98 protein-coding genes, 1 pseudogene and 1 riboswitch (1 of these 100 cut by a window edge) are annotated in these 115,343 nt (G+C 58.3%); of the genes and pseudogenes, 61 read left to right on the forward strand and 38 right to left on the reverse strand.

Annotated elements, in window-relative coordinates; all coding sequences use genetic code 11:
• Positions 1-42: 42 nt before the first annotated feature.
• The 6 genes from Q1A20_RS09930 to Q1A20_RS09955 all read left to right on the forward strand — a co-directional run bounded on the left by Q1A20_RS09930 (position 43) and on the right by Q1A20_RS09955 (position 4,949).
• On the forward strand, positions 43-963 hold the full coding sequence (locus tag Q1A20_RS09930; RefSeq protein ID WP_299407069.1) for an ABC transporter permease: 921 nt from the start codon (positions 43-45) through the stop codon (positions 961-963).
• Positions 964-976: 13 nt separating this feature from the next.
• Positions 977-1,822: an ABC transporter permease gene (locus tag Q1A20_RS09935; RefSeq protein WP_299407072.1), complete on the forward strand. Its 846-nt coding sequence runs from the start codon at positions 977-979 to the stop codon at positions 1,820-1,822.
• 3 nt (positions 1,823-1,825) lie between these two features.
• Positions 1,826-2,815 carry an ABC transporter ATP-binding protein gene (locus Q1A20_RS09940; RefSeq protein ID WP_299916854.1) on the forward strand — a complete coding sequence of 330 codons (990 nt, stop codon included), beginning with the start codon at positions 1,826-1,828 and terminating at the stop codon, positions 2,813-2,815.
• Positions 2,812-3,789 (forward strand): ABC transporter ATP-binding protein, encoded by a 978-nt coding sequence (locus Q1A20_RS09945; protein ID WP_299916855.1) that lies wholly within the window; start codon positions 2,812-2,814, stop codon positions 3,787-3,789. The genes Q1A20_RS09940 and Q1A20_RS09945 overlap by 4 nt, the downstream gene beginning before the upstream one ends.
• A gap of 265 nt (positions 3,790-4,054) precedes the next feature.
• Positions 4,055-4,474, forward strand: coding sequence for a DMT family transporter (locus Q1A20_RS09950; RefSeq protein WP_299916856.1), 420 nt, complete (start codon positions 4,055-4,057; stop codon positions 4,472-4,474).
• 13 nt (positions 4,475-4,487) lie between these two features.
• Entirely contained in the window at positions 4,488-4,949 is a 462-nt protein-coding gene (locus tag Q1A20_RS09955) for a DMT family transporter (protein WP_299916857.1), read from the forward strand.
• Between the two features lie 482 nt (positions 4,950-5,431).
• Here the strand turns inward: Q1A20_RS09955 and Q1A20_RS09960 are convergent, their stop codons facing one another.
• Positions 5,432-5,845, reverse strand: a complete 414-nt coding sequence (locus Q1A20_RS09960; protein ID WP_299916858.1) for a helix-turn-helix domain-containing protein — start codon at positions 5,843-5,845, stop codon at positions 5,432-5,434.
• 139 nt (positions 5,846-5,984) lie between these two features.
• Here Q1A20_RS09960 and Q1A20_RS09965 point away from each other — a divergent pair, with 139 nt between their 5' ends.
• From Q1A20_RS09965 to Q1A20_RS09975, 3 genes are all read left to right on the forward strand, one after another.
• Positions 5,985-7,217: an FAD-dependent oxidoreductase gene (locus Q1A20_RS09965; protein ID WP_299916859.1), complete on the forward strand. Its 1,233-nt coding sequence runs from the start codon at positions 5,985-5,987 to the stop codon at positions 7,215-7,217.
• A gap of 7 nt (positions 7,218-7,224) precedes the next feature.
• Positions 7,225-8,364 carry an FAD-dependent monooxygenase gene (locus Q1A20_RS09970; protein ID WP_299916860.1) on the forward strand — a complete coding sequence of 380 codons (1,140 nt, stop codon included), beginning with the start codon at positions 7,225-7,227 and terminating at the stop codon, positions 8,362-8,364.
• A gap of 353 nt (positions 8,365-8,717) precedes the next feature.
• Positions 8,718-10,475, forward strand: coding sequence for an ABC transporter ATP-binding protein (locus tag Q1A20_RS09975; RefSeq protein WP_299916861.1), 1,758 nt, complete (start codon positions 8,718-8,720; stop codon positions 10,473-10,475).
• 224 nt (positions 10,476-10,699) lie between these two features.
• Here Q1A20_RS09975 and Q1A20_RS09980 read toward each other — a convergent pair.
• Both Q1A20_RS09980 and Q1A20_RS09985 read right to left on the reverse strand, forming a co-directional pair.
• A pseudogene (locus tag Q1A20_RS09980) lies at positions 10,700-10,862 on the reverse strand (integrase); the annotation flags it as partial.
• Between the two features lie 100 nt (positions 10,863-10,962).
• Positions 10,963-11,532 (reverse strand): MFS transporter, encoded by a 570-nt coding sequence (locus Q1A20_RS09985; RefSeq protein WP_367180889.1) that lies wholly within the window; start codon positions 11,530-11,532, stop codon positions 10,963-10,965.
• A 416-nt stretch (positions 11,533-11,948) separates the two neighbouring features.
• Here Q1A20_RS09985 and Q1A20_RS09990 point away from each other — a divergent pair, with 416 nt between their 5' ends.
• From Q1A20_RS09990 to Q1A20_RS10015, 6 genes are all read left to right on the forward strand, one after another.
• Positions 11,949-12,644: a hypothetical protein gene (locus Q1A20_RS09990; protein WP_298972957.1), complete on the forward strand. Its 696-nt coding sequence runs from the start codon at positions 11,949-11,951 to the stop codon at positions 12,642-12,644.
• On the forward strand, positions 12,637-13,683 hold the full coding sequence (locus tag Q1A20_RS09995) for a hypothetical protein (protein ID WP_299407096.1): 1,047 nt from the start codon (positions 12,637-12,639) through the stop codon (positions 13,681-13,683). The genes Q1A20_RS09990 and Q1A20_RS09995 overlap by 8 nt, the downstream gene beginning before the upstream one ends.
• Positions 13,680-15,362: a peroxidase gene (locus tag Q1A20_RS10000; protein ID WP_299916863.1), complete on the forward strand. Its 1,683-nt coding sequence runs from the start codon at positions 13,680-13,682 to the stop codon at positions 15,360-15,362. The genes Q1A20_RS09995 and Q1A20_RS10000 overlap by 4 nt, the downstream gene beginning before the upstream one ends.
• Positions 15,363-15,392: 30 nt before the next feature.
• Entirely contained in the window at positions 15,393-16,736 is a 1,344-nt protein-coding gene (locus Q1A20_RS10005; protein ID WP_299407101.1) for a cytochrome P450, read from the forward strand.
• Positions 16,737-16,747: 11 nt separating this feature from the next.
• Complete coding sequence (locus tag Q1A20_RS10010) at positions 16,748-17,539, forward strand: glutathione S-transferase C-terminal domain-containing protein (protein ID WP_299407103.1); 792 nt, start codon at positions 16,748-16,750, stop codon at positions 17,537-17,539.
• Positions 17,540-18,493: 954 nt separating this feature from the next.
• A complete protein-coding gene (locus Q1A20_RS10015) occupies positions 18,494-19,546 on the forward strand; it encodes a hypothetical protein (protein ID WP_299407106.1) in 1,053 nt (350 codons plus the stop codon).
• 802 nt (positions 19,547-20,348) lie between these two features.
• On the opposite strand, the gene Q1A20_RS10020 is transcribed toward Q1A20_RS10015, so the two are convergent.
• The gene (locus Q1A20_RS10020) at positions 20,349-20,627 is read right to left on the reverse strand and encodes an acyl-CoA dehydrogenase family protein (protein WP_299407108.1); all 279 of its coding nucleotides are present in this window, start codon (positions 20,625-20,627) and stop codon (positions 20,349-20,351) included.
• Positions 20,627-21,061, reverse strand: coding sequence for a hypothetical protein (locus tag Q1A20_RS10025; protein ID WP_299407111.1), 435 nt, complete (start codon positions 21,059-21,061; stop codon positions 20,627-20,629). Before Q1A20_RS10025 ends, Q1A20_RS10020 begins: the two co-directional genes overlap by 1 nt.
• Here Q1A20_RS10025 and Q1A20_RS10030 point away from each other — a divergent pair, their 5' ends adjacent.
• The 3 genes from Q1A20_RS10030 (at position 21,062) to Q1A20_RS10040 (ending at position 24,870) form a co-directional block, all read left to right on the forward strand.
• On the forward strand, positions 21,062-21,430 hold the full coding sequence (locus Q1A20_RS10030) for a hypothetical protein (RefSeq protein WP_299916864.1): 369 nt from the start codon (positions 21,062-21,064) through the stop codon (positions 21,428-21,430).
• 445 nt (positions 21,431-21,875) lie between these two features.
• Positions 21,876-23,540, forward strand: coding sequence for a peptidase domain-containing ABC transporter (locus Q1A20_RS10035; protein WP_299916865.1), 1,665 nt, complete (start codon positions 21,876-21,878; stop codon positions 23,538-23,540).
• On the forward strand, positions 23,524-24,870 hold the full coding sequence (locus tag Q1A20_RS10040; protein ID WP_299916866.1) for an HlyD family type I secretion periplasmic adaptor subunit: 1,347 nt from the start codon (positions 23,524-23,526) through the stop codon (positions 24,868-24,870). Before Q1A20_RS10035 ends, Q1A20_RS10040 begins: the two co-directional genes overlap by 17 nt.
• 13 nt (positions 24,871-24,883) lie before the next feature.
• On the opposite strand, the gene Q1A20_RS10045 is transcribed toward Q1A20_RS10040, so the two are convergent.
• The 3 genes from Q1A20_RS10045 to Q1A20_RS10055 are packed head-to-tail and all read right to left on the reverse strand — an operon-like array spanning position 24,884 to position 29,079.
• On the reverse strand, positions 24,884-25,933 hold the full coding sequence (locus Q1A20_RS10045) for a hypothetical protein (protein ID WP_299916867.1): 1,050 nt from the start codon (positions 25,931-25,933) through the stop codon (positions 24,884-24,886).
• 13 nt (positions 25,934-25,946) lie between these two features.
• Positions 25,947-27,272, reverse strand: coding sequence for a toxin-activating lysine-acyltransferase (locus Q1A20_RS10050; protein WP_299916868.1), 1,326 nt, complete (start codon positions 27,270-27,272; stop codon positions 25,947-25,949).
• Complete coding sequence (locus tag Q1A20_RS10055; RefSeq protein WP_299916869.1) at positions 27,265-29,079, reverse strand: hypothetical protein; 1,815 nt, start codon at positions 29,077-29,079, stop codon at positions 27,265-27,267. Before Q1A20_RS10055 ends, Q1A20_RS10050 begins: the two co-directional genes overlap by 8 nt.
• A 183-nt stretch (positions 29,080-29,262) precedes the next feature.
• Here Q1A20_RS10055 and argS point away from each other — a divergent pair, with 183 nt between their 5' ends.
• The 9 genes from argS (at position 29,263) to Q1A20_RS10100 (ending at position 40,456) form a co-directional block, all read left to right on the forward strand.
• Positions 29,263-30,996, forward strand: a complete 1,734-nt coding sequence (gene argS / locus Q1A20_RS10060) for an arginine--tRNA ligase (protein ID WP_299407126.1) — start codon at positions 29,263-29,265, stop codon at positions 30,994-30,996.
• Positions 30,997-31,157: 161 nt separating this feature from the next.
• A complete protein-coding gene (locus Q1A20_RS10065) occupies positions 31,158-31,310 on the forward strand; it encodes a hypothetical protein (RefSeq protein WP_298972986.1) in 153 nt (50 codons plus the stop codon).
• 121 nt (positions 31,311-31,431) lie between these two features.
• Complete coding sequence (locus tag Q1A20_RS10070; protein WP_299407129.1) at positions 31,432-32,700, forward strand: hypothetical protein; 1,269 nt, start codon at positions 31,432-31,434, stop codon at positions 32,698-32,700.
• An 84-nt stretch (positions 32,701-32,784) separates the two neighbouring features.
• Positions 32,785-34,770, forward strand: a complete 1,986-nt coding sequence (locus Q1A20_RS10075; RefSeq protein WP_299916870.1) for an SPASM domain-containing protein — start codon at positions 32,785-32,787, stop codon at positions 34,768-34,770.
• Positions 34,771-34,778: 8 nt separating this feature from the next.
• The gene (locus tag Q1A20_RS10080; protein ID WP_299916871.1) at positions 34,779-35,993 is read left to right on the forward strand and encodes a glycosyltransferase; all 1,215 of its coding nucleotides are present in this window, start codon (positions 34,779-34,781) and stop codon (positions 35,991-35,993) included.
• Positions 35,990-37,024: a radical SAM protein gene (locus Q1A20_RS10085; protein ID WP_299916872.1), complete on the forward strand. Its 1,035-nt coding sequence runs from the start codon at positions 35,990-35,992 to the stop codon at positions 37,022-37,024. The genes Q1A20_RS10080 and Q1A20_RS10085 overlap by 4 nt, the downstream gene beginning before the upstream one ends.
• Positions 37,017-38,663, forward strand: coding sequence for a pyridoxal-dependent decarboxylase (locus Q1A20_RS10090; protein WP_299407139.1), 1,647 nt, complete (start codon positions 37,017-37,019; stop codon positions 38,661-38,663). Before Q1A20_RS10085 ends, Q1A20_RS10090 begins: the two co-directional genes overlap by 8 nt.
• Positions 38,657-39,460 (forward strand): hypothetical protein, encoded by an 804-nt coding sequence (locus Q1A20_RS10095; protein WP_299407141.1) that lies wholly within the window; start codon positions 38,657-38,659, stop codon positions 39,458-39,460. Before Q1A20_RS10090 ends, Q1A20_RS10095 begins: the two co-directional genes overlap by 7 nt.
• A gap of 66 nt (positions 39,461-39,526) precedes the next feature.
• Entirely contained in the window at positions 39,527-40,456 is a 930-nt protein-coding gene (locus Q1A20_RS10100) for an NAD-dependent epimerase/dehydratase family protein (protein WP_299916873.1), read from the forward strand.
• Between the two features lie 87 nt (positions 40,457-40,543).
• Here Q1A20_RS10100 and Q1A20_RS10105 read toward each other — a convergent pair whose 3' ends face one another.
• Positions 40,544-41,815: a hypothetical protein gene (locus Q1A20_RS10105; RefSeq protein ID WP_299916874.1), complete on the reverse strand. Its 1,272-nt coding sequence runs from the start codon at positions 41,813-41,815 to the stop codon at positions 40,544-40,546.
• A 470-nt stretch (positions 41,816-42,285) separates the two neighbouring features.
• Between Q1A20_RS10105 and Q1A20_RS10110 the strand changes: the two genes are divergently transcribed.
• On the forward strand, positions 42,286-43,491 hold the full coding sequence (locus Q1A20_RS10110) for an MFS transporter (RefSeq protein WP_299916875.1): 1,206 nt from the start codon (positions 42,286-42,288) through the stop codon (positions 43,489-43,491).
• Between the two features lie 314 nt (positions 43,492-43,805).
• Here the strand turns inward: Q1A20_RS10110 and Q1A20_RS10115 are convergent, their stop codons facing one another.
• Complete coding sequence (locus Q1A20_RS10115) at positions 43,806-44,546, reverse strand: bifunctional 2-polyprenyl-6-hydroxyphenol methylase/3-demethylubiquinol 3-O-methyltransferase UbiG (RefSeq protein WP_299916876.1); 741 nt, start codon at positions 44,544-44,546, stop codon at positions 43,806-43,808.
• Between the two features lie 225 nt (positions 44,547-44,771).
• Positions 44,772-45,272, reverse strand: coding sequence for a MarR family transcriptional regulator (locus tag Q1A20_RS10120; RefSeq protein ID WP_299916877.1), 501 nt, complete (start codon positions 45,270-45,272; stop codon positions 44,772-44,774).
• A gap of 51 nt (positions 45,273-45,323) precedes the next feature.
• Between Q1A20_RS10120 and Q1A20_RS10125 the strand changes: the two genes are divergently transcribed.
• From Q1A20_RS10125 to Q1A20_RS10150, 6 genes are all read left to right on the forward strand, one after another.
• On the forward strand, positions 45,324-46,346 hold the full coding sequence (locus tag Q1A20_RS10125; RefSeq protein WP_299916878.1) for a YHYH protein: 1,023 nt from the start codon (positions 45,324-45,326) through the stop codon (positions 46,344-46,346).
• 18 nt (positions 46,347-46,364) lie between these two features.
• On the forward strand, positions 46,365-46,580 hold the full coding sequence (locus Q1A20_RS10130; RefSeq protein WP_299916879.1) for a cytochrome b/b6 domain-containing protein: 216 nt from the start codon (positions 46,365-46,367) through the stop codon (positions 46,578-46,580).
• A 163-nt stretch (positions 46,581-46,743) separates the two neighbouring features.
• On the forward strand, positions 46,744-47,631 hold the full coding sequence (gene yghX / locus Q1A20_RS10135) for a YghX family hydrolase (RefSeq protein ID WP_299739995.1): 888 nt from the start codon (positions 46,744-46,746) through the stop codon (positions 47,629-47,631).
• A 123-nt stretch (positions 47,632-47,754) separates the two neighbouring features.
• On the forward strand, positions 47,755-48,216 hold the full coding sequence (locus Q1A20_RS10140) for a hypothetical protein (RefSeq protein WP_299916880.1): 462 nt from the start codon (positions 47,755-47,757) through the stop codon (positions 48,214-48,216).
• A 1-nt stretch (position 48,217) separates the two neighbouring features.
• Entirely contained in the window at positions 48,218-48,877 is a 660-nt protein-coding gene (locus Q1A20_RS10145; protein WP_299407165.1) for a response regulator transcription factor, read from the forward strand.
• Positions 48,874-50,229 (forward strand): HAMP domain-containing sensor histidine kinase, encoded by a 1,356-nt coding sequence (locus Q1A20_RS10150; protein ID WP_299916881.1) that lies wholly within the window; start codon positions 48,874-48,876, stop codon positions 50,227-50,229. Before Q1A20_RS10145 ends, Q1A20_RS10150 begins: the two co-directional genes overlap by 4 nt.
• 4 nt (positions 50,230-50,233) lie before the next feature.
• On the opposite strand, the gene Q1A20_RS10155 is transcribed toward Q1A20_RS10150, so the two are convergent.
• From Q1A20_RS10155 to Q1A20_RS10190, 8 genes are all read right to left on the reverse strand, one after another.
• Positions 50,234-51,238, reverse strand: a complete 1,005-nt coding sequence (locus Q1A20_RS10155) for a hypothetical protein (protein WP_299407171.1) — start codon at positions 51,236-51,238, stop codon at positions 50,234-50,236.
• 440 nt (positions 51,239-51,678) lie between these two features.
• Positions 51,679-52,641: a YHYH protein gene (locus Q1A20_RS10160; RefSeq protein ID WP_299407174.1), complete on the reverse strand. Its 963-nt coding sequence runs from the start codon at positions 52,639-52,641 to the stop codon at positions 51,679-51,681.
• A gap of 23 nt (positions 52,642-52,664) precedes the next feature.
• On the reverse strand, positions 52,665-53,306 hold the full coding sequence (locus Q1A20_RS10165; protein ID WP_299407177.1) for a PEBP family protein: 642 nt from the start codon (positions 53,304-53,306) through the stop codon (positions 52,665-52,667).
• Between the two features lie 649 nt (positions 53,307-53,955).
• Entirely contained in the window at positions 53,956-55,239 is a 1,284-nt protein-coding gene (locus Q1A20_RS10170) for a TRAP transporter large permease (RefSeq protein WP_298973026.1), read from the reverse strand.
• A 9-nt stretch (positions 55,240-55,248) separates the two neighbouring features.
• Positions 55,249-55,776 carry a TRAP transporter small permease gene (locus Q1A20_RS10175; protein ID WP_299916882.1) on the reverse strand — a complete coding sequence of 176 codons (528 nt, stop codon included), beginning with the start codon at positions 55,774-55,776 and terminating at the stop codon, positions 55,249-55,251.
• A gap of 75 nt (positions 55,777-55,851) precedes the next feature.
• Positions 55,852-56,832, reverse strand: coding sequence for a TRAP transporter substrate-binding protein (locus tag Q1A20_RS10180; RefSeq protein ID WP_299407183.1), 981 nt, complete (start codon positions 56,830-56,832; stop codon positions 55,852-55,854).
• A gap of 348 nt (positions 56,833-57,180) precedes the next feature.
• Positions 57,181-57,696 carry a peroxiredoxin gene (locus tag Q1A20_RS10185; protein WP_299916883.1) on the reverse strand — a complete coding sequence of 172 codons (516 nt, stop codon included), beginning with the start codon at positions 57,694-57,696 and terminating at the stop codon, positions 57,181-57,183.
• Positions 57,697-57,824: 128 nt separating this feature from the next.
• A complete protein-coding gene (locus Q1A20_RS10190; protein ID WP_299916884.1) occupies positions 57,825-58,526 on the reverse strand; it encodes a GntR family transcriptional regulator in 702 nt (233 codons plus the stop codon).
• Between the two features lie 193 nt (positions 58,527-58,719).
• Here Q1A20_RS10190 and Q1A20_RS10195 point away from each other — a divergent pair, with 193 nt between their 5' ends.
• Positions 58,720-59,463: an SDR family oxidoreductase gene (locus Q1A20_RS10195; protein WP_299916885.1), complete on the forward strand. Its 744-nt coding sequence runs from the start codon at positions 58,720-58,722 to the stop codon at positions 59,461-59,463.
• A gap of 21 nt (positions 59,464-59,484) precedes the next feature.
• Complete coding sequence (locus tag Q1A20_RS10200; RefSeq protein WP_299407194.1) at positions 59,485-59,796, forward strand: cupin domain-containing protein; 312 nt, start codon at positions 59,485-59,487, stop codon at positions 59,794-59,796.
• Positions 59,797-60,013: 217 nt separating this feature from the next.
• On the opposite strand, the gene bluB is transcribed toward Q1A20_RS10200, so the two are convergent.
• Together bluB and Q1A20_RS10210 are read right to left on the reverse strand one after the other, a co-directional pair.
• Positions 60,014-60,721: a 5,6-dimethylbenzimidazole synthase gene (bluB, locus tag Q1A20_RS10205; protein ID WP_299407196.1), complete on the reverse strand. Its 708-nt coding sequence runs from the start codon at positions 60,719-60,721 to the stop codon at positions 60,014-60,016.
• A 43-nt stretch (positions 60,722-60,764) separates the two neighbouring features.
• Positions 60,765-60,959: riboswitch (cobalamin riboswitch) on the reverse strand.
• A 414-nt stretch (positions 60,960-61,373) separates the two neighbouring features.
• Positions 61,374-62,345 carry a VPLPA-CTERM sorting domain-containing protein gene (locus Q1A20_RS10210; protein WP_299407199.1) on the reverse strand — a complete coding sequence of 324 codons (972 nt, stop codon included), beginning with the start codon at positions 62,343-62,345 and terminating at the stop codon, positions 61,374-61,376.
• Positions 62,346-62,563: 218 nt separating this feature from the next.
• On the opposite strand from Q1A20_RS10210, the gene Q1A20_RS10215 reads away from it, so the two are divergent.
• The 6 genes from Q1A20_RS10215 to Q1A20_RS10240 are packed head-to-tail and all read left to right on the forward strand — an operon-like array spanning position 62,564 to position 66,608.
• Entirely contained in the window at positions 62,564-62,953 is a 390-nt protein-coding gene (locus Q1A20_RS10215; protein WP_298973044.1) for a Fur family transcriptional regulator, read from the forward strand.
• Between the two features lie 29 nt (positions 62,954-62,982).
• A complete protein-coding gene (locus Q1A20_RS10220) occupies positions 62,983-63,624 on the forward strand; it encodes a DUF2796 domain-containing protein (RefSeq protein ID WP_299407202.1) in 642 nt (213 codons plus the stop codon).
• Between the two features lie 14 nt (positions 63,625-63,638).
• Positions 63,639-64,340: an ABC transporter ATP-binding protein gene (locus Q1A20_RS10225; RefSeq protein ID WP_299407204.1), complete on the forward strand. Its 702-nt coding sequence runs from the start codon at positions 63,639-63,641 to the stop codon at positions 64,338-64,340.
• Positions 64,337-65,587, forward strand: a complete 1,251-nt coding sequence (locus Q1A20_RS10230) for an ABC transporter permease (RefSeq protein WP_299916886.1) — start codon at positions 64,337-64,339, stop codon at positions 65,585-65,587. The genes Q1A20_RS10225 and Q1A20_RS10230 overlap by 4 nt, the downstream gene beginning before the upstream one ends.
• 17 nt (positions 65,588-65,604) lie before the next feature.
• Complete coding sequence (locus Q1A20_RS10235) at positions 65,605-66,108, forward strand: DUF3299 domain-containing protein (RefSeq protein WP_299407209.1); 504 nt, start codon at positions 65,605-65,607, stop codon at positions 66,106-66,108.
• 29 nt (positions 66,109-66,137) lie between these two features.
• Positions 66,138-66,608, forward strand: a complete 471-nt coding sequence (locus Q1A20_RS10240; RefSeq protein WP_299407210.1) for a DUF3299 domain-containing protein — start codon at positions 66,138-66,140, stop codon at positions 66,606-66,608.
• A gap of 36 nt (positions 66,609-66,644) precedes the next feature.
• Here Q1A20_RS10240 and Q1A20_RS10245 read toward each other — a convergent pair whose 3' ends face one another.
• The gene (locus Q1A20_RS10245; protein WP_299916887.1) at positions 66,645-66,821 is read right to left on the reverse strand and encodes a hypothetical protein; all 177 of its coding nucleotides are present in this window, start codon (positions 66,819-66,821) and stop codon (positions 66,645-66,647) included.
• A gap of 76 nt (positions 66,822-66,897) precedes the next feature.
• Between Q1A20_RS10245 and Q1A20_RS10250 the strand changes: the two genes are divergently transcribed.
• Positions 66,898-67,803: a LysR substrate-binding domain-containing protein gene (locus Q1A20_RS10250; protein WP_299407215.1), complete on the forward strand. Its 906-nt coding sequence runs from the start codon at positions 66,898-66,900 to the stop codon at positions 67,801-67,803.
• Positions 67,804-68,195: 392 nt separating this feature from the next.
• Here Q1A20_RS10250 and Q1A20_RS10255 read toward each other — a convergent pair whose 3' ends face one another.
• The gene (locus Q1A20_RS10255) at positions 68,196-68,933 is read right to left on the reverse strand and encodes an NAD(P)H-dependent oxidoreductase (protein ID WP_299407218.1); all 738 of its coding nucleotides are present in this window, start codon (positions 68,931-68,933) and stop codon (positions 68,196-68,198) included.
• A 104-nt stretch (positions 68,934-69,037) separates the two neighbouring features.
• On the opposite strand from Q1A20_RS10255, the gene Q1A20_RS10260 reads away from it, so the two are divergent.
• Positions 69,038-69,913, forward strand: coding sequence for a LysR family transcriptional regulator (locus tag Q1A20_RS10260; protein WP_299407221.1), 876 nt, complete (start codon positions 69,038-69,040; stop codon positions 69,911-69,913).
• A gap of 90 nt (positions 69,914-70,003) precedes the next feature.
• On the opposite strand, the gene Q1A20_RS10265 is transcribed toward Q1A20_RS10260, so the two are convergent.
• Both Q1A20_RS10265 and Q1A20_RS10270 read right to left on the reverse strand, forming a co-directional pair.
• Positions 70,004-71,389, reverse strand: coding sequence for a DUF3179 domain-containing (seleno)protein (locus Q1A20_RS10265; protein ID WP_299407223.1), 1,386 nt, complete (start codon positions 71,387-71,389; stop codon positions 70,004-70,006).
• Between the two features lie 248 nt (positions 71,390-71,637).
• Positions 71,638-72,192, reverse strand: coding sequence for a hypothetical protein (locus Q1A20_RS10270; RefSeq protein WP_299407226.1), 555 nt, complete (start codon positions 72,190-72,192; stop codon positions 71,638-71,640).
• Between the two features lie 673 nt (positions 72,193-72,865).
• Between Q1A20_RS10270 and Q1A20_RS10275 the strand changes: the two genes are divergently transcribed.
• The 3 genes from Q1A20_RS10275 (at position 72,866) to Q1A20_RS10285 (ending at position 80,010) form a co-directional block, all read left to right on the forward strand.
• The gene (locus Q1A20_RS10275; protein ID WP_299916888.1) at positions 72,866-75,325 is read left to right on the forward strand and encodes a M10 family metallopeptidase C-terminal domain-containing protein; all 2,460 of its coding nucleotides are present in this window, start codon (positions 72,866-72,868) and stop codon (positions 75,323-75,325) included.
• Positions 75,326-75,751: 426 nt separating this feature from the next.
• A complete protein-coding gene (locus Q1A20_RS10280) occupies positions 75,752-76,915 on the forward strand; it encodes an efflux RND transporter periplasmic adaptor subunit (protein WP_299407232.1) in 1,164 nt (387 codons plus the stop codon).
• On the forward strand, positions 76,912-80,010 hold the full coding sequence (locus tag Q1A20_RS10285; protein ID WP_299407234.1) for an efflux RND transporter permease subunit: 3,099 nt from the start codon (positions 76,912-76,914) through the stop codon (positions 80,008-80,010). Before Q1A20_RS10280 ends, Q1A20_RS10285 begins: the two co-directional genes overlap by 4 nt.
• 108 nt (positions 80,011-80,118) lie before the next feature.
• Here the strand turns inward: Q1A20_RS10285 and Q1A20_RS10290 are convergent, their stop codons facing one another.
• Positions 80,119-81,000, reverse strand: coding sequence for a LysR family transcriptional regulator (locus Q1A20_RS10290; RefSeq protein ID WP_299916889.1), 882 nt, complete (start codon positions 80,998-81,000; stop codon positions 80,119-80,121).
• Between the two features lie 132 nt (positions 81,001-81,132).
• Here Q1A20_RS10290 and Q1A20_RS10295 point away from each other — a divergent pair, with 132 nt between their 5' ends.
• From Q1A20_RS10295 to Q1A20_RS10305, 3 genes are all read left to right on the forward strand, one after another.
• The gene (locus tag Q1A20_RS10295; RefSeq protein ID WP_299407240.1) at positions 81,133-81,612 is read left to right on the forward strand and encodes an ester cyclase; all 480 of its coding nucleotides are present in this window, start codon (positions 81,133-81,135) and stop codon (positions 81,610-81,612) included.
• A gap of 655 nt (positions 81,613-82,267) precedes the next feature.
• The gene (locus Q1A20_RS10300; protein WP_299916890.1) at positions 82,268-84,244 is read left to right on the forward strand and encodes a tetratricopeptide repeat protein; all 1,977 of its coding nucleotides are present in this window, start codon (positions 82,268-82,270) and stop codon (positions 84,242-84,244) included.
• A gap of 89 nt (positions 84,245-84,333) precedes the next feature.
• Entirely contained in the window at positions 84,334-85,842 is a 1,509-nt protein-coding gene (locus Q1A20_RS10305) for an IgGFc-binding protein (protein WP_299916891.1), read from the forward strand.
• A gap of 133 nt (positions 85,843-85,975) precedes the next feature.
• Here the strand turns inward: Q1A20_RS10305 and Q1A20_RS10310 are convergent, their stop codons facing one another.
• Positions 85,976-87,256, reverse strand: a complete 1,281-nt coding sequence (locus Q1A20_RS10310) for a CAP domain-containing protein (protein ID WP_299916892.1) — start codon at positions 87,254-87,256, stop codon at positions 85,976-85,978.
• Between the two features lie 340 nt (positions 87,257-87,596).
• Here Q1A20_RS10310 and Q1A20_RS10315 point away from each other — a divergent pair, with 340 nt between their 5' ends.
• Positions 87,597-88,475 carry a 1-acyl-sn-glycerol-3-phosphate acyltransferase gene (locus Q1A20_RS10315; protein WP_299407250.1) on the forward strand — a complete coding sequence of 293 codons (879 nt, stop codon included), beginning with the start codon at positions 87,597-87,599 and terminating at the stop codon, positions 88,473-88,475.
• A gap of 106 nt (positions 88,476-88,581) precedes the next feature.
• Here Q1A20_RS10315 and Q1A20_RS10320 read toward each other — a convergent pair whose 3' ends face one another.
• Entirely contained in the window at positions 88,582-89,556 is a 975-nt protein-coding gene (locus Q1A20_RS10320) for an endonuclease/exonuclease/phosphatase family protein (protein WP_299407252.1), read from the reverse strand.
• 485 nt (positions 89,557-90,041) lie between these two features.
• Here Q1A20_RS10320 and Q1A20_RS10325 point away from each other — a divergent pair, with 485 nt between their 5' ends.
• The 3 genes from Q1A20_RS10325 (at position 90,042) to Q1A20_RS10335 (ending at position 94,718) form a co-directional block, all read left to right on the forward strand.
• Positions 90,042-91,682: a di-heme-cytochrome C peroxidase gene (locus Q1A20_RS10325; protein WP_299407255.1), complete on the forward strand. Its 1,641-nt coding sequence runs from the start codon at positions 90,042-90,044 to the stop codon at positions 91,680-91,682.
• A 383-nt stretch (positions 91,683-92,065) separates the two neighbouring features.
• On the forward strand, positions 92,066-93,754 hold the full coding sequence (locus Q1A20_RS10330; RefSeq protein ID WP_299407258.1) for a calcium-binding protein: 1,689 nt from the start codon (positions 92,066-92,068) through the stop codon (positions 93,752-93,754).
• 82 nt (positions 93,755-93,836) lie between these two features.
• Positions 93,837-94,718, forward strand: coding sequence for an oxygenase MpaB family protein (locus Q1A20_RS10335; protein WP_299407260.1), 882 nt, complete (start codon positions 93,837-93,839; stop codon positions 94,716-94,718).
• 120 nt (positions 94,719-94,838) lie between these two features.
• Here the strand turns inward: Q1A20_RS10335 and Q1A20_RS10340 are convergent, their stop codons facing one another.
• Both Q1A20_RS10340 and Q1A20_RS10345 read right to left on the reverse strand, forming a co-directional pair.
• Positions 94,839-95,831: an MBL fold metallo-hydrolase gene (locus tag Q1A20_RS10340; protein ID WP_298973097.1), complete on the reverse strand. Its 993-nt coding sequence runs from the start codon at positions 95,829-95,831 to the stop codon at positions 94,839-94,841.
• A gap of 120 nt (positions 95,832-95,951) precedes the next feature.
• On the reverse strand, positions 95,952-96,911 hold the full coding sequence (locus Q1A20_RS10345; RefSeq protein WP_299407263.1) for a LuxR C-terminal-related transcriptional regulator: 960 nt from the start codon (positions 96,909-96,911) through the stop codon (positions 95,952-95,954).
• Between the two features lie 160 nt (positions 96,912-97,071).
• Between Q1A20_RS10345 and Q1A20_RS10350 the strand changes: the two genes are divergently transcribed.
• Positions 97,072-98,142, forward strand: coding sequence for a glycerophosphodiester phosphodiesterase family protein (locus Q1A20_RS10350; RefSeq protein WP_299916893.1), 1,071 nt, complete (start codon positions 97,072-97,074; stop codon positions 98,140-98,142).
• Positions 98,143-98,362: 220 nt separating this feature from the next.
• Here Q1A20_RS10350 and Q1A20_RS10355 read toward each other — a convergent pair whose 3' ends face one another.
• From Q1A20_RS10355 to Q1A20_RS10375, 5 genes are all read right to left on the reverse strand, one after another.
• Entirely contained in the window at positions 98,363-99,445 is a 1,083-nt protein-coding gene (locus Q1A20_RS10355; RefSeq protein ID WP_299407269.1) for a PLP-dependent cysteine synthase family protein, read from the reverse strand.
• Between the two features lie 204 nt (positions 99,446-99,649).
• Positions 99,650-100,882 carry an AraC family transcriptional regulator gene (locus Q1A20_RS10360; protein ID WP_299916894.1) on the reverse strand — a complete coding sequence of 411 codons (1,233 nt, stop codon included), beginning with the start codon at positions 100,880-100,882 and terminating at the stop codon, positions 99,650-99,652.
• An 84-nt stretch (positions 100,883-100,966) separates the two neighbouring features.
• The gene (locus Q1A20_RS10365; protein ID WP_299916895.1) at positions 100,967-102,841 is read right to left on the reverse strand and encodes a serine hydrolase; all 1,875 of its coding nucleotides are present in this window, start codon (positions 102,839-102,841) and stop codon (positions 100,967-100,969) included.
• Between the two features lie 296 nt (positions 102,842-103,137).
• A complete protein-coding gene (locus tag Q1A20_RS10370) occupies positions 103,138-104,082 on the reverse strand; it encodes a pyridoxamine 5'-phosphate oxidase family protein (RefSeq protein WP_299916896.1) in 945 nt (314 codons plus the stop codon).
• Between the two features lie 73 nt (positions 104,083-104,155).
• Positions 104,156-104,776, reverse strand: a complete 621-nt coding sequence (locus Q1A20_RS10375; protein ID WP_299407279.1) for a glutathione S-transferase family protein — start codon at positions 104,774-104,776, stop codon at positions 104,156-104,158.
• 128 nt (positions 104,777-104,904) lie between these two features.
• On the opposite strand from Q1A20_RS10375, the gene Q1A20_RS10380 reads away from it, so the two are divergent.
• A complete protein-coding gene (locus Q1A20_RS10380; RefSeq protein WP_299916897.1) occupies positions 104,905-105,858 on the forward strand; it encodes a LysR family transcriptional regulator in 954 nt (317 codons plus the stop codon).
• Positions 105,859-105,880: 22 nt separating this feature from the next.
• Here the strand turns inward: Q1A20_RS10380 and Q1A20_RS10385 are convergent, their stop codons facing one another.
• Positions 105,881-106,966, reverse strand: a complete 1,086-nt coding sequence (locus tag Q1A20_RS10385) for a glycosyltransferase family 61 protein (protein ID WP_299916898.1) — start codon at positions 106,964-106,966, stop codon at positions 105,881-105,883.
• 155 nt (positions 106,967-107,121) lie between these two features.
• Here Q1A20_RS10385 and Q1A20_RS10390 point away from each other — a divergent pair, with 155 nt between their 5' ends.
• A complete protein-coding gene (locus tag Q1A20_RS10390; protein ID WP_299916899.1) occupies positions 107,122-108,843 on the forward strand; it encodes a hypothetical protein in 1,722 nt (573 codons plus the stop codon).
• A 29-nt stretch (positions 108,844-108,872) separates the two neighbouring features.
• Entirely contained in the window at positions 108,873-109,667 is a 795-nt protein-coding gene (locus tag Q1A20_RS10395; protein ID WP_299916900.1) for an FkbM family methyltransferase, read from the forward strand.
• 259 nt (positions 109,668-109,926) lie between these two features.
• On the opposite strand, the gene Q1A20_RS10400 is transcribed toward Q1A20_RS10395, so the two are convergent.
• On the reverse strand, positions 109,927-111,819 hold the full coding sequence (locus Q1A20_RS10400) for a glycosyltransferase family 2 protein (RefSeq protein ID WP_299916901.1): 1,893 nt from the start codon (positions 111,817-111,819) through the stop codon (positions 109,927-109,929).
• Positions 111,820-112,055: 236 nt separating this feature from the next.
• Here Q1A20_RS10400 and Q1A20_RS10405 point away from each other — a divergent pair, with 236 nt between their 5' ends.
• Both Q1A20_RS10405 and Q1A20_RS10410 read left to right on the forward strand, forming a co-directional pair.
• Positions 112,056-112,865 carry a hypothetical protein gene (locus Q1A20_RS10405; RefSeq protein WP_299407297.1) on the forward strand — a complete coding sequence of 270 codons (810 nt, stop codon included), beginning with the start codon at positions 112,056-112,058 and terminating at the stop codon, positions 112,863-112,865.
• A 2-nt stretch (positions 112,866-112,867) separates the two neighbouring features.
• Positions 112,868-113,758, forward strand: a complete 891-nt coding sequence (locus Q1A20_RS10410) for a hypothetical protein (protein WP_299407299.1) — start codon at positions 112,868-112,870, stop codon at positions 113,756-113,758.
• Between the two features lie 49 nt (positions 113,759-113,807).
• Here Q1A20_RS10410 and Q1A20_RS10415 read toward each other — a convergent pair whose 3' ends face one another.
• Positions 113,808-114,896: a hypothetical protein gene (locus Q1A20_RS10415; protein ID WP_299407302.1), complete on the reverse strand. Its 1,089-nt coding sequence runs from the start codon at positions 114,894-114,896 to the stop codon at positions 113,808-113,810.
• 159 nt (positions 114,897-115,055) lie between these two features.
• On the opposite strand from Q1A20_RS10415, the gene Q1A20_RS10420 reads away from it, so the two are divergent.
• Positions 115,056-115,343, forward strand: partial view of a class I SAM-dependent methyltransferase gene (locus Q1A20_RS10420; protein ID WP_299407304.1) — the start only. 420 nt of this gene lie beyond the right edge of the window; only the first 288 of its 708 coding nucleotides appear in the window; its start codon is at positions 115,056-115,058; its stop codon lies beyond the right edge, outside the window.

Raw genomic sequence — 115,343 nt, forward strand, 5'->3', positions numbered from 1 at the left:
GGCCCGGACGTTCAACACCGCACCACTGCTGGGACCACATGAATGCTTCGTTTCATTTTCACACGGCTGACGCATATGCTGATCGCCCTCTTTGTGATCACCGTTATTGTTTTCAGCCTCAGCCATCTGACAGGCAGCCCGATCGACGCGCTGTTGCCCGATGACGCGACGCAGCAGCAGATCGATTCCCTGACCGAACATCTGGGGCTGGATCGGCCCTATTACGTGCAATACCTCACCTTTCTGCAAAACGCGGCCGTGGGGGATTTTGGCGACTCGACCAAGTGGAAAGGCAATACCGCCGCCGCGGTTGTGCTGGAACGTCTGCCCGCGACGCTTAAACTGGGGGGGCTTGCTGTTCTGATCAGCGTGGCTGTGGCCATTCCGCTGGGTGTGCTCAGTGCGATCTGGCGTGGTTCGATTTTTGATCGCATGGCAGGGATCATTGCGCTGTTGGGGCAGTCGTTCCCGGCGTTCTGGCTGGGCATCATCCTGATGTGGATTTTCGCTGTGACCCTGGGCTGGTTTCCCACCTCGGGCTACGGGGGGCTGTCTTACATGATCCTGCCCGCCATCGCGATGGCCTGGTTCCAGATCGCGGCCCTGACGCGGCTGACCCGTTCCGCCATGCTGGAAGTGCTCGATACCGAATACGTCAAATTGGCGCGGGTCAAAGGCGTGAACGAGCGCGCGGTGATCTGGAAGCACGCCTTTCGCAATGCGGCCATTGTGCCCGTGACCTATTTCGGCGTGCTGGCCGGGTCCTTGCTCACCGGCTCGGTGGTTGTGGAAACGGTCTTTGCCTGGCCGGGGACCGGTCTGCTGGCCATTGATGCGATCCGCGGGCGGGACTTCCCGGTCGTGCAGTCCGTCGTCATGTTCTTTGCGGTCTTCTACCTGCTGGCGAACTTCCTTGTCGATGTCCTTTATGCGGTGGTCGATCCCCGCATCCGCTTTAGTTGACGGGGGCTGCAAAATGACAAAAACACCTAAATTCCTGGGCCGACTGCCCATCTTGCCCATCGCGGTTTTGATGATCGTGCTCGTCATACCAGCGCTCTTTGCGGATTTCATCGCGCCGCATGACCCGTTTAAGGCCTATCTGCGCAACCGTTTGCAGCCGCCGCTGTTTTTCGGCGGCACGACCGAGTTCATCCTCGGTACCGACCGGCTGGGCCGGGACATCCTCAGCCGGATCATGCATGGCGCGCGCTATGCGCTGGTGATCTCGCTGGTCGGGATCATTTTGGGGGCCATCGTCGGTACCGTGCTCGGCCTGATCGCCGGGTACATGCGGGGTGTGGTCGATGCGCTGATCATGCGCGTGGTCGATATTACATTTGCGCTGCCGAGCATCCTGCTGGCGCTGGCGCTGGCGGCCGTGTCCGGCCCAAGTTTCCAACTGGTCATTCTGGTGGTCATCTTCGTGATCTGGGGGTTTTTCGCGCGGCAGGTGCGGGCCGAAACGCTGATCTTGCGCGAACGTGATTTCGTGGCGCGGGCGCGCGTGGCCGGGGCCTCTGACATTCGCATTCTGCGCAAATACATTTTGCCCAACATCATCAATACCATTGTTGTTCTGGCGACGTTGCAGATTGGCGTTGTGATCGTTCTTGAGGCGACGCTGAGCTTTCTGGGCATCGGCATTCCGCGCCCGATCCCGGCCTGGGGGCTGCTGGTCGCGGATGGTCGTCAGCTGATTGTCTCCAGCTGGTGGATTTCGTTTTTCCCGGGCATGGCCATTTTGCTTACCGTCCTGTCCGTCAACATGCTGGGCGACAGCCTGCGTGACTGGCTCGACCCCAAACTACGGCAGGTGTGATCCATGAGTGCTTCAGTTCTTCAGGTGAAAAATCTGCGCACAGTTCTGGACTTGTCCAGTGGCTCCGTGCCCGTCGTCGATGATGTGAGCTTTGATGTCGGCGCGGGCGAAACGCTGGGTATCGTCGGGGAGTCGGGCAGTGGTAAATCAATGACGGCGCTATCGATTATGCAGGTTCTGCCGCAACCGATCGGACGCATTGAGAGTGGCGAGATTCTGCTGGAGCAGACCGACCTTGTGGGCCTGTCCGATGAGGAGATCGCCAAAGTGCGCGGGCGTGAGATCGGCATGATCCTGCAAGACCCGCACACCTCGCTCAATCCGGTGTTCACGGTTGGCAATCAGGTGATCGAAGCGCTCCAGATCAACAATCCCGGCACACCACGCAAATCGCTGTTCGGTCGGGTCGTTGATCTGCTCAAAAAGGTAAACGTTGCCGATGCGGAACGCCGCGTCCATGCCTATCCGCATCAGATGAGCGGGGGCATGAAACAGCGCGTGGTGGGGGCCATCGCCATAGCTGGGGCGCCCAAGGTCATCATCGCGGATGAGCCGACAACGGCGCTGGATGTCACGATCCAGTTGCAATATCTGGAACTGCTGCGCGACATTCAGGAAGAAACAGGCACCGCCATCATCTTTATCACGCATGATCTCGGGATTGTTGCCAACCTTTGTCACAAGCTGGTGGTGATGTACGGCGGCAAAATCGTCGAATCCGGCACGGTCGCAGAGGTATTCGGCGCACCCTCGCACCCTTACACCGAGGCCTTGTTGAAATCGGTCCCCAGTGTCGATCAAAAGGTGGATCGGCTTTACGCCATCGAGGGCCAGCCCCCCGCGCTCTCCGCGGACCGCAAGGGCTGCAGCTTTGCACCGCGCTGCCCCTACGTGCAGGACATCTGCAAACGCGAGGTTCCGCATCAACAACCCGGGCTGAGCGGGGGAGACACGCATAGGGCCAACTGCTGGAATATGGGAAGAAACACGTGAGCCATCCGCCGATTTTGAACGTCTCCGGGCTGACCAAGCATTTTCTTATCCCGCACGGGCTGCTCGGTCGGCAGGAGCACATTGTGCGCGCCGTCGATGACGTGAGCTTCAGCCTGGAGCACGGGCAGACCCTGGCCCTTGTGGGCGAATCCGGCTGTGGTAAGACCACATTGGTACGGATGCTGCTGCGCCTGCTGGAGCCGACATCCGGCACCGTTGAAGTTGAAGGTAAAGACATCAACACGATGTCCAAAGCCGAGCTGCGGAGGTTTCGGACCAATGTTCAGGCCGTCTTTCAGGACCCCTGGGCGTCCTTGAGCCCGCGCATGCGTGTCTTCGATATCGTGGCCGAAACACTGGTCGTGAACGACAACCTGACCAAAGGGGAACTGACGCGCCGCGTGGATGAGGCCCTGATTGCAGTGGGCCTGCGGCCGGAGCAGGCGAAATACTATCCGCATGAGTTTTCGGGCGGGCAACGCCAACGGATTGCCATTGCCAGCGCCATCATCGCCAAACCCAAGCTGATCATTTTGGATGAGCCGGTTTCGGCCCTTGATGTCTCGATCCGGTCCCAGATCATGAACCTTTTCAAGGATTTGCAGCAAGACGTGGGCTGCAGCTATGTCGTGGTCGCGCATGATCTGGGGACAACACGTTTCATGGCGGACCGGATCGCGGTGATGTATCTGGGCAAACTGGTGGAGATTGGCCCGACTGACCAGATGTTCGACACGCCTCAGCACCCCTATACCAAGGCGCTTTTATCCGCAGCTTTGCCATTGAGGCTCGATACCCCGCATGAGGCAATTGTCCTGCGCGGCGACGTGCCGTCCCCTGTTAATCCACCAGCGGGCTGCCCGTTTCACCCCAGATGCCAGAGTGTTATAGGCGACATCTGCAAAACCAAGCTACCCCGTCTGAAAGACCTTGGATCGCCCGACCACGTAATGAGCTGTCACCTAGATCCCTGACTGTTGAAGCATGCGCTCACCTATAACCAAACGACTAAAAGGGACACGCGAAAATTTCTCCGGAAGCTGACATTTCCTAGTCATTTGGCAAGGCCGGCTACAGGTCTGCTTGCTGTCTTCGAAAGAATTGCGCCGCCGACGTCCGGAAGGAGCCCAAAACATCCTGGTGTGGAGCAGAATGTCCGAGAATAAAAAAACGGCCTTGACCTCAAGTTAAGTTGAGATTCTAGGCTTGTCTTGAACTCATAATCTTGGACTCAAGTTTTTGACATCATTCTGGATATTTGCAGCTATCGGAACGGCAACCTGTTTTGCAATTTCGAGCCTTCTTGCCTACGATGCAGCTAGGTCTCTAGGCGCTATAGTTTTCAGTTTCGTACGAATGTCGATTGTCGCAGTCGGCTTCGCCTTACTGGTTCTTATCTCGGATTTCGATCCGTCGCTCGACTTTTTGGATGTCTCGTTACTTGTTGTATCAGGTATTGTGGGGGTCCTCCTTTCGGACACGCTGCGCTACTCGTCGTTGGCGCGTGTTGGACCTTCGCTTCAATCACTACTGAACACGACCACTGCACCTTTCGCATTGGCGCTTGGCTTTCTGGTTTTAGGACAGGTCGTGAGCGGGCTCTCTCTAATCGGCGTTGGCATAGTATTCGGCGGCCTCGTTTTGGTTTTTTTCGCGTAACTCCGATGCTTTGGTGCGTTTCTCGGGGGAAAGCGGCAATGTCACTAGCGGAATCCCATTTGGCTTGGCATCTGCGCTTTCGCAGGCAGGAAGCGTCCTCGTCGCAGCACCTGTCATGCTTGACGGCGCTGATCTGATTTCGGCAACATTCGTTCGGTCTTTAGCCGGATCGCTCAGTTTGTTGCTTACTGTGGTCCTTTCCACGGAAAGAAAAGCGCAGATCAGGTCGATGCCGATGCCAATCGCACGTCAGGTGTTCTCGAGCGCAGTGATTGGTACCGGTCTCGGAATGACTTTGCAGCTATACGCACCCAGCGGCGGCCCAGTTGGTGTCGTCTCTGCGCTTACGGCAACAACTCCGTTAGTCATTCTGCCTCTGATTTGGTTCTTTGGCAAAGCACATCCGCCAGGGTTGGCCTGGGTCGGCGCGATCTGCGCGGTTGCCGGGGTGGCGCTGATCGTCAATGCAGGGTGATTTTGCTCGGCAGCGCGGAACATGAACGGCAGCTAAGCCCCGCGATGCGGTCATGGGCTCATGTCGCGGCGAAGGTTTCGAAAGAGCCCATTTTGATCAATGATGCCAGATCAACCGACGGGGGACTTCATTTCACACTTTGATCCGGGACGAAGCGATTGGAGGACGCCCCATGATATCCAAGGCAAATTCCGATGCTCCACATCGCTGGTCTGCGGGCTAGACGCTCGCATCAAAGAACGATCGTTTCCGGGGGGCAAAGGACAGCAAAGTCTTGCGATCTGTGAGTTGGTCATGCCTTGGGCTTCGCGCTTGCGGCAAATGTCTCCCCTGAAGGGCGCACCACAGCAGCATCTTGCACTGCCGGAAGGCCGCTGCAAGCAAACGAAGCTGAATTCAAACCAAGCAAGGGCCTTTGGCGCCAAAAGTAACCTTCATCTGACTATTTCTACCTGCGACAGTCGTCGTTCCAAAGGCACAGGTCATTTCCAGTCCGCCTTTTGCACAAACTGTGATCGGTAGCTATCGATCTGATCCAGCGTCGTTTCATTTTTAAGGGCCCAGTCGCAGAGCATGGCCACGGGGACATACAACTGTCGTCCGAGAGGTGTAAGCTCGTAATCCGTTTTTGGCGGCACTGCCCTCAAGACCCGTCTGGTCACCAATCCGTTGGCTTCCAGCCGCCGAAGGACTTGGGTGAGCATTTTTCGGGATAGCCCGGGAATTCGCTTTTCCATCTGTCCGAAATGCCGCGTGCCGGATGCAAGGCAGTAAAGCACGATCGGGGTCCATTTATCCGCGATGATGCCGATAATCCGGCGCGCTGGGTACCTTTCGTCAAGTATATCGGATCTGGGATCATTGCCTGGGTTGGACTGTTTGGAGTCATCGGACATTTATCTTGCCTTCCAGATTTATGGGTCAGAGCGGGCTGCTTTTCACGTTACCAAAAGGTGCCTACTCGCCCTTTGGTTCCTTAGCTGATATCAGACTCCCAACCCAACTCAAAACGCAGATCGTCCAGGAGCTTCATTGATGACGTCACCAAAGAACGCGTCGGCAGACAATCGGCAAGCCACCATTAAGCTCCGTGGCAGTAAAAGCGATGCGAAGGGCTATGAAATGCGCGATTTCCTGCAACGCTCCGGTATCGGTTTCGAGTGGGAAGAACAGAGTGGGACGCTGACAGTGGAGATTTCCGCCGGGAAGACACTAGATGATCCCAATGTGACGGACTTGGCGAGAGCACTGGGATTGGTGATCGAGCCCAGCTGTGCCGAATATGACGTTTCGATTTATGGCGCTGGTCCTGCAGGTTTATCCGCCGCTGTGTATGCGGCGTCAGAAGGGCTCAGCACCGTTCTGATCGAAAAACACGCTGTCGGCGGTCAGGCTGGTACGACGTCTAACATCGAAAATTATCTGGGCTTTCCTGAAGGGCTGGCAGGTGTAGAACTTGCGTCGCGTGCGCGTAAGCAGGCGCTGAAGTTCGGCGTCGAAATTCTGATGATGCGTGAGGGTGTGAAGGCCGAATTTCAAGACAATCGCATTCACGCCGAACTGGCCAACGGCAAAACAATGGTTGCCCGGTCGAATATCTGCGCAACGGGGGTTGAGTGGCACCGGCTCGGGCTGGAGCGAGAGAAACACTTTCTGGGGTCAGGTCTGTACTACGGAGCCGGAGTAAGTGAAGCGCCACTGTGCAAGGGCGAGCACGTCTACGTCGTAGGCGGCGGCAATTCCGCTGGTCAGGCTGTCATGCATCTCGCCGATCATGCGGATCAGGTCACCATGGTGGTCCGGGGGCCAGGACTGGCCGCCTCAATGTCGCGTTACCTGCAGGAACGGATTGAAAAGACCAGCAATGTATCGGTGATTTACAACGCCGAGATTACGGCGCTCGACGGAGATGACCGCTTGTCCCGGATTGAATTGACGCGTGACGGTGAAAAGACGTCATGGTGGGACACCGGTCGACTTTTTGTCGCCATCGGGGGCGTCCCGCATACGGAGTGGGCTAAAGATACCGATATCATCCGCGACAAGGCGGGGTACATCGTCACGGGACCGGATCTGCTCAAAAATGGAAAGCCACCGGACTGTTGGAAGCTTAACCGCCCGCCACATTTTCTTGAAAGCAGCGTACCCGGCTCCTTTGCTGCGGGTGATGTCCGCCATCGATCAATCAAGCGTGTCGCAACTGCGGTCGGCGAAGGCGCGATGGCGGTGGCCTTCGTGCATCGCTACCTCAGCGAAACGTACGGATAGCAGCACGATGGATGGGCATCCTTTTAAAGCTGCAATCATAGGCGGATCCGTCGGCGGCCTTGCAACGGCGATTGAGCTTTCGGAAAGTCTGGGGGCCGAGGTCCGCGTTTTCGAACGCTCCGCAGGAGAGATGCAAGCGCGCGGGGCTGGTGTTGTCATGCAGCCTGAGGTCGATGATCTTTTGCGACGCATAGACATCGACACCGCGTCTGTCTGTATCGCCTTGAGGGAACGTGTCAGCCTTTTGCAAGACGGTACCGCGCGTGCGCAAGCGGCCCCTCAACTGATGACCGCATGGGACACGCTCTATCGGTCACTGCGCGCACGGCTTGATCCGGCAGCATACACGCAAGAACACGAGCTGACGCATTTGGCCCCGCAAGACGACGGTGTCGTGGCCACCTTCTCAAACGGTGCATCCGCAGACACGGACCTCGTGATTGGTGCCGATGGTGTCAATTCGCAATGCCGGGCCCTTTTGACAGGCGACGGCGCTGCCGCACGCTATTCCGGTTATGTCGCCTGGCGTGGGCTGGAAGACGAAATGGCCTTGCCATCTCATCTGGTTGAGGCGCTGACGGATCGCTTCACATCCTATACAAATCCTGGAATGCAGATGCTGTGCTATCTTGTCCCCGGGGCCGATGGTGCGATCGAGCCGGGCCGTCGCAGGGTCAATTGGGTGTGGTACTTCAACACCCCCGACGACCAATTGACGGAGGTTATGACGGGCGCGTCGGGTAAGAGCTATCGCTCGTTTCTGCCGGCGAGCGATGTCTCGAAAAGCGTCAGGACCGCGGTGCATAACCTTGCCGACAAAACGCTTCCCCCTGTTTTTCAGGACCTGGTCAGCGCTTCGAAAATATTTGCACAACCGGTTCAGGATGTGGCGGCGCAAGACCGCGTTTACAGCCGCGGCCTGCTGGTCGGTGACGCCGCCGGGACCGTAAGACCCCACACGGCGGCCGGAACGTCAAAGGCCTTCGGGGATGCCAGATCCCTCGCGGAAGCATTGCAACACTGGTCGAGACAAAAGCCGTTGCCGACTGACGGGTTGGCCCAATGGGCGCTTTTGAGAAATCGAGAGTTGTCGGCGACAGCTGCTCGCGGCAAACGGCTGGCTGCAAGTTCAGGTTTGGGATTTTAAGCACGGATCGCAAAAACCAGAGGGATGCCGCAATTCGAAGGCTACGGCGCGGCATCAGGTCGGCCCGCCAAGATCCGGCAATGTGCCGAAATACGCAAAGCATGCATGGGAATGATCCGTGGCGCTTGACTTGAGCGTATCGCTGGCCTTAACAACATCCTAGGACATGACATTGCAAGGAGGGCGAACATGATGATGACCACGCGTTTCCTCCCGGGCAACTCCCGTTTCGGAGTTCCCGTATCCTGACGATATTGGGCGATTGTCGCCTCTGACGTCAGCCGCAACGGTCCACTAGCTGGACATTTCTTCATTCAGATTCAGGGCGCGGTGTCCTTGTCCGCGATCATTCCATGTTCCGTCCACCCATCAAAGGCGCCTTTGCGCGCGTTCTCACTTTCGCCACTCGCCTCTGGATGCGAAGGTGCGGGCTTGTTGCCGCGGTGCTGTTGCTCGTGCTCACGTCGACAGCAGCCGACGTCATGATCCCTGTGGTAACGGGCCGCCTTGTTGCGGCCGTCGCAGAGGCGGCCTCGCCCTGGGCTGCGTTCGGGCTTCTTCTTGGTCTTGGTGTCATCTCCATCGTGGCCAAGATCCTGAGCTATTTTGCAATCATCGCCCTGACCGTCCCAACCATGCAGGCGGCTGAGGCCGAAGCATTTGCGCGCGTTCAGCGCCTGCCGGCGGATTGGCACGCCAACGCTTTCGCCGGATCGACCGTGCGGCAGATCACTCGCGGCGCCTGGGCGCTTGATGACATGGCGGACGTGTTGCTGCTGGCGCTCCTGCCATCGACGCTTGTGTTGCTAGGGACCATTGGCACGCTCACCGCCTTCCGATGGGAGGTTGGCCTCGTTGCTGCTTTGGGTGCCATGATGTTTCTTGGACTTTCTCTGACGCTGACGCTTTTCTGGGTGGCCCCCGCCGCGCGGCTGTCGAACGCGCAGGACAGTCGGGTATCCGGTGCGCTCGCCGATGCGATCACGTCGAACGCCGTCGTGCGCGCGCATGCCGGCGAGGCGCGCGAGGATGATCGGCTCGGGCAGGTCTTGTCGAAATGGGCGCATCGGACCCGGAGGACATGGCGGCGCGGCACCTGGTCTGGTCTGGCGCAAGACACGTCGCTCTGGTGTCTGCGGGCCGCGGTGTTGGGCGGCGCGTTGCTGGCATTTGTCCGAGGCCTCGCCGGCCCGGGCGAAATTGCCTATGTCGTCGCCGCACTTGGCGTGCTGGATGGCTATCTGCGGCAGATCGGTCATCACGTACGGATGCTTCAAAAATCCATAAATGACGCGGAGGAACTGGTGGACCTGATGTCTGCGACACCAGAGAGTGAAGTGGTCCGTCTTCCAGCGCGCGCATTGTCCTCGCGTGCAGCTGCCTTGGCCTTCGATCATGTTGATTATGGTTACACAGGCGCGCCTACGCCGCTCTTTGCCGATCTGCATGTCGCGATACCAGCTGGGCAAAAAGTAGGGCTGGTAGGCCGTTCGGGGTCAGGCAAGACGACATTCGTCAAGCTGATCCAGAGGATCCACGAGGTCACGGATGGCGCGATCACGCTGGGCGGCGTTGACATCGCGCAGGTACCGCTATCCGAACTGCGCCAGCACATCGCAATAGTGCCGCAGGAGCCAATTCTGTTTCATCGGTCACTTGCCGAGAATATCGCCTATGCGCGTCCCGGTGCCACCTTGGCGGAAGTGCATGAGGCCGCCGCACGGGCGGGTGCCGCCGAGTTCATCGCGCAATTGCCGAAGGGCTACGGCACCGCGGTTGGCGAACGTGGCGTGAAGCTGTCTGGTGGCGAGCGTCAGCGGGTCGCCATCGCACGTGCATTCCTTTCAGATGCGCCTGTTCTGGTCATGGACGAGGCAACATCTTCGCTCGATTCCGAGGCAGAGGCGCGGGTCGCCGAAGCCGCGGAGCGGTTGATGGAGGGGCGCACGACACTGGTCATCGCACACCGTCTGGCGACCGTCGAAAGGATGGACCGCATCCTGGTCTTTGACCGCGGCAGGATTGTGGAGGATGGTACACCCGCCGATCTGATGGCCCGAAAAAATGGTCTTTATCGTGCGCTGCGTAAACGCCAAACACTGGCAGCCTGAGGTGGCCACAGATTGTGGCGCGCTTAAGTAACCTGGTGCGCCGTTGTGTCAGGCAGCAGGAGCTTTAAGCAGCGACTGCGAGGCCGGTCAGTCCAGCAGCCGGCCCTAGATTGAGCAAAAAGGTAGAAGGTCGGTCGAAGGCCCGCTCTGGCGATGCTGCATCGCGGAATGAGCGGGCTTGGTCAACATCCGCTTTGGGTGGCCTACTAGGACGGCCCATGTCGTTAAATTTCAATCGCTTCGGCGATAGCATGAGCATCCTCAAGTTCGAACGCCAAGATATCGAATGGTGCTGTCCATCTTAGTATGCCCGAGCAGAAGCTGAACGGCGCGCAGGGTGCCGGTCTTTTTGTAGATCTGAGCCACCTTGGTTCGTCGCATTGAATGATTGCCAAGCTCGACGCTTATTGACGATGAGGGGCATGTCTTTGAAACATTGAAACGCGATGCCAAGCGGGACGACCGTAGCGAAGAGGAGTATTGCGGGCTAAATCGGGCCCTGTGCCTTGTTCGTTGCATCGAGGATCGCACCCGCGACCGGCGGCGTGACTAACAAGGTTGCATAGTAAATCGAAAATAATTTGCTCATGCCAAAGGCCCTGACTTGAGGGCGCATTGCCTGACCGGCCATTACCATGATCACACCAGTCGGGGCCATGACGATCAGACCAAAGAGCATGCTTGCGCCAAACCCAGCGCCCGGCAGGCTGAGCAGCAAGAGCGCAGCGATGGCTCCTCCCATGCAGACCGCCAAGACAGTATTCCGCCCACCAAAGCGATCTACGATCTGCCCGCAGGCCGCGCCGGAAAAGATCATAATCCAGCTGCCGATGCTAATGATGCCAGCGGCAGCGATGGCAGATTGGCCGTGGTCCTCAAGAACCTTCGGCCCAAAGGCAAGATAAGTGACATAGGCGGCGTTAAACACACTCCATGCGGCAGCAGCACAGAGGATCCGATGCCATTCTTGGGTGGTCATTCCACCCCGTTTGCCGCCACCCGCGTGCGGCAAATCGTGTGGTGGTCGGTAAAGCAGGTAAACTCTGAGGGCAGCAATCGGGCAATAGACTGAGGCCGCCTAAAACGGGACCTGCCAGCCATATGTATGACCAAGCCAAGCGTGGCCGACTTGGCCCATCGCAATCCCGAAGGACCAATGCGCGCCGTTGTGCAGCTCCTTGCAAGATGATTGATCTGTTTTATCACAGAACTGCAAGGAGGCTGGGCTCTCGCCTTGCCGCTCATGACACGTTCGCAGGTTGCGGATCAGACGGCTTTTACTGGCCGCTCCAGCATGCCCGGCCGCAATCAGGGGATCTGCTCCTGACCACATGAATTCGTCATCCAATCGAGCACTTCGTCACGCCAAGGTTGAATTTTTTTCAACTCTGGGTCACCATCAGCGCATTGATATTTCTGACGACACGGGTGGCTCGACTGGCAGCTGCTCAAATTTGATCAAAGAGGTTTTTTATGTCGAACATTGCAGGCAAGGCATATGCGATGAATGTGGTGACGCCAAGTAATCCGAAGGTTACCTGGATCAATCGCTTGCTTTTCATGGCCTCGCGCGGCCTTCCAAGTAACCTGCTGGGACTGTTGGGTCTGTCGTTGATCCACTTTGCCCGCTGGGTGATCATAAAACCTGGTGATTGGCCCAATCTTGGCCAGGGCCAAGAGCGGTTGAAGAACGACTATGTGCTCTTTTGCTCGAATTTCAACGGCACCTGGGATCAGTACATCGACGCCTTCTCGGACGGGATTCCCAGCGGTCTGGACCTCTTCTGGTACTCATCGATCAAATACCCCAAATCGATCCCGATCACGCCGTTCAAGGACTACATCACCTTCAATCAGGTCAACACGGACTATTACTACAACGCCACGCCCGGCTCGGCTCAGCGAGACGTCAAGACCAGTCTCTTGGTCTATGATCAGGTGCTGAAGCTTGCCGAAATGCACGGGTCCGCCACGCCCGAGGCCTTTGCCGCCGCTTACGAAAAAGCCGCGCTGAAGATGCAGGCCGGGCTTGGAGACCCGGGGTTCGGCCCGGTTGCGAGCCTCGACACGGAGCGGGCAGAGGTGAACCGTCGGGACTACATCGAGGCCGCGCAAATGGCCTATGCCAGCCGCCGCGCCACCGCCGGAAAGGAGCAGCCCGATGCCTGATCTTGATTCCGGACATATCTTCCTGACCACGATGGCGCCGATCAAACCCGGAGCGCCAAAGGACAATCCGCAAACCTCCTATGAGCAGCGCGTGCGCATCGCACTGGCCAAGTTCCCAACCGCCAACCAATCGCCCGCAACGGTGGAGGACCGCTACAACAGCCCCTTTGCGCGCAATCTGCGCAACCATCTGGCGCGGATGTTTGTGCTGAATGACACCATCTACAACGGGCGTATCACGCAGAACCCCTTGCTCGCCCAGCTGACAGGAAACAAGCAGAGCGTGCCGCAACCGGTGGACCGGCTGAACGCGCCCTATCTCATTTTCTGCGCCGACGTGGACGCGGTGACCGAGGTCGGTGACCCGTTGCCCACCGAACTCAGCCCGCCTCAGGCGCGCGCGGTGCGCGATGCCTATGCCCGCACGCTGTGGGAAACGATGGAGGAGGAGCTGAGGGACGTCTACTCCAACTGCTACGGTTTCGACGATGTCAATTCTGCGGAGGATTTTGCCAGCTACCTCAATCGCTGCCATGTCGAAACGACCATGCCGTTTCACGACTATTATCTGGAACTGGAGACGGCGAAATTCCACAATCTGCCACTGACACCGCTGCTCGTCGGGGTGCTGGCGCCCTTGGCGTTTGGTCTACTGGCGCTGGTGATGTGGCTGTTCGGTGTTGGCACCGTTCCGATGCTGGGGTGGCCAACATTGCCCACCTGGATCCTGTCCATCGGGCTGGGGATCGTGCTGGCTGTGCTAGCGATTAAATTCGCCATCTCGAACGGTGAAAAACCCCTTGCCCCGGCCAAATACGACGATCTGCCATCGGTGCTGAAGGGGCTCTATATCCAGCAGAAGTTCTCGCAGTTCTTCATCGAAAACCAGGGACTCCCGCCCGATCAACTGCATGCAGCATTCGGCAGTTTTGTCGCGGAGCATGAGCCCGGCAACCTGAACGCCATGACCCAGAAGCCGGGAGTGATTTCCTCTGCTGATCCCACGAACGTCACATTGAAAGACGCGAGCCCGACATGACACGTAAATTGAACCTCAACGACATTCAGGGCAATGTCACCCGCGCCTATGGCCGCTATTCATTTCCCTTTGCCCGATACATTTTTTTCCATTTCCCTGATCGCAAGGCGGGTCGCGGCTTTATTGAGAAAATCCGCCAAAAGGTAACCACCGCCGCGCGCTGGCCCGATCAGGAATCGCGCCCGAAGTGCACCACAAATATTGCCCTGACGTTCCCGGGCCTTTTGGCGCTGCAGCTGCCGGTGCGCACGCTTCAGGCGATGCCTGACGAATTTATCGAAGGCATGAAACAGCGGGCCTTTATCCTCGGCGATCGGGATCAGACGAAGACCGAACAGGAGGTCCAGCAGGAGAACTGGGACGCCCATTGGGATCCGATCTGGCAGAAAAGCCGTCAGCCGGGCACGCTGGGTTTCGGTAAAGACGACGTGCATGTGATGGTGACGCTGAACGCTCAGTGCGAAAGCCAGGATGTTTTGGACAAGCCACATGCCGAGCTCGAGGCCCGGACCAAATGGGTTCTGGCGACCGCGAAGGACTGTGGCGTCACGCACATCAAAGGTGTCGGTAAAGATGGGGATCAACCCTATCAGGAGGCCAGCGCCGTCTTCGAGGATGTGGGTGGGACCATGCGGCCCACTCCAAAGGAGCACTTCGGTTTCACGGACGGCATCGGGAACCCGGTCTTCGAGGGGCAATTGCCGCTGGAGATCGAGGCCGAGGCGGTCATCGGTCGCGGCAAGCTGATGGGTGATGGCTGGGAACCTCTGGCGACGGGGGAATTCATCCTTGGTCACCCGGATGAGAGCCAGGAGCTGCCCCCCACAGCACGCCCGCCGGAGTTCATGCACAACGGCACTTTTTTTGCCTTCCGCAAGCTGCACGAGAACGTCGGCAGCTTTGACACGGTGGTGAAGGAAGAGGCTGAGCGCTACGCCGCCGTCATGGAAATCCCCGTCGAGGAGGCTATCGAGACGATCCGCGCCAAGATGTGCGGGCGCTGGTCTGACGGTGTGCCCCTGTCGAAGGTTCCGACCTATCAGGAATGGATCGCCTTTGGCACGAGCAAGGGGTGGCGCGGTGAAAGCGTGGACCCCAAGACAGGGTATCTGAAAAACCTTGCCTATGTCGCGTCACCAGAGGCGCGCGACTTCCGCTACGCCGACGATATGGCGGGCCTGAAATGCCCGGGCGGCGCCCATATGCGGCGGATGAACACCCGCGACTACCTCGACCCCTTGAACGAGACCGGGGTGTCGGACAGTGGCGCGCAGCCGGAGAATGCCAAGGCCACCAGCGCCCTGAACAAGCGCCGGCGCATTCTGCGCCGCGGGTTGCCCTATGGACCATCGGATAACAGCAAAAAGACGGACAGCACCGAGCAGGGCGTGATCATGATCATCATGGGTGCCAGCCTCTTCCGCCAGTTCGAGTTCGTGCAGCAGCAATGGATCCAATACGGGCTGGATTTCCACCAGGGCAACAACACTTGCCCCTTGCTTGGCAATCACGAGGAGCACAAGCGGTTCACGATCCCGTCGGACCCGAAGTCAGGCAAACCGCCCTATGTCATGAGCAAGCTCAAGACCTTTGTGGAATGTCGCGGCGGGGATTACTTCTTTGCCCCTTCGATGACCGCGTTGCGGATGATGGCGATGGGCATCGTCGATCCGACCTGACCCCAACTCAAGACAAGTCGAGGTGTCGCCATGATTACCGCCGTCCTCAATATCTTCGTCTCGATCTACCAGCGCCTCGCGGTCTGGGGCGAGGCGCTCTTTGCGCTGGTCAGTCTCCTGATTGGCGGCATCCGTGCGCTGTTCGCCGGAGGGGTGGGGAGTTTCTTTCTCAAACCCGCCACACAGCGCCACGTGTTTGCGCTGCTCAGAGGGGTTTGGCCAAACATCTCGCTCAGCCGGGTTGTCATGAAATGCTATGGCAACACCGGCACCGCGCTCGTCACCCGGCGCGCCGATGTGGTGGATGTGCTGAACAGAAATGCCGATTTCGAGGTGGTCTACGGCCCCCGTATGCGGGAGCTGACCGAGGGGGACAATTTCTTTCTCGGGATGCAGCCCGGTTGGGACTACACGCGGGATACCTCCGCGATGCGCCTTGCCGCGCGGATGACCGATGTCGCCGAGATCGTCCAACCGCGCGCGTCGGAGCTTGCCACCAAGATCGTCGACCAGAGCGGCGGCAAGATCGACATTGTCCCGGCGCTCACCCTCGAGGTGCCCTGGGACATGACCGACACCTATTTTGGCTGCGGTGGCGCGCGCGCGACCATGCAAGACTGGACGACGACGCTGTTCTGGTACCTGTTCCAAGATCTCGGCGCCGATGCCGAGAAAGGGGCCGTTGCGTTGCAGCAGGCGGGGGAACTCCGCAGCTACCTTGATGCCCATATCGCAGACCGCAAAGCCAACCCGACGGCAGCGCCCGATATCCTGAACCGGTGTCTGGCGCTGCAAGCATCGGACACGCCGGGCATGAGCGATCTGGGCATCCGCAACAATCTCCTGGGCTTGCTGATCGGGGCGATCCCGACGATCTCCAAGGCGAGCTGCCTCGTGCTGGATGAACTGCTCAACCGCCCCGAGGCGCTGGCCTCTGCGCACCGCGCAGCCCTGAACGACGACGATGCCCTGCTGGCACAGCATTGCTGGGAGGCGCTGCGCTTCAACCCGTTCAACCCCGTGATTTACCGCAGGGCAACGCATGAGACAGAGGTGGCGAACTCGACGCTGCGCCGCGTTAAAATCCGCAAGGGCCAGATCGTCTTTGCCGCCAACTTCTCAGCCTGTTTTGACCGCTTCGAGATCCCTGATCCCACCAGCTTCCGCACCGACCGACCATGGGAAACCTACATGATCTGGGGGTATGGCATGCACAACTGTTTTGGCGATCAGATCAATCAGGCGGTGATCCCTGCGATCCTCAAACCGTTGCTGAAACAAAAAAACCTGCGACGGGCGCGCGGTGAGGCTGGCCAGATCAGCACCGGAGACCTCGGGTTCCCGGCGCATTTTCACCTCGAATTCGATACGTGAAAGGCGGCGGCATGGCAGGCAAACCTCTCCTCGTAACGCTTCTGCCATCGTCCGGGGTGGATCTTGGCCGCTGGCTCCTGGCCCATTACGGTGTCGACTACACCGAGCGGCCGCATGCGCCGATTTTTCATGTGCTGGCGCTGAAATCCTGGGGGCAGGGCAAGGATGACTATCCGCTCTTCGTGCATGCGGACGGCAAAACCAAGACCGCCGGTTGCCTGAAGATTGCCGAGCTCTTTGATCCGGATGCTCCGGCGGAACACCGGCTTTTGCCCGATGCCAAGGCCGAGCCGGACCACGCGCAGCAGGTCGATGATATTGTCAAATATGCCTACTGGACGCTGGGTGACGATGTGGTGAATTGGTCGTATTGGAACTTCCTCAAGCACAAATCGGTTGTCTGGCCCTCGCTCACGACAAGTGTGCCCTGGTATGAAAAGCTCACCTGCGCTTTGGCCTTCGGCACCATTCGCACGTTGATGTACAAGGGGCTCAAGCTGAACCAAGGCGTGGCGGATACGTCTTTGCAGAGCATCTATGACGGCTGGGACAAATTCGATGCCATGCTGGCCGACGGGCGCCGTTATCTGGTGGGGGACCGGTTGTCTTATGCAGATCTGGCGACGGCGGCGGCTTTGGGCCCGATGATCCTGGCGCAGGGATATCATGGGATGCTGCCCAACGAGGCCAAGTGCCCCGTTTTCATGCAGAAGGTCTATAAGGAGCTGCGCCAGCGTCCGACCGGCCTTTTTATCCAGCGCATTTACGACACCCACCGTCCCGCGCAACTGCTCTGCGTTTAGGGCTGCGATTACAACCGATGGCGTTGCCGGGCCGTATTGCCCGTGCAAAGGACGCAGTGGTCTCGGAGAGCTGGACAGTCGGTCAAGCCTTGTCCCAAAACCGCCAGTGACTTGTCCCTATATTCCGTTCTTGGGACTGGTGATTTGGGGCAGATCACTGGCCTCAGGGAAGAAGACGGCTGTACACCGCTCCAACGGCTCGGGAACATGATGTTCCGAAGCTCCCGGCCTTCACCCAACCGGCTGAAGGAGATCATGGAGAAGGGCACCCGCTAGTCCGTCGCTCCGAAGGAGCGAGCTTATTTCGAGTATGAATGACGGTTTGACGGAGCTCTTCTGCGGTCTGCCTCTCATGACATTGCTATTGCGATACCCTGCCTGCCAACGGGACCCTGCGCTTTGGGAATGTCAGGCTTTCCTTCTTAGCGAATACACGCATTCGCCTGCCGGGATCGTTTGAAAATGAGCTTGTCCGTTTCTAGCTCCGCGACGATCCTCTTCAGTCGAGCATTCTCGTTCTCCAGGCTCTTCATCTTCGACAACTGCGCACATCGCATCCCGCAAAAACGCTTGCGCCAGCTATAGCAGGTCACATCGCTGATCCTGACACTGCTGCACGCTGATGGTACCGCCGGAATTGGGGGCCATAGCGATGACTGCTGAGGCCCGTGCGTGCGGCGCGGAGCTGTCCCGATTGGGCTAGCGATGTCGGGACAGTTATAGGGTCTTTTTGGTCCTGCTTTGTAGTAGGATCGTTCATAGAGACGCAAATTTCCGCCACTTTTTATTACGCATTGACACAATAATTATGCTATAAATATCGGTATTTTGTGAGTTTTAGGATGACTGATCAATTTTAACGTGTATAGATAAGCGGAAATTTGCCGCCTGAATAATTCGTCCTAGCGGGGCGCCGCCTTCCTCTCTGATCCAGCTATCCCAAGTGCCCATGCCATGAAAAAGACCCATGTCCATAGCGGTATGTACGCGGCAGTCTTATCACAGGCGGTGGGGCGAGCTGTGTTGCTGTGGTGTGTGATCATCCTGGCCCTGGTCGTTTGGCTGTTTGGCATCGCTGACATCAGCGCGCGGGCCGATACGGTTGAGACCCAGAAGCTGATGTTTCAGTTTCAAAATACCCGTACGAAAAAGCTGGTTCTGCATCAGCCGGATCTGGTGGCCTTTCTGTCAGGGGCAGGATCCGGCGCGTTGAACGCCGATATTACCGACCATCGCGGTACCTTGACCTTTTCCAGCAGCGTTGATCGGCGTTTGTGGGCGCGGGTGAACGGGCGGTGGGGCGAGGACGGCCAACGCAAGGATAAATACGGCTTTGGCGCGATGGGTCTGCATGCCTATGTTAGGCCCAGCCTGATTGTCGGCGGTATGATAGAGGCGGACTATCTATCCCAAGCGGGCACCGTGTCCGACAAAGAGGGCCTGGGCGCGATGGCCGGACCCTATTTTCTGGCCCGGAATGCCAATCACCCCCTGTTTTTCGAGGGGCGTTTTTTGTACGGGCGGGCGTCCAACGGCGTACGGCTTTTAGGTGACAGCAAGGAGCGGCCGGACACCCGCCGTACTCTGGCGCAACTGAAGATGTCAGGCCAGCTTCGCTATGGCATCACGACTCTGATCCCGAGCATTCTGGCGTCATACGCGACGGACGATGTGTCACCGCGCGGAGGCGGATCGCTTCCGGAGCAGGGCATTCGGCTGCGCCAGATCAAGATGAGGTTGGGCTTTCGACACACGCTGCGTCAGATGAACGGAGCCCCTTTCACTCTGAATGGTGGCGGCGCGCTTTCGAGCACATCGACCCGCCGCTATGGCAGCGACGCTTTGGCGACGGTGAACCAACGCGATGGTCACGGTCGGGTGAATCTGGGCGTCAGCTATTTCACGCAGGCGGGTGGCGCGATTGTGATTGACAGCTTTGTGGATGGCCTGGGTGCATCTACCTCCCAGAATTATGGCCTGAAGGCTGCGTTCAATATCCGGTTTTGACCGGCCTGCTGCAGTGCTCGATGTTCGGGCAGGATTTGATTTTGAACGCCTCAATTGCGTCAAACCTCATGGGCGGAATAGGGCTCAGCCATCCTTTTCTGAGGTAGCAGCACCAAACAGACCCGCGAAGAACTGACCTCGTAGAGAGCCCCCTTAGTTGTTTGCACAGCAACCCTTCACTCGGCGATGGTTGCTGTCGGCCAACAGATACGCAAATCTCTTTCTACGAGTGGCGGATGGAAGGCGGACTGGTACTGACGATGTTCAAGGCGCTCCTGACTTCGTCCAAAGCCGATAACCTTGTTTTGAACGCCCAATTAGACCCAGAGGGCTTTAGGCTCTGGCCCGCCAAGGATCGATCAACAACGCATATTTAGGTCGTAACATGGACACGCAGGCGCGATTGCCAATCCACCAATCAGCACCCCAAAAGACCAAATGCGCTTGATCTTCTCCGCCTGAAAAGGTGGCTCATTCACTGTCGTAGAAACTAAAAAAAAAACCCCAAAGAATTGGGCGAAACCGCGCTTCGCGCAAAAGAATTCAGGCTTCCACAACTTGTCCACTCGCCGACCTCGGATGCGCCGCCGCATCTTCACCCATGGGGGTGACCGGCGTGCAACGGCCCAAACCAGATACTGATTGTGCCCGTTAGCGCCGCAATGCAGCTTAAACAAAGCGGATTTTGGCGCCTAGATTTCGCTATCTAATTCTCCTCGCCGCCAACCTCGCATCTTTGAGCTCAAAGAGCTCGCATCAATACAATTCAGCCACTTCTTGTGGCTAAATAGCATGCCTAGGCTCATTCAGCTGCAATGGGACCGGTATCCTCGTCGGCCTCACCAGACCCCTTTAACACCGGCAAGTCAGGTAAACTTGCCGCAAGTATCTGTAAAGCGCGGCCGATCACAACTCGGCCGATTTCCGTGGTTCCGTCCACGATTCGAAGCATCTGCGCCAGGCGGGACAGACGGTCCAGACCGTAGGGTTGCAACAGCCCCATGCCACCCAGAGCCTGCGCACAGGTGTTGGCCGCCTTCACTGCGGCGTCGGGCACAAACCGTTTGGCGTGTGCGGCCATCAGCGGCCCCTCCGGCGTGCCAAGCGCCTCGGCGGCTTACAATAGAGCAACCGGGAGACCTCGAGATCGGTCGCAACCTCGCCCAGAATCCACCGGGCGCCGTCCAGATAGATCAAGGTTGCGACCACCAAACATCTTGCAGTTCTTGGAACAGAACAGCACGCTATCCAGCGCGGCTCGCAACAGTCCGACGCAATCGAGACACGCGCGATGTCGATCGCCATGAGCGCGCCCTGAAAGCCCTGACCGATGGGCAGAAAGTTGTAAGACGGCGTGTCATACATCAGACCGAAGCTGATCCCCGGCGCATCAGCCGGAATGGCGCTCATGACCATGTCCTTGTGGCCGGGGGCGTCGCTGGTCTTCACGACGGTGAGATAGATGTCGGCCTCCCCGCAAGTCTGACCCAGGCTTTCGCACCCCTGATGGTCCATGTGCCATCGCCGTTGTTCGTGGCGCGGGTGTGCATCTACAATGGGCAGCTCAACCAGCGGCAGCGCGATGCAACCATGGTAGAGATCGCCGCCGGTATCGTTGCCGAAGAGCCGTCAGAAGATCAGCCGATGAATGAGCTTCGGGATTGGGCCATCGAGCGGCTCGTGATTCATGGTGGCCTAGGTGAGCAATCAGCGGCCGAATTGAGGGAAACCGCGCTTACGCGGTCACAGGTCGCCTTCGAGGTCGATCACCCCTTGCTGAAGCTTGTTCTCATGGATGTGCGCTGTCGACAGGCGCTGCAAGCAGTGGATTTCCGTCGTGAGAGCACAGGACTGAAGCCGGAACACAGACGTCGTAGCATCTGATACGTCTCAAAGATCGAAATGCGGGACTAAATGTGACTATAGAACAAGCCCGCTACGTCCGTTCTTAGCGAAGGACATTCACTCAGGCGCATGGATAAAGGGAGCTGCCCGCCGGGTCTGCACCATTGGTTTCTACCAGCTCCGATGGTCCTTGCCTTCGTTTCTTGATGACTACACTAGCCTGTTCCGGCGCATGGGTTAGCTTCGCTTCGGCCATAAAGTGATTCCACCCCGAGGGGTGTCAGGAATCCGGCCATTTCGCCTTGATGACTCATTGCCAATCGGCGCCCGTCCAGAAGACCTTGGCAGTTTCTGAGGGATCGGCGGGGAGCGGGACGTAAACACCCGTCGGGTGGCACAAATCCGCACAGAGCATCCAGCCCGCTATCTCTCTAAACTATCTATGGTAGCATCGGGAAGTTCTACATTGTCTAAGAGGGCGACCTTGGCGCAACCCGTGCAAGAAGTTTCATTGGCGTGGTTTACGCCAACCCTCCGGCGGTACCTCTTCTTCTTCATCGAACTCTTGCTGCTGGCGGCCTTCGTGCGCCTGCTTCGGCTGGTTGAACCCTTTATCTTTCAGGTGGTTATCGACCGTATTCTGCCGTTTCAGCGCGAAGCATCCCTCATTGTCATCGTCGTTATTTTCCTTGCGGTCACCGCCTTTCAGGTCGCATTTTCCCTGTTGTCGAATTTGGTGGGGCTGCGCTCTGCCAATCGCGTTACCTATGATCTGGGGCGCAAGATCATTCGCAGCCTGCTCACCCGGCCCTATGCGCATTTTCGTCAATGGGACGTGGGCGAGAATATTGCGCGGATCAATGAAACCGACACCATCCGGCATTTCCTTGTCGGCGCCAGCATTTCCGGCCTGCTCGATGTCAGCTTTGCGTTTCTCTATATCGCGGTGCTCTACACGCTGTCGCCGACGCTGACCGCCATCATCCTGATTTCCATGCCGGTTCAGGTGCTTGTCTATTTTTCCTTCGGCCCGATCCTGCGGCACGCGCTGCAGAACCGGTTCGATTCCGGTGCGCGGCATCAGTCAAATCTGGTGGAACGGATTTCGGGGATTTCCGTCCTCAAAGCCGTGGGCGCGGAAGAGGAAAGCTACCGACTGCTCAGTGGATCGTTGCGCCGGCGTCTGGTGGCCGATTATCGTGTCGGATATCTGCAGGCGGTCAACCTCAACATCGTGTTCGCCGTCAATCAGACGATCACCATTGCGATCATCTATGTGGGTGCCAATCTGGTCTTTGCGCAGGAACTGACGCTCGGCCAATTGATCGCCTTTCACCTGATCGCGTCGCGCGTGTCCGAACCGATCATCAATTTCTCGGCGATCTGGGAGGACTGGCAGAAGATCCGCATATCGCGGCGGCGTCTGGCTGACATCGTTCTGACCAAACCAGAACCGTTTGGGGAGCTGCCCCGTCTGCCGGATGTGGTCGAGCCGAGGCTTGACCTGGTTGATGTGACCTTTGGCTACGACCCGGCCAAGCCGGTGATCAAGAATTTCTCACTGCAGGTCGCGCCCTACAGCATGGCGTTGATCGTGGGGCCGTCGGGTGTTGGCAAATCGACCTTTGGCCGCTTGGCATCCGGCTTGGAGGTCCCAGACGACGGCAAAGTGGTTCTTGGCGGTCATGACATCGCGAAGTTCGATCCGCAAAGCGTGCGTGAAAACCTCGTCTACGTGCCGCAAACGACCTATCTCTTCAACGGCTCCATCCGTGACAATCTGCTGTTGGGACGCGACGATATCGACGAGGCGGAGATGTGGGCGGCCCTTGATGCTGCCAGCGCCGGTGATTTCATCCGTCAGATGGCGGGCGGGCTCGATGCCTCGGTGGGAGAGCGTGGCAGTGGTCTGTCCGGTGGTCAGAGCCAACGGGTTGCCATCGCCCGTGCCTTTCTGCGCGCGCCAAGGGTAATGATTCTGGATGAACCCACCAGCGCGCTCGATGGCGCCACCGAAGCCCATATCGCCGATACCCTTGATGCGTTGCGCGCGCGGATGTCGCTGATCGTTATCACGCATCGCCCCGAGATTTTCAGACAGCCCGACAAGGTGATCGACTTTGGAGGCGTCGATGAAAAGCTGGATTGAGCCTGAAACCGAAGGCGACAATCGCATTGCATCGGGGCTGGTGCATGTGACGATCTGGACATTGCTGCTTGCGCTTCTTGCGGCTTTTGCGCTGTCCTATTTCCTACGGGTAGAGATTGTCGCGCAGGGCGAAGGGCGGGTTGTGCCCGCCGGGCGCGTGCAGATCATACAGCCGGAATTCGACGGCAGCGTTGCGGCGATCCCCGTCAGCAACGGGCAGATCGTCCGGCGGGGGGATGTGCTGATTGCCCTCGACGATACCGCGATCAAGGCACAGCTGGGGATCCTGACACAGCAACGCCGCCGCCTGCTTGTCGAAACGGCGCGCATTGACACCGCACTGCTGATTCTGGCCGATCTGGTGCCTGCCGAACGGGATGCCGAAGTCGCGCGCGCCGCGATGCTTTATGAGGAAAAGATTACTGGTGAAAGCTCCGCATTCGCCCGCGAGCAAGCGGCATTGCTGGAGATCGAAATTCGACGTCTCGCCAATGAACTGGCGCGCATAGAGGCGGAGCTGGATGTCGCGACCCTGTCGCAGAGAGTAACAGAGACGCGGATCGAGAAGATTGACGGCGCCATCAGGATACAGGCCGACCGACTTGGCATGCAGCAAAGCCTGAATGATCGCGGGGTCGGCAGCAGGACCCGCTATCTGGATGAGCTGGACGAGTTGCGGCAGCTGGAGAAGGAGCGCGAGGTCCAAAGCAACCTGTTGGCGGTGGACGCGCGCAAACTGGCGCTGCTGCAGAGCGAGGAAGCTGTCGTAAGGGCCGATACCCATAATATTCTGCTGGCACGCCGCGCTGAAATCATCGCGCTGCTGGAAGAGTTGGGACAACGGGTCCTGGTTGAGCAACGCGCGCTTCAGGGCACGGAGGTACGCGCGCCGGTGGACGGGGTGGTCGATCAGCTGGGCATCTATACCATCGGCGGTGTGGTTGCGCCGGGACAGGAGCTGATGCGCATTGTGCCTGAAGACCAGCCCGTGGAAATCGAGGCCCGCTTTCAGAACTCCGACATCGGTCGACTGGTGCCGGATCTGGCGGCGAATATCAAACTGGCGGCCTATCCCTCCGAGCGATACGGCTATCTCTCGGGCACGGTGGCCAGCGTGTCCGCGGATGCGGTGGAATTCACACCGGGCGAGCTGGCCTTTACCGCCAAGATTGTCCCCGGCGCGCGGTATCTGGAGCAAAACGGGCAACGTCACCCCATCAAACCCGGCATGACCGCGCAGGTGGATGTGATCACTGGCGAGCGGCGATTGATCAGCTACTTCTTCGAACCTGTCTTACGCGTGTTTCAGAACAGTCTTCGCGAGCAGTAATGTGGCTCCGTCTTCACGCACAGGGTCGCAGGTCGCGCATGGCGCGCGCGAACCCGCCCGCGTCCTGTTCGATCTGCCGAAAGCAGAGCTCCGCAAAAATATCCAGACACCGAATTTCATCAGCGCTCAAATGATGTTCGACCTCAATCGACTGGGCAACCGGAAGGGCGGTTTTCTGCATCTGTTCAAAGGCGCTGACCATCGGGGCGCCTTTGAAAAAGGCTTCGTCCGTGCGTGCCGCGTCGTCCGAAAACGTCGTCGCGATGCGTTCCGCAAGCTTGACATCAAGCGCCAACGCGGTCCGATGTTGACGCGGGCGGGCCGCCAGCAGGGATGGGATGTTCCAGCCGAAGGCATCCGCGCCTGGGACCTTTTTGTCGCCCGTTCGGGCGCGCCAATTTTTATGAATGTGCCGCAGCATAGCCAGATCTTCCAGACATAACCCCTCATTCTCGCGTTGCGGCATCGCCCGAAGATCGGGCGCGTCGAAGGCCGTCTCAAAAAAGTCCCGCACAACGCAACCCGCTGTCAGATCTGCACTGCTGAAGGGCCGCAGGATGAACCGGTCTCCGAAAACGGCGCGCCATTTGCCAAAGCGCGGCGCGTAGAAAAGATCGCCGCGCCGGGTGAGATGATCAAGAAAGTCGGGCAGGCTGCCGGTGTAATCACCTTTCTTGATGTTCTCGGCGTATCCCGACAACAGCCGTGCGCCATGGGGACGCACGTAGGCGATCACCGTCAGACCCGGCAGCCATTGCGCCAGATACCGCTCCAGATAGCTGGCAAGCACTTCAGGATCGACAAATTCAGCCATCTCCGCAGAGATGACGGCGACCTCGGCTTTGGCGCCAGCCAGCGTCCGCGCGGCGTCGGCAAAGACCTGGTCGGCCGAGCAGGCGTCAATGGGATCCAGCAGCGGGTCGACCAGAAAATTATGGTTCACCCGCGCCCCGTAAAAAAGAGAGGGGGCTGCACTTTCGGCCTCCGCGGCCCGCAGCGCGGCCTGGATTGAGGTGGTGCCGGTTTTGCAATCGCCCACATGCAGGATCAAACGATTTACCATCGGCGGCGGCAACTCATACTCGTGCCAGCGAAATGTTCCGGACCCGTCGGGCCGAACCATCGGCGTTGCGGACAATGGCCAGAATACGGTCTGAGTTTTTGAACAGTGGCATCGTATGCATGTGCCGGAGCAGGGCGCGTGTGTGGTGCTTTTCGCTATAGAAATCGTTGACAAAGAGGCGCGACCCCGCCCGCCATTCATGCAGATCGAGGGCGCGTCCACAGCCCACCACATCATCGGCCACCGGCGTCGACAGAAAAGCCCAGCTGAAGATGGCGGGGACAGCGCGGCCCTGGCCCGGGCTGAGATAACATTGGCGCAGGATCAGCGGTGGCAGTACCTCGCGCCGGAAAAAGGAATGAAATTTGAGGTGACGGTGATAGCTCGACCGGCTGTAGGCTGCGAGGCAATCGGCCAGCTCCACAAAGACCCGGCGCCAGGCAAAAACCTCGCCTGCCGCAATCGGTGCAATACTGGACTGATCGCCAAGTGCGGCGAGATAGCTGGCGTTGTCCTTGCCCAGCAGCTCGGTGGCGGCCTCCGCGACGCTGACGTCCGGCCCCCCGGTACAGAGCCGGTGGAGGATTTCGCGGCCCAGGGTCTGATCCGAGCGTGTGGTGTCAGCGTGGTCGAAAATTCTAGCCATCCATCGATCCAAATACCTCTTTGCATGGTCATGAACCGCCTCAAGCGTCATGGGGTCCTGCTTCAGCAGATCCGGCAGGTCGGCCAGTGTCAGCCCCTGTCGCAGTTCCAGCGCGCAACAGCGCGCGATGGGATAGAGCGCATCGGGGTTCAACTCCGATGCTTGACCGAGCATGAGCTGTAGATCAGTGTTGCGCGGTCCCAGATAGAGGCCGTTGTAATAGGCCGCCTCCAGCCATGTTCTGCCTTCAGCAGATAAGGCGCCCGTCTCGACCAGATGATCGGCAAAAAGCAACTCGCCGACAAAGGCAACGACCTCGCGCCAGAGCGTGGGGGATCTGTCGTAGGCAGGCTGCATCATGTGCAGGCCATGGGTGACCTCGTGAGCGAGCAATATGAGGTGTCGCCATTTCGTCGCTTTGGGTGCACGTATTACGACGTGCCCGTCACGTAGTCGGGTATTTGCCCGATCTAATGCGTCAGGGGTGTGCTGAAATTCGATTACCTTGCCGAGTTGACCTGTACATTCGGCTAATGCGCCGCCTGCCGCAGCGAAATGGGTCAGTAGAAGCGTCCCTGCGTCGCCAAAATCCTGATTCGTATCTTCCCAGGGCGGCGCGTAGGAGATCTCGTAATAGGCGACATCAATTTGCCGGGACAGCTGGTCCAATTGGGTGTGAAACGGCTCAGTCATCCGCATCGATTGCCGGTGGGGGGGCGAAAGGGTCAGGCAGGCTGATTTCATTGCAGAGCTGTGTGATGTCACGGGCCAGATGGTCACCGGAACAGGCCGCATTCTGTCCACCTTCGCGCAAGTAAAGCGCGCGATCCAGCAGGTAACGCAATCGGGAAGCCAAAGGGCCGGGCACCTGCGCAAGCTGTTCCTGCGCCCTTGCGTCTGTCCCGCCGTACCGGGCTGCGGCCCGCGCCAGCGTGGAGCGCGCCGCCTTGAAAAGATAGCTTGCCGTCTGCTTTTCAGCGGGCGGCGCGAGGGCTTCGTAAAGGCTCAGGCCTTCCCACCAGGATGTCGCATCGGGCAGTGCCTTCAAAAGCCAAGACGGTCGTGACCCGCCAGCACCGGGCATGCGCAATTGCGACCATTCATTGGCGTCGCGTGAATGTCCGGTCGGTCCGGTCAGGTCCGGCTCTGTCGGGCGTGCTTGCGATCCCTCAGCGGGCACGTCAAGCAGGTCCAGCATGTCGCATAGCAACGCTTCCCGACCGGGATGACCCTCGGGGCGATCAACGGATGAAAATTCGAAATCCACGTCGCTTTGCCGCGACATCACCGCCTGACCGGCAGAGCCGCGCAAGAGCAGATCGGCCTGCGGCAGAAACGGCAATGCAAAACCAATCGCCGCCGTCAGCTGGATCAGCAGCCGGTCCATAGAGGCCGATCTGTCCACCGCGGCCTGCCAGCCTGTCGCGGCTGAAAGCGCGGCATATTCGGCATGGCATTTGCCGAGTTTTCTGCTGTGATCCCGCGTCAAGCCGTCCAGAATGCACAGCAACAGCGCGCGCTGTTCTGTGCGTCCAAAGCCCTTCCCGAACGATTTGATCCTTGCGGAGAGATCTGCGTTCAAGCGGGCGAAGTCATCTACATTCTCACGACGCAGGCACGCCATCGCAAAGGTCACAAAGACCGAGACGGGCTGCGGCAGATGTTCGTCCAGAAAGTGCCCGACGTCCATCGGGGTCATTTCGCCATCGGGTCGGTTCGCCAGCGGACTTTCCGCCACAATGGTGGCGTCGTCGCTCAACCCCAGCAGCGTGTCCAGATCGCAACAGCCATCCGCCAGCCTTACAAAGCACCTTTCGAAGTCATCGATATCATTGGGCGAGGTGGTCGCAGGGATCGGCGTGGACGCAATGCAGCGGTCAAGCGGACCGTCACTTGGAAAGCGCTGCAGCCAATTCAACCGCCACTTCAGCCGGATGCATCGCCGCACGGTCGCGCAGGGTTCATCGTGGAAAAAAGTATCTTCCAGATCAATGAGATGCAGTTTTTTGCGGGCGCTGTCCAAGATCAGGTTGCGCGGTGCGAACCCCTTCCATTCGACCCCCGTCTTGCGCAATGTTGTGATCATTTCGACCATGAGCTGCGCCAGATCGGGCGTCACCACATCCTTGCCTGCCTGATGCAACGTCGGGCCGAGATCCGGGGCCGTCAGCGCAAGCCGCCCATCCGCAAGCGGCACCACTTCGGGCACGCAAACGCAAAGCTGCCAACCGCCAAGATGCAGACCGTTAAGCCGCGCTGCAGCCTCCCGAGCGTTGTGAAATTCCATCAGCGCTTTGTGAGCGGCACCGGCCTTCGCAACTCGGGTCACACCATCGTATTGGAAGTGTCGAAACCGGTCGTCCGTGCCGAAGACATCCGTGTCCCGCACGCACTGAAAATGCGCGCCCTTTGCCTCGAAGGCGGCGATTACATGATGCGCGAGATGGGAGTTTTGCGCAGCGGAGACTGCATTGGCAAAAATGTAATCCCTATGAAACACGGTGAGACGCTAGCTCCGACAGAATTGACCAGCGGACTATGGCCCGCGCCCCAGAACGGATCAAGCTGACCGATCCGCGTTCAGCGGTCATCCGCTTCCGGGTGGTGATCGCAGCATGCAACCGCTAATTTTGTTAGGCCTTGCGTCTGCAGGACGTTCCTCATAATTGGAGGCGATATCAACATGGACGATGACCTCAGCATGACCTCCCTTCTGCGCCGTATTGATGCAATCTGCCGCGACGCGTTTGGCGCCGCCGGGTATGATCCGGCCTCCGGTGAGGTGCGCCTGTCCGACCGGCCCGACCTTGCCGACTTCCAATGCAGCGGTCTGTTGCGTGTCGCCAAGCAGCACAAACTGAACCCGCAAATCGCGGCGGATGCAGTCATGGGGCATCTGGCGGACAACGACCTTTTTTCGGTCGAATTTGCACGACCGGGGTTTCTGAATTTCACCGTGTCTGATGCATCTCTCATCGCGCAGGTGGCGCGGGCGCTTGACGATCCGGAAGCCTTCTTGCGGCGCAATGACGATCCGCAGCGGTTTTTGCTCGATTATGGCGGGCCAAACCTGGCCAAGGAAATGCACGTGGGGCATCTGCGGTCATGCATTGTGGGGCAAGCACTAAAGACGGTGCTGTCTTTTGCCGGTCACCACACGATCAGCGATGTGCATCTTGGCGATTGGGGCCTGCAGATGGGTCAGTTGATCAGCCAGATTGCCGACGAACGCCCGCAGTTGTTGCAGGGGGAGGGCACCCTCGCCATGGCCGATCTGCAGGAGTGGTATCCGCGCGCCTCCGCCCGTTCGAAAGACGACACGGCCTTTCGTGAGCGTGCCAGATCCGCGACCGCCATGTTGCAGGCGGGCAAACCGGAATACGTCGCCCTGTGGCAGAAGGTTGTTGAGACCAGCAATGCATGCCTGCAGCGCGATTATGGCCGGTTGGGCGTTTCCTTCGACCAGTGGTATGGCGAAAGCCGGTATCAGGCAGCGCTGGACGGGTTGGTGGCGCGGCTGGTCGAAGAGGGCAAGGCCGAGCCGAGCGATGGTGCGATTGTGGTTCACCTGCCGGAGGCAGAGAAGCTGCCGCCGCTCATCCTGCGCAACAGCAACGGTGGATACGGCTACGGCGCGACGGATCTCGCGACCATCGAGGACCGGATCGAACAGGATCACCCGGACATTATCCTCTATGTCGTCGATGCCCGTCAGAAGATGCATTTCCGCCAGGTTTTCGGCGCCGCAGACCAATGCGGTATCCTGGGTGACACACGGGCGGAACACATTCCTTTCGGGACAGTGAACGGCACCGATGGGAAGCCCTTCAAAACCCGCGCCGGCGGTGTCATGCGGCTGCACGATCTGCTGGAAACGATGAACAGGGCCGCGCGAGACCGGTTGGAGGCGGCCGGTTCGGTCCCGACCGAAGATCATGCCGCGGTTGCTGAAGACATCGCCGTGGCTGCCATCAAATTCGGCGAGCTGTCCCATGACCGTGAAAGCAATTACGTCTTCGACATCGACCAGTTCCTGCAATTCGAGGGCAAAACCGGCCCCTACATACAATATTCCTGTGTGCGGGTCAGAACCCTGCTGGAAAACGCGGCCAAGGACGGATTGCAACCCGGCGCGCCAACCACAATGGGCACTGGCGGGCGCGAACTTGTCTTGTGCCTTGATGAATTTGCGGCCCAGCTCAACCGCACGATTGAGGCGCGCAAACCGAGCTTTCTCGCCAATCACGTCTACAAACTGGCCAATCGCACCAACAGCTTTTATCAGGCCAACCGCGTGCTGTCGGAAGGCGTCGCACCCGCTGCGGCGGCCTCGCATCTGGCGCTGTTGCGGGTGGCGATGCAGCAGATCGAACTGTGCCTGCGGCTGCTCGGCATTAATGTGCCGAAAGCGATGTAGCGCTCATGAGATATTCAATCCTGGCGTGAATCTGCTACCGCTTCATAGCGGCGGCGCGTTTCGTTGACAGGTCTCCATTCCGAATGCTCGACTTCACGGGTGCCGCGCTTAATTCTTTGGGCGGCACGCTACACCTGTACCTATCAATATGGAGAGAGTGCATGAAGAAGACTTCAGAACTTAAAACTCTGCTGAAGGAAATGGAGTACCACAAAACCAGTGTCGTCCATGGTGGCGGCGGTGGCGGTGGCGGCGGCGGTGGAGGTGGCGGCTATAGCCCAACCAATCCCGTTGGCGGCGAAGACGTGGCCTGATTTCGATAGGCTGTCGAAAACCTGAAGCACACGCTTTGGGTTTGAAATCAAGAAGGGCCATTCTTCCGTCCTTCTTGGTTTTTAATCAATGAGTTAATTCACCCTCCGAAGGGGTCGATATATGAGTGTCCTGACGCATATTGATGATGCGGCTGCCGCAGATTTGCGGGATGTCGAAACTGATTTCGGGCCGATTCTCAATTTCAGAAACCATGTCTTCGAAGAGGAAATGTCGCTCTTGAAGGGCGCGCGGTTCATCTGGACAGCAGATGATATTTGCCCTGATCAAGTGCCACTCAACCAGCTGGCAGTCATTTCCAAGGGCATGCTGGCGCGCAACACGGTCTGTAAACCAACGGTTTCTCAGGCCAGGCGCCATGTGCTGCGACCGACCGATTACGGGCGCGCGGCGATCGTCAATATCGACTGTGCAAGCCCACCAGAAGCATGGAATTTTCACAACCATAGGGTGATCGACATCAAGGGTGTCGGTGTCCTTCCGGACAGGCGCGCCAGCCGTGCGCGGCATGCTTCCGGGGTGCTGCGCCTGGACGAGGCCGTGTTGGAAGTGCTGGTGTCTGAGTATCTGCACCGGGTCGCGCAGAGGCATGATCTGGGCTTTGCGCCTAATCGGCCTTTGGCGGTTCTGGATGCCGGTTTCAAGACCCGAAGTCTGGCGGAGCTGCGCGGCAAGCCGATGACGACTGCCACGCTGTTGGCGCGCCCTCTGTGCAAACGCCCCAAACAGGATCTGCCCTTCATCGAGGACACCGACCATGTGGCCGAACTTCTGCAGGTCGAGCTGTCATTGATCGGCGTTGGTCTCACGACCATGAGCTATATGTCTTATGCGCTCGAACGCGTTACCCCTGACGCCATCATCACGCGTGTGATGGGCAAACCGCGCCTGCGGCGCCGCGACGAAGTGCCGAACTTCGCCTTTCTTGAAAAGCTGCTGGACGGTCGGAAGAGACGGTTGTTCCGATATCCCAATGTCCAGACCGGACGCGCGCGCGACACTGATGCGGTCATGCTGATAGATCTGGGTGGCATTGATCTGGCGATTGAAGATGACATGCAATGGCTGCTGCGCGCCCATCATTGCGAATTCCAGATTGCCACGCTGAACCAGGACGTTCTGCGCAATGCGCTTGCAGCCAGCGCACCAGCGCGTGCCGCATTGACGGCAGTCACCCGTGAGATGGCGGACCAGCACCGGACAGACCTGCGCCGATTAGGCTGCCGCTTTGCACCAAACTGGGGCGGAGAGCTGGAGTTGATCTCTGCCGGGATCGCTTATCGGTATGACACGACCGGAGGCTCCATCGGGGCCGTGATCGAGACCACCGCGGAACGCATGGCGCAGGCCGTTGGGCCGCATCTTTCTTGAGAAGACAGAAATTCCGACAGAGCGCAGGTCGCCCGGCCCGCCTCTCACAAAAAAGACAACTGACCAGATCTGGGAGAGACATAAGTGAAAGACGCAAATGATATTCCCGTCCTTGGCCATCACCTGCAAAGCGGCCATTGGTTCGACACCCTCAGCGGCACCATCATGCGCGATGCCCTTATCCGGGACGATCTGCCAGACCCACCGGAATCCTTGCCCTATAAGGAGACCTTTCCGCAGTTGCAGCTGTCACTGACCTATGCCTGCAACATGGAGTGCAGCTACTGCTCTTTCAGGGCGCGGATGAATGCCGATGGCCGTCCGCTGAACATGAAGAAAAGCACGGCACTTGATGCTGTCGACTTCTTCGTCGAGGAAATCGCGGGGAAGACCCGACACGCCCGGATCGATTTCGGTCTGACCGGCGAGACTTTTCTGCGTCACAAGATGCACGCGGACCTGAGGGAGAAAATTCGCGCGCGCACCGCGCCTCTGCCCCTGCGGTCGGTCAGCGTGGGTCCCAACACCACCAATGGCACCCTGTCGGATGATATCGGCCTGGAGGCGGCAATGGGCCCGCCGCAGGACATCAGCTGCGATGGTCCGCGTGAGGTACATGACGCGGTACGCCCATATGTGGACGGTCGGGGCACCTATGATGAACTGGTGCCGCTCATCGACAAGGTGCTGGCACGGCATCCCGATATCGGCGCAACGGCGGTGATCACCCACCGCTGTACCGATATCACGCTGGTTTTCCGACACCTCTATGAGGAGCTTGGCTTTCGGTCGATTTACATCAAACCGGTCAATCTGCCGCCTGACGATCCGGACGGGCTAAACCCTGAGACCGTCGATGATTTTTGCCGGGGATACACGGATTTCGTTGACTTTCTGCTGGCCGCTCCGACGGAGGACAGATTGCGCTACCTCGCCGCGCTCAATGGCGAGGACTTCTTCATGCGCTTCTTCCTGCGCGTCGTGAAGCGGACGCGTAACATCTATCGCTGTGGCGCGGGCAAGAGCGGTGCCTATGTCGACACCGACGGCAATCTCTTTCCCTGCGCGCATTTCATCGGAAAGAAAGGCCATGAGATCGGCACCGTCCAAGATGGGTTTGATGAAGAGAAAAGAGATGCCTACCGCGCACTGACGGTCGATTCCCGCGAGCCCTGCCGGTCGTGCTGGGCGAAATATGTCTGCGGCGGCGGATGTTATTATCAGGCCGTTCTGGCCAATGGCGCGATTGACGCCCCCGACGCGGCAAAATGCCAGCTGATCCGCCATCTGGTGAGCGAGGCCCTGCGGCTTTACGAGCATCTGGCCATCAAGGCGCCGGATACGCTGGCGGCGCTGGATATCCCCTTTCACCTGCCGGTCGAACGGCTGTCCGTTTCCGAGCATGATCCCTACCATCCCGCTGCGCGACTGCGTCCCGGTACAGGCGAGACAAACCTGATGACACGCCACCACCTGCGCGGCGCGCTCGCAGGTCAGGATGAAGCGCTGAACCTGCGGTTTGCTCAGAAAGACGGCCGGTTGAACCTGCAATTCGACGCTGCAGGAGCAGGGCAACTGGATCAGATCGAGATTTGGCTGGTCGATCTGACGAATGATCCTGTGCTGATGGCTGATCTGCCCGCTTTCTCCCGCGATGTTTTCGGCCGTAGACTGTTCTGGTCGGGGGGGGATCAGTTTCGGCTGACGATACCGCCAATGGACGGGGCGTTCCGCGCCGTTCCCTATGCTGAACCGACCGAGATACCGGTGGCGGCGGAGAGCGCCAGGCCACTGGGACCTTGGGCGGTATCGCTTGATTTGCCCGCCTTGTTGGATGGGGCAGAGGGTGCGATCGGTCTGAACATGACAGTTCATTTGAAGGATGGCCGCACGGTGGACCTCATTCGTGCAGAACCCTTCGCGGTACTGGACGGGCTGCGGGACGGACCCCTGGCGCTGGAGGCTCCCCTTTGGCGATTGCCGCAGGATCGTGAAACGTTGAATGCCAGCCCCTATGTGGACATGGTTTCGCTCACGGAATGGCGCGGCCTGCAGCAAAACGTTTGTTAGGGCGTGGGATGCGTATCCTGATCGTCTCACATCGATTTCCACGCCATTCCATTGGGGGGACGGAGATACTCGCCAATGACACGGCCTTCGCATTGCAGCATCGGGGGCACCAGGTCGTGTGGCTTGCAGCAGGCCCCGATGCCACCTGCGCCCCGTCGCGGCGCCACCGCCCCGATGGGATCGAGGAATGGGAAATACCGGCTGAAAACACGCCCGGCTACCCCTTGGACTGGCGCCGGATGGAGGCCGTGCAAAAGGACCGTGCCGCGCGTTGTCTGCAACGATTTGGCGACGGTCGCAGCTTTGACGCGGTGCATCTGTTTCACTTCGCGCGGATCGGGCTGCGGTTTCTGGAGCTGGAGGCATTGGCGCAGGTGCCGCTGTTTGTAACGCTGACGGATTACACCGCAGTCTGTCCGGACTATCAGCTGCGCAATCAGGTGACGGGCGAGATCTGCAGCGGCGATGTCGCGCCACAGACCTGCCTCGCCTGCCTCGGGTCCAATGACAAAACCACCGCCGCAGAACGCCAGATTGTCGACTGGCGTCAGCGCAATATCGGGGTCCTGTCAAAGAGACCTGCGGGCATCTACGTGCAGACACCGCATCAAAGGCGGGTTCTGGAGGGGTTTTCCGTTCCGGCCTGCGCATTTCGGCAGGACCGCGCCGCGTATCGTGTCGAACCGGATTGGCATAACGACGGCCCACGCCCGGATGGTAGCTATACCTTTGGCTACATCGGGCGGGCTTCCGAAGAGAAAGGTATTGGCGTTGCGCAGGCCGCATTCCGGGCGCTTTTCGAGACAGATACGAGGTCTCGTTTGCGGCTGATCACAGATCGCGATGCCCCGGACACCGCCGACAAGGAGCGTGCAGGGATCGACTGGCGAGGGCCGGTGCCGCATGACCAGATCGGGCGAGAGTTGCGCGGGATGGATTGCCTGCTGATCCCCAGTCTCTGGCTCGAAAATCACCCCACCATCCTGACCTATGCGTTGGAAGCCGGGCTTCAGGTCATTTGTTCCGAGGTGGCCTCGCTCACGCATCTGCGGGGCCTCGCAAACCTGCATTTTGCGGCACCTGGTGATGTGGCCGCGTGGCGCGATTGCATGACCCGGGTCCGCGATCAGCATCCGCAGCGCCGCGCCACGCCGTCCGGGCTGCCCGCTTTCAAGACCCTCATCACCGACATCGAAACCGCTTACCGGAAGGCATCAATATGAACCAGATCAAGCCAGTCGCTCATCCGCGTGATTTCATCGTCCCCAACGAGCTGGACCGCTATGGCATTACACCGGGTCGGGCGAACGATCTGACGTATCTGCAGGTGGAACTGACCGACAAGTGCAACCTGACCTGCGCCAGTTGCCCCCGGGCCGTTACTCCGTCCAGCCGGGATATTCTGAGCGTGGCCCAGTTTCAGGACATCCTGACCTCCACCCCGAGCATCCGGCAGGTCTCCTTCGTCGGTAGCGGCGAGGCCTTCATGCTGAAAAATTTCGCAGACTATGTCGCAACCTGCACGACACGGGACATTTTTTCGTCAGTCAACACAAATGGCGTGCTAATCCAGCACCGTTTGCGGGAGGCTGTGGACGCGGGTCTGGGCAAGGTGGCGATCAGCGTCGATGCAGCGGACGAGTTGTTGATGCAGATCCGCTCCGGCCTGACGCGGGAAAAGCTGGAGGAGGCGATGCGGCTTGCCGCACAGATCGTCGAAGGCACGCCCACGCGCCTCTCCGCTGCGGTGACCCTGGGCAAGGGCAATCTGCATCAGTTCGCGCAGACCATGCAGTTCATCGCGGAAACCTCGATCAGGGAGGTGACGGTAGAAAGCATGCATCATTGGGCAGATGACAAATCTCTGAACGATCAGTCCCTGTTCCACGGTGATCCTGAAAAGACCATTGCGCTGATCGAGGATGGTCTGACCGTGGCTCAACACCTTGGGCTCGATGTTGAAATCTTCGACTACACCAGAATTGGCGATCCGAAAATGCAGCTGCCCATGCATTGCGCCTGGCCGTGGGATGCGACCTTTGTCACCTGTAAAGGGGAGGTGACCCCCTGTTGCATCAACCTCGAAGCTTCCGACAGCAACCGGCTGGGGCGGTTGTCTGACGCATCTCTGCCTGAAATCTGGCAGGGCGAGACCTATCAGCGGTTCAGGCGGGACAGCTTCGAAGGCCGCGACTGGTCTTTCTGCTCCGACTGCGTTTACCGGATGGAGTTCGGAGTGCCGTTCCATGAATGATCTGGATCAAGCGGTACTCTACGGCACGCCCACCGAGAGCCAGGAGGCGTTTCTGACCCGCGCGCTGGAACTGGGCATGGCCTTCATTGAGGGCAGCGCGCGCGGCGGCAAGGTGCTTGAATATCAGAGCGAAGACGTGATGCGCCAATATCTTGCACAGCCCTTGCCCCGACAGGGGATGTCGCTGGATGGGCTGATGGCAGAACTGGAAACCAACGTGGTGCGGACGTCGGTCGCCCAAAGCGATCTGCGGTATCTGGCCTTTCCCGATACCGGTAATGCGGTTGCAGGCCTTGGCGCCGATATCCTCTGCACTTTCTTGAATCAGAACCTCATCGCCTATGACCGCAGCGCGCCCTCGGGCATGTTCATCGAAATGGAACTGATCCAGTGGCTGCGTGAGCTGGTCGGGTTTTCCCACCTCCCCATCGATACGCCGAACCTGACCCTGGCTGATGTGGGCGGGCTCTGGACCTCTGGTGGCAACATGTCGAACCATGTCGCCGTGCTTGTGGCGCTGCACGCGAAATTTCCGCAGATCAAGCAGCATGGCTTGCGCAGCCTGCGTAAAAAGCCGGTGATCATTCTGGCCAAGGGGATCGAGCATTTCTCGTTTTCCAGTGCGGCCCTGTCTTTGGGGTTGGGACAGGACAGTCTGGTCTGGACGCAAGCCAATAGCGATTACACCACCGACCCCGACGCCCTGCAGCAGACCATTGCCGAGCTTGACGACGACTGCGAACCCTTCATGGTCGTCAGCGTCGCGGGAAACTGCCGGACGACCGGCCTGGACGACATTAGTGCGATGCGGCGGATCTGCGATGACAATGATCTGTGGCTGCATGTGGATGCCTGTCACGGCGGAAATCTGTTGTTTTCTGACAAGATGCGCGCCCGGCTCAGCGGGATCGAGCATGCGCAATCGGTATCGCTCGATCCACACAAGGGGCTGTTTGTCGGATACCCCTGCAGCTATGTCTTGTTCAAGGACCCCGCCGCGCTGGAGTTCATTTGCCGCTATCCGGACAAGTTTCGCGATCCGTCCTGTCTGGATCTGGGACTGATCATGCCCTTCTATGGCTCGCGCGGCTTTCATTCCCTGAAACTCTGGGCGCTGATCAAACATCTGGGAGTAGAGGGTATCGGCGCGCTTGTCGAAAGGCGGCAGGCGCTGAACGACCGGTTGGTGCGGCGCCTTAACAAATGCGGCTGGTTTCAATTGCTCAATGACGGCAGTTTTTACCGGACGGCTTTCGTTTTTTACCCGCAGGATGTGCGGCGGTGCGTGGAAGCGGAGGGCATGCATGTGACCGCCGCCGACCCAATCCGGGCGTTGATCAACAAATACACCCAGATCGTCTCAGACCAGCTTTACCAGAGCGGAGAGGTTGTCTTTGATGCCTTTTCGCTGGGGGATCTGGACAATCGTCTGAACCTGGGCACGGCGGATAAATACGTGGCGATGGCCATGGCGGTTGGTCATCCTTCGATCCCCGTGACCAAGGAGAATGCCATCTTTGACACCATTGACCGGATTGTTGCGCCGGTTGCTCGCGACATGGTGCAGGAGCTTTTCCGGTTGGCACCGCGTGAGGCCTGCAACGCGCCTGTTTCATCGAAAGGACCTGCGGGATGGTAGTGCAAACCTGGCCTGAATTTACGATCAACTTCATCTGTCATGATGAGATCGAGATCCTGTGCAAAACGCTGCCGCACAATCTGGCGCAGCTCTGTGCGGGAACAAAACGCGGTTATGACGTCATCCTGACCGTTGACGGTGTCGAGGCGGCGCCGCGCGACGCGTTCCTGCAGCTGGCAGAGGCGCATGGCGTCGACGAGGTCAGGCTCCGGAAGCGGCAGTCCAATTGCGCTTCAGGCGATGGGGCGAACAACGGTCATCTGCACGCTTTCAGCGACAAAACCCGGTATCTTTTGACCATAGAGGCCGATATCGCCTTTTTCCGAACCGATCCTGATTTCGACCCGCTTGACGCCTTTGTGCAGTTTTTCGAGCGCCACCCCAAGCGCCCGTTGATCCACCAGATGGACGATCATGACTGCTGGGTCTGGAAGCTTGAAAAAGCGGCAAAGGATGTGGAGGCCGGGGTCTGGTCGGTCAACCGGGTCGCGTCGCATTTCCTTGTCTATGACACCCTTGGTGCGCGGCAGGTAAAGGGATTTCCCGATCTTGGTGTCTATCATGATAGCCAGACCGCCTGGTTCAACTTCGAAGACGAGTTGTCACAGCTCTTTGCTGAACCGGCGGGGCCGGGGATTGCCTTCCCGACAGACTGGCCCATGCGGGTCTATCATTGCGACCGAAAGCTGCAGGAAGGCAGCGCACATTACTGCAAATCAGCTGACGTAAAGCTCCAGGTTTTTGAGCAGCGCGTCAAAGAGGTGGCCGCCCTGACCCGGCGACCGGCGGCGGAATGAGCCCCCGGATTCCCCCGACGCTCCGGGGGGGTGAGGGTGTTGCCCGATCCCGGGAGGCACGTTGAGATGCGGGTTCTGCTGATCGGCGGCGCGGGCTTTGTCGGATCCCACGTGACCGACAGGTTCCGTGCGGCGGACCATGATGTCGTTGTTCTGGCGCGGTCTCCAAACCGGTTCAACCCCTCACATGATGATGTGACCTATCACTCCGGGGATATGGCAGATGTCGAGACCTGTGATCAGGCGTTGAGCGGCGTTTCATGTGTGATCCATATGGCCGGTTCGACGGTGCCGGGAACCTCGGATCAGGACCCGGAGGCCGACATTCGGAACAACCTGTTGTCGCTGTTCCCGCTGCTGAAACGGATGAGACATCACCATGTGAGGAAGATGGTATATCTGTCCTCGGGCGGGGCGATCTATCAAGACAAACGCGGTGGGCCGAGCAGCGAGGCGGACCCGCTGGGCCCCCTGACATCCTACGGTGTAGTCAAGCTCGCGGTGGAAAACTATTTGCAGATCGAGGCCCGGCGCCATGGGCTGAATACTGTGATCCTGCGCCCATCTAACCTATATGGGCCGCGTCAGGGGCGGGTGGGCGTGCAAGGCCTTATCGGCACGCTGCTTTGGCGCGTTGCCCATAATCAACCGATCGAAATCTGGGGTGATGGCGAGATCCGCAGAGATTATCTCCATGTGCGCGACATCGCGGAGCTCTGCCTCCGGACTGTGGAGGCACAGGAAACCGGTATCTTCAATGCAGGAAGCGGCCTGTCGCATAGCGTGTCGGACATCATTGCAAAGGTGCGCCGTATTTCCGGGCGGAATTTCGATGTGATCCGCAAGCCCGCGCGCGCGGCGGATATCAAAACCAACGTGCTCTGTTGCGCCGCTGCCCGGGAGGTCTTTCACTGGACACCGGCGATTGACCTGGACGAAGGCATCGCGGACACGTGGAACTGGGTTCTTGGCAACAGCCGCGCAGCGCTGATCTGACACCCTTTGTGCGGGGTGAGGACCATGTTTTGCGACACCGATGCACTTGGCGATGCGGACCGCGCCGACCGTATCCGCGCTGTCGTGCTATGCAATCCCCAGCGCCTGGCTCACTTCCGACAGGATTTTTCGGCCCGCGGCGATCTCCCTGTCACGCGCTTCATCCTGATAAGACCGCAGTTCGTGTAGGCAAAGCGAAAGCGCGCGCAGGTATTCGCATAGCGCATGAAGTTCCATATCTTCCAGACATTGCCTTACGACGCCATCCCATGCAGCCAATAGCGCTGACAGCCTTTCCAGATCTCTACCGTGACCTACCTCAACAGCGTCGGCTATGTCATCAGGCGCTCGGCCGCACAGGTGATCGAGACGGGCCAAAAACGCATCCGCCGCCGCCACGGTCTCGGGCGAGGCGTCAAGGTCGATAGGCTGGCCTGGAGGCCGGGACAGCAGCAGCCATCGCAACTGCCGTGACGTGAAGCGTGACCTTATGCGGTCTGCTTTTTCCGGTGTCAGGTGTTCCGATACCGGATCCATCACATGGATCTTTGCCAGATCAATCTTCTCCTGACCGAATGCCCGGATACAGGCGAGAATGCGGTCGACATATGCAGCGTAGTCCGCCCGGAAAATGGTTACCAGCCCGTTGAAGCCGCGGTCCACTTTGTTCTTATGATAAAGCACGTCGCTCATGAAATACGTCCATGTCCCCATGGCCGTCGTGAGCGGACGGTCCTCCGTGTCGCCAAAACGGCGCGTGGCAAAAAGCGTCCGCGGTGGCTGTGTCGGTTCGGCCCCCGGGGCGTTCTCGACGGTGTAGGCGAGGCCGCGGTCCAGAAGCTGACGCAGCATGTCGGCGGGGCGCGGTGGGACCATCACCTGGCTTTCGTGGGTGAACACGTCGATTGTGATGCCGAAGTCGTGAAATTGTTTGCGGATGCTGGCCAGAGAAAAATCAACGGTGATCGCGCGGAGTTTGGGCAGCCAGACAGCTTCGGGCAGCTGGTCAAAATCTCCGCTGTGCTGGTCCTGAATGTGCCGGATCAATTCGGATGTGAACCTGGAAACCTCGACATGGGAAAGGTCCTCGCCGCCTGCCTTTTGAGCACACAGAAGCGCATAGACAGAACGGGCGAAGGCGTCTGCCTGTAGCCCTGAATCGTTGACGTAGAATTCCCGGGTTACCGACCAGCCGCAGCGCGCAAGAATGTTGGACAGCGCATCACCCGTGATCGCCGCGACGATATCCTGAAAATCCAAATCCCGATTGGGATCGGCTGAAACGAATTCGACATTTGCGAGGGCTTTCCCGGTCGCGACTTGCGGCCAGATCTCTGTGCGTTCGGTCAGGTCGATCATCCGATGGTTTTCGATCGGAGCTTTTGCGGTGATCCTGCGCCGCCGCACCGCACCCTGCGTCGATTGAAATGGATCGGGTTGATCATGAACGCTCCAAAGTCATCCTGTCGCTGGTGTTTTGCCACATCACAGCATTTGCGGAGGGCAATACCAGACCCGAAAACCTCATACAACATAGCGCGGCATGCGCGGCTGAGAACATTTCGTGATGCTTACTCCAAAGAAGACTACGACTGCAAAAAATGCAATCCGAAGGCGATATGATTGGTCTTTCTGGCAAAGAGACAATTCAAAGTGTCGGTACAGACCCAAATTCACCGACTTTTCCGGAAGGATACTGCGGTAAGCCTCTGAGCGCATCTTGGGTTCGGTGAGCGGGCCACACCCCGGTAGTTTGGGTCATTGGCGCCGTGTCCTACACGCCAACTCTTTTGACTTGCTTTGCCTGCGGGCCCGGTCGATAGGGTGATATGTTCAAGAACCGGGCCATTGTTTTCATTCTCATAACGCTGATGATCGATGCCATCGGAATCGGCATCGTGTTCCCCATCATGCCGGATTTGATGGACCGCGTGGGCGCGGGTGACACCGGGCAGGGCGCATTCTGGGGTGGGCTGCTCATGGCAGCCTACGCAGGAGCCCTGTTTTTGTGCGGCCCTATTGTCGGAAGCATTTCGGATGCGGTTGGACGCAGGCCAATACTGATTGCGGCGCTCGTCATGCTGGCATTGGATTATGTGGTCATGGCTTTGGCGGACAGTTTCTGGCTGCTCCTGCTCGGAAGGACACTCGCCGGTCTTGCAGGAGCGACCTACATTACCGCGACGGCCTATATTGCTGACATATCCTCCCCGCAAGAAAAAGCCGCGAATTTTGGTCTCATAGGGGCAGCATTCGGGATTGGCTTTGTCCTGGGCCCCGCCGTGGGCGGCATCGCGGCTGAAATAAGCATTGCGGCGCCCTTCTGGATTGCCGCGATCTTGTCGGCGGGCAACGCTCTGTTTGGATATTTCGTGCTGCCCGAGAGCCTGCCTCCGGACAAACGTCGCCCGTTTGGCAAGCGTGACCTCAACCCGTTCAAATCGATCTTGGATGCTTTCCGATTGCCGGGTCTTGCCGTGCCACTGCTGTGCATTTTCATCTTCGAATTTGCCAATATGGTTTACCCAACGCTCTGGGCTTTCTGGACCCGTGAAGTGTTCGATTGGCCGACCCTTTACATCGGGCTGTCGCTGGCAGCTTACGGTGTGTTGTTGGCATTGGTGCAAGGAGGGCTGATGCCGATCCTTATCACGTGGATCGGAGATTATCGTACGCTCATGCTGGGGATGATATCGGCGCTGATTGGTATGATCGGGTTCGGCTTTACGGGGTCGATTGCGGCTCTGGTTGTCTTCCTGATGCTTGCGGCGCTCTCTGATCTTGTGCCTGCGCTGATTACAGCTATGGCGTCAAACCAGGCGGATGAAGACCGGCAAGGCGTTGTACAGGGCGTCATTGCGTCGCTGTCATCCGTTGCCGCAATCTTGTCGCCTCTGGTAATGACCTGGCTGTTTCAGAAATCCGTCGATGTGGAGGGTATCTATTTACCGGGCGCGCCTTTTCTTTTTGCGGCCTTTCTTGTTTTCGCGATGATCCCTTTGGTGATCCGCCTGCGTGGGCATGCCGCCGTCTAGGATCGATTTGGCGAAACAACCTGTCCACTGGCTGAAGCTTCGGAACTAACGATGCCGGAGCTGCCATCAACATTTGGGTGTAGATTGCGGCTGTGTCGCAACCACTTTTGTGTATCAGGGGGCCGTCAGTATGGTTGTGTGTCCGGCCTGTTTGCGCCGTCGCAAATTGCATCTGGCTTTGATGGACGCCCCAATCAAATCTCAGTCGCCCTGGTGAAATCCTTTGGCAGCATAGAACAGGCTTCATTCAATAGGCCTCGGATCATGTTCGCAATCTGTATGGCCTGCCGAACCCTTAGAACAAACCATGTTAGCTATTCGTCTTTGTCCATTCTAAAGATAATCTCCGGGCTGTTTGCCTGAAAGGCAGCACCCGTCCAGTCTCCGCAAACCGAACCAATGCAAAGTCCGCCTGCGCGTCCGAGGTCTTCAATGCGATCCAGCGTCAGAAAGCGAAGGGTGCTCAACGACGACAGAGGATGATCTTTGTCGCTGAACTCATATGTCTCTTTGAACGAGACGTATTCGCCATCGACGTTCAAGACTTCCTGTACGACCTTTAAAGATCGACCCTCGCCGAGCGCCATCGGAGGTCTTGCTTTCTTAGGTGTCCAGCGGGTCCAGGCCTTGGCGGCGGGATTGCGTGTTTCAAACCAAAACGATGCTCCGGCGTTGATGCGCGCGGCCACCGCCTGGAAGAGCGCAATGATATCATCATCTTCCAAGAGGCATTGAAATGCATGCCCTGTCATGATGCTAACATCGAAGCGCGGTTCGGGCGCTAAATCCGAAACATATCCCGTGACCCATCTCACGTGCTGCGCCGCATCTTTCGCGCGCGCTGCGGCAATCATTTGTGGCGCTGGATCAACGGCCGTCACGGAATACCCACGTTTCGACAGCTCAAGAGCAAATGTTCCAGTGCCACATCCAATGTCGAGAACAGTGCAAGGCTGACTTGGAAATTGGCTGAGATAGAAATCAAAGTCATCGCGTGAAGCATTCAATGCATCGTAGACTTCTACAAGCGCACGATTTTCGTAGAGCTGGTCCATGCGTCCTTATGCAACTGATCTTGAGCAGGGGCAAACAGCGTTTCGGCAGGGTTGCCTGACAAGAAAACACCACGGCTGATATGCGACGCGACGTCCAACCTCTTATCGTGAACCTACCAACTGTGAACTGCGCTGCTATAAACCAAAAAGTCGCGCGCAAGACCTGCGAAATGCCGGAAAGCCAGATTAATTTCTTCTTTCAACATCCGGCACTGAAAGTCCAACTCAGGTTAAAGCATCAGTTCTCTCGGAGCTGACGTCCGCCTTGGGTTTTTCCCGTTTCGCTCGGCGTGCCCGCGGGGTTCGCCCGCCGAGCGCATCACGCAGGTCATGAGCAAGATCGGCAAGCGTTGCGGCTTTCTCGGCCCCAATCGCCTGTTGCACAATACCGTCAACCGCATGCCAGGCTGCGCGCACGTCCTTGAGAAGCCGGATTCCGCTGTCTGACAGTCGCAGGATGTTGCTGCGTCGTTCGTTGGGATCCTGGCGCCGCTCGATGACCCCAGCAGCCAAGAGGCGCATTGTCATCGTGCTCATGCTGGCGGCTGTGATGTTGCACTCTTCCGCCAATTCGACCTGCGACGATGGCCCCATGCGGTCGAGCGCGTCGAGAACGCGGGCCTGGCCGGGGCCGAGACCCAGAGGGCGCAGTTCGCGGCGTACCGTGTCTTCGACCAAAGCGGCGGAATGCAGCAGGAAATGGAGATTGGCTTCTTTGCGGGACATAGAAATATTAGTAAGCTAACTTAGAATCGCAGGCAAGCACAAAGCAGAAACATGATGATATTCGAGGTATTCCCGAGGTTTGGCACACAAAACCTGGCTAAATACGGTCTCTTTCTCGCGTTGGTTTGCCTGTCTTCGACCGCCATTCCGGAAGACAGCGATGCGCGTTTGGAAAAAATTGCGCAGGTCTTTGCCGACGCCACAATCGTATCCGGCCCGACGCGTGTTGAGTGCACGCTAAGTGGTGGGACAGAAACGACCTGTTTCTCCATTACCGTTTCAGATGACCCCAAGACATATACTCCGGGCCCGTGGTGCCCCCGCAGCATAGAGGATGCTGCTGACGCGGGCGGTATCTGGTTGCACGACGGCAAAGTTCACGATGTCGATGGCAGCTTCATCGAAGGCCTGGCCGAATTCTACGGCGATACCAAGTGGCAGCTCTTCGACCCTGAGACGGGGGCGGTCCGTTTCACCGGTACGCTCGCGGCCTGCGAAGCAGCGGCGCGCCCGGATGTCGATCCGGATTATCAGAACCATTGTGTCGAATGCCTGCCGGAATACGTGCCAGATGAGGCCACGACCACCTATGTCATACCGCTTGAGCCCGGGGCACCCGAGGGTGCGTTTCCGACGCGGATGTCTGGATCGGGCGTTGCCTATAACGGCGTGCGCTTGGATGGCCCGGCGCCTTTGGACGCGATCCTAAGTGCCTACACGCTCGCCCCATTCGATGATTGTGGCGGCCACGTGAACCTGCACGTTGGGTATCACTACCACGCCGTCACCGATTGTCTGAACGATGGTCCCGAAGCGAGCCTACCGGCGCATGGCGCCCAGGTCGGGATCGCGATGGATGGCCATCCGATCCTCACGCATCTGATGGCCGATGGGTCGGAGCCAGCTGACTTGGACCGCTGCAATGGTCATGTCGGTGAGGACGGCACTTATCACTACCATGCGGGCGCGGCCGGATCGAATGCCATTCTGGGATGCCTGCGGTCGGAAGCGGGCTGCACTCTGAACGATCCTGATGCCATCTGCGACGCCACCGCGCGCCGCCCGCGTCCCTAGCAGAGGCAACCCGCGCATATGCAATACGATCTCATCTCCCGCCCGAACCACTGGATCATCGCGATCAGCATGATTGGAACGCTGCTCTTTGGTCTCTACCACGCATATGGCGGGCTGAAGCGTGAGGCGTGGGGCCCGCTGATCGGCATCCATCGGTCGGTCGGCATTCTGGTTCTGATCTATGGTGCCTGGCGGGTCGCTTGGCGCATGATTTCGGGGCGATCACCGCCTTGAGACGGGGCACTGCCGAACATCTTGGCGGCGTCGGTCGGACAGTGAATAATCGATCTGGGGCCAGCGTGTATCCTCAAAAACGCTAGTGATCCCGCCACAGCTTAACCAAAACGAGACAAACCATTAATCCAGCAACGACAACCAGATATCAGGGAGAACTGCGATGAACCGCATGACAGCTAAAGATTTCGACCAAGAACTCTTGGATCTTTACGATTTTTACGCCCATGGAAAAATCACCAAGCGCGAGTTTCTGGACCGCGCAGGCAAGTTTGCCGTTGGTGGTGTGACAGCTGCGGCTTTGCTCAATATGCTCAGTCCGAATTATGCGATGGCCGAACAGGTGTCGTTCAACGATCCCGACATTCACGCCGACTACATCATGTATCCGTCGCCCAATGGCACGGGGGATGTCCGTGGCTATCTGGTGCGCCCTGCGGAGGTCGAGGGGCCCCTGCCGGCGGTTCTGGTCATTCACGAAAATCGGGGCCTGAACCCTTACATCGAAGATGTTGCGCGCCGTTTGGCGAAGGCGGGTTTCATGGCGCTGGCCCCGGATGGGCTGACGTCCGTTGGCGGTTATCCAGGCAATGATGCGGACGGTCGCGAGCTGCAGCGGACGGTTGACGGCGTCGCACTGATGAACGACTTCTTCGCGGGGTTCGAACACCTGCTGACGCGCGCGGATAGCACGGGTCGCGTTGGTGCGGTTGGCTTTTGCTATGGCGGCGGCGTGGTCGGCGCCATCGCTGTCGCATACCCGGAACTGGCGGCAGGTGTCCCTTTCTATGGGCGGCAGCCCGCAACAGAAGACGTACCCAAAATCGAGGCCCCGCTGCTGATCCAGATGGGGGAGCTTGATGAGCGCATCAACGCGGGTTGGCCTGATTTTGAGGCAGCGTTGCAAGCGAACGACAAGGTGTATGAGGCCTACATCTATGAGGGCGCAAACCACGGATTCCATAACGACAGCACGCCACGCTACGACGAAGCCAAGGCCGAGCTGGCCTGGGAACGGACGGTCGGCTGGTTCAATACCTATCTGTCCTAGGGTCAGTGCGGCATTTGGGCGGCCGCCATGGCGGACTGCTTCGTCGCATGTGCTGATCCGCCTTGCGGTTGCGGCTGCCCAGATTTGCGCCATCTCGCCCGCGTCGGCACAGGAGGTCACCCGATGCATCGCGCGGCGGTCATCGTTTCCGTGCTCTTGGTGACCGGCACTGTCGTCACTCCACAGGACATCCGTGGCGCTGATGATCTCCCCACCCAAGGGGATTTCGAAGCCGCCCTTGCCGCCGCGAGGAAAGTTGTCCCCGAAAGCTTGATGATTGACGCCCGTCTGATCGAACGTGGCGGCAGCCTCATCTACGAAATTCTGTTCATGGGCGCCGACGGTGATTTGCACACGGTGCAGGTCGATGCGGCGCAGTCGCAAATTGTGAACCACTTCGACTCCGGTGAACCTGGCGCTTTGGAGCGGGACGAGGGTCGGAGAGAGAGACCTGCGTCTGAGGGTAAAAGCCACGACCCGCGCCCCTCACACGGGCCAGGTCCTGACAAAGGGGAGAGGCGCGGCGCTTCCGGGCCGCAGGGCGACGGGGCGCGCGGCGATGGGCCTCCCGGCAAGGGGAACTGACATGCGCCTGCTGCTGATCGAAGATGAGCGCCGCGTCGCGGTTCAGATCGTTGAGGCGCTGGAAGCAGAGCGGTTCACGGTCGATACCGCCAGCGATGGCGAAGACGGGTATCACCTTGGTGCGACCGAGATTTACCGCGCCATCGTGCTTGATCTTTCGCTACCGCGCCTCGATGGCGTGTCAGTGCTGCGCGCCTGGAGAAGAGAGGGACTGGCAACGCCGGTGCTGCTGCTCACCGCACGCAACCGCTGGCAGGATCGTGTCGAGGGGTTGAACTCGGGCGGTGATGACTATCTTGGCAAGCCCTTTCGCATGGAGGAACTGATTGCGCGCATAAACGCTCTGATACGGCGCGCGGGCGGTGCCGCGTCGCCGGTCGCCAGCGTGGGGGCGATCACGCTGGACCCACAAGCACGGCGCGTAACGCGGGACGGGCGCGCCGTCACCCTGACAGCGCATGAATACAAGGTCTTCGCAACACTGATCCAGGCGCCCGACACGGTTCATTCCAAAGCGGATCTGGCCGAAATCGTCTATGGCCTGCATGATGAGCGCGACAGCAACACAATTGAGGTTTTTGTTGCGCGCCTGCGCCGCAAGCTTGGCCCTGCGTCAATAGAGACGGTGCGCGGCCTTGGCTATCGTCTTGGTCCGGCATGAGGCTGCGCTCGTTGCGCCTGCGTGTGTTGATCAGCGCCACGCTTTGGATTGCGCTGTCGCTCGGCATCGGCGGCTACGCGATCCTGACGGTTTTCGAAAAAGCGACGCTGCGCCAATTTGATCAACGGTTGCAGGAAGAACTGGCGGTGCTTCGGGTCGCGGTTGCGACGGAACCACAGGATCCGACCCTTCGTATGACCTCCCCATCGTTTTCGCGTGTCTATTCCGGGCTCTATTTTCAGGCAGAAACAGAAGGGTTTACCGTCGCCTCGCGATCCCTGTGGGACAGGCATCTGCCCCTTGGGGCACCAGGGGCGATACCTGAACAACAGCTGGTCAGCGGCCCCGATGGTCAACAATTGCGGCTTTTGAGCCAAAGCGTGCGCGTGAACGACGGGCCGCGTTGGCGGCTAGGAGTTGCGGCGGACCTCGCCAGCATGGAGACGCTGGTGGCCTCTTTCAGGCGCAGTCTTTCGTTTGGCCTCTGCGCATTTGGTGTCTCGCTGATCGTTGCCGCAGCCTTGATGCTTAACGCTGCCCTTGGTCCGCTCAAGCGACTGCATGAAGCTGTCGTCCGGCTGTCGCACACGGATGCGCGTCCCGCGCCCGATGTATTCCCAATCGAAGTGGCCCCCCTCGTGCGCGACCTCGACCGGCTCATCGAGCGCAACCGCCGCCAGCGTGATCGGGGCCGGTTGCAGGCCGCTGGCCTGGCCCACGCGCTGAAAACGCCCACAACCGTGCTGTCGGGCGAAATCCAACGCGCGGCGCAAGGTCGTCCGCTGGATCTCAATGCGGCCGAAGATGCTCTGGCGCGTCTGAAAGAGGCAACAGCGTTGCATCTTGACCATGCTGCGACGGGTCCCGAGGCGATGCTGCCCGGAGAGCGTGTCGACGTGATGGCAACGCTTGATGATCTGGTTAGGGCGGTCGGGCGGCTTTATCCCCACATCAGATTTGACGTTAAGGGCCCGCACCAGATGGGCCTCGCCGTGACGCTGCCCGATCTTCAGGAGATGCTGGGCAATTTGATCGAAAACGCCGCGTATTGGGCGCAGGGTCACGTGCATGTGACACTCGAAGCCGAGGGGGAGGCTGTGATCCTCATCGTGGAGGATGATGGCCCCGGCGTGCCCTTGCTTGATCGTGCGCGGGTTTTCGACCGCGGGGTGCGGCTCGATCCAGACCGGGGCGGGTCAGGGCTTGGCATGACGATCGCGCGCGATGTGGCAAATCTTTACGGCGGCTCAATCCGGCTCGATACGGCGGGGCTTGGCGGTCTGCGCGTCATCCTACGATTGCCTTTCGACGCCGGAGAGCACGGACCAGCGACCAACTGCGCTGGTCCATGAAGTGTCAAGCGATGAGCAGCAGGGAGGACAGGTCCTCCTCGACGACATCGGCAAGCAGGACCTCGCTATCGCCATAGCTCAGCGTTGTGTCCGTATCGTCGGTCACAACATCAATGTCGCTTGCGTCAATGCCACTGAACGAAAGCGCATCCACACCGACGACGAAATCGGTCACAATGTCGGCGCCGTCCCCTTCCACAAATTCGAAGACATCCGCGCCTCTGCCACCCGCCAGCACATCATCCTCCGTCCCACCGTTGATGGTGTCGTCGCCACCGCCACCGTCAATCGTGTCTGCGCCCGCAGCCCCGGTCAGCAGATTCGCCTGACGGCTGCCCACAATCTGATCGTCATTGTTGCTGCCAAGCACATCCACAAAGTTCTCCAGTGTCAGCGAGAACGAGTCGCCCACCGAAAAGCCGCCTGTCTCCACGACGATGGTTCCGGTATAGGCGCCGGTGGAAAGGTTCACATCCGTGGCGACTGCCCCCTGGACAGATGTGGAATCCACCACATTTCGCTCACCCTTGTCGCCGATCACGGTTTCGACAACTTCGATTGTGCCCGCCGCAACGTCGAAAATACCAACGGAGTCCGTGCCAAGGTCGCCCTTGTCCACCCCGCCCGGTGATCCGATTGAGATGGGCGCATCGAGATCGGAATAGTCTGCGGTATCCAGACCATCGCCGCCCACGAAGGCGTCGTTCCCGGCGGAGCCGATGAAGGTGTCATCGCCCTCGCTGCCAACCAGCGTATTGTCGCCCTCTGTCCCTACGATCTTGATGGTATCATCGTCTGGCACCTCGACCTCGACGGTTTCGTCGGTAGATCCGTCGCCATCCGTGTCGATGTCTGCGGTCACGAGGCCATCGCCATCCGGATCGCTGAGGTCCAGATCGACGTCGCTCGTCCCGGCGAGATCCTCAAGATCAATCGTATCGCTGTTGCGGTTATTGCCCTGCCCCGCGCCGCCATTCCCACCGGAGTTTCCTTGTGTGTTCGCTTGCATTGTCGTCGTCCTTTCCGATTTTTGAAACGATCTGCCTCGGCGCCCCTGATCGCTAAAAGGATCGGGGTCAGTTGGTTGATCGTGCCACGCTGATGCGGGCAAGAGGGCTATGACAGGTCCGACGTGAAGCGGCGCTGAACACCGCATTCATCCGACGTTCAGCTTGGGGATTCTGCGTTGCTGCGGGCGCGTTTTTGCCGATGACACCCGCGGTGCGGTGCCACGTCATGTCATCGCAATCTAATCCAGGGAAGATTGGAGCAAGATCAGGAGCGCCTGCAGGGGCGGCGCAAGCAATCTATGCCTGCACGCGCGATGCTCGTTTGCTATGATCTATATGTTGGACGGGCCAGCGGATAAGGTGTGGCGCGGCGACGGGCAGCTTTGCCAGGCAGAGCGCGGATGGCCGCGAAGCGTTTCTCCCCTAGATAAAAGTCGAGCTATCGGCAGAATTCGCCGCTCATCTCCTCGCCGCCGTTGGTCACGGTCCGCGTCTCGAAATCATAGCACCCGGGTCGGTCCGAGGGCGCATAGCGAATGTAGTAAGCCGCACCCTGATAGCGGTAGTCCATGCTGCGGTTGCCATCTGCGTCTTGCGTGAAGGTGAGATCTTCCACCCCACCCCGCGGCGGTCGTCCGGGTGCCACGCCGCCGCCATCGGTGGCAGAGAGCGGTCGGACGCGGGGCAGATTATCAAAGTGCGGCACAGCGCCCATCAGGCACTGCACGATATAAGGGGCGTCAGCTGAGGTATGATAGCGGTAGCCAAAGAGGGCGTCGGGCTGCCCGTTGCAGACGTCAAGATCGCCCGCCGCAATCTCGGAGCCATCGGGATTGGCGGCGCCATAGATCGGAAAACCGTCGAAGGCCCAGCCGATGATCGCGGCATCGCCCGCATTCTCCATCTGCGCGATCATGCAGGTGGGTGTCGCATGGTAGTGGTAATCATCGCCGCGACCGGCGTGGCCCCCACAGACGTCCAACTGACCGGTCTGAACCGTGTCATGCCGTGCCTGATGGTGCGCAAGATCTGCCGCGCTCATCTCGCCACCCGCCGTATAGTCATAGATCGGGACCCCATTCACGGCGACCCCCAGGGCCGCATCACGGGTCAGCGGGGTGGTCCCGAGGGTCGGTGACAGGATGATCGGCGCGGCGTATTCCGCGGGAACGGGCACCTGTTCGTTCGTGCCTTCAATCCCGGTCATCAAATCATGGTCGGGGTAGGTGTCGGACTGAATGATCGCGTGGGTATCCGTGCAGGTGACAGTGACCTCCGCATCGAAACCCGCCTCGGCAACGGAGGCAGCCACGGCGGCGCAGTGATCTTCGTGACCGAGCGCAAAAGAGGGCAGGGTAATGGCAAGCAGCGAAATGATCGCCAGCACGGCGGAAGAGGTCATGCGAAAAGCTCCCGTTTGCGCTGTCATTCGACCGTCAGCCGGCAAAGGACAGTATTGCTTTGCTCAAGATCGGGCCCCCAGATGAGTTCGGCGTCGTTCACCCATCGAATGCGGTCATAGCCATCCTTCGGATCAACCGCATGTTCGGAATAGGCGCTGGCCTGCGGCCAGTCGGAGGCATCAAACCCAGGCTGATCCCACCCCTCCGGCGCCTCCATCGCTTCGAAAGCGCAGACACCTTGGCCCGCGACAGGGTCCGCCTCGCGCTCGCAGGATTTATCAAGTGGTGCCGTGTGCGTGACCCTGCATTGCCAATCGGTGTTGCTGACGGCGACCGTCTGGCCGGTGGCATCGGTGATTTGGAGAATGACACCGCCGTCCCCCATTTGCTGACGCCGCGAACCGATGTATTCGAGGCCGGTGTCGTTTTCCTTGAAATCTTTCGCAACCAGACCGATCACAAAGGGCCGTTCAGCCTCAAACGTGAAGCTTTCGGCATTGAACGACCGCTCGGTGGTGATGGGCACGCTGTCTTCGGCGACCTGCGCGCCATTGATGCGCATCTCGAACCAGTTATCCGCCCAGACATCAGCCGAAAAGGTCTCGGCAGAGAAGGCGGTGCCGGATACGGTCAGGAGGATGAGTGCGGAGACGACGCTTTTCACTGGGTGACCCTTTCACATGGCTTCAGCTATAGAACGTGCTTGATCCCGGTTTCCGTCGCGAGAAACACATGTTTCTTTGTTTTTCTGATCTGCTTGACCTGTGCGTCGTCGTCTGTGCGATTTGCAGCCAACGAAATCAGCAGATCTGGTGAAATTTCCATATACAGCGGAATAGAACTGATCTCTCTCTCCCTGAGTGGTTCATCTTTGGACGAACAACACGACCTCTCGCCGATTTGAGCGAAAGTCTCTGGCCTGTGGTGACGGACCGGCTGCTTTGTACAGGTGGAGCTTCGGGGGCTGGTTAATACAATTGCGCCACCGCAGGTCTCACAAATGCCGATACTGGAGAAAGACTCTGGAAGGTGCTGAGGTCCTGTTTAGCGGTAGAATATCGCTCTCCATTCTATCGCTTTAGGCGCGTTTTGCGGATTCTAGCAGAGTAAGCGTGAAAATCTTCCAGCCATTTCTGCGCGAGGTGCTTTTACGGCTGTCGATCGGTCTCGCTGATCCACTAATCAATTCCGCTTACGGATAGTCAATCCTTAGACCCAACAGCGCTGTGACGCGAAACCCCGCACCGCATGTTAGGAAATTGCGAGCCGCCTGCACCACTAGGTCCATCGTTGAAAATAGGGCGTCTGAACAATCATCCGCCGATCAGCTGGGGCAATGTGAGCGAAATGGCCGGTACGAAGGTAATCAACATGAGCGCGATAAAGATTGCGATGTAGAACGGCCAGATCGTCCGAACGGCCTTTTCCATCGGTAGTTTCCCGACGGCGCAGCCCACGAACAGGCATGAACCAACCGGCGGGGTGCATAGCCCAAGGCCCAGATTGACCAATAGGATCATTCCGAATTGCAGCGGATCAATGCCAAGACTGTTGGCGACAGGCAGGAAGATCGGCGTGCAGATCAGGATCAGGGCGGCCATATCCATGATCATCCCCAGCACCAGCAGCACGAGGTTGATCATCAGCAGGATCAGAATGGGGTTTTCGGTGAGCCCTGTCAGCAGATCGACCGTTTTGTTAGGGACCCGGTAGAAGGTCAGCATATAGGCAAAGGCCCCCGCACAGGCGATCAGGATCATCACCATTGCCGTTGTCTTCACGGCCTGGGCGACCGCCAGGCGGAATTTGTCCCAAGTGATCGAGCGATAGACCAGAAGGGTAACAACAAAGGCATAGATCGCCCCGAAGGCACCGGATTCAGTGACCGTGAATACACCCGACAGCACGCCGCCCACGATAATAACCGCTGTCAAGAGGCCGGGGATCGCACCAAAAAACGCCAGCGCCAGAGCGGTCCAGCCGGGGAATGGTTCAGCCTGATAGCCACGTTTCACGGCGACGAGATAGGCCGCCAGAGCGAGGCACAGACACATCAGAATGCCCGGGACCACGCCCGCCAGAAACAGCTTGGAGATCGAAATGCCACCGCCCGCGGCGATGGCGAAAATGATCATATTGTGGCTTGGCGGAATGATGATGCCGGCGATGGAGGACGTGACGGTGACGTTAACAGCGTAATCCGCATCATACCCCTTTTCCTTCATCACCGGGACGAGGATCGAGCCGAGTGCTGAAATATCTGCGATTGCCGAGCCAGAGATGCCGCCAAAGAGCATGGACGAGAAGACATTGACGATCCCGAGCCCGCCGCGCACCGCACCGACAGCCGCAGATGCGAACCTGACCAGCCGCATGGCGATGCCACCGTGAAACATCAACTCACCGGCAAAGATGAAGAAGGGGATGGCCATGAGGGCAAAGACGTTGATGCCGCTCACAATCCGCTGAAAACCGATCATCAGCGGCAAGCCTTCGTACCAGAAGGCTGCAATGGCGGAGATGCCAAGGGCGAAAGCAACAGGCGTACCAATCACGACACACAGCGCGAATGCCCCCAGAAGAACCAAAATTCCCACGGTATATCCCTATTCAATACTGTCGCTGCGGTCGTCGACACCCGAAAACAAACGGATGAGGTGACCAATGGAAAAAAGGAGTATTAGCCCACCACCAATCGTCAGGGGCAGCGAACGAAGCCCCTCGGGCAGTTGGATCAGAGGGATCAGGGATCCCCATTTGAAAATCGTAAGCTGCGCGCCATACCACAGCATAAGCCCGCCGAAGACAGCCATTATGACATCGGAAACAACGACAAAGACGGCGCGCACGCGCGGTGCAACGGCACTGCGCAGCACGGACACCGAAAGATGCGTGTTTTCATGCACGCCAACCGCCGCACCGAGAAAGGCGATGAGCATCACAAGGAGCAGGGCAACCTGTTCAACCCACGTCGGCGTTGCGTTCAAGACGTAGCGGCCAAACACCAGCCAGCCGAAAATGACCGTCAGAACAACCAGTGCGATCCCTGTCAGAATGCGGCAAATAAGGGCGAGCATATCGAGGGTTGCCGTCATGCGGCGGATCGTCGGGGGAGTATGGGGCGCATCGCTCATCGGTATTCTCCGGCAAAAAGCGCCCGGCTCCAAGGATCGGGAGCCGGGCGTTCTCAAGTCAATTCAGATCGCACGTCAGTCCGTTGCCTGAATAAGCTCCACAAGTGGGCGCAGGTCCGGGTTCGTGGCGAAATAGGCCTCATAAACCGGGGCCATCGCGGCCTGGAACGGCGCCTTGTCGGAGACTTCATTCACGACCACACCTGCAGCTTCAACGGCCTTGCGGCTTGCCGCTTCGCGTTCTGCCCAAAGATCCCGCTGCATCAGTGCTGACTCTTGTGCAGCCTCTTTGACTGCGGCCTGCATTTCAGCCGAGAGCGCATTGTACGTATCTGTGTTGATGCAGATGCATTCCGGAATGATCAGGTGCTGGGACAGCGAATAGTAGCCTGCAACCTCAAAGTGACCGGTGGATTCGTAGGAGGGCCAGTTGTTCTCTGCGCCATCCACAACGCCCGTTTTCAGCGCCTGATAGACTTCGGCAAATGCCATGGGTGAGGGGTTGCCGCCCAATTCGGCGATCATGCCGGTAAAGAGGTCGTTGTTCATGACGCGAACCTTCATGCCCTCGACATCCGCAGGCGTGTTAATCGCTTTCTCTCCGTTGTAAAACGACCGTGCGCCCGCGTCATACCATGCCAGGGGGAGCAACCCTTTTTCGGCCATGCCCGCTGCAATCGCGGCACCGCCTTCACTGTCGAGCACACGGAACATGTGCGGGACGTCTTTGAAAACAAAGGGTAACGAGACAACATTGGCTGCCGCTGCGATCGGTCCGATCGGACCCAGGTTGAAATTGCCGACCTCAAGGCCGCCCAGGCGCACCTGCTCGACCGCGTCAGGCTGGCTGCCCAATGTGCCGCCGTGGAACATTTGCAGTGTGATCTCGCCACCGGTTTTTTCGGCAACCAATTCGGCGAATTTATCCATGGCCACGGTGTTGGGATACCCGTCCACGTGGATATTCCAGCCCCGCCAGTTCTCGGCGCTGGCGGCGCTTCCCAGTACGGCCAGGGCCAAGGCCCCGATCAGTGATTTGGATAGTGTGTTGAACATGATGTCCTCCCTTTCGTTTTGAACTTTCTTTCACCCACCGACAGGCGCTTTGCGCCAAACAAAGGCGCGCTGTGCACTGCAGCCTCCTTTGGCAGGCTTCGTTTCTTCAACATCAAAGGAAGACTAGTATACCAGAATTGTCAACTGTGAATACCGTGTACCCCGCGCGCGTCAGAGATCGTGCCTGTTTTCGCTGGACAAATTGGGCGAAACTTCACCTTGCGCGAGCGTTCGCCGCGACAGAAACTCATACCGGCTGCGTGCAGGCGCAAAAATAAAACCGCTCAGCGGCCATTCTGCGCCAATGGGCACGACGGGCCCTGTTTTGGTCGCCCGGCGGGCGCGGGGCTAGGCGGTTCCCCGGACGGGCCGATTGTTGTCGATGTTAAAGATCATCCCGTCCAAAAGCTCTTCCAGATCCGGGCGCGCGGCGGGGCCATTGGAAATATCAACCAGCATCAGCGTGCCGTCGGGTGTGAGGCCGAAGGCGCCTGGTTCGGCAAACCTGTCCGATGTCTCCGCTTCGGACAAAGGATCGGATACGTACAGCCCCAGCGACCGCATTTGCGTTTCCGTCAAACCGAAACACAGATCGAAATCCCATCCGAATTCTTCTTTATCCGCAACGGCTTTCTCGGCGGTATCCGCAGAGACCACCACCACGTCCATTTTGGCCGTCCAGGCGGGCAGGGCGTCATTCAGCTTGTTCAGAAACCGCTTGCAGCGCGGGCAGTGCCGACCACGGTAGACAAACAGCATTGTCCAGCGATCCTTGGGCTGCCCGACAGTGATTGTGCCGCCATGGGTCGCGGCAAAGCTGAGTTCACCGACAGGGGCGCCGACGCGGGGTTTGGTATGGGTCATTCGATGTCCTCTGATAGGTTTTGGCCGCATGCATGTGTTTAGGATGGGGTGCGGTATGGTCTCGGCCAAATCACGGGCCGGTCGAAATGGCACACGGTGTCCCGAGTGCGGTGTGCGCGCTTGTCGTGTTAAGTGCCTCGAACCTGTTCGCGTTCGAAGTAGTTCGCATTCGTGACCGAAATCTGCTCGATTGTATCATCAAGGCGAGACAGGTGCCGCATGCCGCTCTCGACAGCGCCTTCGGGTTCATGCGTTTTAACCGCCTCAGCAATATCTCGATGGTCCGCAACGAGCTCTGGCATCCGATCACCTTTTGACAGGCTCAGAATACACAGGCGGTCCACCTTGGACTTTTCGGCCATGATCACGTCGAAGGCAAAATCCGCCTGGGCAATATGGCACAGAACCTTGTGAAACTCGTAATCCAGAGCGCCAAACCTATCGACGTCATTGTCCTCTATTGCCCGATCCTGTGCCGCGAGTGCGGCGTCAAGTTCTGCTGCACCGCTTGCGTCGCAATATTGCGCGGCGCGCCGCAGGACTTCCCGCTCGACTGCGGCGCGCACGAAACGCGATTTGGCGATCTCCCGGGAGGAAAACCTCTTCACTTCGGTGGCGCGTTGCGGGCGGATCAGCAAGAGATCAAGCGTGGCAAGCCGGTTGAACGCGTCCCGCACGGGCTGCCGGGACACGCCGAATTGGGCGGCGATGTCGGCCTCGGAGATTTTATCACCGGGTCTTAGACGGAGCGACAGGATTTCCTGGTGAAGATGGTCAAAGATGTCATCGACACTTGTGCGCCGCTCGCCGAGTTGTGTTGCCTGAGCCATTGCATCATCTCCATGGTCTTTCCGGACTTCAAAAGGTCATATCGAAACACTATCGGGAACAAAACAGAGGCGTTCATGTTGTCGTTCTCTCTTTCCCTCGCGAGCTTGACCAGGTTTCGCGATACATATCACACTGGTATACCAGTTAAATGACTAGTATACCAGTGTGAGTGAAAACGGAAAAGGACAGCGCATGAAACTTGCAGGGCAAACGGCGATCATTACCGGCGGTGGTCGGGACATCGGACAGGCCGCCGCCATTAAACTGGCTGCGGAAGGGGCAAATGTGGCCATCAATTATTATTCCAGCAGTGCCGGAGCGGATGCCGCGGTGGAGCAGATCAAAGCGCAGGGAGGGCAGGCCTTCGCGCTTAAGGGTGATCTGACCAAGGTGGAGGATGTCGACGCGCTTGTTGCCCAGACAGTCGATGAGTTTGGCGGGATCAACGTGCTCGTCAACAATGCCGGAGGCCTGATCGCCCGCAAGACTGTGTCGGAGATGCCGCTCGAACACTGGAACGCAGTGATGGACCTGAACCTGACGAGCACATTCATGATGACGAAGGCGTGCCTTCAGCACATGAATACCGGAACCATCGTAAACCTGGCAAGCCAGGCCGGACGCGATGGCGGTGGGTCCGGTGCGGTGGCTTATGCCACGTCAAAAGGTGCGGTTATGACCATGACCCGCGCGCTGGCCAAGGAGTTGGGGCCGAACATCCGGGTCAACGCCTTGTGTCCTGGCATGATCGACACCGATTTTCATAATGTGCATACGCCCGATGCGGGCCGACGCGGGTATGAAGCAGCCGCACCGGTGAAACGACAGGGCAATACCGATGATACGGCCAACCTGATCTTGTTCCTCGCCTGTGCGGATTCTGCGTTCATCACCGGCACAAACATCGACATCAACGGCGGGATGGTATTCTCCTGACCGCTTCTGAAAGGATCTGACATGTCTGAATTTCCGATTGTTTCGACGGCAGAAAACGTGACCCGGCAGGTCCTTTCGGATCATCCGGAGCTGATGGTGGTGGCTTTCCGTTTCGGCCAAGAAGGCGCCATTGGCGCGCTCCACAATCACCCCCACGTTCAGTCGACCTATGTTGAAAGTGGCCGGTTCCAGTTCACTCTTGGCGATGAAGTACGCGAGGTCGGGCCGGGGGATAGTTTTGTTATTCCGTCCGGGATGAAGCATGGGTGCGTCTGTCTGGAACCCGGCACGCTGGTCGATTGCTTCACACCACGCCGGGAAGATTTTCTCTGAGCTGACACCCGCAGGGCGACCTAAACAGCCTTCTTGATAGGTCCGGTTTGTCCCGAATGCCGACCTTATCCCCTGCGATATTGACCGGTGATCCCCGTGAAAGTGCTTACATGCCCTCTTCGAGCGCAAAACCGGCAAAAGCCCCGTTTGGAGCTGACGGCTGTACCTTAAATCAAGGCGACATTGCTAAGCTAGAGTGGGGTCGGCCCAGCAGCAATCAGCTCGTTGCGCTTTCGGATGTGGCCGGGTCATCCTTGCAGCCCCAGCGGTCCGCAAACACCAGATCCGCCAGCGGTAACCGTTTGCGCCAACCTTTTGCCTCCAGCTCAGGGATTTCATGCAAGGCGTCCACATGGCCCAGACACAGATAGGCCACCGGCACCACGCGATCGGGCAGATCCAGAACGGTGCGGATGTCGTCCTCGCGAAAAATGCTGACCCAGCCAACGCCAATGCCCTCGGCCCGAGCCGCGAGCCAAAGGTTTTGCACCGCGCAGACGGTTGAATAAAGGTCCATCTCCGAATTGTGGGTACGGCCCAGAACGACCGGCCCGGCCCGCTCCCGATCGCAGGTGATGCATAGATTCACCGGCGCTTCGAGGATACCTTCGAGCTTAAGTGCTGAATAAACCGGGCGGCGGTCGGCGGGAAACATGGTCACGGCCTCGGCATTGGCGCGCGCAAAGGCGGTTTGCATCTGCGCCTTCACCTCTGCATCGCGGATCACGATAAAGTTCCATGGCTGCATGAACCCGACCGAAGGCGCGTGATGGGCGGCATCGAGAAGCCGCATCAAAACGGCCTCCTCGATGGGGCGGGGGGTGAATTGACTTCGCACATCGCGACGGGTGTGAATGGCGCGGTAGACAGCGGCCTTTTCTTCAGCAGAAAACGGCCCCGTCGGGGCAGGAACGGGTGGCAACATGACATATCCCCTGTCACAGACACTGGCCGCCCGGTGACCATCGGGAAGCCCTGATATGTCTGGCCGGTCTTCTGACTTGGCATCACCTGGGGCTGCGCCTTCTCGACCGAAGCCAATGGCACGATGCAGCGCCATCCACCTTACAGCGTTGGGCACGTTGCGGAGTTCCACCGCATTCCCGATTCTCTCACCTTACCGTTTGCAAGGCAGGGCAAGCACCAGACTGTTGGAGGCTAGCATTCCGTGAGACGGGTCACAATCAGTGTTCGCTGAAAGTCGCTTTGCCGGGGCGCTTGTAGGTTGAAGCTGATGTTTGAAACTTCCTGGTTGCTGATCTTGATCCGTTGTTCCGAAACCTAGAACAACTGTGAAAATTTGACCCTCCCCAGTATTATAAAAGTTCGAGATCGGGCGGTCCCTAGGGCGCTATCAGGTTCATCTTCTAGGCGTGGCTGCGAAGTCGCGAAAAGATGCGCACCTTCGATGTTAAAACAACGCACCCTGCAGGACATCTTTAAAAATTTTAGCAACATGGCCTGCCGGTACTCACCAGACTGGTAATGCAGAATAAAAGGGGCGCCGAATTCAGGGTTGAGGTGGTCGGATTGAGGCCGCTGATAAGCGGCCCCAAAACAACTCGGCTTACTCTTTATCAGGAGGGTTGGCGTCGTGCCTTTACCACTCCGAACATTCCAAAGCCCGCGAGCAGCAGGAGCGCGCTTGCGGGAAGTGGAACAGGTGCAATTTCAGGGCTGGTATTTGCCACACCGAACTGCGCGCCGGTAAGATCGGGGGCGTTGAAAATGCTGGTCAACGCGCCGGCAAGGGTGCCGGTGATTTCAAGGCCGATCCCCCCTTGTGCCGTACCGAAGGAAAAGAGGTCGAGGCCGGTCGGCCCACCAATCACGTCTCCGAACACGGTTTCCGCCAAGGTGTCGATCACAAAGTTGCCGACAGTGACCTCGACATCATCGGTGGTGTCCAAGGTGAACAACGTGACGCCGCTGCCGTCGTGGAGGATCTCAAGTCCCCCGCCGGCCGTGGAACCACCTGTGATGGGGAAGGTAAAGGTCGCCCCGGTCGCCGTCGCTGTTCCAAACGGTGCACCGCCAAGCCCTAGTGTCGTAAGCGGGGCGGTTACTGTCACGGTTGTCTCACCGCCGTTGATTGTCGCCGCGTTGGCAGCACCGGTTGCTAACGCCAGGCCTAGGCCCAGGGTGAGTAGTAGCTTTCTCATTTCGTTCATCCTCTCCGTTGATATGGTGAAAGTTGTTGGTATTGCCGATCCGAACACGTGCGCCCTGTCGATGACGGTTTTGACGATCATCACGTTTTGTCTGGCCTCCGAAATCTGCGGCCACTGCGGTAGTGAAACTGTCCGTAACCGGTAAAGCTTCGGCCAATACTGGCCGAACATTGCAGCCGCGACAGACAACAGGCCGAGCCCCCGGCAAAGGCAGCTGATTTGACAAGTAATGTGCACTTCATGCGGTTTTCCAAAATCGTGTGCATATTTCACACGAGCAGAAAGGTAGCTGAGCCTTTGCGCTATGCAAGGTTTTCGTGGAATTTTTTCACACATTGTCGGTATTCCGCCTAAAATCAGACCGATCAAGGCAGTCATCGCAGCGATTCCCAGGACCGCTCATTTGGTTCACCGTTGATGAGATCTGAAATCTTTGCCGGTGCTAACGACTATTTTCGCCAGGTGCGCACCATTGCCAGACCACAGCGCAGCCTCGCCTAAGCGGACATTTGTCAAAATACTTATCGAGAGATTTGAGGCATTGAAGATTGTTATTTTATAAAATAACAATTTGCCAAGTCTTCGGAGACCCCCTCATGCGTAAACAGGCAGCGACGCGGCAATCGGACGTTCTGAACGTGCTGCGAACACATGGCAAACCGATGTCGGCCTATGACATTCTGGACAAAATGAAGGTGGCCGAGCCTGAACTGGCGCCGCCTACTGTCTATCGTGCGCTATCTGCGCTGACCGATCAGGGGCGTGCGCACAAGCTGGAATCGATCAAAGCCTTTGTGCCATGCCGCTGTGCGCATGAAGCCTCGGTGCCCGTTCTGGCCATCTGTGATGCCTGCGGTGCCGTTGAAGAACATGATGGCACGCCGCTGTTGTCGCAACTCGATCAAATCTCTACGCAGTCAGCCTTCAACGCGTCCCGCCATATCGTGGAAATTCACGGGCAGTGCCGAGACTGCTCGACGTCATGAATCCCCCCTTGCCCCATTGGAGTACGGCTATGAAAAAGATCACCTACATCGCTGTTGTCGCCATGACCTCATCATCGGTTGCCGCCGAAGAAGCCCGCCAACTTGACGCCCATGAACATGGTGTCGGCCAGCTTGATATCGCTTTTGACGGCGCAAAAATCGCGATGGAATTTCACGCGCCCGGCGCGGATATCGTGGGCTTTGAATATGCCGCTGAAAGCGCCGAGGACCGCGCCAAGGTAGACACCGCCGTCGCAACACTTGCCCGCCCGCTTACCCTTTTTGAGCTCCCGGCGGCGGCGGGCTGCAGCGTAGTGCAGGCCAGCGCCGAGCTGGAAAGTGAAGAGGCACACGAGGACCACGACGAACACGCCCATGACGATCATAAGGAAGAAGCCCACGGCGACGAAGATCATGCGGCGCATGAAGAACACGAGCATGATCACGACGAGCACGCAGAACATGCCCATGAGGCAAGCCATACCGAGTTTCACGCAGAATATCTGCTGAATTGCGCGGATACTTCTGCGGCAGATCTCATCACATTTGCCTATTTCGACAGTTTCCCCAATGCGCTTGAGCTCGAGGTGCAGGTGATCACCGAAAAAGGCGCGACCGCCTTCGAGGTCACGCGTGATGCGCCGACCCTTGATCTGCGCGACATGTTCTGAGGCCATCCGCGTCGGTGCCAGAGCATAGCTCAATTCTCGATCTGAAGGACGTCGGATACCGCTGGCCGGGACGGGCGTCTTTCGGGCTGACCATTCCCCAGTTTACCCTCGCACCTGCCGAGACAGTTTTGCTGCTGGGCGAAAGCGGGTCGGGCAAATCGACACTGCTGTCCCTGATTTGCGGGACGATCATCGCCGACGCGGGGCGCGTGCGCGTGGCGGGTACGGATATCGCTGCCCTGTCGGCGGGCAAGCGGGACAGGTTTCGGGCTGAGCACATCGGCCTCATCTTTCAACAGTTCAATCTGCTCCCCTTCGCGCGTGTCATCGACAACATCCTGTTGCCGCTGCGCTTTGCCCCCCAGCGCCGCGCGCGGGTGCCTGCGCCGCAGGAAGAGGCGCAGAACCTCTGTGCTGATCTGGGTCTGCCGACCGAACTCATCAATGCCAAGGCCGGAACGCTCAGCGTCGGGCAACAGCAACGGGTGGCCGCAGCGCGCGCCCTGATCGGGGCGCCCCCGCTCATCGTGGCGGATGAGCCCACGTCATCGCTTGATGCGGCGACCCAGGCGACGTTTTTGCATCTGCTCTTCACGCAGGCGCGCGCGCATGGCACCACGCTACTGATGGTCAGCCATGACGCGCGGCTTGCCGAACACTTTGACCGCGTGGTGCAGATGTCCGACATCACTCAGCCCCATTTGGCTGCGGCATGATCCTGCGCCTCGCTTTCGGCTCTCTTCTGGCACGTGCGGTGACGGTGGCGATGACCATCCTGGCCATTGCCCTGTCGGTCGCGCTTTTTCTGGGGGTCGAAAAGGTGCGCACAGGAGCCAAGGCCAGCTTTGCCGATACGATCTCCGGCACGGACCTGATTGTGGGGGCACGCTCCGGCTCCGTGCAACTGCTGCTTTATTCGGTGTTCCGCATCGGGAACGCCACCAACAATCTGACGTGGGAGAGCTATCAGGACATCGCGGCACGGCCCGAAGTGGACTGGATCGTGCCGATCTCTCTGGGCGACAGCCACCGGCAATTCCGCGTCATGGGGACAACAACTGCGTTCTTTGAGCGTTACAAGTATCGCGCCGGACAATCCCTTGCCGTTGAACGCGGGATGATCATGGATGACCTCTTTGATGCTGTGATCGGTGCGGACGTGGCGGCGACGCTCGGCTATGATGTGGGCGATCCGATTGTGGTAGCCCATGGGTTGGCGTCTTTCATCGAACATGACGATCAACCGTTTCGCGTCTCCGGCATTTTACAAAAGACCGGCACGCCCGTGGACCGCACCGTGGTTGTCAGCCTGGAGGCGATTGAGGCGATCCACGTCGATTGGCGCAGCGGTGCGCGCATCCCCGGTCAGTCAACGCCCGCTGAGACCATTCGTCAGATGACGCTGGAACCGCAGGCCGTGACCGCCGCCCTTGTCGGCGTCAAAAGCCGGTTGCAGGTCTTCAATCTGCAACGGGCGATCAATGAATACCCCCAGGAGCCACTGCTGGCGATCCTGCCGGGCGTGGCCCTGCAGGAGCTGTGGCAGATCGTGGGGATCGCGGAAACCGCGCTCATCGCGGTCTCCGGCATGGTCGTTGTCACGGCCCTGATCGGCATGATGGCCACGATCTTTTCTAGCCTCAGTGAACGTCGCCGCGAAATGGCGATCTTTCGCGCCATGGGGGCGCGACCGCGCGTCATTCTCAGCCTTCTTGTCCTGGAGGCGGCGATGATGGCGGCAATCGGTGCGCTCATCGGGTTGGCGCTTCTCTACGTCAGCCTGCTCTTCGCACAGCCATTGGTCGACGCCGCGTTCGGCCTCTGGCTGCCGATTGAGGCCCCGACGCTTCGAGAGCTTTGGGTTCTGATCGGCGTGGTTGCCGCTGGCGCAATTGTGAGCCTGGTACCTGCAATCAGAGCCTACCGGATGTCGCTGGCCGATGGTATGATGGTCCGCATCTAAAGCAGAGGTATCAGCTTATGGAACTCTCACGTCGCCACCTTTTGACCACCGCATTGGGATTTGCCACCCTCCCGAATGCCGGGCTTGCCAATACGCCGAAGCTGGTTGGCTGGGACGACCTGATCCCGCCCGGTGTGCCCTATTCCGAGATCATAGGTGAGGGTGAGATTGACATGGTGCGCGACACCTGGCTGCCGGAATTTGACGAGAACGCCACCAAGCTGAACCCAGTTCTGGATGGGGCTTATATCAAGATGCCGGGCTACGTGCTGCCCATCGATATGTCGACCGCGGGTGTGACCAGTTTCATCATGGTGCCCTATGTCGGTGCCTGCGTTCACGTCCCGCCCCCACCGGCCAACCAGCTGGTTTTTGTCGATAGCGAAAAACCCTGGCCAAGTGACCAGCTCTGGGACCCGGTCTGGGTGACCGGCATCATGAAGCATGAACTGCAATCCACCACGCTTGCTCACATAGGTTATGCGATGACAGCGGAAAAGATTGAGGTCTATGAGTGGTGACGCCACATTTGAGCCGACGACGGGCGCTCATGACAGCTTTCGCCGCCTTTGCTCTCAGACCCGGCATGGCCGGCGCCAAGGATTACATAGATCTGGAATGGACGGATCTGGTGCCGGAAGGCCAGGCCGCAATCCCCCCCTTCATTCAGGGCCTGATCCAGCATGACGGGCCCAGCCTGAGCAGTCAGCAGCCGCCCTCGAAAGGGGTACGCACCGAATGGAACGGCGAAATCGTGCGCCTGCCTGGTTTCATCGTGCCAATCGACTATTCCGGCACGGGCGTGACCGCCTTCATCCTTGTCCCATTTGTCGGCGCATGTGTTCACGTGCCGCCCCCGCCGGCCAACCAGTTGGTTTTTGTCACGACAGAAAAACCCTATGAAAGCTCCGGCATGTTTGAACCGGTGAACGTCATTGGCATGTTTGGAACGGCATCCACATCCACGCAGCTTGCAGATATCGCCTATGCCCTGTCAGCGGATCATATTGAGCCGTTCTGAGCGTTAAAAACCGGCGCCTCAAGAAGTATCCTTTAGTTATTCAGCGTCGATGTGTCCGGGATCGAATGGCAGATCCGACAACTCGCGTTTGCTCATCTGGCGCAGGGCGGGATGTGAAAGCGGATCCCGCTTCCATTGCGCTTGAGCCGCTTCGGTTTTAGCGTCCTGGCGCCAAAAGGAGCGCAGGTGAAATGTCCGGATGAGGGCTATCACGTCCATGATCTTAGGATGCCATATCGGGCGCGATGAGGGGATCGACTTTGCAAGGTTCTAGGTTTAGAAAATCTAAATGCATCCGCTCAACAAACTTCCGCTCTCTGCGCTCCGTGCAGTCGAGGCGATAGGTCGGCTCGGCACCCTGGCCGCTGCCGCTGATGAGCTTGGCGTAACATCCGGCGCGCTCAGCCAACGACTTGCGAAGGCCGAGGCTCGTCTTGGGGTGCCCTTGTTCCTGCGTGAGGCACCGGGGCTTCGCGCGACGGAGGCCTGCGAACGCATTCTGCCACGCCTCAGCCTGGGCATGGAGCATCTGGCCTCTGCGCTGGAGCTGCTTGAGGATGACGAGACCACGCTCACGGTCACAGTCGCGCCGATCTTTGCAAGCCGCTGGCTTATCTGGCGCATCCACCGCTTTCATGAGCTTGAACCCACGATCAGCGTGCGTGTTGAACCCCGTGTGGATATGGTCGATTTCCGCAACTCCGAAGTCGATGTGGGGATCCGCGTCGGCACGTCGCCGGGCCGCCATGTAAGCGCATCGAAGCTTTTGGATCAGCGGGTCTTTCCGGTGTGCTCGCCCGAGATCGCGCTCCGGGTACGCAAACCCGAAGACTTGTTGAAGCTTCCGATCATTCGAGAAAACGATGACCTCTTCGGTTGGAAGACCTGGCTTGCGAACACCGGACTGTTCGTTCCGCCCGCCGTACCGGGGCCGACCTACGCAGATGCCTCCCTATGTCTCGACGCGGCGATGACAGGACAGGGTGTGTTCATGGCGTGGGAAACGCTGGCCTCGGATGCCATCAAAGCCGGACAACTTATCGCCCCGGTTCCCGGGCGGTGCGAGACCGGACAAAGCTACTGGTTCGTGGCGCACCCGCGTTCCGCAAAGAAGTCGAAGACGGTGAAATTTCGCCGCTGGCTCGAAGCGGAACTGATGCGCTCCGTGATCGAATGGCGGAGCGGCGGCGATTGACGATGCCCGCCCGTGGAGAGTTCGGGCAATTGTTGCTCTGCTCCATTTAATACGACCTCAAGGCCGCAATATCGGCCCCCAGCGCATCACTGCTGACCGAACGTGGTCAGCAGTGTCTTGATAGTGACTCTCCAAGTTGAACGGAGAGACCAATGAGGCGCATTCTCAGGGCATGCTACGCAGGCCGCACCGCATTCAAAACTAAAGCGCCACCAGAGGATAGGCAGGACGCAACTGCGGTTGCCCATCTGAAGGATCACCTCCGTCGGGATATCGGTATCGACGATGCGCACAGCAGGGTTCGAACCACGTGCTGCGATCCGCTAGAGGTCGAGATCCGCAGGCTGCTTTCGCGTCTCTAAAGAAAGCCACAGATTGCCGCACTTTCCCGACTAACGATCTGGCGCAGCGATAGCGCGGCCATCGTCATCCCAGTCACCCCAGCTTGGAAACGGGATAGGCTCGGCAGCGTCCAGCGCTCCAAGATACGACCGCCAATCGGAGAGGTTTCGTTCAAGCCTTTTATGCAGGCTCGCGTCGTCCTCATACCTGTAGCCATGTCCCTGCACACCGAAGGATATGAAGGGCGGCAAGACCGAGAAACCCATGTAATGTAACGAATATTGGATCGGCCAAAGCATTGTCTGGAAATCACCGCCGCGACTGCCGGGGCCGAATGCCCGTTCCGGCGCACCTGTGGTCACAGAGACGATGACCCGTGTGCCGCGAAAGTGGCCCGTGTCATAGCGCTTCCGGCTGGTGTAGAGGCCGCCGTTGACGAACACGCGGTCCATCCAGCCTTTCAGAATGGCGGGCGGGCCGTGCCACCAGAGGGGAAACTGCAGGATGACCAGATTTGCGCGTTTCAGGTGCTCGATCTCGGCTTTGACCTCGCTTGGCAAGGTACCGTTTTCCCAAGCATGACGCTGCTCTCTCAGCGCTGCGAAAGCCTCCGCGTCGGCGCGGTCGCGGTAGTGTGTCGCGCGCTCGACCGGATCAAAACCTGTGCGATAGAGGTCATTCACGGTTGTGCTGTAGCCGATGTCCAACAGGCTTTGACGCGCTCCTTGCGTCAACGCGCCATTGTACGACGACGGGTCCGGATGGGCGTGAACAATGTGAGCGTGCATTTCGAGCATCTCCAGTGCGGATGGCTATTTGCGCTATTGTTCAACGTTCATTTTCGATAAGAAATTGATCAAATAGGTAATTTGACATTGCAAAAGTGAACAACATGCTTGACTGGAATGACTACAAGGTTGCCCTGCAAATTGCCGAGGCCGGGTCGCTCTCCAAGGCCGCCCAAATGGCCGGGTCAAGCCATCCGACCATGTTTCGTAGGATAAACGCTGTGGAAGCGAAGCTCGGCGTTCGCCTCTTCGACCGGCTCCGAACCGGTTACCGGCCCACGGCGGCTGGTGAAGAGGTTGTGGCCGTCGCACGTCAGATTGCCGAACTCACGACAGAAACGGAGCGCCGCGTTGGCGGGCGTGATCTTCGACCCTCTGGCACCGTGCGGGTCGCGACGACCGATGCGCTTTTGTGTGCTATGCTGACACCGATGATTGCGCAGTTTCGACAAGTCGAACCCGAGATCACGCTTGAGATCGTGGTGTCCAACGAGATCTCCGATCTGTCTCTTCGGGAAGCGGATATCGCCATAAGACCCGCCCGCGCGCCGGAATTGCATCTTGTCGGGCGCAAGCTGGGCGTCATCCGTCAAGCGATCTACGGCAAACAAAGTGATCATCAGAATAACGGAATTCGGAGCGAACTCAGCGAGATGCCCTGGGTCGGCCCAGACCGATCCATGCCCTATCCCGAGCTGCATGCGTGGATGGCGAAGAACGGGTATGATGACAGGTGTGTCTGTCGGATGAATACCCTGCTGGGGATGCATGCCGCGGTCCGTTCAGGCGTCGGCATTGCAGTCCTGCCCACCTACCTTGCTGAGGCCGATCCTGAATTGGTCTCTCTTAGTGGGTCAATGGATGAGCTCTCGGTCGATCTGTGGCTCTTGACACATCCTGACCTGCGCAACACGGCACGTGTGCGCGCTGTACTTGATTATTGCGCCGTTTCTGACGTCATAGCCATGCGCCTGAAGTAAAGGATGCTCAGGCTGTCGGGTCCCGCAAACTGTTCATGTCGAGATCCCGTTGAGATGGCCCGCTTTCGTGGAACCGCGCTGCAAAGCACTCTATTGCATCCACAATTCGGTTTGCGGGTGAAATTGCGACCAGGCAAACCAGAATGCCTGATGGCTTCCCAGATCAGAGCCGTCTGAATCCACCGCTTTTATCCCGCCGGCATCAAGTTCCAGCCGAATGTTTTCAAACGCGATCTCATCGCCACGCGCCAAGGCAACAAGCGCCGTGCTCCTTTGGAAGGCGACCGGCTTGCCCGAGGCCGTGACCGCGCCAATCACGTCTTCATGCACCGGTAGCCGTGGGTCGACATCCCCGACCGGGAAAATCGGGCCATTCGCATCGCGGCCATTCCGAAAATCCGGATCGCGCCCGAGTGCATATCTTTCAAGCAGTACGGTTGTTTCCGGGTGTTCTTTCTTCCAGGTGCCCCAGTCGGTGGTGATGACCGTGGCCTGTTTGAGTTGCAGTTTTTGCGCGGCCAGCGGTCCCGTGACTGCATGACCCAAAAACGTGTCGAACACGGAGAATGTGTTCAAATCGTACATCACCTTGTTGGACCGGCTCAGCAGCCCAGATGTGCGCAGGATCGGTCGTTCAATGCCCTCAGGCAAACCATCCGTGAAATAGGCCTGCGCCGCGCCGCACAAGGTGCAATAGGGAATGCCGAGGTCGCGACCGCCCAATGTGTCGTTCACCATCTCGCGCACCTCCATGATGCGCCGGGGATAGGCACGATATTCACCGTTCACCCCGATGCCAAAGACAATATCATCGTCTTTCAGCCAGGTGGCTTCATCGGCGCTGCTCACATCCGGATTGTCGGCTGCGGGGATGCAGTTGCACAGATCGTCCGTCCTATCAAATGGGCGATCATCGATCAGGACACCGCCCCAGGAAACCAGCCTCCAGTCAATATCGCCTTCCGCAAAAATCCTGTCCCATCCGGGGACAATACCGGTGAAAATGGCGCGCTTTACCGTGAGGTAATCGGGAGGGGCCGGAATGTCCCACGCCATGAGGTGATCGGTGACAACACCCCAATTGTTTCCTGCCGCGAACTCTTTACCCAACAGCTCGGACGCGGCATTGGAAAGGGCGTCATGCAGCTGCCGCGAAGGCACAAAACGCATCATATCGCTGATGATCCAGACCAGCCGAGGGTCCTTGGAACTGGCAATCTCCGCCAGCGCCAGCTCTTGATTTTCATCCCAGGTCGAGAGGGTCACACTGTCGACAAATGCCACGCGCACGGCGAATTGCATCGCGGGGGATAGCGCGCCATCCGGGACAGCGGGCGGGTGGCCAAACTCTTCGATCACATAGTCGGGCAGCGGATCTGTGCTCTGCGCTTGCAACGCGCCAGAACAGGCCAGAGACAGCGCCAACACCGATGCGATGCGTAGAATGCGAGGAAGAATATCACGTGCCGACACCATGAATAGGCCTTTCCAAATCTTACTTTATCCAAAATCGCGCGGCCCAGATGCCCATCGGGAACTAGCGCGCGAGGTCGCATCAAGTGTGCCCTGACTCTGCACAGGCACCCAATCACGTTTGCATCAGGGTTGGTGAGCACGCGGGGAGGCGGTGCCAGACCGAAGGCGAGTTTCCTGCAAAATTGGCCACGCAAATACGCTGACTTTCCGCGCTTCTGTCATGGGATGGATGGCCACGGCCTGAGCCCCTAAACGACAATCTCATCGGCGTGTTTCAGCGAGACCGGCCCGCGGTGCAGAAGGTGGGGAACTCCGACAAAGAGGAGGGGTCGATGGCCCAACGTGTGCATCTCTTGAAAGTATTTCTCGGTCCGGTGATGCAGCGTGTTCAGCCCGGCGACGCAACCAGGTGAATAGGGCATAACATCAGATTTTGGCGCAGCGATGTCGGCGGCCGGACCGGCATCCTCATATCGCCAGATCACCGTGTCACGAGCAGAAAACCCTGCCTTATCAACAGGTACCGCAAAGAAGCGTCGACCGTTGTCGGGCCAGGAGTGCCCCGTCCTCAGCATGGCCTCGCGTATCGCTTCGGGGTGGACCGTCGAGAACTGAACACAATCACACCAACGGCATTCTAACTCCGGCAGCGGTCGTGTCGGAAGGGCTTCGCGTCCGCGATACTTTGCCATCTTGGCAGCATAAAGGTCGGGGTGTTCCTTGCGCAACGCGTCGAGGGGAAGAAGGAGATTACCGCGCAAGTTCGGCGGACACATATGATAGACAACCGGTTTTTCCGTCATATGTACTTGGCTCCTATCCTTCGCATGATGGTATGCGCGCTAATGCTGTCCGTTCGTTAGCAGATGCGAAGCAGCGATGCAGTCGCTTGCCGACATTGGACCTGGATGAGCCATGCCTTGCCGGGTTGCGAAAACGTTGTCCCGCATCCGCAGCACTTTTGCTTTCTTTGTCGATGTTAACCGCGGGTTTCGCTGCCGATCAAAATCTGAATGAAATAAAAGCTCCTGAGGCGGGCGCTTTCGCCTTCAACCTCATCGAAATTGTTCTTCTCTCTGATCAATCTCCTGTGAAATCAGCCGGGCCCGGATGAGCCTCGGAATTTTGAAACGGCTGATTTCACAGCAGCGATCCCAATTGCCACGGGCTGCGCCTTGTCGATTAGCCAGGAAAGCGATTCGAGAAAATGCAGGTTAGGACCTGTATTAAATTTCGGTAAAAGCGGGCGCGTTCTGGTTGAAATATATTCCCGCAATTGGGGAGTTGCAGCGCGATTGAAATCGGCTAACGTGCTTGCGGGCAGTGGAATGAAAAACAGGGATGCCAATGTCTACAAAACCGCCCCTCCAATATGACCACATCAACTTTGGCGAACAATCGATATCTGCTCCAGATGCTATAGCACCAGACGAGACTTTATCCGAACATCTATCGACCTGCGAATGCGCTGCCTGCATGGCGTCTGATCGTTTCAAAGATGATGTCGACAGAGCCCCAAACGTAACCAACAGCACTGCGGCGTCCGCAGCGGCAGCTGCAACACTTCAGGAGATGTCCAACTTCCTGGAGGCCGGGTATTGGAACAGCGCCAACGGTCCGCGTCACAACCTCGGCTCGACCGGGTCCGATCCCAACAATGGCGTTCTGTACTACAACGTAAGCGGCTTTGGCCCTTTGACCTATGGTGGCGGCAGTGACACCAACGGCGTATCCGCGGCACGTGCGGACCTGATCCGGGATGCTTTCGATGTCTATGAAGCGGTCCTCGGGATCGATTTCGTGGAGACGACAAGCACCGATGACAGCGTTGTTGACTTCTTCTTCTCTGACAACTCCAGCGGTGCCTATGCCGGGTCAACGCGCTTCGGCGACGGCACCATCTATTATTCCTACATAAACATCGCGGCGAGCTGGTCAGGCGGGACATCCACCTACGATGACTACACGCTGCAAACCATCTTCCACGAGATCGGCCACGCTCTGGGTCTTGGGCACCAAGGGCCCTATAATGGCAGCGCAAGCTACAGCAACAACGCCATTTTTGAACTCGACAGCTGGCAGGCATCGATGATGTCCTATTTCTCGCAGGGCGAGAATACAGCGATTTCTGCAAGCAACGAATTCTTGCAAACGCCGATGGCGGTGGACTGGTTGGCGCTCGACAGCATCTATGGGCAATTTGGATACGGCGTTTCAAACGCGTTTCTAGGCAATACGACCTATGGGTTCAATACAACGATCTCGGCAAGTGAGAGCCGAATCTGGAATGCTTATTCCGACTATGCCAACCGCACGGCATCCACGATTATCGACGCAGGCGGCATCGATACGCTGGACGTCAGCGGGTACAGCGCGAACCAGAAAATCGACCTGACCGTTCAGTCAGCAACCCAAACATTCCAAAACACCTCTGACATCGGAGGCCGGATCGGAAACCTCACACTTGCGGTCGGGACGGTGATTGAAAATGCGATCGGCGGGTCAGGCAATGACCAGTTCATCGGCAACCAAGCCGACAATGTTTTCGAAGGTCGCGCTGGCAACGACACATTCATTGGTCTGCTCGGCAATGACACCTTCCACGGCGATGCCGGGTTCGACACCGTCATCTACTCCTCTCTCTTTGGCTCCTACTCGTTCTCGCTTCTTCAAAATGCGATCGAGGTAATCGGGGAGGGGATCGACCTTGTCTACGACACAATCGAGAGCCTTCAGTTCTCCGATGTCACCTACAGTTTTTCAGACATCCTGAACCTGTTTGACAACGCAGCGCCAGTGGCAAGAAATGACGCCGCGACGGTGGACGAAGGCGCTACCCTCACGCTGAATGTGCTGGCCAATGACACGGATGCAGACCTGGATCCCCTGACAATCACGGCCGTCGAGGGGCAGGCGATTGCGACGGGCGGATCGGTGGACCTTGCCTCGGGCGCCTCTGTGACGCTGAAGAGCAATGGCACGCTTGAGTATGTGCAAAATGACGTATTCGACGCGCTGATGGACGGCGAAACAGATACCGAAAGCTTCTCCTATACGGTCTCGGATGGGAACGGTGGCACAGACGACGCAACTGTTTCCGTCACGATTGAAGGGGTAGGTAGCGTCGCGGCAACCCCCATCGGTCAAAGTGGCACGGTGACGGTGGTGCAGGACAACTCGGATCAATGGCATACCGTGACCTTCAGCGCAGTCATTGAGAACGCCGTTGTCGTCATGGGGCCCATGACCTTCAATGGCGTTCAACCGGGAACGACGCGCGTGCGCGACGTCACCGACACCGGGTTTCAGTTCCAGATCGACGAATGGAATTATCTGGACGGGGGCCACATCGAAGAAAGCATCGGGTGGCTTGCAGTATCTGAGGGCTCACATACGCTGGCTGGCGGCCAAACCATTGTCGCCGGGACCCAAGACATCGGCACTGACTTCACCGAGATCAGTTTCGGCGAAACACTGGGCGAAGCTGTGGCGCTGGCAGAGGTCACCACTTTCAATGGCTCAGACGCAGTCACCACGCGGATCAAGAACGTGGACGACAGTGGCTTCGAAGTGCAATTGCAGGAAGAAGAAGCAGAAGGCCCCCACGTCATCGAAACCGTCTCATGGATCGCGATCGAAACAGGCACATCTGCCGGTCTCGACGTGTTCCTTACGGACGATCAGGTAAACCAGGACGCGGATAGTTTTGTGTTCAACACAGGCTTCGGCACGGCGCCGGTTCTGCTCGCAGATATGCAAAGCACTGACGGGCCGGATACGGCGACCCTGCGTATGAGCGCGTTGAGTGATACCGGCGTGTCGCTTTTTGTCGAGGAAGAGGCCTCTGATGACAGCGAACTGCGCCACACCAACGAAACGGCAGGCTATGTAGCCTTGGAAGCAGGGCTGATCTACGACGAGTTCGTCTTGGTCTGAGCCGCGCGGGCGTTGTTTTCTGAACGGATGATGGATTTGGAGTGACGCGGTCATACTGCGGACACGTCAAGCCCGCCTTTTGGCGGCCTTTGACTGCAAAGGAACTTCCTTTACGCGAAACGCATCAACACCGTACTCAAAAGTTCTATACCTACTTTGCTGGCATGACACTTACGATCCGCCGGTAAAGACATATACCCGCAGGAGTTGGACATGTTTCTGCGTATTTGCCAGCGTTCAAAACGCGAAACGACCTAACTCAAAAGAAGTCGAACCAGAATTTCGCAAAAATTCACGGTTTTTGCGACGGAGAAACCGTGCGTCTGCGTTTAACAGCCGGGTCACAGATTCTGAAAGTGGTTTCGACGGATGCGCATATATTTGACGGCTATCGCTGCTATTGCGATTCTCTTGGGATCTTATGGCATGACTTTTGGCGTTCCGGCTGGGATCAAAGCGTCACTTGGGATCGACCAGGCGGCTGTCAGTGACGCTAATCGCGGTCCCGCAGGTGCGCCGCCAAACGGCGCACGGGGCGGCGGTCCGCGGGGCGGTAACGCGGCCAGTGTCACTGCGGTGGTCGTGACCCCGCTGGAGATGCAACCCTATGAGGATGTCCTGCGCGCCATTGGCAGCGCCTCGGCCTGGCGCAGCGCTTATGTGGTTTCTGATGTCTCGGGCGAGGTGATTGAGATCAATCTGCCCGCCAATCAGAAGGTCGCTGCGGGCGACGTTCTGGTCCAGTTGGATGCCCGCACCGAAGTGCTGAACCTGGAGATTGCCCAGGCGGAGCTGACGCAAGCCCGTGATACCGTCCAGCGGTACGAACGCCTGCAGTTGAACGGCAATTCGACGATCACGGATGTCACGCTCTCGGATGCCCGGGTGGCGCAACGTCTGGCCGAGGCGGCTGTGGGGCTTGCCGAGGTGGCGTTGGAAGACCGGACACTCCGCGCCCCGATTGCAGGAAAGCTGGGGCTGAGTGAGGTCGAGGTTGGCGACATCCTGTCGGCAGAGACCGTCATCGTCACAATCGACGATTCACAAGCACTGGAGGTCGAGTTCGAACTGCCCGAACGCTCCATCGCCCTGCTTGAGACAGGGCGCACCATTCTGGCGAGCACCCCATCGCTTACGGGTCGGATCTTTGAGGGTGAGATCACGTCTTTTGACAGCCGCATCGACAGTGTGACCCGCAGCGTGACGGTTCAAGCACGGATTGAGAACCCCGATGGCCTGCTGTGGCCGGGTATGACCATGTCTGTGCGCCTGATCCAGCAAAGCGATCCCCTGGCGGTTCTGCCCGCAACGGCAATCACCTGGTCGCGCAATGGATCAAACATCTGGATCGAAAGAGACGGTCACGCCGAGCCGGTCGCGGCGACTATTCTGTTTCGGCGCGGGGATCGGGTGTGGATCGACGCCGACGTTCCGATGGGCACGCGGGTGGTGACGGAAGGAGCCCAGAAATTGCGCGCCGGAACCCGGATCGCGGCAGTGCAGGGACCGCAGGAGGGGGGTCCCCAGCCTGCCTCGGAGATTGGCGAGGCCGAAACCGCGCGGCCTGACCGACCGGGGGCGCCCACATGAACGCGACCTTGCCGCGGCGCGACAAATCAGGGATGGCGGATCTTTTCGTGGCACGCCCGATTTTCGCGGTTGTCATCAATCTGCTCATCCTGATTGCAGGACTTGCAGCGCTGGCATCGGTGGACGTGCGGGAAATGCCCGATGTCGACCGGCCGGTGCTGTCGATCCGCACCGATTACGAAGGCGCAGTGGCCGAAACCGTGGATCAGGAAGTCACCCAGGTGCTCGAAGACGCTCTGAGCGCGTTGGAAGGGCTGTCCTATATGGAAGCAAGCTCCAGTAGCGGCGAAAGCAGCATCACCATTGACCTGTCGGAGGGCACCGATGTGGACGTGGCCGCAAATGAAGCGCGTGAGATCGTCTCCGCCACGCTGCGAGAGCTGCCCGATGACATCGACGATGATCCGACCGTCTCCAAAAACGATCGCAACGCCGACGCGATCATCCGCCTTGCCGTCATGGGGGACGCAGATTTTGATGAATTAACCGCATTGGCCGAAGGGCCGATTTATGACCGGCTGTCCCTCATTGACGGCATCGCAGAGGTGACCATACGTGGTGATCGGGCCGATGAGTTTCGGGTGACGCTGAACATGCCGTCACTGCTCAGCCGCGGGTTGACGGTATTCGACGTATCCGATGCGCTGACCGATCTGCGTGACGATACACCACTTGGATCGCTGGACGCGGCCTCGCAAACCCTGGCGCTGCGGGTTGGCAATGCCACGGTGACGGCAGAGAGCGTTGGCCAGATCCCGATCGATGCGACCACTCGCGTTTCGGATGTGGGATTTGTCCAGGTCACGCCAGAGGACAGTGACGTCTTTGCCCGTGTCAACGGCCAGCCCGCCATTGGGCTCGACATCAGCCGCCAGTCCATTGGCAACACGCTCGACATCTCGAAATCTGTGCGGGAGGCTGTGGAGGAGTTGCGCACGGGGCTGCCGGAGGATGTCGATCTCATCATCACCTCCGACGATGGCGTTTTTATCGAGAGCTCCATCGAAGAGGTGGTGAAATCCATCGGTCTGGCCACCGTGATCGTGATCGCGGTCATCTTTCTCTTCCTGCGCTCGCCGCGCGCGACGGTGATCCCGGCCGTCACGATTCCGGTGGCGCTGGTGGGTACCATCGCCGCAATCTGGCTGACCGGGTTTTCCGTCAACACGATCAGCCTTCTGGCGCTGGTATTGGCGACGGGTATGGTGGTGGATGATGCCATCGTGGTGATCGAGAACATCGTGCGCAAACGCAAGCAGGGCATGGGCGCTTTTGCGGCGGCAGCGGCGGGTACGAACGAGGTGTTCTTTGCGGTCATTTCCACAACCGCGACCCTTGCGGCGGTCTTCATCCCGATTTCCTTCCTGCCCGGACAGGCGGGGGGTGTCTTCAGCGAATTCGGCTTTGTGCTGGCCTTTGCGGTCACCCTGTCCTCGATCACGGCTTTGACGCTGGCCCCGGTGATGGCGGCGCTGCTGGACCCCGGCAAACCCGAAAAGGCTGGCCAACCGGCGCCGCCGGGGGCCGTCGCGCGTGCATTTGATGTGGTGATGGACCGGGCGATCCGCGCGCCGCTGCTTGTGCTGGCCATCGCTGGCAGCTTTGCCATCATCGCAGCGGGAGCGGCGGTCTCTCTCTCTTCCAGCATCACGCCCAGTGAAGACCGCGGGTTTTTCCTGATCCAGGCGCGCGGCGCTGCGGATACGACACCTGAATACCTCGACACGCAGGTCGCGCAGATTGAGGAGATTCTGACCCCCTACCGGGGCAGCGGCGAAATCTCGGCGGTACAAAGCATCATTGGCGTACGCGGTGGGACCAACGCGTTCATTATCGTGCGCCTGCCGGATTGGGCGGAGCGCGCGCGCAGCCAGCAGGAGATCATCACGGAGGTCAGCGGCCAGTTGGCCCAGGTGCCCGGGGTCCAAGTCAGCGCCAGATCCACCAACAGCCTGAACATCCGTGGTGCCGGGCGTGGTCTGCAATTCGCCGTCACCGGCGCGGATATTGCAGCGATGACCGATGCCGCCGACACCCTGATTGGTGCGATGTCCGATGATGAGACCTTCCTCAATCCGCAGCTTTCCAACGACAGCGTGCAGGCGCAGTTCGAAGTGCGGGTCGATGAAGACATGGCCCGCGTGTTCGGCCTGTCCGAGGCTGAAATCACCGCCACGGTGAGTGCTATGGTGCAGGGCAGCGTCGCTGTGAGTGTCTTTGAGGGCGACACGGAAACGGATGTGAATGTGGTGCCGGGCGGTCAGCCCATTGATGATCCTTCAGATCTGGAAGCGATCTACCTGCGCCTGCCTGATGGGGCCTATGTGCCGCTCTCCGCGGCGGCAACGCTTGTCCCCATGGTGAGCCAATCACTGATCGAACGTCAGGGGGGCGCTCTGGCAGTGTCGGTACAGGCCAACCTGAACCGGGGCGTCGATCTGGGTACCGCGATGACACGGCTGAGCGAGATCGCCAGTGAAACACTGCCGACGGGCATGGGCATCATCTTCACCGGGGAGGCGGCCAGCCTGAGCGATAGCCAGGCCGCAATGTATATGGTGTTTGGCATCGCTCTTGTTGTTGTACTCCTGGTGCTGGCGGCGCAATTCGAGAGCTTCGCAAGCGCGGTTGTCATCATGCTGACCGTCCCTTTTGGTCTTGCGGCCGCATTGATGGCGATATCCCTGACCGGCGGGTCACTGAATTACTATAGCCAGATCGGTCTGGTCATGCTGATCGGGGTGATGGCCAAGAATGGCATCTTGATCGTTGAATTCGCCAACCAATTGCGCGAAGCGGGTCAGGACATTGACAGCGCGATCCGTGATGCCTTGCGCCTGCGCATTCGTCCGGTTCTGATGACCATGGTTTCCACTGTTTTCGGTGGCTTACCGCTTGTCCTGACCTCGGGGGCAGGGGCCGAAGCACGTATCGCGGTGGGGTGGGTCATCGTTGGTGGGCTGGGCTTTGCCACAGTCTTTACTCTGTTTCTGACGCCGATCTTTTATCGCTGGATCACCGTTTACGGAGCAGAGCCCGGCAAAACGGCCAGGCAACTGCAGCGCGAGAATGCGCTTGTCGCTGTTACAGAGTAGCAGGCCCAGATGGATGCGATCAGTCAGGCGCTCTTGCGTTTTGATCGTGGAAGACACCGGATCGCTGGGAACCGTGCTTTTTGACGCTTCGCCAGCTGTCTTGTGAACTCAATGGGCGGCTTCGGCGAGGAACTTCACGAACAATGAAGTCAAACCTTCTTTTGGCGCGTTCGGTGGCCAAACCGCGAATACCCCAACAGGGGCCACAGACCAGTCGGGCAATACGTGCCGAACAACCCCTGCAGCGGCGTCTTCCTCCATCAGGAAATCCGGAACGATTGCCAATCCGGCCCCGGAGCGCGCCAGGTGATACAAGGCGTGCGCATCATTCACGCTTAGCCGCGCGGCCGGTTTTAAAAGCTCCGGCTGATGCCCGGCTTTTTGGAATTCGGACATCGGTTTGACCTGGGTCAGTTCCACCCAATCCCAGTGCTCGACATCCTTGGGCGTGTCCGGTGTGGGCCGGGTGCTCAGATACGATGAGGCGGCGACAAGGCACCGATCCACATCATAGAGCTTTCGTGCCTTCAGTGCGCTATCCTCAAGCCACCCCATGCGCAGTGCCACATCAATGCCATCGCCAATCACTTCGCGACGCAGATCGGAAAAGTCGAGGTTTAGACGCACGCCCGGATGGGCAATTGAAAACTCGGCCATCCGCTTAACGATGCTGGATTGCGCCAAAACTGCGGGTGCGGTTACGCGGAGCACGCCGGAAGGCTGCGCTGCCATGTCAGAGATTGCGTTCAGCCCGGCCTCCGCGGCATCAATCATTGCACGCGCAGCACCGATCAGTCGTTCACCATCACGCGTCAGGGAGAGTTTACGCGTCGAGCGATAAAGCAGAGCGACCCCGAGCTGCTCTTCCAGATGCGTGATGTGATGGCTGACAACCGAGGGCGAAAGGCGAAGCGCTTTTGCCGCGGCGCGAAAGGAGCCGTGATCCACTGCTTTCGCGAATATCGCAATTTGTCGTAGTTGATCGATCACTACTTAACTTATCCGAACAGTTAAACTTATTAATTCTATCTTATAGAACTATTTTGCTGGGTCTATGCTCATTCTGCGCGGGCCGGTACTTCGGTCTGCGCGGTGATTTCCCAGCGTGAAGGAGCTAGAAAAATGAAGATAATCAGAGCATTGGCAGTAGGTTTTGCACTACTGATCGTACCCATGGCCGAGAGCGCGCAAGCCAATGAGCAGGCGACGGTTCAGGTGTTTTACGATTTCTTGAGCAACCCGGTATCGGAAGAGAATGCTGCAGCATTCAAAGCCGCAGTTGCGGAGGATTGGGAGAGCATCGGCGACTACTCAGGGGAGACCAAATCCCGTGAAGAACTGATGGGTCAGATGGGGGGCTTTGCGCAGCTCATCCCCGATCTGAACTGGGCGGTTGAGGAAATGATCCAGTCTGGCAACCAGGTGGTGGTCAGAGGCCGCGCAACAGGCACGCCAAATGGCCCCTTGTTTGGGGTTGATGGTAAGGGCAAGAGCTTTGAAATCATGAGCATCGACATCCACACAGTTGAGGGCGGCTCAATTGTCAGAACCTACCATGTGGAAGACTGGTCAGGTGCGTTGCGCCAACTCAGTGCTGACTAAAGTCAATGTGCCAGACGGTTATAAGTATGGCCGTCTGACCACTTTGTCGGAGCAGAGATGACCATGGTAAAGCGCTACACCTTCGTTCCACCCATTGAGGGCAAGAATTACGCCTGGCACCTGTCCTCATGTTTCGCCTGAGGTCCCAAATGTCCCTACCGCGCTGAGGGAACAGAAAACGACATATGCTGACGATCTATCAGCCTCCGGAGTCGATCAGTATCCCGCGGGACTCGGCACGATAACCGACGCGGATGTCAGCGATCAAACCAAGATAGATGCCCTGGATGAGAAATACGCTATCATCAAATTGGGCGGCGTTCCCGACCGCGTCGCAAACCGCTTGCCGATATCGCTGGCAACTACAGTCAGCTTGGCGACATTTTGGTAGTCGGATTGAACGGTTTTGCCGCTATCAAAAGTGTTCAGGATCGCAGAGTGTCGCGTTACGAATTACCCTAAATCGTTAGTCGCCCGTTGACGACCAGCCAAACCTTAGGCTTTCTGTAGCTCGTATTTTATTCTAGTCTGAAACGAGATCGACGCTTCAAATAAAACAGACGTACCCCTTCGCCTGTTGAATTCGGAAACATTTAAAGCCGGATTCGAGAAGGGAGTTTGAATTTTAAAATTGAATTGAAAAGGGTTGCCAATTATGGGCTCTGGTGCTGATTTTCTCATCCTTTCCCGCATCCGTGGAAAACTTACTGGCCTGCTGTTGGCCGCGCTCTTTCTGCCCTCGGCGACGCTGGGCGCAACGCTGGATGACGTCACTGATCCCGAAACGGTGTTTGGGAGTGGCGGTTTTACAGGCGGTGATACGCTTTCCATCGGACCAGGCAAATCTGGTGGGTGGGGTGGTTTGCGCACGCCGCTTGATTTGGAAACGCAACTGCTGCGTCGGATTGAAGCGACACCTTCAGATACCGATTTGCTCAAAAACCTCGCGTTGCTCTACGTTCGCACCGGTCGGTTGGAGGCGGCGCGAACAACGCTCAAGGAAGTGCACGCACTGGAACCCGGTGATACCGCCGTCGCAATCGACATTGCCAGATTGGCGCGTACGACCGACGGTACCGCTGCCGCCCGGGCGGTGCTGGAAGGCTTCAAAAGGGACGCCGATGATAGGTTCCCATACAGGCTTGCGCTCATCCAATTGGACTATGATACAGGAGCGCTGGCCTCGGCTCGGCGCGGGCTTGAAGGGATGCTTGCAGAGGATCTGCCGCAAGCGCGGGCACATAGCCTAAAGTTGCTTTTTGCGCGTTACCTGCTGGCGGAGAATGAAACCGAAGCGGCGCGGGCACAGATCGAAACCGTACTCGAGACCAAACCGCAGGACCCGGATGCGCTGGCCTTTCGTGCATTTTTCAGGCTCAAAAATCTCGATCTCGACGGCGCTCAGTCTGATATCGCAACCGGGCTTGCCACAGAGCCCGCAAATACCTCGCTTCTGCGTCTCGCGGCGCGTGCTGATTGGCGTGCGGGTCAGCACGCACTAGCGGTAGAGCATCTGCTCGCGGCGGTGAGCGCTTCGGACTACCAGACAGATATCGTCCTGGATGCTGTCGATGTGCTGGAGGAAACGGCACAGCGCGAAGAGGCGCTGCGGCAGATCGGGATCGCGATAAAGCGCCATCCGGCGTCGGCGCAACTGGTTGCCCGGCTCGGTACGCTGCGGCTCGCCGCCGAGGACTGGGACGGCGCGGAACGTGCCGCCGCAGCGCTCCGACAATTCGGAACGCCGCAGGCTGTGGGAGATTCCGAAAAGATCCGTCTCGCGGTGCTGCGCGGACGCGGCCAGGCGGAAGCGGCGCAGTCTTTGCTGAGCCAGCTCGCGGCGAGCGGGTCGGATCTCGGAGCGATTGCGGAGGTAGTCAACACACATCTTGCCCAGGATGAGCGCGGGGCAGCAATGGACTACGTCGCTGGTCTCCTGGAAAAGGCTCCTGAAAATCCAGCTCTACTGCTCATGAATGCCTCTCTGAATGAGATGGCCGGGAATACTGGTTTCGCCGAGGCAGGTTATCGCGCGGTGGTCCAAAAGATACCCGCGAGCCCAATCGCACACATCGCCCTTGCCCAGCACCTGATGCGCGAGGGCCGACCAACCGAGGCCGAAGCGGCAATTCGCGCGGGGTTGGCGCAGCGGCCCGAAGACCCATCACTCAAGATGCCACTGGTCGAGATATTGCTGCGGCGTCGAGAGATCGAGCCTGCATTACAGAACATGGAGGAGCTGGTGCGTGCCTATCCTGACAATGCCCTTGTGGCTAACAACTACGTGGCGCTGGTCACCGATTACGCAGTCGAGGATGCCGCGCGGCTGGAGCTAGCGACCTCGGTTGCCGGACAGCTGAAATCGTCGCCGATCCCTCAGCTGCGCGATACCTATGGCTGGCTGTTGCACAAGCGTGGCGACCACCAGGCCGCCAAAGCGGTGTTGACAGCCGTGCTTGAGGAGATCCCTGAAGATGCCTGGGCCAACTATCACCTCGGCATGGTACAGGTCTCTCTGGGCGAAGATGACGATGCGATTGTCCATCTGCGGCGCGCCCTGGCGACGACGGATGCTTCCTTTGATAAGACCGATGTTGTGGTCGCCACACTTGGCTCGCTCGAAGGACAATAGCTGGGCAACGGCGAAATAGTTTCCGGGAATGGTTAATGATTTCTTGACCTGATTTTCTACGGAAGGCATTCTGTTGACGTTGCGGAAGGATGAATTTTAATTCCGGAAGTCGACAAAAGTCATTGAGAGCGATTGGTTTTTCAGAATTTTTTGTGTGGGAGAGAAGTTACTCGCTCTCCATTTTAAAGGATGAATTTATGTCTACACGATCTCGCAGTTTGGCGAGTCTGGCCTGCGCATCTTTAGCACTATTGCTGTCTTCGGCAGCCGCGCATGCTTCATTTATCGCCAACTTTCACCAAAACTTCGACGACACGAACACGAACACGGTTTTCATCTTTGGTGCTCAGGGGACCGAAGGCACGGTTTCCGGCAACGATGGTTTCAACCAGAACTTCACAATCGACAACACGGGCGTGTTTTCTCTGGGACTCGGGACTGCCGGTCGTGCGATGTCGCAGAACGGGGTTGTTAACAACCTGTCTCTGCTGGTAGAATCGGTCGACCCGATCAGTGGCTTGGCGCTTAACCGACGCAATTTCTCTACTGACATGACAACTTTGATCGACATCGCTGGATTGAGTTCGGAGTATCGCGTACTATCGATTGGCGGTGGGGATGACGGCGGTTCGCAGATGTCGGTTACGGCGACTGAAGACAATACTACCGTAACCATCACTGCGCCGGTTGTGATCGACGGAAATGTGGCTGACACGCCCTTTCAAGTCGTCCTGGACAAGGGTGAATCGGTTTTCTACGAAACAGCAGTGGGTGAAGATCTTAGCGGCTCTCTCGTATCTGCGAACAAGGATGTCGCAGTTTTCGCTGGTGCAAAATGTGCTGACGTACCCTCCAATGTCAGTGCGTGCGACCATCTGGTTCAACAGCAATTTGGTACAGAAAACTTCGATACCGAATTTCTACTCGTGGAGACACCCTTTGCAGGGTCAGATCAAGATCTGGTGCGTGTGATCGCCGCCGAAGACAACACCGAAGTATTTGTGGATGGCGTCTCTCAGGGCACGATCGATAGCGGTGAAGTGCTTCAGATCGACAGTGTCGGAAATGCCAAGGTTACCTCCGACAAGCCTGTGAGCGTGGGCCAGTTCATGCGCGGCCAGAGTGGTTCCCGCACAGTTGGCGACCCCGCATTCGCGCTTATTCCAAGTATCGATCAACTCCTAGACACCTACGCATTCACCACGCCAGTGGGTAGCGAATCCTTCTCGCAAAACCAACTCAACATCGCCATTGCTGCTTCGGATGCGGGATCGCTCGAACTGGATGGAGCGCTGGTGGACACGACTGGCTTTACGCTATCGAATGGCATTCTCTACGGCAGCATTGACGTTTCCGTCGGGTCGGGCATCATTTCCGCCGAGAACCCGTTTTTGGCGACGCTGTCCGGCTTTGATAGCTTCGACAGCTACCTGACGCCGATCGCCTCTGCGTTCTCGCCCGGCGTCTCGCCTCCACCGCCACCGCCGCCAAACCCGACAGAAGTCGTGCCGCTGCCGGCATCAGCGCTGTTGCTGCTTGGTGGCTTCGGTGTCATGGGCGCGTTGCGTCGCCGCAAGTCGCACCGCGCCGTCAGCTGATCGGTCGCGCGCTGCATCAAGCCCCCCAGCCGCAGGATTGGCTGGGCGGTGTTTTCATCTCGAGAACAAACCGCGCGATAGAAAAAGGCTCTGAAACTTTGGCCACCCAAGTGCCAAAACCTGTTTTGCTGCCTCAGGCGATCAGGTCGTAGGTGCCCAGATCCGCGGTCAAAACGCCAATCGTCTCCGGGATATGCGTGGTCTCAGCATCGCTGGAGGTCTCCTCGTCTACCCAAATCCGGGAACGGGCACCCATGGCATCGTAGCGTATATTCGCCGCATCACCGCCGTTGCTGGTCTGCATCTGGGCGAACAATGCCTGGTCTGAATCGTGCGTGATGACCTTGGCTTGATCCGTCACCCCATTGACTTTTCGGGACCAGATGTCGCCAGATCTCCCACCTTCGATTGCGATCCAGTCGAATTTTTCGACCACATGCTGACCCTTCGCCTCTTCTTCCTGCACGCGGAATTTGAAGCTGTCCGAATCTACCAGATCGACCCGGCTGGCGACCGTATCGCTGCCGCGATTTGACGTCACCTGTGTGAAAACCAGAGGCTGGCTGTCGAAATCGTCCCCCAGATTGATCTGCTTCTCTTTGTGATCAGCCGAGCCGGACCCGGCAACAATCGTGCGACCACCAGACAGCTGATGTGTGCCTTCGCTGACGGCCATCCAGCTGATCGTTTCGGTGGTGTGACGCCCGTCGAGATATTCCCATTCCTCCATTCGGAACTCAAACCCGGTATCGGTCACCTTCTGGACGCGGATGGTGACGGGATCGCTGCCTTCGCTGCTGACAGGCCCCATAACGACAACGGCGTCTTCGATTTTCTGGTCGAACTTAACCTTGTGCCAGATCTGAGGAGATGACTGCGAGACCGTCTCAGAGCCGATCTCAAGGGTACCGCTGGACGGATTTGGCGGTGTCGGTCCCGGTGGTGTTGATCCGCGGCTGTCGAGCTCCAGCGGGGCGGCGGTGCGGGCAAAATTCTGCGTGACAAAAAGCCCGTCCCACCCCTGATAGTCTCCGCGTTCAATGCCAATGCCGATCACATCCAGGTTCGGGTTCAAAATATTGGCGCGGTGGCCGGGGCTGTTCATCAGGGACTCGTGCAAATTCACCACGTCATCCGACAGCCCCGGTTGTCCGCGCACGCTCTGCCACGCGATGTTCTCTGCTGAGCGCCAACTGCCGGCAAATTCAAAATCCGCATCGCGCATCCGCTCGGTGGGGGACGATCCGCCCGCCCCGGTGTGACTGAAGCGGTCCGTTTCTATCATCCAGTCGCTGTGATCTTCGGCGGCGTCATTGAGACGGAGTTCCAGCCGCAGCAGATCCAGATCAAGTAAACTGCGTTCGGCGTTGATCAGATCCAGCATCTGCCATTCGAGGGGGCTTGCTTTTGACATGGTGTTTCAGACTTTTCTGTTATTTGCGATGAGAGAGGCGACAGCGCCGCGTAGCACGACGGGAATGGTCGCGCATATACAGCGGGCACGGAGGCGCAGAATGTCGCGCAAAGCCGGGGAAAATCGCGCATGGCGGGGAAAGTTGCCGAGAAAACGGCAAACCTCTGCCGAGCGCAAGCGCATTTACATCAGGCCGTCCAACGGAAGTAATCTGATCTGCTGCACCTTCAAAACTTGGCTTTGACGCGCCTGGTGCGTGACGTTTAGCGAAAGCAAACCGGATCAACCGGCCCGGCAAACTGTCATCTCAGTGTCGCGTCCCTGTGCAAACACATCGGGTATGAAAGAGCGTCTCGAGCCGTTGATTGCCGAACGTGCACCGTGGCTGGTGGCACCCAAGCTCCTGCCAAGGTCTGCGCGATATGCGCTCGACAAGATTTTAAGCTATGACGCCGCAGTGTCCCTGGCCGATGATTTGGCTGATGAGGCTGCAGGGGACGTCATGGATATAGTCGCTGCGCGCTTGGCAAAGAACATCCAGATCACAGGGTTGGAACACGTTCCGTCAAAGGGGTCTGCCCTGATCGTCGCCAATCACCCGACCGGCATCGGCGACGGGATCATGCTGTGGCATGTATTGTCGCGCATTCGCTCCGATATATTCTTCTACGCGAACTCCGATATCCTGCGTGTCCTGCCTCAGATGCACGACCTGATCGCGCCAGTGGAATGGCGTCATGACAAGCGGACTCACACGAAAACCCGGGAGACGATGCTGTACACCCGGTCAGCCTTCGATGCGGGCAAGCTGGGTGTCATATTCCCATCAGGTCGGCTTGCTAAGCGTCGCGGGTTGACGCTCCATGAGAGGCCGTGGATGACGTCTGCCGCGACATTGGCCCGGAAATTCGAATTGCCGGTGGTGCCGATCAACATTCAGGCGCGGAACTCCGGTATTTTCTATCTGTTCGACCTGATCCACCCAACGTTACGCGATATCACTCTGTTCCATGAAACGCTCAACAAGGCGCATCAGCCTTTCCGCATCGCCATCGGACGGCCTATTTTTCCTGCGTCCCTGCCTGTGGAGGCGGATAAGGCCACCGAAGCAATCAGGTATGCCACGTTGGATGCAGGAAATCCCCGCGTGACCGGGCGACCCGTTTCAAAAACGGCGAAGCTGCATTGGATCAGAACGCTATCGCAGCGGCTGATTTGAACGTTCATCGTAAGTCGCTCAAAATCGGCCATGAGTGTATTTCGATGACACCGCGTCGCGTCTCGCGAAATGTAAAGCCCAGGGTCGCGGTGCTGAAACCATAGCGCTAATCCTTGGCTGCAGTGACTTGTGCAAAAATGCATTCATGATCCGAAAGGGGACTTTTGTCCGGTGCAAGGGCTGGCAAGATCACCCCAGCCTCGCCATGCATCCCGCGATGGCAAAACCAATCCAGCTTCCTTTCCCGTATCGGGTGGGGTGTGATCCTGCTTGGCCGCGTTGTTGTTCCATCCGGCGTCAGCGACCATCTAAACCCGCGATGGCGCGCGAGGTCGAACAGGGTTTCATCCTGCCAGTTGTAGTCTGGGGGTATGTGATTGCCGGTGTTCAGATCGCCACCAATCAGGATCGGCATGTCGCCGCAAAACGCCTCGAGCTCGGTCAACAGCCGGTCGAATTCAAGGTGACGGTGGGCGGCGTCTGCATTGCTTTCCAGATGCGTGGACACGAAACACATTGGTCCGCCGATGCTGGGAATGATGCCCGCCACGGCGATGCGCCCGCCAATGCGGGGTTGTTTCGGATCAACCGCGCCTGTTTCGGCGAACCAGTGGCCGGTTCGATCCAATCGGATCAGTGCCAAGGCTTCAAATCGCGCGGAAGATAGAATTGCGTTACCATGCCAGCCGTGCGCGTTGAAGTCGTCGCGGCAAAACACGCGTTCCGCGGCACCGCCCAAGTCCATTTCATAAAACTCGACGCCGTATGCATAGTGCATGCCCAAGGCTTCCGCCACGTCGGCGGTGGTGTCGCGCTGGGCGGTACGGGCCATGCCACTGTCCATCTCGCTGAGCAGAACCACATGTGGCCCATGTGGCCGCAGCATTTCGGCGCTTTCTTTGGGGAAGAGGCATCTTTCAACATTCCAGGCGGCCACATTGACTACATGCGGCAACTGCGGCGCGCTGCCGGTGCCCCCTACCTGCAAGGACGTCATCGCCGGGATTTCCCGCAACAACGCAGCATGCGCCTCCGACGTCTTTGGAGCCGTCAGAATCCTGGCCCTTTGAGCGTCAGTCACGTCTGGCAACTTTGCAACCAGGTTTATCACAGCCGTTTCCCTTCGCTTTTTATCAGAGAAATTGACTTCAAGGGCGTCGCCAATGCCTAGCTTGCCTCGACGACCTTGGAAAGCGTCAACACTGTTCTGGTTGCCAACCCGTATGGCCGCAGCGGTGGAGACGATGGCCGGTGTCTCACCTTCATCGTTCGGGCGCGGACACCCTGCGGTTTAAGCCTGGCGCCGGGTCTTGTCGCTTCGGGAAAGGTCTCGGCAGCGCTCATGAGGTCACTTTGTGCACATGTCCCAAGATGTCGAGGGGTCGATCTTCGCGCAACGTGAACAGGATCACTGACCGCAGGGCAAGAACGGTCCAATCATTCGAAGACCCTGCAATACGGCAGAGATCTGTTTTCGACCGGAACACCGCACGCTGGGCCACAACGCGGCGCGCTTTGATCACGCTTTCCACGCCGATTTTTAATGTTTTACACAGAGAGTTTTTAATGCATTTCTTGATATTTGCCACGGCCCTGATCGCCGTTTTGATTGCCGCAGCCTTTGCGAGGTCGCCCGCCGGGCCGATCATCTATCTCGAACAGGGATGGACCAAGACTTTACGCGAGAATTTTTACTTCACGCCGCAGGGCTCTCATATGATGCCCGCGGATTGGTTTGAAGCATTGGAACAGCCCGAAGGTCAGGGGCGGTTTGGCGACCCGGCCTATCTGCAACGCTTTGGGTTTATCGCTCCCGAAACTCCGTTTGGGACCAACAGCAACGGGTACCCAATCGGGTTTGCCGTGGAGGAAGCGACGGGTCAGATTGGGCTAACCTGTGCTGCGTGCCATACTGCCAATGTAGAGGTGGCAGGACAGACGCTCCGTGTGGATGGGGCACCGGCACACCTTGATTTCGACAGTTTTTATCAAGACCTGGCGCGTGCTGTGTCACGGACGCTTCTGGATCCCGAAAAGTTCTCGCGGTTCGTCGCGGCGCTTGGGCTTGCATCTGACGAAGATGTGGCGGCGCTCCGGTCTGAACTGGCCGCGTTTGATCTGAGGCTTACCGGGGATGCCGCGCTACGTCGGCCCGTGCTTGCATCGGGCTTTGGCCGTGTCGACGCGTTAACGCAGATCGTCAATGCGCTGGCTGTGCGGGATCAGGAAAAGCCTGCAAACTTGTTCCCGGTCGCGGCGCCCACCAGCTATCCGGCACTGTGGCTCACGCCTGAGCTGGAATTTGTGCAATGGAATCCAATCGCGGCGAGCCCGATTGCTCGCAACGGTGGTCAGGTTCTGGGCGTCTTCGGGCAGACCAACCTGGCGCATGATGCAGGTGAGGACGCTTTTCGCTCCTCGATGCTGTTGCCGCAGCTCAAGGATCTGGAAAAATGGCTGCAAATGCTGGAACCGCCGCGCTGGGATGAAGCACTTATGGGGGCTATCGATGCGGACCTTGCCGCCGAGGGTGCGGAGCTTTTCCGCGATAACTGCAAGGCCTGTCACAACATGGCGCCTTATGCGCGGACCGATCCCTCTGAAAACCATTTCGGCGAGACGTTCATCAAGATCGGGCGCGTGGATTTCCGCAAGGTTGGCACCGACAGCGCCTATTCGACCAGCCTCTTGACCCGCCGGATTGAAACCAACGAAACAACCGCGCCGCTCTTTGAGGGCGAAGAGATCGTGCCCGCGTTCTCATTCTTCGGCGGTATGGTTGGCGCGGCAGTCAGGCGTGCGATCGAAGACGCGGGCTTTACGCCTAAGGAGAGCGTGGCGCTGAGCGGCTTCAAGTTCAGAACCGGGGACGACGGGCAGCCGGTGCCGTACCAGCCACCAAGCTTCACCGACCTTAAGGCAAGTCCGCTTGCGGGTGTCTGGGCGACAGGCCCCTATCTGCACAATGGATCGGTGCCCACGATCTACGAACTGCTGTCACCTGTAGAGGAGCGTCGCAGGGTCTTCTGGACCGGTGGTCGGGCGCTTGACCTGCGTAATCTCGGGTATGAAAGTGATAAAGCGCCGGGGCGTTTTCGCTTTGACACGAGCCTGCAGGGCAACCGAAATATCGGTCATCTCTATACGCCCGGAGGGTTTACGCCTGCGGAACGCATGGCGGTCATTGAGTATTTGAAAACCCAGTGACCCTGGCCGAGAAATGCAGCGTACATGATAGGTGTTCGGTCTGATGTTTGCCGCGCTTTGTGGCATCGGCCGCGCATCTATCGAGCGGACCAGATTGGGGGCTAACACCCGCTTTTAGTCTCTAGCGATGAACCAGCCGCGCAAAAACAACGGTAGCACGGCGCGATTACAACGCTGCTGACAACGCTCGCTACAACGGTCACCTGCGACACTGTGTGAATGCGCAGCATATCCCTGGCTGTGGCGAGCCTGCTCAATGTCTGCATGACGTCGGGCAGGCTCGTGGCTGCCGGTCTGCGTATTGAGTTTGCCTGTTCCACCGTTTGCCTGATTTGCTCAGGTGAAAGGTGCTATATCGTTAAATATTTCAAAAGGTTAACTAAATGACTTCCACCCCAGAGATCTCGACCGGAGCCTTCGTCAGCAATACCACCAGCGGTGCGACGAACCCCAAAACCGTTACGCTCTCGGACGGCAGGCTGCTCGTCACCTATGCGACATTTGTGGGAGGCGGACCGGGCTTTGACGTCCGTGGTCAACTTTTCACCAAGGACGGCGAAAAGATCGGGGATGAGCTTCTGTTCGGCTTTTCACGGTTCATCGACGAACGGGCATTCGACATTACGGCGATTGAGGGCAACCGGGTCGCAATTATTGTCGAAACCCAAAAAGGCAGCGACGACATCGAGATTGACTCGCGTCTTTTCAGGGTCAACGAAACCAGCGTCACCTTGGTAGATGCGGGAACTGCGAGTTCGGTCCAGGGGATCGCGCGCAATTCGATCTTCAGCCCAACGATCACCGAAGGGATCGGCAATGAGGATGATTACAGAATCTTCTTCGGACAGCAGCGCGCAGGCATCGAATCTATTCAGGTTGGCGGTCTCAAAAACGGCGTGGATACCTCCAACGAACGGCTCACGTTTTTCAAGGGTAACGTCGACGCGGAACTTGTCTCGGCCACTGCGCGGGACGGCAGAACCATCCTCGTCATGGATCGGGATGGCAACGATGGCAGGGACGATGACGGTTTGCTCTTCGTGTCTTTCAACGGCACCCGCGAGAGGAACATTGGCAATAGCGACGCGGTGGTGGTCGACCCGGCGGTCGCATCACTCAAGAGCGGGAGTTTTGTCGTCGCCTGGACCGAACGGGACCGGGGGGCTGATATCAAGTTTCAGATTTTCAGCACCGACGGCAGAATCGCGTCAAACGAATTTACGACCGGGTTGCAGACCAGCGGTGACAACAACAGTGAGCCAGCAATTGCGCCGCTGGAGGATGGTGGCTTCATCATCTTTTACGACAGGATCGGCAGCATCAAGGATCGCGAAAAACCGCAGGTGCGCGGCCAGCGTTTTGACAGCGAAGGCAATGAGGTTGGTGAGGATTTCCTGGTCGCCAGAGACAAGGCGCTCGAGATCGAAGCGACCCTGATCGACGGTGGGCGGGTGGCCGTCGCCTACGACATCGCTGGCGGTACGACAAAGACCGTCATTATTGACAGTCAACCCGAGGTGGATTTTGGCACCATCGGCAACGACGTGATAAACGGCACCAATGCGGCGGATGTGATTTTTGGCCTTCTGGGGGATGATCGGCTTTCAGGCGGGAGCGGCAATGATACCATCTTGGGCGGTCAAGGCGACGACACCCTGTTCGGGCGCAATGGCAAAGACACCCTTAACGGGGGCGACGGTGACGACACCATCTTTGGCAATGCCGGTGACGACATCCTCCGGGGCGACGATGGTGATGATGAAATCTTTGGCGCCGATGGCGATGACATCATCGAAGGTGGATCTGGCAGGGACAAACTCACCGGGGGCGGCGGTGCCGACACGTTTGTCATCAGCAATGACGAGGAGGAGATTGATATTCTTGATTTCAGGTTCAATGACCGGATCCATTTCAGGGATCTGCAACCCGATGTCAGTTTTGCCCAGCTATTGGTAAACAATGTGACGCAGGTGGGCAGGGACGTGGTGATCAATGATGTCGGGGATACGAACGTCATCATCAGGAACGTCGATATCGAAGATCTGAGCGAAGAAGACTTCTTGTTTGGGTGATCCATGCCGACACCTGAGCAGCAACGCAGAGTTGCGCGCAGAAGTTTTTTCACTGCACTGTATTCGTTGAGGCCATTTGAAAATGATGAAACACACCAACGAAAAACCGACGCCGGTTTGGCGCCTGCGTCCGCCTGTGAACGACCGTATTGCAGCGCTCGATCCCGAGGCGAATTACGAGGAAATCGCGCGTCTGCTTTATGCCTATGAGTTTTCCTGGGACATCGAGCGCGCGCTCGAATTTGCCCTGTTCCGGACCTATGCGGTGCCGTCCATCTCGGGGCTCCTGGCGAAGACCCGCGAATTCGAATTGCGCACCCGCAAGCGGTACGACGATACCGAACTCATCCTCGCAGAGACCATCGAGCATGGGCAGGACAGCCGACGCGGGACGCGGGCAATCGCCCGGATGAACGCCATGCACGGGCGTTTCAAGATCGACAACGCAGACATGCTTTATGTCCTGTCGACCTTTATCTGCGAGCCGATCCGCTGGCTTGACCGTTTTGGCAGCCGTTGCATGACCGCAAAAGAAAAACGCGCCTGGTTTCTGTACTATCGCGCGTTGGGCGCGCGCATGGGGATCAAGGATGTGCCCGAAAACCTGGATGAAATCATGGGGTTCAACGAAACCTATGAGGCCGCGCATTTCCGCTTTGCGGACACGAACCGGCGGATCGCAGAGAAGACGCGCGACCTGCTGCTTGGCTTCTACCTGCCGCGCTGGTTGATCTGGGCCGGTCGGCCCGCGGTCTATGCATTTCTTGATCATCCCTTGCGCGAGAGTATGGGTTTTCCGGCAGCCCCCGGCTGGCTCCGACGCCTGCTGATGGCGGTGCTTTCGCTGCGTGCCCGCGTGTTGCGGCTGCTCCCGGCACGCCGCAAACCGCGCCGGTTGACGCGGGTGCCGCGCCCCACCTATCCGGATGGCTACCGGATTGAGGAGCTCGGCACCTTTCGCTAGGGAAAGCCGGAAGCGCAGGCGCTTTTCGTAAGGCCGGAAGCGGGGCTTCAGCGCCGTTGTGCAACATGCGCACCGATGTGCAACCTGGCTTTTCTCGGTCTTTGACGGCCGTGTCGGAGGCTATGCCGTCATGGCGTTATGGCCAAAATACATGAACTCACCCGCCATCTCCGTGACATCGCCCGCATTCAAAGACAGGCTGGCACTGTCCAGCATCTTGTAGCTCTTCTGCGCTTTCACCCATTCCTCCGCGTCCTGAAGCGTGGTCAGCGTGTAGCTGGTCGTCTCATTCAGGTAGTGGGTCGGAATGATCACTTTCGGTTTGAGACGGGACACGATGTCGTCGCCTTGTCCATAGCTGAGAATATGCTGCGAGCCGTCCACCGGCAGGGTGAGAACGTCGATCTCGCCGATGGCATCCCAAAACTCTTGCGGCGGATTGTGGCGATTGTCGCCCCATATCAGGGTACGAATGCCACCGGTCTCGATCACATAAACGACCATGTCCATATGGCTGACATTGTTGGGCGGGCAGGCCTCCACACCGAATTCGGCCAAGGCATTTGTCCAGTCATACCACCCCGGTGCGACACAGGCGTGTTTGTCCGCAAAACCGGTGATCTTGATGTCGGCGAATTCAAAATTGCCCACCATCCGGTCGAGCACCATCGTGGAAACCGGGCGATGTATTGCGTCGTGGTCGAAATGCGTATGCGTGGACATGCAAATGTCGACCGGCGTTTCGGGGAATTCGTTTTTGAACCACAACCCCCAGGCGCCGGACGGATCGTCACGCCATGGGTCAAACAGAACCGTTGCGCCAGAGGGTGAGGTGAACTTGAGCGCGCAGTGACCGTAAAAATCGATCCCCATGTCGCCCTCAACGGCGTTTCCGGTGGTCTTTTGCAGTTCGATCACACCGTTGTTGTTGCCCGGCTGCGTCCAATCGGTCGATTGTGCCCGCGCGGAGGTGCTGCTGAGCATGGCGGCGGCGCTGCTCACACCTGTGGCACCGGCCGCCATGAAAAAGGATCTGCGCGAAAGCCCGGGCGCCAGATCGTCTTTTTCGCCGTTTTTGAAGGTGGGTGTTAAGTTGAGATCTTCTTTGTCCATGATGTTTTTCCCTGTCCTGTTATCGTTCCGAGCGTCGCCCGGTGCCAGAACGCTACCAATCTGGTGTCGTGCATCAGCTATTGAAAAAACATGGGGAAACTATGGGGATGACCCCCATGGTTATTGAATGGACCGCAAGGCGCTGCGTAGGTTTCGACCGCTTTTGCGCAGGCCAAGCTTTTTGCGGATGTTGTTGCGGTGGTACTCGATCGTGCTTGGTTCGCGGGACAGGGTGCGGGCGATATCTTTGGTGGTCTGTCCTCGGATGATCATCTGGGCGATGTCTTGTTCCGAGGGCGTCAGACCTTCGAGCACGGAGGTCAACTGGCCAGACATGGAGGAGGTGATCGACTTCAGATTATCCTCGATCATTTCGAGATACGCGCGCGCGGCCGCATCCGCTTCCACCCGGCCACGCAGCTTCGCCACATTCGGAATGACCAGACCTTTGATCTGGCGTAAAATCTGCGCGCCATAGTCTTCTCGGGACTGCTCGATATTCGACAGCAGAACGCGCAGGGCGGTATTGGCCTCCTCCAGCTCGGAGGTGCGCGCGCTCACACGGGCTTCGAGCTGATCCAACGTTGCTTGCAACTCGGCTTCCAATTGGGTGCGCTGTTCGATTTCGGTCAGTAGTTTCAGGTCCGCCTCTATGACGCGGGAAAATTCCCGGAGCCCTTCATAAAACTGCAGCGCAGCGGTATTTCGGCGCGTGTCCAGCACGCAGATTGTCCCAAAAACGGCACCGTCTGGCCAATGCAGCGGAAAGCCTGCGTAAAAGCGCATCCCGTGTTCTAGATCGTCATTGTCCGACCAGTCGGGATCACAGGTCGCATCCTCGACCAGCAACTCGCCCTCCTTCAGCACGCCGTAGCAGTAAAGCTTTTCGTTCAGCGTAAAGCGCAGGCCGACCTGATAGGGGTGGTCCTGACCGTGATTGCTGACAAATACGGAATGATGCGGCGCATCCGTGCGCATCACGAGGCTGGCCGGTACGTCGGCCAGCTTGGCGATGAGGTTAACGATCCTCTGCCAGTTCGCGATGGTCTGGTCCGGAATGACGGGCTTTTGATGTGTCATCTTGCGACAAGCATAGGTGCCCAACTGGCCGAAAGATAGCGGGGCGATGACCACGGCCAAAAGGCTTCATGAAGACGTCATCTTATTGCGACCGGACCGACATCTACCCTGTCTACGGTCGGGCGGAATTGACCACTGTTTCCGATGGAGTGAGGACACTATGACAAGACCCAACTACCTATCCGCCACCGTTTTGTGCATTGCCAGCCTGATGGCGATACCGGCCCAGGCCGCGACGCTCAGCTCGCCCTATAACACGCTGAAGGGTGACGCACCGCTGGTGATCGGCCATCGTGGCGCACCGGCTTACCTGCCGGAAAACAGCATTGGCGGCAATGAGCTTGCGGCGGAAATGGGCTCCGATTTCATCGAGACCGATGTGATGATGACCAAAGACAACCTGCTCATCGCCATGCACGACACCACGCTGGAGCGGACGACCGATGTGGCGGCGTTTTATGCACCGCGCAACGGGGGGTATGCCGTGAGCGACTTCACCTATGACGAGTTGAAGGTGCTGACCGTCAAACCAACCGGGACGGGGGACGAAACCTATCCTGGATTTACCCCATCCGGCGATGATCCCTACCGGATACCGACATTTGCCGACATGCTGGATGCGCTCACCGCCTATAACGACGCGAATGGCACAAGTGTTGGCATGCTGACCGAAGGCAAATACAGCGACAATATCGAGACCAGCCGCGCGGTGATCCAGACGCTGATCGAAAAGGGATACGACACCCCGGGAAAATCCGTTGTTCAATCGTTCGATTTTGACAATGTCGGCGACTATGCGGACCTGCTTGAGGCGGCGGGTGTCGAGATGGGGGTGGCACAGCTTGGCATTGGCTGGCCGCTGGATGATGGCACCCTGGGCGTTTTGAGCTTCGGTGGTGCTTTTGGCACCTTGTCAGAGCTTTCGTCCTATACGGATACTGTTGCACTTGGGTTTGGTACCATCACGGAAGAGCTGATCGCGGCGGCCCATGGCGAAGGGCTCAGCGTCTACGGTTGGACCTTCCGGCCCGAAGATCTGGAGGATGCGTTCGATCTTGCCAAGCCGTTTCTGGATTGGGGGCTGGATGGTTTCATCACTGACAATCCCGATTATCTGCGTCTTGCGATTGATGGCTACGGAAGTGAGTTGGCATCGGTTCCCCTGCCGGCAGGGCTGCCGCTTTTGCTTGTGGGATTGTTTGGATTGGCGGGTTTGAAACGTCGAACCTGACTTGTCGCGACAAGATCCGAAAGGAGACGCATAAGGGTTTCATGCGATGCAGCGGCGCCCTTGTAGGTTATGCGCTCAACGGGCGTGGAAATTGCACGCCCGTTGAGGTCAAATCCAGACCATTGTCACTTGGTGATGACAACCTTCGCATAGTCACCACGATCTCTTGAGCCGCCCTGTCACCCCGCAGCGCCTCAGGCTCAGCTGCCGTGCATTTGCCTTAGCCCATCTGATAGCCGGGCGTTGACTTGGATATCGCCGTTTCGTCGTCGTCCATGTCTTCCGCAATGCCTTCAAACATCGGCGTCGACAGATAGCGTTCGCCAGTGTCGGGCAGCATACATAAGATCACTGCACCCTCCGGCGCGGTTTTTGCGATTTCCTGCGAGACCGCAAAGGTTGACCCGCCGGAGATGCCGGTCAGAATACCTTCCTGACTGGCCAGTTTCTGCGCCCATGCAATGCCGTCGGGACCGGCAACCGGCAGCAGCTGATCATAGCAGTCTTTGTCCAGCCCTTCCTGCAACACCGCCGGAATGAAATCCGGCGTCCAGCCTTGTATCGGATGAGGCTCAAACGCCGAGTGGCTGACCGCAGGCGCACCATTCTCGCCCCGCTCTTGCACAATGCCGCTGCCGACAAGCTGCGCATTGGCCGGTTCGGTCAGGATGATCTTGGTCTCGGGACGCTCCTTGCGCAGCACCCGCGCCAGCCCGGTGACCGTGCCGCCGGTGCCATAACCGGTCACGATGTAGTCGAGCCGTTTTCCCTCGAAATCGCCGAGGATTTCCTGGGCGGTGGTCGCCTCATGCATGTCCGCATTCGCCGATGTTTCAAACTGGCAGGCCAGAAACCAACCATTGGCCTCGGCCAGTTCGACGGCCTTGCGGTACATGCCAAACCCCTTTTCCGCGCGTGGTGTCAGCACCACCTTTGCGCCCAGCATCCGCATCAGCTTGCGCCGCTCAACCGAAAAGCTGTCGGCCATTGTCACAACCAAAGGGTAGCCTTTCTGGGCGCAGACCATTGCGAGACCGATGCCGGTGTTGCCGGAGGTCGCCTCAACCACGGTCTGTCCAGGCTTGAGGGTGCCGGCCCGCTCGGCCGCTTCGATGATGTTCAGCGCCAGCCGATCCTTGACAGAGGCCGCAGGGTTGAAAAACTCTGCCTTGACATAGAGCTCAACGCCCGCTGGGGCGAGGTTGTTGATCCGGATCGTGGGCGTGTTGCCGACGGTATCGAGCACCGAAGAGTATAACTTGCCCTGACCTGTTGTACGGCGGATGGAGGAAGGGGTTGTCATAGATCTTTCCTTTCAAGTTTTGTGCGGTGCGTCCGGCGCAAGCGCCATATGTCGGTCCGGTTCACGTATCTTTTCAGCCGCCCATGCGACCCATCTGAGGGGGGCAGTAAGAATAGATTTTTCCGACAAAGCAACGCAATTGTCCCCCAACGGTCAATAAATACGCCCTTGAATCGCTGAAAACTGCCACCGAGGCGGTGCCGCTTAGGTGTTGCAGATCGGTTTGGCCGTGTTTTCAACTGACGCGCCCTGCCGGAATTGCGAAGGTGTCATGCCAACCTCTTGTTTGAAAGCACGATAGAAAACCGACCGGGAGTTGAAGCCGACATCATAGGTGATCGCGAGTATGGAACTTTCGGTCGAAAGGAGCTGTCTTTTGGCGTCGTCAATCCGGAGCGCATTCACATAGTCGAAAAAGCTATGGCCAATCTTGTCGTTCAAAGCCTGAGAAACGTAATGTCGCTTTGCCCCGATTTTTTCGGACAGATCCCATAACGAAAGATCGGGGTTTTGGTAGAGCTTGTCCCTTACCATGGTCTGTTCGATCTTGGCCGCGATCCGCGCAAGCCGCGCGTGATCCAGTCCGGAACGGTCGTATTTTTTGAAGTCCTGAACGGGTTCGGTGTCTTCGGTAACTGGTCCGCGTGGCGGCGACATGCCCGGTTTTTGACGTATGCCCCAGACCGCGATGATCCACAAAAGCGCAATCTGGGCGAAAGCGCCGATATAAAACGAGCCCGCCGCCGTGGTGGTCCAGTCAAATTCACCGGAGGCTTCGGCCAGAATGCTGGCAAGGTTGAAGGCCCAGAAAAATGCAACCGCCGCGGTCAGACACCAGATCCACCGCAATTCCCGACCCTCAGTGCTGGCGTAGAGGTCTTTCAATCGGGTTTTGTAGGATAGCAGAAGCCGGACCGTCAGCACCGCGTAAATTGGAACAAGCGCGTAGAAAACCAGTGTCACGCACCAGAGGAGTGCAACAGTTGTTCCCTGCAATGCGAGCGCGTAGGCGTCGAGAGATGGTGCGCCAAGGGCGGCCTGTTGTGTCAGCACGAAGAGGTAAACGAAAACTGCAAAGATGATCGGGGGCAGGTGCCAACCGCGTTTGACCGGATCATGGGGCCTTGTGGGGTCTTCGGTAAGGCGCCGCACGTAGAGCCAGAGCAGGAAGGGTTGAACGGTGCTCAGCGGAACTTCAGCCAGATCGAAAGTAATGTGCAGCAAAGACGCGGGGTTGCTGAGCGTGAGGTGCTCCACCGGCAGCGCGAGTAGACGCAAGGCATTGGACAGAAAGAACAACCCAAGCGGTAACCGGGCGCGCCGGTGGGGGCCCGGCAACAGCAGCAGATGCGCACAAAAGGCCGACATCATCAGCAACCCGACCGCCAGCGCCAGGCGCCAGTGTTCGATATCGGATGTGCCAGACGTATAATCCATGTCAAACCCTTTGCGATCAAACCCTGAGTTTTGGAGGTTCAAAACCCCCAAAACCCCATTGTCACCGGCGCCTCAAGGCCTCCATCAAAAGATGAAGGCGTCTTCTATTAGCTCAATCTGCGACACACCGAACAGATCAATTTCATTCTCGCCATATGAGATCTGGACATGCCCGTGCGAGCGGCTTTCGATCTGGAGATCCTCAAAGCTGAGACCTGTTGCCGAAAAATCCAGAAGGTCCTGAGTTGCATTGAAACGATAGATCCGGTCTTGCCCGGAGTCGTTCTGGAATACAAAAACATCCGCGCCCTGACCACCCCACATGCGGTCGTTTCCACGCCCACCATCCAGCGTGTCATCGCCGCGTCCTCCGTGCAGAAGGTCCTGATCGGCACCGCCGGTCAAAACATCATCACCATCTCCACCGGAAAGATAATCGCGCCCCGCGCCGCCGTGCAGGGTGTCCTCCCCATATCCGCCGCGCAGCACATCATTGTCCGCGCCGCCGTTCAGCATGTCATCGCCCGATCTGCCAAAGAGGTGATCGCGGCCAGCCCCGCCATCGATCTTGTCGTCACCGAAGCCACCGCGCAGATGATCATTGCCGTCAAGTCCGAGGAGCTGGTTGTCCGCATCTGCGGCATCTCTGGCATGGCGCAGCACATCAAAGTGGTCCCGGCCACCTGCGCCGATCCAAAGCATCGAGCCGTCCTGAAAGCTGAACATGTTGGTGTCCAGATCCGCAAGCGCACCTTCGAAGGTCAGGCTTGCGCCATCCAGAGTGAGGACCGCCTCCGCCTGACCGGTGACATCCAGCCCTTCGCTCAAGACCACGTCCGCGGCTGACCCTGCAATCTCGAAACTGCTGTCATCGGGATCAAAGCTGGCCCAATGCGTGTCGTTGAAGATCGCGGCGAAGGCGGAGACAAAGAGATCAACCGGTTCCGCGCCGGAATGCGACGCCGCCACCGATACGATTGTGCCGCTGTCGACATGCACGAATGTCGCCGTGTTGGTGCCCAATGTGCCGCCCTGAAAACCGACCAGCTGTTGCCCAAAGACGATACCGGATGACAGGCCGAAGCTTTCCCCGTTCAGACTTGGCGTGCCATCGGGCGCGCGAAAATCCAGCATCTCTGCCAATTGCTCAGGGGGCAACAGGGTTTTGGACAGCAGCAGCGCATCCATGAAGCGGATCATGTCGCTGGTGGTCGAGACAACACCGCCCGCCGCGCCGTAGTCGAGCGGGGCGTCGGTGACCTCGATGGTCTGCCCCTGTCCCAGATCCGCGTAGGAATGCAGCATGCTGTCAGACCCGCTATGCGGCCCGAAACTGCTGTCGTTCATGCCGGAGGGGTCGAAGATTTGGTTGTGCAGCAGCGTGCCGAAATCCTGCTCGGTAACCTGTTCCACAAGTTTTTGAAGCAGCAGAAAATTCGTGTTGGAGTATTCGTAGCCCTCGCCTGGGGCAAAGGAGGCCGGCTGATCTGCGGCAATTGCCAGCAGGGCGTCGGGTCCCATCGGTTCCGTCGGATTGGCCGCAAGCTGTTCGATGAAAACCGGTAATCCGCCCTCTCCGGGAACGGTATCAAAATCCGAAATGCCGGAGCGATTGGCCAGAAGTTCGCGCACCGTCACGGTTTCGATATTGGCGATGCCCTCCAGATCGGAAATATCCATCTGAGCGCTCAGAGGTGCATCAAAGTCGATTTTACCCTCCGCAACAAGGTTCAGAACGACAACGCTTGTCATCATCTTGGTTTGCGAGCCGACCTGGAACTGGTTGTTGATGGTGGCGGGTTCGCCTGTCGCGGCATCGGCGGTACCGCGCGCCTGCGCGACAGACAGCCCATCGCGGGAAATCTCCATCAGAACCGCCGGGGCAGGGCTGTCATCATAGAAAGTGTCAATCACTGCGCGCGGGGCGTTCTGCAGGGCGGAAGGGTCGAAGATAGACATGTCGTGGTCCTTGGGGTTTGGGTGTTGAAACGTTTCCTTTTCGGTGGGTGTTGTTTGCCCTGACCACGCGCCGCTGGCGTCCGGATCGGTCGGTAAGGACAAATCCGGAGGTTTTGCTGCATGCGGGACGCAAACTGTGGGTGAAGTTTTGGGTCAAGCGCCGCAGGATTTCAGCCGAATACTCAGCTTTAGAACCGCTCTCGGCTGCAATCGAATTTCTGGTGTGGAGGGATTGATGCGGGCAGGGGAAACCAGTGTCTTAGCTATTGCATTGAGACAAAGCAGTCAGCGTCGGCCTAGATGTCGCGCGTTGAACGGCTGCGAAAAGGCAATGCATTCGGAATGCGCAGGCCGTGGTCCAGCGTAAATTGCCAGGCGCGCTCAGCGTTCTGAAGCGCCAGCACCCTTGGGTCATCTTCCCAAAGCAGGTCTACCGTGCCGGTCAGCATCAAGACATCCCCGGTTTCAAAATCCGGAAAAATGAGCCCGGCTTTGGGGTTCAGGAGAAAATTTCCCAATGTGTTGAAAAAGAAATTACCAGCGTAATCGGGGATCGTCAGCGTATCGCCCTCAACCCTGACGAAGCCAGCCTCGCCGCCGCGATGAGAAACATCAACGCCGCCCGCTATCGGGTCTTCGGCAGGCTGCGCGCTGCTGGCGACAAAGAACACATCGGCGTTTTCAATGGTTGATTGCGCGGCATGATCGAGATGTTCGAAAGATTGGGTCGCTGGGTGCGCCCCTTTTGCGCCCGGGTCGCGGACATATTCGATTTCGCGGGTTTGGATGTATTTCGGGCAATTGCCAAATGACTGATCAACGCCCAGAGAAAACCCACCGGTACCGGTGCGTGTGACCTGCGCATTCATGCGATTGCGCCGTCGTGTCGACATTTCAATGCCCAAAAGGCCAATGGGCGTGCCGATGCTCAGCGCTTTGCCCAGGGGGTCATCCGCAAGTGGCATCGCGTTGATGTCTAATTGTTTGGGATCGGGCGAAGAGAGAAAACCGATCTGCCCCGCAATGATCGAGGCCCAAGGCCAGCCATCCGCGTCGACGCTGCCCAGAACGACAAACGGTAGCTGACCAAAGAATTCCCGATGCTGGTCCGGCATGAAGGGTCGGATGACGCGACGACCGATTTCTCGCATGCGGTCGCGCTTGCCAGCCCTAGCTTGCAATGCCTGCTCTCCCACGTGAAACGGGTCTTTGGCAGGCGTATCTTGGGGCAGGTCGCTCATGATGAACCTCGGGTTTTCGCGGGATGATCCGACCACATCACCCGATGCGGTCGGGAAAATCGGTTGGGCAGCCTCAGGCGGAAAGCCCGGCCTTGGTGACAGGCATTGGGACAAAACCGTCCAGGGCTTCGATGTTGGCAAGAAGCCGGCGCACATTCGGATAGGGTTCCAGCGAGACATCTCCCTCCGGGGCGTGCGCCGTGTAGCTGTATATCGCGACATCTGCGATGGTGGGCTTGTCCCCGACAAGGAAATCCCGCCCGTCAAGATGCGCGTCCAGTCTGCTCAGAACCCTGGCGGCGGTTGCCTGACAGAACTCCATATCAAATGGCGCATTGAACACATTGATCAAACGCGCCGCCCCAGGACCAAAGGCAAGCTCTCCCGCGGCAAGGGTCAGGAATTTTTGCACCTCCGCTTCGCCAACCGGATCGGTTGGAATGTATGCGGGGGCGTATTTGCGGGCGAGATAGACCAGAATGGCATTTGAATCGCTGATCACCGTTTCGCCGTCTTCGATGACCGGCACCTGACCATTGGGGTTGAGCGCCAGAAACGCGGGGGTTTTATGCGCGCCGTTTGGCAGGTCAACCGTGATGACCTCGTGATCGATCCCGGCAAGATTGGCGAAAAGGACGACGCGGTGGGCGTGACCGGAAATGGGAAAGCTGTGAATGCGAATGGGGTCTGACATGTCGTAGGTCCTTTTCAGGTGGTGCAGAATGTGACGGCTGCGGAGGATGTAGCGCATCCACTGGCCGGCGATAATATTATCGCTTATTCAATCACTATGAACGTGGCGGCGATTATGGGAGGTGGACTATGGACACGATCGAAGGGATGCGAACCTTTGTTGCGGTTGCGGGCGAAAGCTCGTTCACCAACGGCGCCCGCCGTCAGGGCATCAGCACGAAGCTTGCCAGCAAGTATATTCGCCAGCTGGAAGAGCGTCTGGATGCGCAGCTCTTTCATCGGACCACCCGCAGCGTGACGCTGACCGAAACCGGGCAGGCCTACTATGACCGCTGCCTGCCGATGCTGGACCAGTTTGATGAACTGGAAGGATTGGTGCAGGCGCGGCAGTCGGAGTTGGCAGGACCCATCCGCATCACCGCGCCGACGGGATACGGCGGCAATCACCTGGTCAGAGCACTACACCCATTTCAGGCGGCGCATCCCAAGGTACAGATCGAATTACATCTCTCGGACCATCACGTGTCGATCGTCGAAGAGGGCTACGATCTGGCGGTGCGGTTTGGTGACCTGAAGGATTCCAGCCTTGTCGCCCGCAAACTGACCGACATGCGTATTGTCTGCTGCGCGTCACCTGAATACCTGGCGCGTCACGGCACGCCAACCGATCCGGCGGCTCTTGCAACCCATAACTGTCTGCTGCCGACAACCTCTGCAACACCCGATCAATGGGAATTCCGGGTGCAGGGGGAGGTGCGTAAATATGCGGTTTCCGGCAGCTTTCGCGCGAATTCACCGCTTGCGGTTGCACAGATGACGGCGAACGGCCTGGGCATCGGGCGCATGCCCTTCTACACCGCCGAACCCTTCCTGGAAGCGGATCGCTTGCGCGTATTGTTCCAAGATCAGGAATGCAAGGTAATCGGGCTCTATGTCGTTTATCCCCCAAGTCGCCATCTGACGGCCCGCATCCGCGGCTTGATCGATCACCTTTGCGGGGGGAAGATAGTCACTGGGAGCTTTGATCCGCACCCTCCTGCGACAAACTCGTTTTCCGGGAAAGATTTCACCTGGTCGACCTGAAACACGCACCCTGGATCTGTGATCAAGGCGTCGTTGCCACCGGCACGCGGCGCATCTCTCCCCGGTTCATGCTCTGGAGGATGTTCTGAATGTCGGGTTCCTGCAGCGGATCGGTGGCCGGCACATCTGCAATAAACTCATTCTCGACCAGCAAGGCGCGCAGCTTTGCAAAATCAAGCTCGCCGATTGATCGGAAATCAACGCGTTTCGCGCTTTCATCGACCCAACTGGCGCGCAGAGCATCAAGGACGTGCACCTTGGCATCGGCAAAGAGGTCAAGCTGTTTCGCGAGCCCCTCCAGCAAACCCGAATGACGGCGCAGGATCATTCCGACACGCGCGCCTGGCTGCAAAGCGTAGGCGGCCAAATGCAACGCCGATCCGTCCAGGCAAACCAGCTCACGGGCGGCGCGATAGCGGGCGAGTTGATCCGGGATGCTATGGTCCTGCGGGTGAAAGATGGTATAGCCGTTGGCGCGCATGATCTCTTCGATCACCGTTTCCCCGAAAATGCCGCCGCGATTGTCCGCAAGCGCGCTGCGGGATACGTAAAGCCGTTCTGGTCCCTCCGGGTTGACCGCCTGTGCGACCTTCGCGCGCGTGTACTGGCGATACCGGGGTGACCCGGTGATCCGGCTATGGTGGCCAAAACCGGGGTCCGCAACGATCAGATTTTCGACCCGGGTCGGATCGCGCAGGATGCGAAGGGGTTTGCCGCCGCTCAAGATATTCAAAAACGGGGCGTATCGCTTGCGGGCCTGTCGAACACCGCCGCTGCGAAACTGGGTAAAGATGATCCCGTCAACGCGGTCCGCCAGTTCATCCAACGCCCAGAAACGTGTCGTGGATTCCAGCAAGAAGTGGCCAAAATGCGCGCGCAACCACCCGCCATAGAGATAACACCCTTCCAGAACCGGCGCGGTGCCGGGGTCCAGCGGTTGCGGCTCCAGAGCGGCCCGCCGGGGCCCCATCACACCGCGAGAGAAGTCACAAAATGCGCCATCGCTGTCCAGCACGCCGCAGGTGTTGTCTTGCGCGTGGGGGAACACAATCGCGTTTTGCAAGGTAACAAAGGTGTCGGAAAGTCCGCCAAAACGATTGTTACTCATTGCGTTTGCTCGATCGCTTGTTTTGCGCCTGCCGCCTCCAACAACGCCACAGGTTCCACAATGGTTCTAGGGACCGTTTTGACGAAAGTAAATCGTTGACATGGTTGGGCTGGGCGACCAGTTTACGGCACCAACAAACCTTGGTGACGCGTCGGATGACAAAGGTTGGGCTGCCTTCTTCTATGATGGAAACGGAATATCCAAACAGCCTTTCAGAGGCCGCCAGCCTGGACCGTTTCATTTTCAAAGGGAAGCATTGCGATATCACAGCGGTCCTCCGTTCGGATACCTTGTTGGTCACCTTTGACAATCTTGCCTCGATAGATGAACGCCCGACAGACGGGCCCTGGAAACCCTGGCTGGCCGATCGCGCCCAAGCGCTCGATTTCAGCATTCTGGGCATGCAAAGCCATCAGAAAGACTGGTACCGGACCCCGGAACCCGCAGAGCAGATCAAAACACTGCAAAAACACGGCTTTTTTGACCAATTCCGCAATATCCTTTTTGTCGGTGCTTCCATGGGCGGGTTTGCGGCGCTGTGTTTTGCCGGTCTTGTGCCCGGCGCCCGGGTTTTGGCCTTCAGCCCGCAATCCACGCTGAACAGAAAAATTGCGCCGTTTGAGCGGCGCTACCCCTGGCCCCACCGAAAGTTTGATTGGGAAACGCCGGCCTACCTTGATGCGGCAGAACATGTGGGTGCCATCGATGGGGGGCATGTTTTCTACGACCCGCGCGTGCGCGAAGACGCATTGCATGCCCAGCGATTAGAGGCGCCCGCACTGCAACAGGTGCGCATTCCTTTTGCCGATCACACGCTGATCCGCACGATTGCGAAATGCGGCGCATTGGAACAGCTGATCAAACAGTTGGCTGAAACCGGAACTCTGGACACGGCATTCTGGACAAAAATGCGCGCGCGTCGTGCGGACCCGCTTTGGGCGAAGCTTTTCCTGCGCGCGGCGGCGGCCCGTGGGGATGGGCCCCTGGCGCGCCGCGCTTGCGATATGATGTCGGACACCTATGGGTACACCTTTGCCCGCCGCATCCGCAAACGCATGATCGCGACGGCCCGAGCGGAAGCTGCCGAGAGGCAAGACCGTGGCAATCCTGCGCCCCCTTGGATCGACGGGTTAAGCGAAACCGATATCAGGCGGCGTATTCCTGTTTTTGTGAATTCTTACAATCAGTTGACCTATTTGCGGGATACGGTGAATTGGTTCGCAAAGCATGGGTTTGAAAACCTCCGCGTCCTCGACAATCAATCGACATTTCCCGATCTTCAGAAATACTTCGACAGCGAGGATTTCAAGTCCAAGGCGCGACTGATCGCATTGGATGACAACCTTGGCCCGCGCCGGTCTCTTGCCGTCGCCGCCGAAGACACCGCAACTGACGGTGGGTTCATCTTTACAGATCCCGACCTCGCGTTACCGGAGCCGCCTGCGCCGGATATGGTGACACGGATGTTTGAGATGGGCTTGCGTCATGACTATGTCAAAGTGGGTCTGGCGCTGAGCATTGATCCGGCGATCATCGACATTGACCGGGTCACCTACAACACCCGCACGGTGCAGCAGGTGGAAAACAAGTATTGGAAGAACGCGGTTGAGGCCGGGGTTTTCAAGGCCACCACCGATACGACGTTTTTCCTATACGTGCCGCGCGCCACCGATAACCGCCGGTTCAACGATTATGGCACCAGACAGGCGAGAATTCCGTCCATCCGTATCGGGCAGGAAGGGTTCATCGCCATTCACCGACCCTGGTTGCACAAAGACCAGATCGATCCGGCAGAGGAGCGATTTTACTTTGACAACACGGACGGGCATTCGACATTCGTTGTTGCGCAAAAGGCGGCTCGGGCCGGTTCAAAGTAAAGCGACAACGTAGCACCACAGGGATCACAATGGATATCGACAGTCTGGTCACAATCGACCCACAGCGACCCCGCAAGCTGCGTGGGCCGCTCAAGACGTTTTTGCTCCAGAGCTTTGCGCAGACCTGCCGCAAACCGATCCGGCTGGTGCAGGTCGGCGCGAATGACGGCAAGATGGCCGACCCCGTCTACCCATTTATCGCGAAAGGCGGTTGGACCGGGCTTCTGATCGAGCCGCACCCGATTTACTTTGCGGAGCTACAGGCGTTGCATGCCGGCAACTCCGATCTTGTTCTGCGCAACCTAGCCATTTCCGATGCGCCGGGCTCCCTGGAGCTGTTCCATCTCAACGAGGCGGCGCGGGACCGGTACCCGCATGGGCTGCGCGGCTGCGCCTCGCTGGAGCGCGGGCGCATGGAGGAGGCCCTACAGCGGGGCAAGAAACGCAAGAATGTGACCGTGCGCGAGGATGACATTGCCAGCACGCAGGTCGAGGTCAGAACGCTGCAAACGGTGCTGAAAGAAGAAGGCCTGCGTCAGGTCGATATCTTCGTGATTGATGTCGAAGGGCACGAAACCCGCGTGCTGAACAGTTTCAATCTGAAAGCGCTCAAGCCAAAGCTGATGATCATCGAATGCAACGGGTCGGATGTCGGGGATGAGAATGCGATTGTCGGCGTGATGAAAGAGGCAGGTCTGCGTGTTTCGCGTTTTGGTGATGATCTGATTGGCATCCGTCCGGGTGCGATCAAAATCCCGATGGAAGCGATGCTGCACTTTCTGGCGATTGCGCCCCTGCCGCCGGATGACGCCTCGACCGATTGAGGTGCTTTAGATCCGGTTCAGACTGACTTGGTGATCGGATAGGCATCGGTCACAACTGCGCGCAAGGTGGAAAATCGCGCGTAGGTCCCTGCACTTAATCACATGTGTTTCGGCGACGGTCATACGCACCTTGTCGAGTAATCCCGCTGCAGCATCACGTTCCAGAAGGCCAAGCTCTGCGCCACCGATGTCCAGTTTCAGAAATGCGATTTGGCGACGCCTCTGCGCCAAATTGTCGGTCCGAGAGCTTCGTTTGACTTCAAGTCGGTTTATCCTGTCGAAACATGGTGAGGGCGGCGTCGAGCGGCCGTTCTTCGAGGGGCACAAACCCCCGAGCCATGAGCCTTTCCGCGCAAATTGTCTGATCACACAGCCCCCCCAAAGCCCGCGCGCCGATGATAATCCGTTGCGGCAGGGCGTTCCTTTGGCTGTGCAGCGCCGTGTCGATCATCTCGGCGGTTAATCTGGGGTCGTTGATATAGAGGATCGTGCAATCGGTCTGCGTGATCAGGGTCGTCAAACCAGATGAAACATGTTGCCCATCGTTGGGATGAAAGAGCGGCGTCTTTAGAAGCTTCCGTTTTGCCGATTGCGCGATACCATTGTCATTCCAGATCCGTGCCGCGGTTACGACAAGGGGATAGCGCTCTTCTTGCGCAACAATCATCATATCGGGGAAGAGGCACGACAGACGGGCGGCCAGAAACCCGATGCCCGCGCCAACCTCCAGATAGCGATCTTTGGGCTTGATCAGGCCCGGCAAACGCCGCGCATGGTTACGCTCGAATTTGCCGTCCATGATGGCTTGCAAAGCCACGGCGCCAAACACGCGCGGGTCGGCGGGCAATTTGATCTGGTTGTTGACAAAGGTGGCCACTGGCGCGCCATCCGAGAGATCGATGTTGCCGGTGACATAAGGGTTCGCCGAGGCTGAAATGGAGGGTTCCGACCGGTACTCCCGTTTCTCCTTCGGGGCTTGGGCGAGCTTTTGCTCAATCGATGACATCTGTGCCGCGATCTTCTTTGTGTCGCGCTGTTGCGGCGGTTTGGCAATCACCTGCGTGATCGGCACGGCGGACGCCGCCTTGAGGCTGCTTACCAGCTGATCATAGGCGGGTGTCTTCTTGAAGGCTTCAAGACGGTTTTCGATGTCCGTGACCGCCTTGTGATGCAGCTTTGCCAAAACCTCGTCCGTCAGGAGCAGATCCATGATTTCACGGCGACGGGCGCTGTGGTCCAAGGCGGCCTCATCCACGGTTTCATTGCGGTCCTGCAGCGACCAATAATCCGCGTTATATTTGTCCTTTTTGTTGTTCACATTGCCGCGCAGTTTACGGATGGCATAGCTGTCCATCGACTTGATCGCGTAGTGGTTCATTTGCGCCCAGTCATATCCCACGGTGCGAACAATGGAGCGCCAGCCCCGGAATTTGAAGTAATCCTCCATCCAGCGCCCGGAGCCGTTCAACCAGCGCACGGAATGCGGAAACTCACTTTCCAGATGTTTGTTCTTTATCTTGGGGCGATGGATGCCCAGCCGCCAGTATTCCGGGTCGAATTTGAAAAGCGTTTTGACACCCCAGCCCTTGTTCCAAAGCGGGGGCGCGGCGCTCAGATACTGCTCCGTCACCGGCGCGCGGGACCAGTGCTGCACCCCGCTCGATCCAAATATGCGCCAGGTGATGACAATCCCGTTCGCGCCCACCTCCTGCGCGGCACCGATCATGTCATCCAGCGTTCGATTGCCGTATTTGATGCACAGGAATTCGTCCGCGTCGAACACCAGAACCCAATCGCTGTTGCGCACGATCGGCTCTTCCTGTGCGTATTTCAGCGCTGAGGGTTGCGGTTTGACCCCGTCAGGAATGTCATTGCGGCGATGATGCGCAAGTCCGAGTTCCTCCAGACGGATCAGCATGTCGTCGGTGCCATCCGAACAATCGTTGGTGTAAACGACAAGATCGGTAAACCCGAGGCTCAGGTGATGCGCGACCCACTCCAATAGATAAGGTCCCTCATCCTTCATCATGGAAACAGCTGTCAGCCGACCATGAGGGCTGACATGACGCTTGAGGGGGAAATCGACAGTGCCAAAGATCTCAGAGAGATCTCTTCCCGGGCCGCTGTGGTCTTTCTGCTTCGGTTTGCTCATACCAGCCATCAGAATTTGCTGACCGTTTTTTGGTATTTGCTGCAGCAACGGCCGTTTTTCGTTGATTTTACAATGTCAGACACCCGTGCCCATGAACAGTGGCAAATCCGTCAATACACCGGGTTGTGGACGCCTGGCCCCGGAAAGCGCTGGACATGCCAGACCCAACTGCGCCATCTTTGCATGCAACCAAATAACAACTGTCGGGCAGCGACAAACCTAGGTGGGAAAATTTGATGGCAGCGCTCAATCGTCGACCGGTCGCGTCTTTGTGGATTGGTGATAAGCTTCATTATATCAATCAGTTATGCCTTAAATCACACATTCTTGCAGGCCATCCGACGACGCTCTACTGTACCGATGAGGTGACGAATGCGCCCGAGGGGGTTGAAATCCGCCCGGCCTCTGAAATCATGGATATCGACATGGGTATTGTCGAGCAGACGAGCGCGTCTTTTCTGTCCAATGTCTTTCGCTACAAGATGATCCGCAAGACGGATGCGATCTGGATCGATTGCGACGCGTTTTGCCATAAGCCATTTCCGGATGAGATGACGCATATCTATGCCGGGCATGGATTTCTGGGCGCGTTGAACTGCGGCGTGGTGTACATCCCGCCACAGGGTGAGCTGATTGATCTGCTGATGGACTACTATGAAAACTTGCCCGACGCACCGCCATGGTTCAACAAGAACCAGCGCCGGAAGCTTGACCGCATGACCGACGCATCGCACGCGGTGCGCATTTACAAGGCCGAACGGACGGCCTTCGGGCCGCAGGCCTTTACCTATTTCGCCAAGCAGACCGGCGATTATGAAAAAGCGCTCGACAACAGTTACCTCTATCCCGTGCCGTTTCAGTTGAACGATGTGTTTTTTGATCCTTACGGGCGGGTCGAGGGCCACTTTACGGAGAATACGCTTTCGGTTCACCTCTACACGAACGGCACAAAACCCTGGTGGCGCAAGAACCCGCCGCTTGAAGGATCCTATGTCTGGCGCATGTGCGAAAAGATCGGGATCGAGCCTGAAAAAGCGTTGAAGTAGAAATGGATACGAAGGTGGCTGCCGTGGACGGCAAGGATGCGTCGCTGACAATATTCTACATCGTTGAGCCACCCGAATACGAGATCATGGCCAGCTACCTCTTGGCCTCGATCCGCACGCGATTTCCTGCAAACGTCAAGGCCATCGGGTATTGCCCCAAGCACCGGTACCACGAGCTGCATCCGGCCGTGCATGTGGCCCATGAAAAAATGGGCGCGGAAATCAGAACCTTCGATACGGGTGGACGGTTTGAGCCTGCCTATCCGCATGGCAATAAAATTCTGGCCTGCCTGGAACCCCGTGACACCGAATGGTCGATGTTTGCGGATTCGGATGTGCTTTTCATTCGCGACAATACGCCGGGGAATATTCTGCGCGCGGGGCATGTGTCTTGTTCGATGGCGGCGTCGATGCTCTGGGCGGAACAATCGATCTGGGAGGACATCTACGGTGCGCTGGAGATGGATATTCCCCCCGAACGGTATCGATTGATGCGGCGCAGCAAAGGTCCGGTCATTCCCTATTTCAGCTCCGGGCTGGTGGCGTTTCCCGAGACCGACACCACCGGCAAAGGTCGGTTTCCCGATGTCTGGTACGAGACGGCGCAGATCGTCGATCAGGTCGAAACCCTGGACCGTCGCCGCCCCTATCTGGATCAGATGACCCTGCCCGCCGCAATTCGCAAGGCCGGTCTGGATTGGAATATTCTGCCCGAAGAGCAGCATTTCATCCTTGGTGGCAAGCTGAGGAACCAGCCCTTTCCCGAGGATCGGGAAATTTTCACCATCCATTACCGTAACATGGACAACCTGCGCAGATCCGGAAAACTTGGCGAGGCGCGGGATAATCACAACAGGCTGACGGGCACGAAGTTTGTCCGACGGCTTGTCTAGACCGTCTGCCAGGACGACACTTCATTGCGTTGAAACTGGGCATGACGCCCTAATCTTGGTTCCGTTTCAAATCGAAGGCGATTTGCAGCATGGCTTTCAGCAACGCAGGTCTGGTATCTGATCTGTCGGTCGCTTGCTGATCCGGGCTCGTCTGGCGCGGCGCGGGGAATAGTGTTTCCCGGTCGGGGAAAAACCGTTGCCGGAGCGCCGCGTCATCTGTCGCAAACCGGGCGCAAAACGTCTGACGCTCTTCAGAGGTGAACAGATCGCCTTGGCCGCTGAAACCGTTCAGGTCCAAAGCCTTGGCTGTTCGGAAAATCTTTCGCAGCTCCGCCGCTTCAAAATGCGGCGCCAACGCCAGCAGAATGTCGATGACGTCCCTGCTGGGCGATACGTTATGCTCAACCTGTGCACTATCGAGATCCGTCGCTCGCAGCCCCAGAATAGCAGCGAAATCAGCGACAATATCCTGATTCACAAAACCGGCCCGATCGTAGATGCGCGGGGTTATCTGCGCCTGCGGGTAGGTTTCAGACCACCCGTTCAGAAGCTTTTGGTAATTTGTGATGCGTTGGCATACGCGGCTTTCAAGAAATTCGTCGAACGGGATCGTAATGCGGCCATTTTTCAAACGCTGTTTGTAAAAGGCCTCGGCATATTGATCCTGCCGTCGTAAATAGACCACAATTTTCATTGGAACAGCGTCAAGCGGTGGCAGGGACCGGCGGAATTTCGACGGTGGGATGAGAGAAAAGATTTCGCTTGAGAGCAGTATTTTCCCGCCCCCCACCGCCGCCTTGGCAAATTCGGCGGCAAAAGCATCCTGAAACTTGTGATCCGCGCCGTGCCGGGTAATCGCATTTGCCAGATCGTTATGCGCCGCGCGGTGTCTGCCTGTTTTGATGAATGCGATATTTTCTTGGGCCAACACCTCCTCATTGATGCTCATCGCGTGCTGGATCGCCGTAGTTCCGGTTTTGGGCGTGCCGATGTGCAGGATGACTTCCGTCATGTTCTGCGGACGATCAGTTTTAGGGGTCTCATGCTCTTCCTCTGCAAACGCCCGTTGCGCGTTGACGATCAAGATCAAAGTGCCAGCGGTCATCCCCTCCCGCAAGGGCGTGGTGCGATTTGGCATCAAAGCCACAACCCCCGGACATTTCTTTATGGTGTTGGGCAATAGCAGCTAAGTTCAGTTTTCTTGGTTATAAACGAGCCAGACCGACCGGTCCCGCAGCTGCCCACACGCGGAGGCGCGACGGTGGCAGGGCAAGAGACGCATGAGAGTATAAAAGATATGGGCATCAGCCTCATTCCCGGCAAATTTTTAGCGCGCAACGCCAAACATGTAACGGACGCAAAGCGCGGTCTGGTTCTGGGTCGCCAGAAATTGCACCTGAAAGGCCACCGGCTTGTCAAACTCGCGCGTCAGCTGAAGCAATATGGCATTGAGGTTGCACCGGAGGATCTGGTCCAAGAGGATGGATTTACGGAGAAATTTCTCAGCGCCATTGGCTATCCGAAGCTGGAGGCGATGGATTTCACTGCGTCGGAAGGTGCCGAGCACATCCACGATCTGAACAAG

The sequence above is a fragment of the uncultured Roseobacter sp. genome (assembly GCF_947501835.1).
In the GTDB taxonomy this organism is placed as follows: Bacteria; Pseudomonadota; Alphaproteobacteria; order Rhodobacterales; family Rhodobacteraceae; genus Roseobacter.

What these genes read in the sequence shown, in the direction of transcription:
- Q1A20_RS09930 (WP_299407069.1), top strand. Translation starts at nt 43, where the DNA reads ATGCTTCGTTTCATTTTCACACGGCTGACGCATATGCTGATCGCCCTC.
- Q1A20_RS09935 (WP_299407072.1), top strand. Translation starts at nt 977, where the DNA reads ATGACAAAAACACCTAAATTCCTGGGCCGACTGCCCATCTTGCCCATC.
- Q1A20_RS09940 (WP_299916854.1), top strand. Translation starts at nt 1,826, where the DNA reads ATGAGTGCTTCAGTTCTTCAGGTGAAAAATCTGCGCACAGTTCTGGAC.
- Q1A20_RS09960 (WP_299916858.1), bottom strand. Translation starts at nt 5,845, where the DNA reads ATGTCCGATGACTCCAAACAGTCCAACCCAGGCAATGATCCCAGATCC.
- Q1A20_RS09965 (WP_299916859.1), top strand. Translation starts at nt 5,985, where the DNA reads ATGACGTCACCAAAGAACGCGTCGGCAGACAATCGGCAAGCCACCATT.
- Q1A20_RS09970 (WP_299916860.1), top strand. Translation starts at nt 7,225, where the DNA reads ATGGATGGGCATCCTTTTAAAGCTGCAATCATAGGCGGATCCGTCGGC.
- Q1A20_RS09975 (WP_299916861.1), top strand. Translation starts at nt 8,718, where the DNA reads ATGTTCCGTCCACCCATCAAAGGCGCCTTTGCGCGCGTTCTCACTTTC.
- Q1A20_RS09990 (WP_298972957.1), top strand. Translation starts at nt 11,949, where the DNA reads ATGTCGAACATTGCAGGCAAGGCATATGCGATGAATGTGGTGACGCCA.
- Q1A20_RS09995 (WP_299407096.1), top strand. Translation starts at nt 12,637, where the DNA reads ATGCCTGATCTTGATTCCGGACATATCTTCCTGACCACGATGGCGCCG.
- Q1A20_RS10000 (WP_299916863.1), top strand. Translation starts at nt 13,680, where the DNA reads ATGACACGTAAATTGAACCTCAACGACATTCAGGGCAATGTCACCCGC.
- Q1A20_RS10005 (WP_299407101.1), top strand. Translation starts at nt 15,393, where the DNA reads ATGATTACCGCCGTCCTCAATATCTTCGTCTCGATCTACCAGCGCCTC.
- Q1A20_RS10010 (WP_299407103.1), top strand. Translation starts at nt 16,748, where the DNA reads ATGGCAGGCAAACCTCTCCTCGTAACGCTTCTGCCATCGTCCGGGGTG.
- Q1A20_RS10015 (WP_299407106.1), top strand. Translation starts at nt 18,494, where the DNA reads ATGAAAAAGACCCATGTCCATAGCGGTATGTACGCGGCAGTCTTATCA.
- Q1A20_RS10020 (WP_299407108.1), bottom strand. Translation starts at nt 20,627, where the DNA reads ATGGCCGCACACGCCAAACGGTTTGTGCCCGACGCCGCAGTGAAGGCG.
- Q1A20_RS10025 (WP_299407111.1), bottom strand. Translation starts at nt 21,061, where the DNA reads ATGGACCATCAGGGGTGCGAAAGCCTGGGTCAGACTTGCGGGGAGGCC.
- Q1A20_RS10040 (WP_299916866.1), top strand. Translation starts at nt 23,524, where the DNA reads ATGAAAAGCTGGATTGAGCCTGAAACCGAAGGCGACAATCGCATTGCA.
- Q1A20_RS10045 (WP_299916867.1), bottom strand. Translation starts at nt 25,933, where the DNA reads ATGGTAAATCGTTTGATCCTGCATGTGGGCGATTGCAAAACCGGCACC.
- Q1A20_RS10050 (WP_299916868.1), bottom strand. Translation starts at nt 27,272, where the DNA reads ATGACTGAGCCGTTTCACACCCAATTGGACCAGCTGTCCCGGCAAATT.
- argS (WP_299407126.1), top strand. Translation starts at nt 29,263, where the DNA reads ATGGACGATGACCTCAGCATGACCTCCCTTCTGCGCCGTATTGATGCA.
- Q1A20_RS10065 (WP_298972986.1), top strand. Translation starts at nt 31,158, where the DNA reads ATGAAGAAGACTTCAGAACTTAAAACTCTGCTGAAGGAAATGGAGTAC.
- Q1A20_RS10070 (WP_299407129.1), top strand. Translation starts at nt 31,432, where the DNA reads ATGAGTGTCCTGACGCATATTGATGATGCGGCTGCCGCAGATTTGCGG.
- Q1A20_RS10080 (WP_299916871.1), top strand. Translation starts at nt 34,779, where the DNA reads ATGCGTATCCTGATCGTCTCACATCGATTTCCACGCCATTCCATTGGG.
- Q1A20_RS10085 (WP_299916872.1), top strand. Translation starts at nt 35,990, where the DNA reads ATGAACCAGATCAAGCCAGTCGCTCATCCGCGTGATTTCATCGTCCCC.
- Q1A20_RS10090 (WP_299407139.1), top strand. Translation starts at nt 37,017, where the DNA reads ATGAATGATCTGGATCAAGCGGTACTCTACGGCACGCCCACCGAGAGC.
- Q1A20_RS10095 (WP_299407141.1), top strand. Translation starts at nt 38,657, where the DNA reads ATGGTAGTGCAAACCTGGCCTGAATTTACGATCAACTTCATCTGTCAT.
- Q1A20_RS10100 (WP_299916873.1), top strand. Translation starts at nt 39,527, where the DNA reads ATGCGGGTTCTGCTGATCGGCGGCGCGGGCTTTGTCGGATCCCACGTG.
- Q1A20_RS10105 (WP_299916874.1), bottom strand. Translation starts at nt 41,815, where the DNA reads ATGATCGACCTGACCGAACGCACAGAGATCTGGCCGCAAGTCGCGACC.
- Q1A20_RS10110 (WP_299916875.1), top strand. Translation starts at nt 42,286, where the DNA reads ATGTTCAAGAACCGGGCCATTGTTTTCATTCTCATAACGCTGATGATC.
- Q1A20_RS10115 (WP_299916876.1), bottom strand. Translation starts at nt 44,546, where the DNA reads ATGGACCAGCTCTACGAAAATCGTGCGCTTGTAGAAGTCTACGATGCA.
- Q1A20_RS10120 (WP_299916877.1), bottom strand. Translation starts at nt 45,272, where the DNA reads ATGTCCCGCAAAGAAGCCAATCTCCATTTCCTGCTGCATTCCGCCGCT.
- Q1A20_RS10125 (WP_299916878.1), top strand. Translation starts at nt 45,324, where the DNA reads ATGATGATATTCGAGGTATTCCCGAGGTTTGGCACACAAAACCTGGCT.
- Q1A20_RS10130 (WP_299916879.1), top strand. Translation starts at nt 46,365, where the DNA reads ATGCAATACGATCTCATCTCCCGCCCGAACCACTGGATCATCGCGATC.
- yghX (WP_299739995.1), top strand. Translation starts at nt 46,744, where the DNA reads ATGAACCGCATGACAGCTAAAGATTTCGACCAAGAACTCTTGGATCTT.
- Q1A20_RS10140 (WP_299916880.1), top strand. Translation starts at nt 47,755, where the DNA reads ATGCATCGCGCGGCGGTCATCGTTTCCGTGCTCTTGGTGACCGGCACT.
- Q1A20_RS10145 (WP_299407165.1), top strand. Translation starts at nt 48,218, where the DNA reads ATGCGCCTGCTGCTGATCGAAGATGAGCGCCGCGTCGCGGTTCAGATC.
- Q1A20_RS10150 (WP_299916881.1), top strand. Translation starts at nt 48,874, where the DNA reads ATGAGGCTGCGCTCGTTGCGCCTGCGTGTGTTGATCAGCGCCACGCTT.
- Q1A20_RS10155 (WP_299407171.1), bottom strand. Translation starts at nt 51,238, where the DNA reads ATGCAAGCGAACACACAAGGAAACTCCGGTGGGAATGGCGGCGCGGGG.
- Q1A20_RS10160 (WP_299407174.1), bottom strand. Translation starts at nt 52,641, where the DNA reads ATGACCTCTTCCGCCGTGCTGGCGATCATTTCGCTGCTTGCCATTACC.
- Q1A20_RS10175 (WP_299916882.1), bottom strand. Translation starts at nt 55,776, where the DNA reads ATGAGCGATGCGCCCCATACTCCCCCGACGATCCGCCGCATGACGGCA.
- Q1A20_RS10180 (WP_299407183.1), bottom strand. Translation starts at nt 56,832, where the DNA reads ATGTTCAACACACTATCCAAATCACTGATCGGGGCCTTGGCCCTGGCC.
- Q1A20_RS10185 (WP_299916883.1), bottom strand. Translation starts at nt 57,696, where the DNA reads ATGACCCATACCAAACCCCGCGTCGGCGCCCCTGTCGGTGAACTCAGC.
- Q1A20_RS10190 (WP_299916884.1), bottom strand. Translation starts at nt 58,526, where the DNA reads ATGGCTCAGGCAACACAACTCGGCGAGCGGCGCACAAGTGTCGATGAC.
- Q1A20_RS10195 (WP_299916885.1), top strand. Translation starts at nt 58,720, where the DNA reads ATGAAACTTGCAGGGCAAACGGCGATCATTACCGGCGGTGGTCGGGAC.
- Q1A20_RS10200 (WP_299407194.1), top strand. Translation starts at nt 59,485, where the DNA reads ATGTCTGAATTTCCGATTGTTTCGACGGCAGAAAACGTGACCCGGCAG.
- bluB (WP_299407196.1), bottom strand. Translation starts at nt 60,721, where the DNA reads ATGTTGCCACCCGTTCCTGCCCCGACGGGGCCGTTTTCTGCTGAAGAA.
- Q1A20_RS10210 (WP_299407199.1), bottom strand. Translation starts at nt 62,345, where the DNA reads ATGACTGCCTTGATCGGTCTGATTTTAGGCGGAATACCGACAATGTGT.
- Q1A20_RS10215 (WP_298973044.1), top strand. Translation starts at nt 62,564, where the DNA reads ATGCGTAAACAGGCAGCGACGCGGCAATCGGACGTTCTGAACGTGCTG.
- Q1A20_RS10220 (WP_299407202.1), top strand. Translation starts at nt 62,983, where the DNA reads ATGAAAAAGATCACCTACATCGCTGTTGTCGCCATGACCTCATCATCG.
- Q1A20_RS10230 (WP_299916886.1), top strand. Translation starts at nt 64,337, where the DNA reads ATGATCCTGCGCCTCGCTTTCGGCTCTCTTCTGGCACGTGCGGTGACG.
- Q1A20_RS10235 (WP_299407209.1), top strand. Translation starts at nt 65,605, where the DNA reads ATGGAACTCTCACGTCGCCACCTTTTGACCACCGCATTGGGATTTGCC.
- Q1A20_RS10240 (WP_299407210.1), top strand. Translation starts at nt 66,138, where the DNA reads ATGACAGCTTTCGCCGCCTTTGCTCTCAGACCCGGCATGGCCGGCGCC.
- Q1A20_RS10250 (WP_299407215.1), top strand. Translation starts at nt 66,898, where the DNA reads ATGCATCCGCTCAACAAACTTCCGCTCTCTGCGCTCCGTGCAGTCGAG.
- Q1A20_RS10255 (WP_299407218.1), bottom strand. Translation starts at nt 68,933, where the DNA reads ATGCACGCTCACATTGTTCACGCCCATCCGGACCCGTCGTCGTACAAT.
- Q1A20_RS10260 (WP_299407221.1), top strand. Translation starts at nt 69,038, where the DNA reads ATGCTTGACTGGAATGACTACAAGGTTGCCCTGCAAATTGCCGAGGCC.
- Q1A20_RS10265 (WP_299407223.1), bottom strand. Translation starts at nt 71,389, where the DNA reads ATGGTGTCGGCACGTGATATTCTTCCTCGCATTCTACGCATCGCATCG.
- Q1A20_RS10270 (WP_299407226.1), bottom strand. Translation starts at nt 72,192, where the DNA reads ATGACGGAAAAACCGGTTGTCTATCATATGTGTCCGCCGAACTTGCGC.
- Q1A20_RS10275 (WP_299916888.1), top strand. Translation starts at nt 72,866, where the DNA reads ATGGCGTCTGATCGTTTCAAAGATGATGTCGACAGAGCCCCAAACGTA.
- Q1A20_RS10280 (WP_299407232.1), top strand. Translation starts at nt 75,752, where the DNA reads ATGACTTTTGGCGTTCCGGCTGGGATCAAAGCGTCACTTGGGATCGAC.
- Q1A20_RS10285 (WP_299407234.1), top strand. Translation starts at nt 76,912, where the DNA reads ATGAACGCGACCTTGCCGCGGCGCGACAAATCAGGGATGGCGGATCTT.
- Q1A20_RS10295 (WP_299407240.1), top strand. Translation starts at nt 81,133, where the DNA reads ATGAAGATAATCAGAGCATTGGCAGTAGGTTTTGCACTACTGATCGTA.
- Q1A20_RS10300 (WP_299916890.1), top strand. Translation starts at nt 82,268, where the DNA reads ATGGGCTCTGGTGCTGATTTTCTCATCCTTTCCCGCATCCGTGGAAAA.
- Q1A20_RS10305 (WP_299916891.1), top strand. Translation starts at nt 84,334, where the DNA reads ATGAATTTTAATTCCGGAAGTCGACAAAAGTCATTGAGAGCGATTGGT.
- Q1A20_RS10310 (WP_299916892.1), bottom strand. Translation starts at nt 87,256, where the DNA reads ATGTCAAAAGCAAGCCCCCTCGAATGGCAGATGCTGGATCTGATCAAC.
- Q1A20_RS10315 (WP_299407250.1), top strand. Translation starts at nt 87,597, where the DNA reads ATGAAAGAGCGTCTCGAGCCGTTGATTGCCGAACGTGCACCGTGGCTG.
- Q1A20_RS10325 (WP_299407255.1), top strand. Translation starts at nt 90,042, where the DNA reads ATGCATTTCTTGATATTTGCCACGGCCCTGATCGCCGTTTTGATTGCC.
- Q1A20_RS10330 (WP_299407258.1), top strand. Translation starts at nt 92,066, where the DNA reads ATGACTTCCACCCCAGAGATCTCGACCGGAGCCTTCGTCAGCAATACC.
- Q1A20_RS10335 (WP_299407260.1), top strand. Translation starts at nt 93,837, where the DNA reads ATGATGAAACACACCAACGAAAAACCGACGCCGGTTTGGCGCCTGCGT.
- Q1A20_RS10340 (WP_298973097.1), bottom strand. Translation starts at nt 95,831, where the DNA reads ATGGACAAAGAAGATCTCAACTTAACACCCACCTTCAAAAACGGCGAA.
- Q1A20_RS10345 (WP_299407263.1), bottom strand. Translation starts at nt 96,911, where the DNA reads ATGACACATCAAAAGCCCGTCATTCCGGACCAGACCATCGCGAACTGG.
- Q1A20_RS10350 (WP_299916893.1), top strand. Translation starts at nt 97,072, where the DNA reads ATGACAAGACCCAACTACCTATCCGCCACCGTTTTGTGCATTGCCAGC.
- Q1A20_RS10355 (WP_299407269.1), bottom strand. Translation starts at nt 99,445, where the DNA reads ATGACAACCCCTTCCTCCATCCGCCGTACAACAGGTCAGGGCAAGTTA.
- Q1A20_RS10360 (WP_299916894.1), bottom strand. Translation starts at nt 100,882, where the DNA reads ATGGATTATACGTCTGGCACATCCGATATCGAACACTGGCGCCTGGCG.
- Q1A20_RS10365 (WP_299916895.1), bottom strand. Translation starts at nt 102,841, where the DNA reads ATGTCTATCTTCGACCCTTCCGCCCTGCAGAACGCCCCGCGCGCAGTG.
- Q1A20_RS10370 (WP_299916896.1), bottom strand. Translation starts at nt 104,082, where the DNA reads ATGAGCGACCTGCCCCAAGATACGCCTGCCAAAGACCCGTTTCACGTG.
- Q1A20_RS10375 (WP_299407279.1), bottom strand. Translation starts at nt 104,776, where the DNA reads ATGTCAGACCCCATTCGCATTCACAGCTTTCCCATTTCCGGTCACGCC.
- Q1A20_RS10380 (WP_299916897.1), top strand. Translation starts at nt 104,905, where the DNA reads ATGGACACGATCGAAGGGATGCGAACCTTTGTTGCGGTTGCGGGCGAA.
- Q1A20_RS10385 (WP_299916898.1), bottom strand. Translation starts at nt 106,966, where the DNA reads ATGAGTAACAATCGTTTTGGCGGACTTTCCGACACCTTTGTTACCTTG.
- Q1A20_RS10390 (WP_299916899.1), top strand. Translation starts at nt 107,122, where the DNA reads ATGACAAAGGTTGGGCTGCCTTCTTCTATGATGGAAACGGAATATCCA.
- Q1A20_RS10395 (WP_299916900.1), top strand. Translation starts at nt 108,873, where the DNA reads ATGGATATCGACAGTCTGGTCACAATCGACCCACAGCGACCCCGCAAG.
- Q1A20_RS10400 (WP_299916901.1), bottom strand. Translation starts at nt 111,819, where the DNA reads ATGAGCAAACCGAAGCAGAAAGACCACAGCGGCCCGGGAAGAGATCTC.
- Q1A20_RS10405 (WP_299407297.1), top strand. Translation starts at nt 112,056, where the DNA reads ATGGCAGCGCTCAATCGTCGACCGGTCGCGTCTTTGTGGATTGGTGAT.
- Q1A20_RS10410 (WP_299407299.1), top strand. Translation starts at nt 112,868, where the DNA reads ATGGATACGAAGGTGGCTGCCGTGGACGGCAAGGATGCGTCGCTGACA.
- Q1A20_RS10415 (WP_299407302.1), bottom strand. Translation starts at nt 114,896, where the DNA reads ATGCCAAATCGCACCACGCCCTTGCGGGAGGGGATGACCGCTGGCACT.